Annotated in this window: 113 protein-coding genes, 1 other RNA gene, 3 pseudogenes and 1 riboswitch (2 of these 118 running past the window's edge); of the genes and pseudogenes, 55 read left to right on the forward strand and 62 right to left on the reverse strand. The window is 67.3% G+C overall.

The genetic code is table 11. The annotated features are described in order from the left end of the window. On the forward strand, positions 1-1227 hold the 3' portion of the coding sequence (locus tag KBZ13_RS05405; RefSeq protein WP_255007216.1) for a cobyrinate a,c-diamide synthase. It extends 234 nt beyond the left edge of the window; 1227 of the gene's 1461 nt are visible here — the last part of the coding sequence; its start codon lies off the left edge, out of view; the stop codon is at positions 1225-1227. A 19-nt stretch (positions 1228-1246) separates the two neighbouring features. Beyond that, the gene (locus KBZ13_RS05410; RefSeq protein ID WP_255007218.1) at positions 1247-1933 is read left to right on the forward strand and encodes a GAP family protein; all 687 of its coding nucleotides are present in this window, start codon (positions 1247-1249) and stop codon (positions 1931-1933) included. Here KBZ13_RS05410 and KBZ13_RS05415 read toward each other — a convergent pair. Genes KBZ13_RS05415 through folD form a run of 4 tightly spaced genes read right to left on the reverse strand, consistent with a single transcriptional unit; the run spans position 1930 to position 5746 of the window. Then, positions 1930-3357 (reverse strand): ATP-dependent RecD-like DNA helicase, encoded by a 1428-nt coding sequence (locus tag KBZ13_RS05415; RefSeq protein WP_255007220.1) that lies wholly within the window; start codon positions 3355-3357, stop codon positions 1930-1932. The genes KBZ13_RS05410 and KBZ13_RS05415 overlap by 4 nt on opposite strands. Beyond that, positions 3354-3887 (reverse strand): divergent PAP2 family protein, encoded by a 534-nt coding sequence (locus tag KBZ13_RS05420; protein ID WP_255007221.1) that lies wholly within the window; start codon positions 3885-3887, stop codon positions 3354-3356. The genes KBZ13_RS05415 and KBZ13_RS05420 overlap by 4 nt, the downstream gene beginning before the upstream one ends. Beyond that, entirely contained in the window at positions 3884-4786 is a 903-nt protein-coding gene (gene crtE / locus KBZ13_RS05425) for a geranylgeranyl diphosphate synthase CrtE (RefSeq protein ID WP_255007223.1), read from the reverse strand. The genes KBZ13_RS05420 and crtE overlap by 4 nt, the downstream gene beginning before the upstream one ends. Before the next feature lie 51 nt (positions 4787-4837). Further along, on the reverse strand, positions 4838-5746 hold the full coding sequence (folD, locus tag KBZ13_RS05430) for a bifunctional methylenetetrahydrofolate dehydrogenase/methenyltetrahydrofolate cyclohydrolase FolD (RefSeq protein WP_255007225.1): 909 nt from the start codon (positions 5744-5746) through the stop codon (positions 4838-4840). 78 nt (positions 5747-5824) lie between these two features. Between folD and KBZ13_RS05435 the strand changes: the two genes are divergently transcribed. Continuing rightward, the gene (locus tag KBZ13_RS05435; protein WP_255007226.1) at positions 5825-7915 is read left to right on the forward strand and encodes an HDIG domain-containing metalloprotein; all 2091 of its coding nucleotides are present in this window, start codon (positions 5825-5827) and stop codon (positions 7913-7915) included. Between the two features lie 13 nt (positions 7916-7928). Here the strand turns inward: KBZ13_RS05435 and ppk2 are convergent, their stop codons facing one another. Continuing rightward, on the reverse strand, positions 7929-8723 hold the full coding sequence (ppk2, locus tag KBZ13_RS05440) for a polyphosphate kinase 2 (protein WP_255007228.1): 795 nt from the start codon (positions 8721-8723) through the stop codon (positions 7929-7931). Between the two features lie 51 nt (positions 8724-8774). Continuing rightward, positions 8775-9269, reverse strand: coding sequence for a hypothetical protein (locus tag KBZ13_RS05445; protein ID WP_255007230.1), 495 nt, complete (start codon positions 9267-9269; stop codon positions 8775-8777). A 111-nt stretch (positions 9270-9380) separates the two neighbouring features. Here KBZ13_RS05445 and KBZ13_RS05450 point away from each other — a divergent pair, with 111 nt between their 5' ends. Continuing rightward, positions 9381-9677 carry a hypothetical protein gene (locus KBZ13_RS05450; RefSeq protein WP_255007231.1) on the forward strand — a complete coding sequence of 99 codons (297 nt, stop codon included), beginning with the start codon at positions 9381-9383 and terminating at the stop codon, positions 9675-9677. Positions 9678-9705: 28 nt separating this feature from the next. Here the strand turns inward: KBZ13_RS05450 and KBZ13_RS05455 are convergent, their stop codons facing one another. Then, the gene (locus tag KBZ13_RS05455) at positions 9706-10737 is read right to left on the reverse strand and encodes a transglycosylase SLT domain-containing protein (protein ID WP_255007232.1); all 1032 of its coding nucleotides are present in this window, start codon (positions 10735-10737) and stop codon (positions 9706-9708) included. A gap of 172 nt (positions 10738-10909) precedes the next feature. Here KBZ13_RS05455 and KBZ13_RS05460 point away from each other — a divergent pair, with 172 nt between their 5' ends. Genes KBZ13_RS05460 through def form a run of 3 tightly spaced genes read left to right on the forward strand, consistent with a single transcriptional unit; the run spans position 10910 to position 13391 of the window. Beyond that, positions 10910-11344, forward strand: coding sequence for a cupin domain-containing protein (locus KBZ13_RS05460; protein WP_255007233.1), 435 nt, complete (start codon positions 10910-10912; stop codon positions 11342-11344). A gap of 30 nt (positions 11345-11374) precedes the next feature. Next, positions 11375-12880, forward strand: coding sequence for a peptide ligase PGM1-related protein (locus KBZ13_RS05465; protein WP_255007234.1), 1506 nt, complete (start codon positions 11375-11377; stop codon positions 12878-12880). Between the two features lie 22 nt (positions 12881-12902). Beyond that, a complete protein-coding gene (gene def, locus KBZ13_RS05470; RefSeq protein ID WP_255007235.1) occupies positions 12903-13391 on the forward strand; it encodes a peptide deformylase in 489 nt (162 codons plus the stop codon). Between the two features lie 4 nt (positions 13392-13395). On the opposite strand, the gene KBZ13_RS05475 is transcribed toward def, so the two are convergent. After that, positions 13396-16326, reverse strand: a complete 2931-nt coding sequence (locus KBZ13_RS05475; RefSeq protein WP_255007236.1) for an HD domain-containing phosphohydrolase — start codon at positions 16324-16326, stop codon at positions 13396-13398. A 197-nt stretch (positions 16327-16523) separates the two neighbouring features. Between KBZ13_RS05475 and KBZ13_RS05480 the strand changes: the two genes are divergently transcribed. From KBZ13_RS05480 to KBZ13_RS05490, 3 genes are all read left to right on the forward strand, one after another. Next, a complete protein-coding gene (locus tag KBZ13_RS05480; RefSeq protein ID WP_255007237.1) occupies positions 16524-18017 on the forward strand; it encodes an iron uptake porin in 1494 nt (497 codons plus the stop codon). 110 nt (positions 18018-18127) lie between these two features. Beyond that, a complete protein-coding gene (locus KBZ13_RS05485) occupies positions 18128-19375 on the forward strand; it encodes a fatty acid desaturase (RefSeq protein WP_255007238.1) in 1248 nt (415 codons plus the stop codon). A gap of 21 nt (positions 19376-19396) precedes the next feature. Next, on the forward strand, positions 19397-19597 hold the full coding sequence (locus KBZ13_RS05490) for a Nif11-like leader peptide family natural product precursor (protein ID WP_255007239.1): 201 nt from the start codon (positions 19397-19399) through the stop codon (positions 19595-19597). Here KBZ13_RS05490 and KBZ13_RS05495 read toward each other — a convergent pair. Genes KBZ13_RS05495 through KBZ13_RS05505 form a run of 3 tightly spaced genes read right to left on the reverse strand, consistent with a single transcriptional unit; the run spans position 19580 to position 22102 of the window. After that, positions 19580-19801 carry a hypothetical protein gene (locus KBZ13_RS05495; protein ID WP_255007241.1) on the reverse strand — a complete coding sequence of 74 codons (222 nt, stop codon included), beginning with the start codon at positions 19799-19801 and terminating at the stop codon, positions 19580-19582. The genes KBZ13_RS05490 and KBZ13_RS05495 overlap by 18 nt on opposite strands. Further along, complete coding sequence (arsJ, locus tag KBZ13_RS05500; RefSeq protein WP_255007242.1) at positions 19794-21065, reverse strand: organoarsenical effux MFS transporter ArsJ; 1272 nt, start codon at positions 21063-21065, stop codon at positions 19794-19796. The genes KBZ13_RS05495 and arsJ overlap by 8 nt, the downstream gene beginning before the upstream one ends. Further along, entirely contained in the window at positions 21062-22102 is a 1041-nt protein-coding gene (locus KBZ13_RS05505; RefSeq protein ID WP_255007244.1) for an ArsJ-associated glyceraldehyde-3-phosphate dehydrogenase, read from the reverse strand. The genes arsJ and KBZ13_RS05505 overlap by 4 nt, the downstream gene beginning before the upstream one ends. An 84-nt stretch (positions 22103-22186) precedes the next feature. Between KBZ13_RS05505 and KBZ13_RS05510 the strand changes: the two genes are divergently transcribed. Together KBZ13_RS05510 and KBZ13_RS05515 are read left to right on the forward strand one after the other, a co-directional pair. Beyond that, positions 22187-22519, forward strand: coding sequence for an ArsR/SmtB family transcription factor (locus KBZ13_RS05510; protein WP_255007246.1), 333 nt, complete (start codon positions 22187-22189; stop codon positions 22517-22519). A 198-nt stretch (positions 22520-22717) separates the two neighbouring features. Further along, on the forward strand, positions 22718-23806 hold the full coding sequence (locus KBZ13_RS05515) for a PstS family phosphate ABC transporter substrate-binding protein (RefSeq protein ID WP_255007248.1): 1089 nt from the start codon (positions 22718-22720) through the stop codon (positions 23804-23806). Here KBZ13_RS05515 and KBZ13_RS05520 read toward each other — a convergent pair. The 5 genes from KBZ13_RS05520 to KBZ13_RS05540 form a co-directional block, all read right to left on the reverse strand. Further along, positions 23797-24942: an MBL fold metallo-hydrolase gene (locus KBZ13_RS05520; RefSeq protein WP_255007249.1), complete on the reverse strand. Its 1146-nt coding sequence runs from the start codon at positions 24940-24942 to the stop codon at positions 23797-23799. The genes KBZ13_RS05515 and KBZ13_RS05520 overlap by 10 nt on opposite strands. Positions 24943-25158: 216 nt before the next feature. Next, the gene (locus tag KBZ13_RS05525; RefSeq protein WP_255007251.1) at positions 25159-28017 is read right to left on the reverse strand and encodes a hypothetical protein; all 2859 of its coding nucleotides are present in this window, start codon (positions 28015-28017) and stop codon (positions 25159-25161) included. 4 nt (positions 28018-28021) lie between these two features. Then, entirely contained in the window at positions 28022-29767 is a 1746-nt protein-coding gene (locus tag KBZ13_RS05530) for a ShlB/FhaC/HecB family hemolysin secretion/activation protein (RefSeq protein WP_255007253.1), read from the reverse strand. Positions 29768-29825: 58 nt separating this feature from the next. After that, entirely contained in the window at positions 29826-30266 is a 441-nt protein-coding gene (locus KBZ13_RS05535; RefSeq protein WP_255007255.1) for a hypothetical protein, read from the reverse strand. Between the two features lie 141 nt (positions 30267-30407). After that, positions 30408-30974 (reverse strand): hypothetical protein, encoded by a 567-nt coding sequence (locus tag KBZ13_RS05540; RefSeq protein WP_255007257.1) that lies wholly within the window; start codon positions 30972-30974, stop codon positions 30408-30410. 163 nt (positions 30975-31137) lie between these two features. On the opposite strand from KBZ13_RS05540, the gene KBZ13_RS05545 reads away from it, so the two are divergent. Together KBZ13_RS05545 and KBZ13_RS05550 are read left to right on the forward strand one after the other, a co-directional pair. Then, positions 31138-32037: an aspartyl protease family protein gene (locus tag KBZ13_RS05545; RefSeq protein WP_255007259.1), complete on the forward strand. Its 900-nt coding sequence runs from the start codon at positions 31138-31140 to the stop codon at positions 32035-32037. Beyond that, positions 32034-34523, forward strand: coding sequence for a type II CAAX prenyl endopeptidase Rce1 family protein (locus tag KBZ13_RS05550; RefSeq protein ID WP_255007261.1), 2490 nt, complete (start codon positions 32034-32036; stop codon positions 34521-34523). The genes KBZ13_RS05545 and KBZ13_RS05550 overlap by 4 nt, the downstream gene beginning before the upstream one ends. On the opposite strand, the gene KBZ13_RS05555 is transcribed toward KBZ13_RS05550, so the two are convergent. Next, on the reverse strand, positions 34468-34902 hold the full coding sequence (locus KBZ13_RS05555) for a YccF domain-containing protein (RefSeq protein ID WP_255007263.1): 435 nt from the start codon (positions 34900-34902) through the stop codon (positions 34468-34470). The genes KBZ13_RS05550 and KBZ13_RS05555 overlap by 56 nt on opposite strands. A gap of 12 nt (positions 34903-34914) precedes the next feature. Then, the gene (locus KBZ13_RS05560) at positions 34915-35601 is read right to left on the reverse strand and encodes a phosphoribosyltransferase (protein ID WP_255007264.1); all 687 of its coding nucleotides are present in this window, start codon (positions 35599-35601) and stop codon (positions 34915-34917) included. Between the two features lie 77 nt (positions 35602-35678). Between KBZ13_RS05560 and KBZ13_RS05565 the strand changes: the two genes are divergently transcribed. Then, positions 35679-35972 carry a TFIIB-type zinc ribbon-containing protein gene (locus KBZ13_RS05565; RefSeq protein WP_255007266.1) on the forward strand — a complete coding sequence of 98 codons (294 nt, stop codon included), beginning with the start codon at positions 35679-35681 and terminating at the stop codon, positions 35970-35972. Here KBZ13_RS05565 and KBZ13_RS05570 read toward each other — a convergent pair. Further along, the gene (locus KBZ13_RS05570; protein ID WP_255007268.1) at positions 35931-36593 is read right to left on the reverse strand and encodes a ParB-like protein; all 663 of its coding nucleotides are present in this window, start codon (positions 36591-36593) and stop codon (positions 35931-35933) included. The two genes, KBZ13_RS05565 and KBZ13_RS05570, sit on opposite strands and share 42 nt — an antisense overlap. Before the next feature lie 9 nt (positions 36594-36602). After that, entirely contained in the window at positions 36603-37271 is a 669-nt protein-coding gene (locus KBZ13_RS05575) for an NAD(P)H-dependent oxidoreductase (RefSeq protein ID WP_255007270.1), read from the reverse strand. 167 nt (positions 37272-37438) lie between these two features. On the opposite strand from KBZ13_RS05575, the gene KBZ13_RS05580 reads away from it, so the two are divergent. Then, positions 37439-38683, forward strand: a complete 1245-nt coding sequence (locus tag KBZ13_RS05580) for an FAD-binding domain-containing protein (protein ID WP_255007272.1) — start codon at positions 37439-37441, stop codon at positions 38681-38683. Here the strand turns inward: KBZ13_RS05580 and KBZ13_RS05585 are convergent, their stop codons facing one another. After that, positions 38684-40303 carry an FAD-binding domain-containing protein gene (locus tag KBZ13_RS05585; protein ID WP_255007273.1) on the reverse strand — a complete coding sequence of 540 codons (1620 nt, stop codon included), beginning with the start codon at positions 40301-40303 and terminating at the stop codon, positions 38684-38686. 98 nt (positions 40304-40401) lie between these two features. On the opposite strand from KBZ13_RS05585, the gene KBZ13_RS05590 reads away from it, so the two are divergent. Next, on the forward strand, positions 40402-40851 hold the full coding sequence (locus KBZ13_RS05590; protein WP_255007275.1) for a DUF393 domain-containing protein: 450 nt from the start codon (positions 40402-40404) through the stop codon (positions 40849-40851). 4 nt (positions 40852-40855) lie between these two features. Here the strand turns inward: KBZ13_RS05590 and KBZ13_RS05595 are convergent, their stop codons facing one another. Further along, positions 40856-41296: a hypothetical protein gene (locus KBZ13_RS05595; protein WP_315859602.1), complete on the reverse strand. Its 441-nt coding sequence runs from the start codon at positions 41294-41296 to the stop codon at positions 40856-40858. 191 nt (positions 41297-41487) lie between these two features. Here KBZ13_RS05595 and KBZ13_RS05600 point away from each other — a divergent pair, with 191 nt between their 5' ends. Next, positions 41488-41985: a TM2 domain-containing protein gene (locus KBZ13_RS05600; protein WP_255007276.1), complete on the forward strand. Its 498-nt coding sequence runs from the start codon at positions 41488-41490 to the stop codon at positions 41983-41985. A 53-nt stretch (positions 41986-42038) separates the two neighbouring features. On the opposite strand, the gene KBZ13_RS05605 is transcribed toward KBZ13_RS05600, so the two are convergent. Further along, a complete protein-coding gene (locus KBZ13_RS05605; protein ID WP_255007278.1) occupies positions 42039-42284 on the reverse strand; it encodes a Nif11-like leader peptide family RiPP precursor in 246 nt (81 codons plus the stop codon). 23 nt (positions 42285-42307) lie between these two features. Continuing rightward, positions 42308-42754, reverse strand: coding sequence for a tryptophan-rich sensory protein (locus KBZ13_RS05610; RefSeq protein WP_255007281.1), 447 nt, complete (start codon positions 42752-42754; stop codon positions 42308-42310). Positions 42755-42882: 128 nt separating this feature from the next. Between KBZ13_RS05610 and KBZ13_RS05615 the strand changes: the two genes are divergently transcribed. From KBZ13_RS05615 to KBZ13_RS05625, 3 genes are read left to right on the forward strand one after another with little or no spacing between them, the layout of a single operon-like run. Beyond that, positions 42883-43374 carry a hypothetical protein gene (locus KBZ13_RS05615; RefSeq protein ID WP_255007282.1) on the forward strand — a complete coding sequence of 164 codons (492 nt, stop codon included), beginning with the start codon at positions 42883-42885 and terminating at the stop codon, positions 43372-43374. A gap of 25 nt (positions 43375-43399) precedes the next feature. Continuing rightward, positions 43400-44611 carry an aminotransferase class I/II-fold pyridoxal phosphate-dependent enzyme gene (locus tag KBZ13_RS05620; RefSeq protein ID WP_255007284.1) on the forward strand — a complete coding sequence of 404 codons (1212 nt, stop codon included), beginning with the start codon at positions 43400-43402 and terminating at the stop codon, positions 44609-44611. 38 nt (positions 44612-44649) lie between these two features. Next, entirely contained in the window at positions 44650-44850 is a 201-nt protein-coding gene (locus KBZ13_RS05625) for a hypothetical protein (protein ID WP_255007286.1), read from the forward strand. Here KBZ13_RS05625 and KBZ13_RS05630 read toward each other — a convergent pair. The 8 genes from KBZ13_RS05630 to speB all read right to left on the reverse strand — a co-directional run bounded on the left by KBZ13_RS05630 (position 44829) and on the right by speB (position 52223). Beyond that, complete coding sequence (locus KBZ13_RS05630; RefSeq protein ID WP_255007288.1) at positions 44829-45938, reverse strand: aromatic ring-hydroxylating oxygenase subunit alpha; 1110 nt, start codon at positions 45936-45938, stop codon at positions 44829-44831. The genes KBZ13_RS05625 and KBZ13_RS05630 overlap by 22 nt on opposite strands. After that, a complete protein-coding gene (locus KBZ13_RS05635; RefSeq protein WP_255007289.1) occupies positions 45938-46705 on the reverse strand; it encodes an ABC transporter ATP-binding protein in 768 nt (255 codons plus the stop codon). The genes KBZ13_RS05630 and KBZ13_RS05635 overlap by 1 nt, the downstream gene beginning before the upstream one ends. 15 nt (positions 46706-46720) lie before the next feature. Next, complete coding sequence (locus KBZ13_RS05640) at positions 46721-47443, reverse strand: ABC transporter permease (RefSeq protein WP_255007291.1); 723 nt, start codon at positions 47441-47443, stop codon at positions 46721-46723. Positions 47444-47517: 74 nt separating this feature from the next. After that, positions 47518-48534, reverse strand: a complete 1017-nt coding sequence (locus KBZ13_RS05645) for an ABC transporter substrate-binding protein (protein ID WP_255007292.1) — start codon at positions 48532-48534, stop codon at positions 47518-47520. A gap of 59 nt (positions 48535-48593) precedes the next feature. Beyond that, positions 48594-49940, reverse strand: a complete 1347-nt coding sequence (gene glnT / locus KBZ13_RS05650; protein ID WP_255007294.1) for a type III glutamate--ammonia ligase — start codon at positions 49938-49940, stop codon at positions 48594-48596. Next, entirely contained in the window at positions 49937-50641 is a 705-nt protein-coding gene (gene hypB / locus KBZ13_RS05655) for a hydrogenase nickel incorporation protein HypB (RefSeq protein ID WP_255007296.1), read from the reverse strand. Before hypB ends, glnT begins: the two co-directional genes overlap by 4 nt. A gap of 4 nt (positions 50642-50645) precedes the next feature. After that, the gene (locus KBZ13_RS05660) at positions 50646-51029 is read right to left on the reverse strand and encodes a hydrogenase maturation nickel metallochaperone HypA (protein ID WP_255007298.1); all 384 of its coding nucleotides are present in this window, start codon (positions 51027-51029) and stop codon (positions 50646-50648) included. A gap of 3 nt (positions 51030-51032) precedes the next feature. Continuing rightward, positions 51033-52223: an agmatinase gene (gene speB, locus KBZ13_RS05665; protein ID WP_255007300.1), complete on the reverse strand. Its 1191-nt coding sequence runs from the start codon at positions 52221-52223 to the stop codon at positions 51033-51035. Between the two features lie 28 nt (positions 52224-52251). Continuing rightward, positions 52252-52373: riboswitch (guanidine-I (ykkC/yxkD leader) on the reverse strand. 39 nt (positions 52374-52412) lie between these two features. Here speB and KBZ13_RS05670 point away from each other — a divergent pair. From KBZ13_RS05670 to KBZ13_RS05695, 6 genes and pseudogenes are all read left to right on the forward strand, one after another. Continuing rightward, entirely contained in the window at positions 52413-53402 is a 990-nt protein-coding gene (locus KBZ13_RS05670) for a sugar phosphate isomerase/epimerase family protein (protein ID WP_255007302.1), read from the forward strand. Between the two features lie 396 nt (positions 53403-53798). Next, positions 53799-54449, forward strand: a complete 651-nt coding sequence (locus KBZ13_RS05675; RefSeq protein WP_255007303.1) for a hypothetical protein — start codon at positions 53799-53801, stop codon at positions 54447-54449. A gap of 461 nt (positions 54450-54910) precedes the next feature. Further along, positions 54911-55468: a hypothetical protein gene (locus KBZ13_RS05680; RefSeq protein ID WP_255007305.1), complete on the forward strand. Its 558-nt coding sequence runs from the start codon at positions 54911-54913 to the stop codon at positions 55466-55468. Positions 55469-55958: 490 nt separating this feature from the next. Then, complete coding sequence (locus KBZ13_RS05685; RefSeq protein WP_255007306.1) at positions 55959-56375, forward strand: SRPBCC family protein; 417 nt, start codon at positions 55959-55961, stop codon at positions 56373-56375. 334 nt (positions 56376-56709) lie between these two features. After that, positions 56710-56970 (forward strand): annotated as a pseudogene (locus KBZ13_RS05690) (META domain-containing protein); the annotation flags it as partial. A 100-nt stretch (positions 56971-57070) separates the two neighbouring features. Further along, on the forward strand, positions 57071-57487 hold the full coding sequence (locus KBZ13_RS05695) for a hypothetical protein (RefSeq protein ID WP_255007308.1): 417 nt from the start codon (positions 57071-57073) through the stop codon (positions 57485-57487). Here KBZ13_RS05695 and fumC read toward each other — a convergent pair. The 6 genes and pseudogenes from fumC to KBZ13_RS05725 all read right to left on the reverse strand — a co-directional run. Continuing rightward, entirely contained in the window at positions 57484-58860 is a 1377-nt protein-coding gene (gene fumC / locus KBZ13_RS05700) for a class II fumarate hydratase (RefSeq protein WP_255007309.1), read from the reverse strand. The genes KBZ13_RS05695 and fumC overlap by 4 nt on opposite strands. After that, positions 58860-59477, reverse strand: coding sequence for a thylakoid membrane photosystem I accumulation factor (locus KBZ13_RS05705; RefSeq protein ID WP_255007311.1), 618 nt, complete (start codon positions 59475-59477; stop codon positions 58860-58862). The genes fumC and KBZ13_RS05705 overlap by 1 nt, the downstream gene beginning before the upstream one ends. Before the next feature lie 34 nt (positions 59478-59511). Next, positions 59512-61179, reverse strand: coding sequence for a DUF3685 domain-containing protein (locus tag KBZ13_RS05710; RefSeq protein ID WP_255007313.1), 1668 nt, complete (start codon positions 61177-61179; stop codon positions 59512-59514). Positions 61180-61238: 59 nt separating this feature from the next. Then, on the reverse strand, positions 61239-61601 hold the full coding sequence (locus KBZ13_RS05715; RefSeq protein WP_255007726.1) for a Fur family transcriptional regulator: 363 nt from the start codon (positions 61599-61601) through the stop codon (positions 61239-61241). A 144-nt stretch (positions 61602-61745) separates the two neighbouring features. Then, positions 61746-62507 (reverse strand): 1-(5-phosphoribosyl)-5-[(5-phosphoribosylamino)methylideneamino]imidazole-4-carboxamide isomerase, encoded by a 762-nt coding sequence (hisA, locus tag KBZ13_RS05720; RefSeq protein WP_255007727.1) that lies wholly within the window; start codon positions 62505-62507, stop codon positions 61746-61748. Between the two features lie 87 nt (positions 62508-62594). Beyond that, positions 62595-62927 (reverse strand): annotated as a pseudogene (locus KBZ13_RS05725) (TIGR02450 family Trp-rich protein); the annotation flags it as partial. Here KBZ13_RS05725 and KBZ13_RS05730 point away from each other — a divergent pair. The 4 genes from KBZ13_RS05730 (at position 62893) to KBZ13_RS05745 (ending at position 66380) form a co-directional block, all read left to right on the forward strand. Beyond that, entirely contained in the window at positions 62893-63813 is a 921-nt protein-coding gene (locus KBZ13_RS05730; RefSeq protein ID WP_255007315.1) for an NAD-dependent epimerase/dehydratase family protein, read from the forward strand. The pseudogene KBZ13_RS05725 and the gene KBZ13_RS05730 sit on opposite strands and share 35 nt — an antisense overlap. Before the next feature lie 108 nt (positions 63814-63921). Next, positions 63922-64266, forward strand: a complete 345-nt coding sequence (locus KBZ13_RS05735; RefSeq protein WP_255007316.1) for an STAS domain-containing protein — start codon at positions 63922-63924, stop codon at positions 64264-64266. Between the two features lie 33 nt (positions 64267-64299). Then, positions 64300-64719 carry an ATP-binding protein gene (locus tag KBZ13_RS05740; RefSeq protein ID WP_255007317.1) on the forward strand — a complete coding sequence of 140 codons (420 nt, stop codon included), beginning with the start codon at positions 64300-64302 and terminating at the stop codon, positions 64717-64719. Between the two features lie 86 nt (positions 64720-64805). Beyond that, on the forward strand, positions 64806-66380 hold the full coding sequence (locus tag KBZ13_RS05745; protein ID WP_255007320.1) for a SpoIIE family protein phosphatase: 1575 nt from the start codon (positions 64806-64808) through the stop codon (positions 66378-66380). On the opposite strand, the gene KBZ13_RS05750 is transcribed toward KBZ13_RS05745, so the two are convergent. Continuing rightward, a complete protein-coding gene (locus KBZ13_RS05750) occupies positions 66362-66874 on the reverse strand; it encodes a CDP-alcohol phosphatidyltransferase family protein (protein ID WP_255007322.1) in 513 nt (170 codons plus the stop codon). The two genes, KBZ13_RS05745 and KBZ13_RS05750, sit on opposite strands and share 19 nt — an antisense overlap. Positions 66875-66986: 112 nt before the next feature. Here KBZ13_RS05750 and KBZ13_RS05755 point away from each other — a divergent pair, with 112 nt between their 5' ends. Then, entirely contained in the window at positions 66987-67466 is a 480-nt protein-coding gene (locus KBZ13_RS05755; protein WP_255007324.1) for a CBS domain-containing protein, read from the forward strand. A gap of 39 nt (positions 67467-67505) precedes the next feature. Here KBZ13_RS05755 and KBZ13_RS05760 read toward each other — a convergent pair whose 3' ends face one another. Further along, entirely contained in the window at positions 67506-69008 is a 1503-nt protein-coding gene (locus tag KBZ13_RS05760; RefSeq protein WP_409995615.1) for a hypothetical protein, read from the reverse strand. Beyond that, the gene (locus tag KBZ13_RS05765) at positions 69005-69583 is read right to left on the reverse strand and encodes a glutathione S-transferase family protein (protein WP_255007325.1); all 579 of its coding nucleotides are present in this window, start codon (positions 69581-69583) and stop codon (positions 69005-69007) included. The genes KBZ13_RS05760 and KBZ13_RS05765 overlap by 4 nt, the downstream gene beginning before the upstream one ends. Positions 69584-69644: 61 nt before the next feature. On the opposite strand from KBZ13_RS05765, the gene KBZ13_RS05770 reads away from it, so the two are divergent. Next, a complete protein-coding gene (locus KBZ13_RS05770; RefSeq protein ID WP_255007327.1) occupies positions 69645-71753 on the forward strand; it encodes a 4Fe-4S binding protein in 2109 nt (702 codons plus the stop codon). On the opposite strand, the gene KBZ13_RS05775 is transcribed toward KBZ13_RS05770, so the two are convergent. Next, positions 71747-72043, reverse strand: coding sequence for a hypothetical protein (locus KBZ13_RS05775; protein WP_255007328.1), 297 nt, complete (start codon positions 72041-72043; stop codon positions 71747-71749). The genes KBZ13_RS05770 and KBZ13_RS05775 overlap by 7 nt on opposite strands. Between KBZ13_RS05775 and KBZ13_RS05780 the strand changes: the two genes are divergently transcribed. Both KBZ13_RS05780 and KBZ13_RS05785 read left to right on the forward strand, forming a co-directional pair. After that, positions 72037-72189: a hypothetical protein gene (locus KBZ13_RS05780; protein WP_255007330.1), complete on the forward strand. Its 153-nt coding sequence runs from the start codon at positions 72037-72039 to the stop codon at positions 72187-72189. The two genes, KBZ13_RS05775 and KBZ13_RS05780, sit on opposite strands and share 7 nt — an antisense overlap. 90 nt (positions 72190-72279) lie before the next feature. After that, on the forward strand, positions 72280-72447 hold the full coding sequence (locus KBZ13_RS05785; protein WP_255007332.1) for a hypothetical protein: 168 nt from the start codon (positions 72280-72282) through the stop codon (positions 72445-72447). Positions 72448-72453: 6 nt separating this feature from the next. Here KBZ13_RS05785 and nadA read toward each other — a convergent pair whose 3' ends face one another. After that, positions 72454-73410 (reverse strand): quinolinate synthase NadA, encoded by a 957-nt coding sequence (gene nadA / locus KBZ13_RS05790; RefSeq protein ID WP_409995616.1) that lies wholly within the window; start codon positions 73408-73410, stop codon positions 72454-72456. A 46-nt stretch (positions 73411-73456) separates the two neighbouring features. On the opposite strand from nadA, the gene KBZ13_RS05795 reads away from it, so the two are divergent. From KBZ13_RS05795 to KBZ13_RS05805, 3 genes are all read left to right on the forward strand, one after another. Beyond that, positions 73457-74341, forward strand: a complete 885-nt coding sequence (locus KBZ13_RS05795) for a TIGR04168 family protein (protein ID WP_255007333.1) — start codon at positions 73457-73459, stop codon at positions 74339-74341. Then, on the forward strand, positions 74335-75477 hold the full coding sequence (locus KBZ13_RS05800) for a hypothetical protein (protein WP_255007335.1): 1143 nt from the start codon (positions 74335-74337) through the stop codon (positions 75475-75477). The genes KBZ13_RS05795 and KBZ13_RS05800 overlap by 7 nt, the downstream gene beginning before the upstream one ends. A 441-nt stretch (positions 75478-75918) precedes the next feature. Then, the gene (locus tag KBZ13_RS05805; protein WP_255007337.1) at positions 75919-76692 is read left to right on the forward strand and encodes a glycoside hydrolase family 104 protein; all 774 of its coding nucleotides are present in this window, start codon (positions 75919-75921) and stop codon (positions 76690-76692) included. 33 nt (positions 76693-76725) lie between these two features. Here the strand turns inward: KBZ13_RS05805 and KBZ13_RS05810 are convergent, their stop codons facing one another. Continuing rightward, positions 76726-77520: a TPM domain-containing protein gene (locus KBZ13_RS05810; protein WP_255007733.1), complete on the reverse strand. Its 795-nt coding sequence runs from the start codon at positions 77518-77520 to the stop codon at positions 76726-76728. 170 nt (positions 77521-77690) lie between these two features. Here KBZ13_RS05810 and KBZ13_RS05815 point away from each other — a divergent pair, with 170 nt between their 5' ends. Then, the gene (locus tag KBZ13_RS05815) at positions 77691-78815 is read left to right on the forward strand and encodes a class I SAM-dependent methyltransferase (protein ID WP_255007338.1); all 1125 of its coding nucleotides are present in this window, start codon (positions 77691-77693) and stop codon (positions 78813-78815) included. Here the strand turns inward: KBZ13_RS05815 and aroB are convergent. Genes aroB through KBZ13_RS05830 form a run of 3 tightly spaced genes read right to left on the reverse strand, consistent with a single transcriptional unit; the run spans position 78808 to position 82480 of the window. Beyond that, the gene (aroB, locus tag KBZ13_RS05820) at positions 78808-79926 is read right to left on the reverse strand and encodes a 3-dehydroquinate synthase (protein ID WP_255007341.1); all 1119 of its coding nucleotides are present in this window, start codon (positions 79924-79926) and stop codon (positions 78808-78810) included. The genes KBZ13_RS05815 and aroB overlap by 8 nt on opposite strands. Then, entirely contained in the window at positions 79923-81197 is a 1275-nt protein-coding gene (locus KBZ13_RS05825) for a mechanosensitive ion channel family protein (RefSeq protein ID WP_255007343.1), read from the reverse strand. Before KBZ13_RS05825 ends, aroB begins: the two co-directional genes overlap by 4 nt. Beyond that, positions 81194-82480, reverse strand: a complete 1287-nt coding sequence (locus KBZ13_RS05830; protein WP_255007345.1) for an ABC transporter substrate-binding protein — start codon at positions 82478-82480, stop codon at positions 81194-81196. Before KBZ13_RS05830 ends, KBZ13_RS05825 begins: the two co-directional genes overlap by 4 nt. 40 nt (positions 82481-82520) lie before the next feature. Here KBZ13_RS05830 and KBZ13_RS05835 point away from each other — a divergent pair, with 40 nt between their 5' ends. The 4 genes from KBZ13_RS05835 to KBZ13_RS05850 all read left to right on the forward strand — a co-directional run bounded on the left by KBZ13_RS05835 (position 82521) and on the right by KBZ13_RS05850 (position 85690). Further along, a complete protein-coding gene (locus tag KBZ13_RS05835; RefSeq protein WP_255007346.1) occupies positions 82521-83402 on the forward strand; it encodes a carbohydrate ABC transporter permease in 882 nt (293 codons plus the stop codon). 103 nt (positions 83403-83505) lie between these two features. After that, positions 83506-84753, forward strand: coding sequence for a 5-(carboxyamino)imidazole ribonucleotide synthase (locus tag KBZ13_RS05840; protein WP_255007348.1), 1248 nt, complete (start codon positions 83506-83508; stop codon positions 84751-84753). A 15-nt stretch (positions 84754-84768) separates the two neighbouring features. Next, positions 84769-84950, forward strand: a non-coding RNA gene (gene ssrS, locus KBZ13_RS05845) — 6S RNA. Between the two features lie 113 nt (positions 84951-85063). Beyond that, a complete protein-coding gene (locus KBZ13_RS05850; protein WP_255007350.1) occupies positions 85064-85690 on the forward strand; it encodes a hypothetical protein in 627 nt (208 codons plus the stop codon). A 64-nt stretch (positions 85691-85754) separates the two neighbouring features. Here KBZ13_RS05850 and KBZ13_RS05855 read toward each other — a convergent pair whose 3' ends face one another. Together KBZ13_RS05855 and KBZ13_RS05860 are read right to left on the reverse strand one after the other, a co-directional pair. Further along, the gene (locus KBZ13_RS05855) at positions 85755-87581 is read right to left on the reverse strand and encodes a GGDEF domain-containing protein (protein ID WP_255007352.1); all 1827 of its coding nucleotides are present in this window, start codon (positions 87579-87581) and stop codon (positions 85755-85757) included. A 102-nt stretch (positions 87582-87683) separates the two neighbouring features. Then, positions 87684-87965 (reverse strand): DUF2103 domain-containing protein, encoded by a 282-nt coding sequence (locus KBZ13_RS05860; RefSeq protein WP_255007354.1) that lies wholly within the window; start codon positions 87963-87965, stop codon positions 87684-87686. A 65-nt stretch (positions 87966-88030) separates the two neighbouring features. Here KBZ13_RS05860 and KBZ13_RS05865 point away from each other — a divergent pair, with 65 nt between their 5' ends. Beyond that, entirely contained in the window at positions 88031-88375 is a 345-nt protein-coding gene (locus KBZ13_RS05865) for a hypothetical protein (protein WP_255007356.1), read from the forward strand. Here KBZ13_RS05865 and clpS read toward each other — a convergent pair. Then, positions 88372-88677: an ATP-dependent Clp protease adapter ClpS gene (gene clpS / locus KBZ13_RS05870; protein WP_255007358.1), complete on the reverse strand. Its 306-nt coding sequence runs from the start codon at positions 88675-88677 to the stop codon at positions 88372-88374. The genes KBZ13_RS05865 and clpS overlap by 4 nt on opposite strands. A gap of 63 nt (positions 88678-88740) precedes the next feature. Between clpS and petN the strand changes: the two genes are divergently transcribed. From petN to KBZ13_RS05885, 3 genes are read left to right on the forward strand one after another with little or no spacing between them, the layout of a single operon-like run. Beyond that, positions 88741-88842, forward strand: a complete 102-nt coding sequence (gene petN / locus KBZ13_RS05875) for a cytochrome b6-f complex subunit PetN (protein WP_255007360.1) — start codon at positions 88741-88743, stop codon at positions 88840-88842. A gap of 39 nt (positions 88843-88881) precedes the next feature. Continuing rightward, positions 88882-89028 (forward strand): hypothetical protein, encoded by a 147-nt coding sequence (locus KBZ13_RS05880; protein ID WP_255007362.1) that lies wholly within the window; start codon positions 88882-88884, stop codon positions 89026-89028. An 8-nt stretch (positions 89029-89036) separates the two neighbouring features. Continuing rightward, the gene (locus KBZ13_RS05885) at positions 89037-90437 is read left to right on the forward strand and encodes a hypothetical protein (RefSeq protein ID WP_255007364.1); all 1401 of its coding nucleotides are present in this window, start codon (positions 89037-89039) and stop codon (positions 90435-90437) included. On the opposite strand, the gene psb29 is transcribed toward KBZ13_RS05885, so the two are convergent. Further along, positions 90400-91176, reverse strand: a complete 777-nt coding sequence (gene psb29 / locus KBZ13_RS05890) for a photosystem II biogenesis protein Psp29 (protein ID WP_255007372.1) — start codon at positions 91174-91176, stop codon at positions 90400-90402. The two genes, KBZ13_RS05885 and psb29, sit on opposite strands and share 38 nt — an antisense overlap. A 78-nt stretch (positions 91177-91254) precedes the next feature. On the opposite strand from psb29, the gene clpP reads away from it, so the two are divergent. Beyond that, positions 91255-91845, forward strand: a complete 591-nt coding sequence (gene clpP / locus KBZ13_RS05895) for an ATP-dependent Clp endopeptidase proteolytic subunit ClpP (RefSeq protein WP_255007374.1) — start codon at positions 91255-91257, stop codon at positions 91843-91845. Positions 91846-91926: 81 nt separating this feature from the next. Here clpP and ftsH read toward each other — a convergent pair whose 3' ends face one another. From ftsH to pyk, 4 genes and pseudogenes are all read right to left on the reverse strand, one after another. Then, positions 91927-93870, reverse strand: coding sequence for an ATP-dependent zinc metalloprotease FtsH (ftsH, locus tag KBZ13_RS05900; RefSeq protein WP_255007375.1), 1944 nt, complete (start codon positions 93868-93870; stop codon positions 91927-91929). A 65-nt stretch (positions 93871-93935) separates the two neighbouring features. Continuing rightward, entirely contained in the window at positions 93936-94223 is a 288-nt protein-coding gene (locus tag KBZ13_RS05905) for a DUF1830 domain-containing protein (protein WP_255007376.1), read from the reverse strand. 137 nt (positions 94224-94360) lie between these two features. Continuing rightward, entirely contained in the window at positions 94361-95593 is a 1233-nt protein-coding gene (locus KBZ13_RS05910) for an ABC transporter permease (RefSeq protein ID WP_255007377.1), read from the reverse strand. 27 nt (positions 95594-95620) lie between these two features. Beyond that, positions 95621-97048: pseudogene (gene pyk, locus KBZ13_RS05915) on the reverse strand (pyruvate kinase); the annotation flags it as partial. A 65-nt stretch (positions 97049-97113) separates the two neighbouring features. Here pyk and KBZ13_RS05920 point away from each other — a divergent pair. From KBZ13_RS05920 to KBZ13_RS05935, 4 genes are all read left to right on the forward strand, one after another. Beyond that, positions 97114-97443, forward strand: coding sequence for a nucleoside triphosphate pyrophosphohydrolase family protein (locus tag KBZ13_RS05920; RefSeq protein WP_255007379.1), 330 nt, complete (start codon positions 97114-97116; stop codon positions 97441-97443). A 108-nt stretch (positions 97444-97551) separates the two neighbouring features. Then, positions 97552-98187: an HD-GYP domain-containing protein gene (locus tag KBZ13_RS05925; protein ID WP_255007734.1), complete on the forward strand. Its 636-nt coding sequence runs from the start codon at positions 97552-97554 to the stop codon at positions 98185-98187. A gap of 101 nt (positions 98188-98288) precedes the next feature. Beyond that, positions 98289-98744: a hypothetical protein gene (locus KBZ13_RS05930; protein WP_409995623.1), complete on the forward strand. Its 456-nt coding sequence runs from the start codon at positions 98289-98291 to the stop codon at positions 98742-98744. 378 nt (positions 98745-99122) lie between these two features. Continuing rightward, a complete protein-coding gene (locus tag KBZ13_RS05935) occupies positions 99123-99515 on the forward strand; it encodes a PilZ domain-containing protein (protein WP_255007381.1) in 393 nt (130 codons plus the stop codon). Positions 99516-99625: 110 nt separating this feature from the next. On the opposite strand, the gene KBZ13_RS05940 is transcribed toward KBZ13_RS05935, so the two are convergent. The 3 genes from KBZ13_RS05940 to ilvA are packed head-to-tail and all read right to left on the reverse strand — an operon-like array spanning position 99626 to position 102160. Next, positions 99626-99916 carry a YggT family protein gene (locus KBZ13_RS05940; protein WP_255007382.1) on the reverse strand — a complete coding sequence of 97 codons (291 nt, stop codon included), beginning with the start codon at positions 99914-99916 and terminating at the stop codon, positions 99626-99628. Between the two features lie 26 nt (positions 99917-99942). Continuing rightward, a complete protein-coding gene (gene scpB, locus KBZ13_RS05945; RefSeq protein ID WP_255007383.1) occupies positions 99943-100545 on the reverse strand; it encodes an SMC-Scp complex subunit ScpB in 603 nt (200 codons plus the stop codon). A gap of 49 nt (positions 100546-100594) precedes the next feature. Beyond that, positions 100595-102160 (reverse strand): threonine ammonia-lyase, biosynthetic, encoded by a 1566-nt coding sequence (ilvA, locus tag KBZ13_RS05950; protein ID WP_255007385.1) that lies wholly within the window; start codon positions 102158-102160, stop codon positions 100595-100597. Positions 102161-102264: 104 nt separating this feature from the next. Here ilvA and dxs point away from each other — a divergent pair, with 104 nt between their 5' ends. Further along, positions 102265-104175, forward strand: coding sequence for a 1-deoxy-D-xylulose-5-phosphate synthase (dxs, locus tag KBZ13_RS05955; RefSeq protein ID WP_255007386.1), 1911 nt, complete (start codon positions 102265-102267; stop codon positions 104173-104175). Further along, on the forward strand, positions 104172-105383 hold the full coding sequence (locus KBZ13_RS05960; RefSeq protein ID WP_255007388.1) for an NAD(P)/FAD-dependent oxidoreductase: 1212 nt from the start codon (positions 104172-104174) through the stop codon (positions 105381-105383). Before dxs ends, KBZ13_RS05960 begins: the two co-directional genes overlap by 4 nt. 21 nt (positions 105384-105404) lie before the next feature. Here KBZ13_RS05960 and psaK read toward each other — a convergent pair whose 3' ends face one another. The 4 genes from psaK to KBZ13_RS05980 form a co-directional block, all read right to left on the reverse strand. Continuing rightward, the gene (gene psaK / locus KBZ13_RS05965) at positions 105405-105662 is read right to left on the reverse strand and encodes a photosystem I reaction center subunit PsaK (RefSeq protein WP_255007389.1); all 258 of its coding nucleotides are present in this window, start codon (positions 105660-105662) and stop codon (positions 105405-105407) included. Between the two features lie 66 nt (positions 105663-105728). Then, a complete protein-coding gene (locus KBZ13_RS05970; protein ID WP_255007391.1) occupies positions 105729-106856 on the reverse strand; it encodes a substrate-binding periplasmic protein in 1128 nt (375 codons plus the stop codon). Between the two features lie 7 nt (positions 106857-106863). Then, on the reverse strand, positions 106864-107181 hold the full coding sequence (locus KBZ13_RS05975; protein ID WP_255007392.1) for a DUF3593 domain-containing protein: 318 nt from the start codon (positions 107179-107181) through the stop codon (positions 106864-106866). Beyond that, positions 107178-107468, reverse strand: coding sequence for a DUF2499 domain-containing protein (locus KBZ13_RS05980; RefSeq protein ID WP_255007393.1), 291 nt, complete (start codon positions 107466-107468; stop codon positions 107178-107180). Before KBZ13_RS05980 ends, KBZ13_RS05975 begins: the two co-directional genes overlap by 4 nt. A gap of 80 nt (positions 107469-107548) precedes the next feature. Between KBZ13_RS05980 and csaB the strand changes: the two genes are divergently transcribed. Next, positions 107549-108523, forward strand: the 5' portion of a protein-coding gene (gene csaB / locus KBZ13_RS05985; protein WP_255007394.1) for a polysaccharide pyruvyl transferase CsaB. 72 nt of this gene lie beyond the right edge of the window; only the first 975 of its 1047 coding nucleotides appear in the window; the start codon lies at positions 107549-107551; the stop codon falls past the right edge of the window.

Here is a 108523-nt window from a genome sequence, read left to right on the forward strand (position 1 = left end):
GCCCAGCTGGCGCTGGTGGAGGGGGTGATGGGGCTGTTCGATGGCCGTGGCCCCAGCAGCGCGGGCAGCTCCGCCGCCGTGGCCGTGCAACTGGGGCTGCCGGTGGTGTTGGTGGTGGAGGCCAGCCGGCAGGCGGGCTCGTTGGCGGCCCTGGTGCGGGGCTTCCGCGACCACGACCGCGCCGTGCAGCTGGCGGGGGTGGTGCTCAACGGCGTCAGCACCCCCCGGCACCAGGCGTTGCTGGCAGAGGCGCTGGCCGCCATCGAGGTGCCCCTGCTCGGGGTGCTGCCCCGCCACGAGAGTCTCAGCCTGCCGTCGCGCCATCTGGGGCTGTTGCCCGCCCACGAGTTGCTGGATCTGGACCAGCGCCTGGAGGGCTGGGCCGCCCTGGCGGAGGCGCACTTAAATCTGGAGCGGCTCTGGCCCCTGCTGGCGGCGCCGCCCCCCCCGGTCGCGGGCACGGACGATCCGATCCGCTGGTGTCTGGCCCAGGCCAACCCAGGGGGGGATCTTGAGAGCCGCGGGGCGGAGTCAGCCGCCCAGGGAGCGCCCGATGGCCGCGCGCCCGTGCCGGTGGCGATCGCCAGCGACGCCGCCTTCCATTTCCGCTACCCGGAAGCGGTGGATTTGCTGGAGGCCCTGGGGCTCGAGGTGCACCCTTGGCAGCCCCTGGCTGATGAGCCGCTGCCCAGGGGCACCCGGACGCTGATCCTGCCGGGGGGCTACCCGGAGCTGCACGCCGCCGAGCTCTCCGCCTGCCGCCGCAGCCTCGGGGCCCTCGCGGACGCCGCCGCCGCGGGCCTGCCGATCTACGCCGAATGCGGCGGGCTGCTGCTGCTGGGATCGCAGCTGGAGGATCCGGCCGGGGTGGGTCATGCCATGGCCGGCGTGTTGCCGTTCAGCGCCCGCCGGGGTGCCCTCGATCTGGGCTATCGCCAGGCCACCCCCTTGCGCGATGGGCTGGTGGTGCGCCGGGGCGAGAGCCTCAGCGGCCATGAGTTCCACCGCTGGGAGCTGCGGGACGCCGGTGCTGGTGCCCGTGCGCTCTGGGAGCTGGAGGGTTGGGGTTCCCCCCGCTGCGCCGAGGGCTGGAGCACGCCCCGGCTGCATGCCAGTTGGCTGCACCTGCACTGGGCGGGCTGCCCGGCGATTCCCGCCCGCTTGGCCGCCGCCGCCCTGGGCGCTTCTGTGAGCCGGCCCATGGGTGGGGCCGTTGCGTTGGAATGACGGCACTGAAGCAGCCCCCATGATTGATCCGAAGCTCTGGGGCGAACTGTTCGCCTATGGCGCCGGCATCAGCTTCAGTCCGATCCACATCGGCCTGCTGCTGCTGTTGCTGCTGGGCCCCCGGCCGCTGCTGCGGGGGGGGCTGTTCGTGCTGGGCTGGGTCACCACCATCGCCCTGCTCACCACCTTGATGCTCACCGTCGGCCATGGGTTGCTGTTGAGCATGGACAAGGGAACCGACCACCGCACTGGCCTCGACCTGCTGGCCGCCGGTGCCCTGCTGGCCCTGGGGCTCAACGAGCTGCGCCGCCGCCGCGAGGAGGGCGATGGCCCCCCAGGCTGGACGCGCACCCTCGATCGGCTGGTGAACCAGCCCCTGCCGCTGCTGATCGGGGCGGCGGCCGCCATCGAGCTGGTCAGCCCCGATGATCTGTTTTTGGCGGCCAAGGCGGCCGGAAGTGAGCTGGCGGCAGGCCTGAGCCGGGGCCAGGAGTGGCTGGCGACCGGCTTCTTCACCCTGGCGGCGAGCCTGCTGCTGCTGCTGCCCCTGGCCCTGGTGGTGGTGAGGCGCGAGGGCGTGCTGCCCCAGCTGCAGCGGGCCAAGGACACCCTCTATGCCCGCGGTGATCTGGTGGTCGGGGGCCTGAGCCTGGCTCTGGCGGGCTACCTCGGCTGGCAGGGGATCGAGGGGTTGCGGCTCAGTTAGTCCGAAAGCCAGCGCCGCCAGTGCTCAAGATCGGCCGCCGAGCCGCTGGCCCCCATCAGGCTCACCCTCCTGCGGGCGCGGCTGACGGCCACATACACCAGCTGGCGGCGCAGCACCGGATCGGCGGGCCAGAACACATCGCGTTCCACGAACACCTCGTCGAAACTGCTGCCCTGGCTGCGGTGCACCGTGAGCACGGCCGCTGGTCCCAGGGACGCGAAGGCATCGCGCACCAGGAAAAAACGCCGCCACAGGGAGCGCCCCTCCTGTTTGCCCGCCTCGCGGGCCTGCTGGCGCAGGCGGGAGAGCACCGCCTCCAGCTGGGCGCGGGCCACGCTGCCCAGGGGCGGCAACAACCGCAGGCCCAGGCTGCTCTCGCCCGCCTCCACCGAGGCCGTGAGCGTGTCGATCACAGCCACTCCGAATTCAGGCCCCACGCCGAAATCGGCCAGATTGCAGAGTTCCGGGGTGACATCGCGCACCACCAGCTCCCGGTTCGATCCCAGCACCATGTCCGGTTCCTCGCCTCCCTCCTCCCCGTCGCGGCAGGCGGGGGCCATCACCGCCGACCGGGTGATCAGCACTTCCCCGGGCAGCACCGGCAACTGATCGGCCATCGCCCCGTGGAGGGCCCGCCGCGCCAGGGGCACCAGCGCCTCCAACGAGCGGTTGGTGTAACAGAGCAGGCGGGCATGGTCGGGGTCATCGCGTTCGGCGCCGACCCGCAGGGCCGCCACGGCCGCCTCCAGCCAATCACCCTTGGAGAGCACGGCCACCTGACCTTCCGGCCGCACGAGCGCCGGCCCCAGGGGCGGCAACTGGCAGGGCAGCTCGCCCCGGCGGAGGCCATCGGCCAGGCGCAGCACCGGGCCCTGGTGGCGCACCACCTCCTCCAGCTCATGGCCGGCCCGGCGGCTGAGGGCAAACACCGGGCTGCTGGCCTCTCCCACCGGGGGCAGCTGGGCCGGATCACCCACGAACACCAGCCGGGTGCGGAAGGGGTGGGCGCAGCGCAGGGCGATCTCGAGCAGGCTGCTGTCGACCATCGAGGCCTCGTCGATCAGCACTAGGCCCAGGTGCTCGAGGGCCCCGGCGGTCTGCTCGGTTTCCTCGCAGCGCTCCCGGTCACGTTCGCGCTTGAGCTTCAGCCGCAGCAGCCGGTGGATCGTCGACGGGTACCAGGTGGGCTGCAGGCCGGCCCGATGCAGCTGCTCCTTCACCACCCCGACGGCCTTGTGGGTGGGAGCGACCACGGTCCAGCAGAGGCCGGCGGCCTCGGCCTGGGCCAGGAAGGCGATCGAGAGGAAGGTTTTGCCGGTGCCGGCGGCGCCACTGAGCACGAAGGGCGTGCCATCGGCCGGGGCCTTGAGCCAGGCGGCAAACGCCTCCGCCGCCAGCTGTTGACCTGTGGTGAGGGGGCTCAAGCCAGGGGCAGCCAACCCAACCCCTGGGCGATCTGCAGCGGTGAGCCGGCCAGGGCCAGGCCGGTGAGGGCGATCGCCGGCCCCAGCAGGCTGCCGGCCAGCACCTCCAGCCGCGTGTGGCCCAGGTTTTCCTTGAGGGGCTTGAAGAGTGGCAGGGAAGGCTCGGCGGCCTCCAGGGGCTGCAGGCCACCCACCGGCCGCACCTCCCAGAGCCCATCGGGCAATCCGTTCACCCGTGCCGAGATCTGGCCGGCGGCCCGGCGCACGCCGCTGGCGTCGTAGAGCACGATGAAGGCCAGCGTGGCCGCCAGGGCAAACAGGGGATCCCCCCAACCCAGCTCCCAGCCGATGCCGGCGGTGGCGCCGGTGATCAGGGCGGCGTGGCTCGAAGGCATGCCGCCCGTTTCGATCAGCACCGCTGGCCGCCAGCGCCGGTGCACCACCAGCTCGATCAGGAGCTTCGAGAGCTGGGCCAGGCCACAGGCCGCCAGGGCCCAGGCCAGCACTCCGTTATCGAGCAACTCGATCATCGATCGCGGCTCGTGATGTAGCCCGCCAGGGCGAGCAGGGGCTGGGCCTGGTCCCGCCAGGGCTCCAGGGCTTCGTTGGCCTCGCGCACCAGCGCCTCGGCCCGCAGACGCGATTCCTCCAGCCCCAGCAGCTTCGGGTAGGTGGTCTTGTCGGCGGTGAGATCCTTGCCGGCGGTCTTGCCCAGCACGTCGCTGCTGGCGGTCACATCGAGGATGTCGTCGATGATCTGGAAGGCCAGGCCGATGCCGCGAGCGTAGCGGCGCAGGGCGGTGAGCAGCTCCTCGGAGGCGCCGGCGATCAGGGCACCGGTCAGCACGCAGGCCTGCAGCAGGGCGCCGGTCTTGTGCAGGTGGATGTACTCGAGGGTGTCGAGGTCCACCTGCTTGCCCTCGCACTCCAGGTCCACCACCTGGCCGCCCACCAGCCCCGGGGCGCCTGAGGCCAGCGAGAGTTCGCCCACCACCGCCAGCAGCCGCTCGGCGCCCACGCCAGGGCTGCGCAGGGCCACCATCTCGAAGGCGCGGGTGAGCAGGGCATCGCCGGCCAGGATCGCGTTGGCCTCGCCGTACACCTTGTGGTTGGTGGGCCGGCCCCGGCGCAGGTCGTCGTTGTCCATGGCGGGCAGGTCGTCATGGATGAGCGACATGGTGTGGATCATCTCCAGGGCCACCGCCGTGGGCAGGGCCAGATCGCTGTCGCCACCGGCCAGCTCGCAGGCCGCCAGGCAGAGGATCGGGCGCAGGCGCTTGCCGCCCGCCAGCAGCGAATAGCGCATCGCCTCCCGCAGGGATTCGGGCCGCTCCGGGCCCAGGGAGCCGTCAAGGGCCGCTTCCACCCGCAGGCGGGCGGCCTCCAGGTAGGCGGCGAAATCGAAGCTCGTGCTCACCGCCACGGTCATGGGTACCAGCGCGCTGGGGCGGATTCTCTCAGGCGGGCGGCCGATCGGGCCTCAAGGCACCAGATCCGCCAACGGATTGTCAAGTCCGTGGCGGCGGCCCCAGGCCACCACCGTGTTCACCAGCAGCATCGTCACGGTCATCGGGCCGACGCCGCCGGGCACCGGGGTGATCGCCGCAGCGATCGGCTCCACCTCCTCGAAACGCACATCGCCGCAGAGCTTGCCCTTGGCGCCAGGCCCCGCCGCCGGATCAGGGGGCAGCCGGTGGATGCCCACGTCCACCACCACCGCGCCGGGCCTCACATGCTCAGCGCCGATCAGCAGCGGCTGTCCCGCCGCCACCACCAGCACATCGGCCTGGCGGGTGAGGGCCGCCAGATCCCGGGTGCGCGAGTGGGCCACCGTGACGGTGGCATCGGCGGCCTGAAGCATGAGGGCCATGGGCTGGCCCACCAGGAGGCTGCGGCCCACCACCACCGCCCGAGCACCGCTCAGGGAAACCTGGGCCTGGCGCAACAGCGCCATCACCCCGGCCGGAGTGCAGCTGCGGGGCCCGCTCTCCCCCTTGGCCAGGCGCCCCAGGTTGAGGGTATGCAGGCCGTCGGCGTCTTTTTCAGGATCGATCAGGGCCAGCAGCGGGCTTTCCTCCAGGCCCTTCGGCAGGGGCAGCTGCAGCAGGATGCCGTCCACGCTTGGATCGGCGTTCAGCCGCTCAATCACCGCCGCCACCGCGTCCGCCGGGTTGTCGGCGGCCAGGTGGGCGCCGTGGCTGGTGATCCCCACCCGCTCGCAGGCCTTTTCCTTGTTGGCGACGTAGACACCGCTGGCGGGGTCGTCCCCCACCCGCAGCACCGCCAGACCCGGAGGCCGGCCCGCCTGCTCGAGCCCGGCGGCGATCGCTGAGCGCAGGCGAAGTTCCAGCGCCGCCGCCAACTGGCGACCATCGAGACGCAGGGCCATGGGGATGGGATTGCGCGACGACCCCCAGCATGCAACCCGATGCTCGGTGCCACCGCTAGTTTTGAGCTTCTTCTGTCCATGACGGTGTTCCGCCTGGGTCGCGCGAACAAGCTCTGGTGGCAGCTGCTGCGGCAGGAAATGCCGCGTCAGGCCCTGGCGATCTGGCGGACCAGGGATCTGGTGGCCATTGCGATGGTCTGCGTGCTGGTGGCGTTCCTCTCCAGCTGGCCCTGGCTGGTGGAGCCCAACCTGCGCCCCGGCGTGGCCGCCCCTGCCGACACCTGGGCGCCGAAGGCTGCCACGGTGGTGGACAACGACGCCCTTGAGCAGCGGCGGACCCAGCTGGGCAACCGCAGCCATGTCCAGGTGGTCGACCAAGGGCTCTCGCTGGAGCTGCAGCAGCGGCTGGACCGCCAGCTCAGGCAGCTGGAACGCCTGGCCCCCGCCGCCCAGGGCAGGGTGGCTCCTTTCGATCTCACCCCCCAGGAGGAGGTCTGGCTCAACGACCTCTCGCCCGGCCCGCGCCGGCAGTGGCAACGGGCCCTCCATGGCGCCGCCGAACGGATGCTCAGCCAGGGTCTGGTGGCCAGCCTGGCCAGCAGCCAGCTGGAGCAGGCCGCCCGCCTGCAGCTCGCCTCCCTCGGGGAACCGGCCCGCAGCCTCGGGGCCAAGCTCCTGGCCAACAGCTTCCAGGGGCGCTCCAACCTGCGCATTGACGCGGCCCTGAGCCAGCAGTTGATCGAGGAGGCCCTCACCCAGCAGGGGCTGCCCCTGATTCATGTCAAGAAGGGTGATCTGATCACCCGCCGCGGCGAGCCGATCAGCCCCCAATCCTTCGATGTGCTCGATTACTTCGGCCTGGTGAACCGTCGCCCGCTGGTGCGGGCCTGGCTGTTCCACTTCAGCGAGGCCCTGGCGGTCAGCGGCGTGATGGTGCTGCTGATCCGGCGCTGGCGGGCGAGCCTGGAGCCGCGCCAGGCCCTGCTGGCCCTGGCGATGTTGCTGGTGGTCCAGGGCCTCAAGCTCGCTCTTGGGGCCGCCGTCAATCCCCTGGCCGTACTGGTGGCCCCCACCCTGCTGGTGGCCCAGGGACTGGGCACTGCCTCGGGACTGGCCTGGCTGGCGGCCGCCAGCCTGCTCTGGCCCGTGCCCTACGAGGCGATGAGCGAGTCCAGGTTGCTGATCGCCTCGGCCGTGGCGGCCGTGGCGGCGATCCTGGCGGGGCGCCAGCGCAGCCGGGCCCAGCTGTTGCAGCTCGCGGTGCTGCTGCCGGCCGGAGCCCTTGTGGTGCAATGGCTACTGCTGCAGAGCACGGTGCTCACCGGCCGCAGCCTCGGGGTGCCGAACAGTGTTGCTGAGCTGCTGGGGGAGGCGGTGCTGGTGGGCGGACTGCTGATGGCCGGTCTGCTGCTGGCGCCCCTGGTGGAGAGTTCCTTCGGGCTGCTGACCCGGGCGCGGCTCCTGGAGCTGGCGGACCACGAACGCCCTTTGCTGCGCAGGCTCTCCTGCGAGGCCGCCGGCACCTTCGAGCACACCTTGATGATCTGCGGCCTGGCGGAGGAGGGGGCCCGGGCGATCCACGCCGACGTGGATCTGATCCGCACCGGCGCCCTCTATCACGACGTGGGCAAGATGCATGCCCCCCAGTGGTTCATCGAGAACCAGGCCGATGGGGTCAACCCCCACGAGGCCCTCGACGATCCCTACGCCAGTGCCGCCATCCTCCAGGCCCATGTCGATGAGGGGCTGAAACTGGCCAAGCGCTACCACCTGCCCCGCCCCCTGGCGGATTTCATCCCCGAGCACCAGGGCACCTTGAAGATGGGCTACTTCCTGCACCAGGCCCGGGAGCGGGACCCCGACTTCGATGAGAGCCGTTTCCGTTACCGCGGGCCCACCCCCCGCAGCCGTGAGACGGGAATCCTGATGCTGGCTGATGGCTGTGAGGCGGCCTTGCGCTCCCTGCCCCCCGACACCTCCAAGGCCCAGGCCAGTGAGATGGTGCGGCGCATCGTCGACGCCCGCCAGCGCGATGGCCAGCTGGCGGCCAGCGGTCTCAGCCGCGGTGAGCTGGAGCTTCTGATCCAGGCTTTTGTGGCGGTGTGGAAGCGCATGCGCCACCGGCGCATCCCCTACCCGATCCCCGCCAAGAAGGGCTACAGCGCCTGATCCCGTAGGCTCCTCAGAACGGCTCTGAGATGCGCTGGGGGGAGCTGAGCGGTTCGATGTAATCGCCCGGTTTCTGGCGTTTCGGCAGCGTGATCGACGGGGCCTTGATGGGCTGGTAGGGGATCTGATCGAGCAGGTGGCGGATGATGTTCAGCCGGGCGCGCTTCTTGTCGTTGGAATCAACCACGAACCAGGGGGCATGGGCGCTGTCGGTGGCGGTGAACATGGCATCGCGGGCGCGGGAGTAGTCGTACCAGCGGCTATACGACTCCAGATCCATCGGCGTGAGCTTCCAGGTCTTGCGGCCGTCGTGGATGCGCCCCTCCAGCCGCCGGGTCTGCTCCTGCTGATCCACCTCCAGCCAGTACTTGAGCAACGTCACGCCTGAATCCACGATCGCCTTTTCCACGCTGGGTGCCATACGCAGGAACCGCTCCACGGCTTCTTGTGAACAGAAGCCCATCACCCGTTCCACGCCGGCGCGGTTGTACCAACTGCGATCGAAGATCACCACTTCGCCGCCGGCGGGCAGATGGGGCATGTAGCGCTGCACGAACATCTGGGTCTTCTCCCGGTCGCTGGGGGCCGGCAGGGCCACCACCCGGAAGACGCGGGGGCTGACCCGCTCGGTGATCCGCCGGATCGCACCTCCTTTGCCGGCGCCGTCCCGCCCCTCGAACAGGATGCAGACCTTGGCGCCGGTCTTCACCACCCACTGCTGGAGCTGCACCAGTTCGACCTGGAGGAGCCCCAGCTCCCGTTCGTAGTCCTTGCGGGAGAGCTTCTGCTTGCTGTCTTGATGGCCCATGGGTGCACGCTGGCTGAACGGTGGGTGTGGATCGAGGTTGGGTCTTCTCGTTCAGTCAGCGGGGCGGCGCTTGAAGATCAGCGAATAGGAGCGACCGAAGCCCTGGTCATCGAGGTTGCGCAAGGCACTGGTCGCCAGCTCCCAGCCCCGGTCCCCCATCAGGTTCAGCAGCTCGTGGAACTGCGCCGTGGCTAACAGACCGTCGCAGGAACTGGTGGAGATCGGCTGGCCGTTGATCAGCACGCGTTCCAGCACGGAACCGCCCTCCTGCGGGGCGAATTCGACCAGCAAAAAGCAATACTCCCAGCGCTCACCGGTGGGGGCGCCGATGATGGCCTCGATGCTGAGGGGGTGGTCGATCCCATCCGATGGCAGCCAGGAGCGCAGCGCCTCCAGGGGCACCTGGCAGAGCAGCGCCCCATGGCTATCGCGGAGCACGTAGCCATCGGCGGTGTGTCCGCTGTGGCTCTCGTCCGGTTGCCCGTCCCGGGGCAGCAGACCCGTGCCCTTGGCGACGGCCAGGGCGGTGTGGAAATCGGACAGCATGGCCCTCGGTGGATCCCTGGGCCCAGCGTAGGGACGGCACCTGGCAGCAGAGTTGCTGAGAACCTGCGCCGTCTTGGCGCTGCCGACCCATCGCATCGTTGGCTACCGCCCATGACCGCCCAGCTTGAGGGGCCCTTCCAGCCCTGCTTCGAAGCCATTCCAGCGATCAGCCTCGATCGCTGGGGGGTGCCGCTGGTCTTTCTCCGTCATCGCGCGCAGTGGGAGGGCACCGCCCGCGGCATCGACACGGCGGGCCACTGCATCGACACGCGACTGGTGTTTCCGCTCACCGATGAGGGGATCACCCTGGTGTCGGATGACCACCGGGTGCGTACCACCCAGCTCTACGAAGACGGCGTCTACCGGCACGTGACGATGATCGAGGAATGGCGACAACCGCGCCCCTGAGAGGCGATCGGTCTGCTCAACCCCCCGCTCAGCTGGGGGGTTGAGCGAGGGGCGGAGCGCTTCCGGGTGACTGCTTGAGATAGGACTGAACGGGCAGGCGCTGGCGCTGCACGTAGCCCACCGGCAGCCAGAGGTCGCCGGCGTTGGAGATGATGTGGATCTCCCAGTTGTAGAGGCCGTTGAAGGCGGCTGGATCTTGCTTGAGCAGGGCGGCGTAGGCGAGCACGCCGCGCACGTAGTGGTCGCTGTTGTTGTAACCCCACAGCCCCTTGCGGATGTCCTTGAGGCCGCCGCGGCGCACCAGATAACGGGCGGCGGCCTGGATGGCGTCGTGGGGGTCGCGGATGTCGCCGCGTCCGATGCCGCGCTCCGCCCAGGTGGTGGGCAGGAACTGCATCGGGCCATGGGCATCGGCCACCGACACCCCATCGATGCGGCCCATGCCGGTTTCCACCAGGTTGATCGCCGCCAGCACCTCCCAGGGGATGCCCGTGGCCGCCTGGGCCTTGCGGTAGTACCCCAGCAGGGACCTAGCGGGCTCGGGCGGGATGATTCGCCAGGCCGGCACGGTGGCCGAACCGGGCCGGCCCCGCTGCATCGCCAGGAATTCCCGCCGGGCCGCCAGATGCAGGTCGAGCACGGTCCACCAGCGCTGGGGCAGTTCCCGTCGCACGGCTTCCGCCAGCTCCGGCCTGCGGGCCAGTAGCCGGATGATCACCTGTTCCTGGTGGCCCAGGGCCGGCAGCTCGGCCGGGGGGGTGTCGGGGGAGCGCAGCCCCTCCTCCACCTGGCTGAACAGGGCAGCCAGGGCGACGGGCTCGGCGGGAAGCTGGGGGTAGGCGCGGCTGACGAGGTTGGTGCTCGCCGCGGGGGCCGCTGCCTGGACTGGCTCGGCCTGGGCCGGCTCAGCCTGGGCCTTAGCGGTTGGGCCGGCGGCTTGTTCTGCCGCCACGGCCCGGTCGCTGGCACTCTGCGGGCTGCGCGGCAGGAGCGCCAGGGCCATCAGGAGGGCCCCGCCGCCGACGGTGAGCAGCCAGGGGAAGGGGGAAGAGCGACGCACTGGAATCCTGGAACCGCTGCTGGATCGAACCTATCTGCGCCCAGCGCTTCTGGGGGCCCGCGGCGCTGCGGCCAGGCCTTGGGCAATCGCTGACAACGGGGATATTCGGTAGCAAGCAAGCCGTCAATCCGTGATTTTTGTCGCGACTCTTCAAACATCTTGAGGACACCCCATGGCCCCGGCCCGTCGCGTCGAGGTGCTGCCCCTGGAGGGAAGCACCGCCGGCCGCACCTTCTTCTGCCATCCCCAGCCCAGTGATGCGACCCAGATCGCCGAGCTGGCCCCCGACCAGCCCTGTGAATTGTTCTGTCACCGGCTCCAGACCGATCAGATCATCCTGATGCGCGGCTCCCTCGACCTGGTGGTGCTCCAGGGCCGCCGCCTGCAGCGCATCACCCTGAGGGAGGACGAGCCCAAGCTGGTGCGCATCCCCCCGGGCGTTCCCCACGGCGCCATCACCGTTGGCCGCCGCTCGGCCACGGTGGTCAACGCCGTGCTGCGCCATGGCCCATCCGACCCGCGGGATGTCCTTCCCCGGAGGGTGCCGGCGTCGTTGATGGACCAATGGCGACAACTCATGCGCGAGTGCGGCGCCCCTGAGGAATGATGGAACCACGGGCCCTTCGCAGGCGTTCGGATGGCCCTCAGTTTCCAGGAACTTCAGCAGCAGCTGCGTCAGCGCTCGCCCCAGCGGCGGGGTGAGGACGACACCAGCGATCTGCTGGTGGTGCCGTCGCTGTCTTTTGAGCCCCGGGAGCTGGCCCTGGTGAGCGGCGTCCATCATTACGAGGAGCGAGCGCTGTTCGAGTTGATGCGCCTGCGCAATCCGCACACGCGCCTCACCTACCTGAGCAGCACCCTGCTCAGCGAGCTGGTGGTGGAGGCGGTGCTGGAGCTGATGCCCGGCATGCCCGCGGCCCATGCCCGCCGGCGCCTGGCGCTCTTCGACACGGGCGATGCCTCCAGCCGGCCCCTCACCGCCAAGCTGCTGGAGCGACCGGTGTTGCTGCGGCGGATCCGTGAGCAGCTGCGGCCCGAGCGCTGCGTGATCAGTTGCTTCATGGTCACGGCGCTGGAAAAGGAGCTTTCCGAACGGCTGCAGATTCCCCTGCTGGGCACCGATCCGGCCCTGGCCCCCTGGGGCAGCAAACGGGGCAGCCGGCGGCTGTTCGCCCGCTGCGCTGTGCCCCATCCCCCCGGCAGCGAGCTGGTGCACGACCTGGACGCCCTGGCGGAGGCCACCGCGGAACTTTGGGAGGCCCATCCGGAGCTGGAGCGGGTGGTGGTGAAGCTGAACGAGGGTTTCAGCGGCGAGGGCAATGCCTGCCTGGATCTGGCACCCCTGGCCCTCGCTCAGCATTCAGCCGAGGCCCGGCGGCGCCGGCTGCGACTGGCCCTGGAGGTTCTGCCGATGCCCCCGCCGGAGTGGCGCGACTTGCTGGTGGAGCAAGGGGCGCTGGTGGAGGCCTGGCTGCAGGGGGGCGAGGCGATCAGCTCGCCGAGCGTGCAGGGAATGGTCCATCCCGACGGCACGGTGGAGGTGCTCTCCACCCATGAGCAGGTGCTGGGGGGGGCCAGCGGCCAGACCTACCTCGGCTGCCGATTCCCCGCCGCTGACGCCTACCGCAGCGCGCTCCATCGCCATGGCCGGGTGGTGGGGGAGGCCCTGGCCGCCGAGGGTGCCCTTGGGCGCTATGCCGTTGATTTCATCGCCCGCCGCCAGGACGGCGTGTGGGACCTGCAGGCGATCGAGGTGAACCTGCGCCAGGGGGGCACCACCCACCCCTTCCTGGCCCTGCGTTCCTCCACCAACGGCTGGCTCGACCCAGCCAGCGGGCTGTTCCACGCGCCCACGGGCCTGCCCCTGTTCTATGAGGCCACCGACAACTTCTGCGATCCGCGTCTGAAGGGTCTGCTGCCGATCGACCTGATCGACATCGCCTGCGAGGCGGGCCTGCACTACGACCCAGCCGAGCTGCGGGGAAGTGTGTTCCATCTGCTGGGGTGCCTGTCGGAATTCGGCAAGCTGGGGCTCACGAGCATCGGCCGCAGCCCCGAGGAGGCGGCCCAGCTCCATGCCGCCACCACCGAGCGCTTGGCACGGGCCGCCCAGGAGCTTCAGGCTGGGGCGCTGACCTCCTGAGAACACACCCCCAGAAACAACCATGGCCGTTCGCACGATCCTGCTGGAGGGGGACCCGCGCCTGCGGCGGGTCGCCGAACCTGTGAACCCGGAGTCGATGTCAGATCCCGCCCTCCAGGCGCTGATCGACGACCTGCGCGACACCATGGCGGCCGCCGAGGGTGCCGGCCTGGCGGCCCCCCAGATCGATGTGAATCTGAGGGTGGTGATCTTCGGAATCACCGTTAACCGCCGCTACCCCGAGGCGCCGCCGATCCCGGAGACGGTGTTGATCAATCCGCTGATCACACCCCTGGGTGAGGAGCTCGAGCGCCGCGAGGAGGGTTGCCTGAGCGTGCCGGACCGGCGGGCGCCTGTGAGCCGTTGGGCGCGCATTCGCTACCGCGGCTTCGATGGCCTGGGGCGCCTGATCGAGCGGGAGGTGGAGGGCTTCCATGCCCGGGTGGTCCAGCACGAGGTCGACCACCTCGATGGGGTTTTGTTTCCTGATCGCCTTGAGGCCTCGGCCTAGGCCCTCAGGGGGCCAGCAGCGCCTCCTCGTCGACGGCATCGATCTGCTCGGGCCGCAGGTACTGCTCGGCGTAGCGCTTGTAGACCCCGGAGCGGATGAACAGGGCGAACAGATCGGGGTCGATGTGCTGGTCCTTTTTCATGAAGCCCATGATCTTCAGGGCCTGGGAGAGGGTCTTGCCCTTCTTGTAGGGGCGATCGACGGCGGTGAGCGCCTCGAAGATGTCGGCGATCGCCATCATCCGCGCCACCTCGCTCATCTCCTCGCGCTTGAGGCGCTTGGGGTAGCCGGTGCCGATCATCGTTTCGTGGTGGCCGCCGGCGATCTCCGCCACCTGGCTCATGTGCCGCGGGAAGGGCAGGACCGAGAGCATGCGGATCGTCTGGATGATGTGCTCGTTGATCTTGAAGCGCTCCTCAGCCGAGAGCGTGCCCCGGGCGACGGAGAGGTTGTAGACCTCGCCGCGGTTGTAGAGCAGTTCGGGGGCGTCCACCTTGAAGCCGTAGGGGTTGTCCGCCTCGATGGCCGTGCTGCCTGCGGGGCGCTCGATGCGGTGTTCGGGTTTGTCCGCCAGCAGGGGCTCGATGGCGGGCACGGGCACCGCCGGCTGCAGTTGCTTGCGCAGCAGTTCCTCGGTGGAGACACCGAGGCGGTCGTCGAGGGTGCGCCGCCAGGTGCGGGCGGCGATGGCGTTGAGCCGCTCGATCCGATCGGGGGCCATGAACTCGCCTCCCTGGTTGCATTCGGCCACGAAGGCGAAGTCGTCGTCGAGCTGGGCGAGTTCGGAGTCGCGCTCGGCGGCCAGGGCGGTGGCGTCACCGCCGGCGGCCAGCTGCTCCCAGTAGCGGAGTTCCGCATCGCGCTTGAGCACCTCGAAGCGCATGCGCACCTCGTGGATGCGGTCGTAGATGGTTTCGAGCTTGGTGGCCTTGTCGACCACGAATTCCGGCGTGGTGACCTTGCCGCAATCGTGCAGCCAGGCGGCCACATGCACGGTCTCCCATTGCCCTTCATCGAGCTGGAAGTCTTTGAAGGGGCCGTCGCTGCTCTCGCAGGCGGCGGAAGCGAGCATCTTGGTGATCTCCGGCACCCGGAAGCAATGGCCGCCGGTGTAGGGGCTCTTGGCGTCAATCGCGTTGGCGATCAGCTCGATGAAGGACTCGAACAGGGCCTTCTGGGCGCGGATCAGTTCCCGGGTCTCGAGGGTGACCTCGGCCGTGCTTGAGAACGCCTCGGTGAAGGCCACCAGTGAGGTTTCCGGTGCTTCGTCGAACCAGAGCAGCAGTAGACCCAGAAGCTGCTTTTCCCTGTTCTGCAGGGGAACGGCCAGGTAGGGGGCGTTCTGCAGTGTGAGGGCCTCGGCCAGCTGTTTCTCCACGGCTGAGCCCTGGTCGCTGATCGTGCCCTGGAGCACCTTGCGGGCATCCTCCAGGCCAAATTTGCGCTCAATGGCCTCCGACGCCAGTTGTGTGGGAGGGAGGTTCAAGGGCTGTTGGTCGGCCCCCATGGCCTGCACGGAATCAAGGCTGTCGCCCCCTTCATTGAGCAGGAACAGGGCCCCACCCTTGGCCTTGGTGTTGAGAATCGATTCCCCCAGAATCCGCTCCAGCAGACGCTCGAAATTGGGCTCCGAGGCGATCGCGGCGCTCACCGAAAGGAAGCGACGGATCGTTGATTTCATGCCGTCGATGGTGAGCGACAGGTCGTCCACCTCTTTGACGATCGAGCGGGAGGCCGGGCGATCGGAGAAATCGAAGTTGCGCACGGCCTCCGCCTCCTCCGAGAGGCGCCGCAGGCTGGCGGTGACACGGCGGGAGATCAGGATCACCAGCGGCAGGGCGATGGCGATCGCCAGCAGGGTGGAGAGGATCGAATCACGGCGCAGGGTTTTGGCTCCCTCCAACAATTCCTCGTCGGGGACGGCCACCACCAGATAGAAACTCCTGCCGGAGACCAACGGGATTTTCGCGACGGCCAGTTGCCAGTTGGCGCCACCCAGGCGTAACTGGCGCTCCACCAGCTTGGTTCCGCCATTCAGTTCGGCGATGATGGGGGGAAGATTTTTTCCTGCCTGGTTCAGCACCGGCACCTGCACCTCAGAGAGCGTGCCCAGATCTTTGAGCAACTGATTGCGGGCGTCCCGGTCGGGCATCTGGGCGAAATCGTCCAGGGCGACCACTCTGTTTTGGGCATTCACCAGGGCAAGCTTCGTGCCCGGGGTGATGCGTTGACGTTTCAACAGGGCACTGACTGTGGAGAGGCGCAAGTCCGCCGCCAGCACCGCCTGGCCGTCGGGGGCTCGCTGGGCCAGGGTGACCCCGAGGCGGCCTGTGCTGGCAAAGCGATAGACCTTGGTTGTGATCGGCTTGGGGGTGACGATCGCGGCCTTGAACCAGGGGCGGGTGCGCGGGTCGTAGGTCGAGAACTCCGGTGCCAGCTCCGTCCTCATGAGCTTGAGTTGCTTGTCGAACAGCCAGACCCGGGCCACATTGCGGGCTCCCGTGCGCTCGTTCGTCTGCAGCACGTACTGGGCCTCCTGGGGAGCCTTGAACAGGGTGCGGTCGACGTCGTCCCAGATGTACCGCAACAGGAAGCGGTCGCCATTGGCGTAGCCAGCGAGATAGGAGGTGGCCGCCGGCGTGCTCTGCAGGGCGTCACGCAGGGCGGGAACGAAGCTGAGCCGCTGGGGCAGTGTGCGGACGTTGCCGAGGGGCGCGAGACGCTCCAGGTTGTGTTGCGCCCCTTTGATATCGAGCAGCAGTTGCACTTCCGCCGAGGTCTTGGCCGCCGCCGCGGCCATCAGTTGGCGGTTGGCCTTGAGCAGCAGGTCGCTGCTGCGCTGGTAGGAGGTGATCGCGATGCCCACGCCTGTGAGCAGAACCACGGGCACGAACAGGGCCGAGAGTCCAACGTGGAGGCGCAGGCGGCTGAGCATGGGCTTCAACAACGAAACAACTCCCGGCGTGGAGGCGCCAAGGAGATGGCTCTGAGGCTAATAGCACCGATCGGAATCGTCTGTCCGGACACGTCCCGAGTGGCAGGTCGTACTGTGGTTTCTAAACAGCTAACCAGTCAGGTAAGCCCATTGGGGTGATTTCACAGGCTCTACCCGCCTTGATCATGGCCTTCTCCGTGGCGACCTCAGGAGCAGCGGCGAAGGCGGAGACGCTGGAGGCAGCGACTCTGGCGGCTGTGCTGGAACGCCACGGCTGCGGCGGCGCCATCCCAGAGCGCCCCCTGGGGGAGTCCCCCCCCCTCAGCCGCTCGGAGGCAGCGGCCCTGCTGGAAATCTGCCTGGAGCGATCCCCCCCCCTGAGCGACGGGCTGCTGCGCCTGCGGGAGAAGTTCGCCCTGGAGCTGAAGCAGCTGGAGGCAACGGCCTTCTCCACCACCACGACCCTCTCGGGCGTCAGCAATTTCGTGCTGGGGAGTACCGCCTATGGGGGTGATGTGGCCGCCAACCTGCCGGGCACCACCCCCGGCAACAGCCCCCGCGACGCCGTCAGCTTCAACTACGAACTCAGACTGATTCTCAACACCAGCTTCACCGGCAAAGACCTTCTGTTCAGCCGGCTCCGCTCGGGCAATTTCAACGCCAGCGCCTTTGATGGCACACCGGTGCGGCTCTCGAAGATCGATGCGGCCTACAGCCCCACGATCATCGGGGCCGACGGCCTTGCCGTGGCGGCGGCGAACGTGGTGCGCCTGGACCGTCTCTCCTACCGCTTTCCGGTCGGCCAGGAGTTCACGTTCCTGGTGGGGCCCCTGAGCCGGAACCATGACACCCTGGCGATCATCCCCTCGGTGTACGGCACCCGGGGCGGCCCGCTCCTGGAGTTCTTCACGTTCTATGGAGCTCCGGCGGTCTACAACAAAGCCACCGGGGCCACCCTGGCGGCGATCTGGCGCCAGGAGGTGCCCAGGGGGCGGGGCCGCTGGGGGGCGTCGGTGAGCTACGTGGCCCAGCGGGGCGGGTCTGGGGATCCTGCCGCTGGCGGTCTTTTCAATGGCAACAGCGCAGCGAACCTCACGGCCCAGGTCGGCTACCAGGCGCCCCAGTGGGCCCTGGCCGCCGCCTTCCGGAGCGGCCAGGCGGGTACCCGAGCCAACGTGGGCACCACCTTGGGCAGCGCGATTCTGGCGGCCGGCGACGGTGGGACGTCCGGATCGAGTCTGAATCTCGCGCTCAGTGGCTACTGGCAACCGCAAAGCAGCGGCTGGATCCCCTCAATCAGCGCCGGCTGGGGCAGCAGCTGGATCCACCAGAACGCCGACGCCTTCCCCACGCCCCAGCCCCTGAATGCCCTCACCAATGTCCGCTCCAGCCGCTCCTGGTCGGTGGCCCTGGAGTGGAAGGATGCACTGGCCAAGGGTTACACCCTGGGGGCGGCCGTGGGCCAACCCACCCAGGCCTCGGGCCTGCGCACGGGCCGGGTGGCCGATGGCAATTTTGCCTTCGAGCTCTGGTATGCGCTGCCGATGAGCGACAGGATCACGGTCACCCCAGCCGTCTTCTATCTGAGTCGGCCCTTCGGCCAGCTGACCCGCAACGCCTCCGGCGCCCAGAACGCCGACGGCCGCTTTACCGACCTGGGGGTGCTGCTGCAGACCGCGATCAGGTTCTGAACCCAGCACGGCCTTACGTAGGGATGGTTACCTTTGTCTCAGATCAGGCATCCTGTCGAGGCAGCCCAAGGAACCCTCTCTTCGGCGACGTCGCTGAGCATGCCTTGCCCATGGCCCCCACCCAGACGAGGCGCCCATTGCCCCCCATGCCTACCGATACCCTTCAGGCCACCCCCAGCCGGGCTGATTTCAGCCTCAGGCCCTACATGGCCAGCAACGACTGGTGGGCCAGCTGGCAGCTGATCAATACGTTGGTGCCCTTCGGCTTGCTGTGGTGGGCGATCGGTCCAGCCGTGCGCAGCTCCCTCTGGCTGGCGGTGCCGATCGTGGTGCTGATGGTGCTGCTTTCAGCGCGCTGCTTTTCATTGATGCATGATTGCGGCCACGCCTCGTTGTTCAGCTCGCCGAAGGTGAATCGGGCCGTGGGATTTCTGCTCGGGGTGATCAATGCCATCCCCCAGTACCCCTGGTCGCGGGGCCACGACTACCACCACCGCCACAACGGCAACTGGGAGCTTTACCGGGGGCCATCAGCGCTGATCACCACAGGCCAGTTTCTGGCGTTAAGCCCTCGCCGCCAGTGGTTCTACGCCTTCCTGCGCCAGCCGCTGATGCTGATTCCCGGGGGATTCTTCTATCTGATCATCAAGCCACGGCTGGCTTTGGTGCTGGGCCTGGTGGGGCTGGTGCGCCATGGCCTCGATTGCCGCCGGGAAGATCCCTCCAGCACCGTGGCGGCGATCTTCGCGAGCTACCGCAGCCGCCACTGGTACACCACCGGAGAATTCTGGGATCTGCTGGGCAACAACATCTGTGTGCTCAGTCTCTGGGCGCTGATGGGCCACTGGCTGGGCCTTGGGCTGTTCTGGAGCGTCTATTCGATCGTGATGGCCTGCTCGGCGGCGATCTTCATCTGCATCTTCTTCGTGCAGCACAACTACGAGGGCTCCTATGCCCACCGCAGCGAGGATTGGAGCTACCTCAAAGGGGCGATTGAAGGCTCCAGCTACCTGAAGATGCCGGCGCTGCTCAATTGGTTCTCCGCCGACATCGGCTACCACAACATGCACCACCTCTCGGCGCGGATCCCCAATTACCGCCTGCGGGAGGCCCACCAGGCCAACGCCCACCTGCTCACAGGGGTGCACACCCTGCGGCTTGCCGAGATCCCGAACTGCTTCAAGTTCATCCTCTGGGATCCAGCCACCGACAGCCTCACCTCGATTGAGGCGGTTCGCCAGCAGGCGGCGCTCGGTTTCAAGGGCTCCAACCTTCCTGAGCTCCCCACGGCGGTGGGGGCCTCAGGCGTGAAGGGACGTGAAGAGGCTGGCCAACGGGGGGCCGCCACGGCAAGGTGAATTGATCCCCAAAGGAGGGTCATGGCGCTCGCCGAACTGGAAAGGCTGGTGGATGAGGCCGAGGCCGATGGCGCCCTGCGCCGGGCCCTGAAGCATTGCCGCAGCAGCCACGAGCTCGTGCTGGCGGCTCGGCGGCTGGGGTACCGAATCACCCGCGAAGACCTGATCCAATCCCGCCTCGAGGGGCCGGCGACCAGGCCGCGCTCAGAACTTCGCGCGTAGCAGCAGCAGCGCCCCGAGGAACAGGGGCACGTTGATCACGGCGGCGATCAGCAGCACCGCGCTGCCCCAGCTGGGCTGACCGATGCGCTCGGCAGCCCAGAGAAAGGTGCCATCCACCACCACCAGAGCCAGCAGCCAGGCCACCGGGAAGCGGATCGAGGCCCGCGGCGGCGGTGATGAGGGATCAGGGGCGGGCTCAGCCATGGGCGGCGGCGACCATTGAACGGGTTGGGGACAGTCTGAGGCTGGTGAGCCACGACAGCCCCACCAGCAGCGCCGAGCACCACAGGCAGGCCTGCAGGCCGCCCACCAGGAACAGGGCACCGGAGAGCAGGGTGCCCAGCAAACGGCCCGCGGCATTGGCCATGTAATAGAAGCCCACGTTGAGGCTCACCGATTCGGCGTCGGTGTAGGCCAGCACCATGTAGCTGTGGATCGAGGAATTCATCGCGAACACCGCCCCAAAGGCCACGAGCCCCACCACAATCGCCAACCCCGGCTGGGCCACCTCGCGCCAGAGCGCCACGGCGATCAGGGCCGGTATTGCCGTGAGCACCGCACTCCAGAACTGCACCGCTGAAGGCCCCGGCGGGCCGCCGCTGCCCCAGGCCCGGCGCAGGGCGGGCGTGGAACCCTGGATGATCCCGTAGCCGATCACCCACAGGCCCATAAAACCGCCCACCTCCCAGAATCTCCAGCCCAGGGCGGCCTCGAGGAACACCGGCAGGGCCACCACGAACCACACGTCGCGGGCGCCGAACAGGAAGAAGCGGGCCAGCGAGAGGATGTTGATGCCGGCGCTCTTGGCGAACAGGGCCGAGAAGGCCGGCTTATGCTTCATTCTGCCGATTTCATCCGGCAGCACCAGGGTGCCGAGCAGGGCCAGGAACAATCCGCCGGCCATGCCCGCCACCGAAGTGGCGAATCCGAAGCTGGTGAGCAGCACGCCGCCCAGGAAGAAGCCCACCCCCTTGAGGGCGTTCTTGGAGCCGGTGAGCAGGGCCACCCAGCGGAACAGTCGCTGCTCCACTTGGCTTGGTTCGCCTGGGGTTTCCGGCACCACCTCCCCTGCGACCACGGTCTTGATGGCGCTCTTGGCGCTCATCTTGTTGAGGTCCTTGGCGATGCCGCTGATCGCCTGGGCGCCCATCACATAGAGCAGGGAGAACAGCTTCGGCCAGCTGGCTGAGACCGGCACCAGCATCAGCAGGGCGATGATCTGCAGCACCAGGCCGGCCCAGAGGGTGAGCCGCAGACCGAAACGGGCCCCCAGCCAGCCGCCGTAGAGGTTGGTGACGATGCCGAAGAACTCGTAGAACAGAAACAGGAAGGCGATCTCCAGGGTGGAGTAGCCGAGCTGGTGAAAGTGGAAGATCACCAGCATGCGCAGGGCGCCATCGGTGAGGGTGAAGGCCCAGTAGGAGGCGGTGACGACCGCGTACTGCTCCAGCGCCGTGAGCTGTTTCATGACCCGGCAGCTTCAAGTGCTGCCACATGGCAGGCGAGATCGGCCAGGCGGCAGCTGTAACCCCACTCGTTGTCGTACCAGGTGTAGACCTTGAGCTGGGTGCCGCCCGTCACCAGCGTCGAGGGGGCATCGACGATCGCGCTGCGCGGGTCGTTGACGTAGTCGATCGACACCAGCGGCCGCTCCTCGCAGCCCAGGATTCCCTGCAGCGCTCCGGCGGCAGCGGCGGCAAAGGCGGCATTCACCTCCTCAACGCTCACCGCGCGCTCCAGCTCGAACACCGCATCGGTGATCGAGGCATTGAGCATGGGCACCCGCACCGCATGGCCGTTGAGTTTGCCCTGGAGCTCCGGGAAGATCAGGCCGATCGCCTTGGCCGAACCGGTGGTGGTGGGGATCAATGAGCTGGTGGCGGAGCGAGCCCGGCGCAGGTCGGATTTGAAGCTGTCGATCACCACCTGGGTATTGGTGATGTTGTGCAGAGTGGTGATCGAGCCGTGGCGAATGCCGAAGCTCTCGTGCACCACCTTCACCACCGGTGCCAGGCAGTTGGTGGTGCAGGAGGCGGCGGTGAGCAGGCGGTGGAGGCTGGGGTTGTAGAGCGCGTGGTTGATGCCGAACACCACGTTCAGTGCCTCCTCGCCGGCGATCACCCCCTTCACCGGGCAGGCCACGATCACCCGCTTCAGGCCCGCCGCGCTGAAGTAGGGCTCGAGGGTTTCGGGCGTTTTGAACTTGCCGCTGCACTCGAGCACCAGGTCCACCCCGGCATCCAGCCAGGGCACGGCGCTGGGGTCCTTGTGGCGGCTGTAGCTCACGGTGGTTCCGTCCACCTGAAAGCCCTGGGGCACGGTGGGATCAGCGGCCACTGCCCGATCCCAGCGGCCATGCACGGAGTCGAATTCGAGCAGATGGGCGGCGGTGGCGGCATCACCGGCCGGGTCGTTGACATGCACCAGCGCAATGCCGGGCCTGCCCCAGAGGGCACGGAACACGAGGCGGCCGATGCGGCCGAAACCGTTGATGCCGAGGCGCATGGGAACGAAGCAGGTGAGCAGCGCCTGTGGTCGGCGGGCGTAACCTAGATCAAATCTGCTTGATTGATCAAGAGGAGTTGATGAATGACGGTGTCCCTGCCCGCCGGGTCCCCTGCGCTCCAGTCCAACCAGGCTCGGTCCCTGCTCAAGGCTCTCTCTGACCCCCTGCGTTTGCGCGTGATCGAAGCCCTCGCCAATGGCGAGAAGTGCGTCTGCGACCTCACGGCTGAGCTCGATCTGGCCCAGTCCAAGCTCTCCTTTCACCTCAAGGTGCTCAAGGAGGCGGGGCTGTTGGCTGACCGCCAGGAGGGCCGCTGGATCTACTACCGCCTGGAGCCGGCCGCCATCGAGGCCCTGCGCTCCTGGCTTGCGGATCTGGCCAGCCGTTGCGGCGCCAGCGCGCCCCCATGCGGCTGAACCATCCCCCGGTGCTGGCCAAGTTGAGGCCCCTTGATCGAGGTGCCGGCCCTGGTGAGCCTGGTTTATCTCTCGCTGACGCTGCGGCGGCGCCTCCAGCGCTTGGCCTGAGGCAGGGTTCATCAAGGCTTAAACCGTCGTTAAACCATCAATCGCATTTGATCAATCAGGGTGATCGGGCTGGCGCCCTCCCGTCCCATGCTTCGCTTCCGTCGCCCCTCCTCACCCGGCCGCCATTCAGCTCGTGTCGCTGCTGCCACGCGCCTGATCGCCGCCACGGTCTTGGCCCTGCTCGCACCGCTCGCGCAGACCCAACCCGCCCGGGGCCAACAGGCCACGCCCCCCACGGTGCGCATCACCGGATCGAGCACGGTCTACCCGATCATCCAAGCCGCCATCGCTGCCTTCCAGCGCACGGAGGCCGGCAAGGGGTCCCGCTTTGATCTGGTGGAATCGGGTACCAGCGGCGGCCTGCGTGATCTCTGTGCCGGTCGGGTGCCGATGGCCAATGCCTCGCGGCCGATCAGCTCCACTGAACTCAAGGCCTGTGAGCGGAAAGGGGTGCGCTTCTTCGAGCTGCCCCTCGCCTTCGATGCCCTCACCGTGGTGGTGAACCCGCGCAACACCTGGGCCCAGGCGATCACCACCCAGGAACTCTCCCGGCTGTGGCAGCGACGCGCCCAGGGCCGCATCATGCGTTGGAATCAGGTCAACCCCCAGTGGCCCGCACGGCCGATCCGGCTCTGCGGACCCGGTAGCGATTCAGGCACCTTCGACTACTTCAACAAGGCGATCAACGGCTCCGCCACTGATTCACGCCGCGACTACACCGCCAGCGAAGACGACAACGTGGTGGTCAACTGTGTGGCCAACGACCCCCATGCCCTCGGTTATCTGGGCTATGGCTGGTACGTCGCCCATGCCCAGCGGTTAAGGGCTCTGAAGGTTCAGGCGGGTCAGGTGGCGGTGGCACCTTCGGCGGAGAGCGTGTTCGATGGCAGCTACGAACCGCTCTCCAGGCTCCTGTTCATCTACGTCAACGAACGGGCGCTCAAGGAACAAGACCTGCTGCGGCGCTTCATCGGTTACCTGTTGGTGAACGACACCCAACTGGTCGAGAAGGCACGGTTCATTCCCCTGCCGGGCAGCACCAATCAGGTGGTGGAAGCCAAGCTCTACCGCCAGATCACCGGCACATCCTTCGGCGGTGAACTTCCGATCGGCCTGACGGTTGGCGAGGCCATACGGCGCAGTTTTGCTCAAACCAAGCGACCTGCTTACCGCTGAGGCGAACCGGGGGGCTCCGGTCCAGCGCTCTCCACCGGATAGCCCTCCGCTTTCCAACGGCTCAGACCGCCGCGCAGGTTGGCTACTTGCCTCAGGCCGGCTTTGCTCAGTTGCTGGGTGGCCAGGGCCGAGCGGCTGCCGGAATGGCAGAGCACCACCGTCGGGCGATCGGTGGGGATTTCTGGGCTGCGGGCCTCCAACTCCGGCAGGGGGATCAGCTGGCTGCCGGGAATGTGGCCATCGGGGCCGTCGTATTCCTGCCGCGAGCGCACGTCCACCAGGTTGAGGGCGCTGAGGTGGGCGGCCACCCATTCAGGGATCAGTTCCGGCAACCCGGCGTAGCTGCGCCGGATCGGCGCCCAGTCCTGGTCGTCCGCTCCGCTGGCGGGCTCTAGGGGCTCACCGCAGCGCAGATTCGCCGGCAGGGCCTGGGCGATGCGGTGGGGGTGGGGGAGACGCAGGTTCTCCATCGACCCGACGAAGTCGCGCTCATCGGCGCCGCCCCCCAGGCGGGCGTTGTAGGCCCGTTCCTCAGCCACGGAGCTGACGCAGCGGCCGGCGTAGTCGTGGCCCGGGTAGAGCAGGCAGGCCTCTGGCAGCGACAGGATCTGCTCGGTGATCGAGCGGTAGAGGTTGTGGGGGTTGCCCTGCTGGAAATCACAGCGACCGCAGCCGCGGATCAGCAGCGCATCACCGGTGAAGGCGAGGCTCTGGTTGTCGAGCACATAGGTGAGGCAGCCGTCGGTGTGGCCCGGGGTGGCGCGCACCTCCAGAAAGCGGCCGCCGAAGTTCACCCGATCGCCATCGCTCAGGGGCTTGGTCACGTTGCTGGCACGCACCTTGGCCGATAGTCCGATGGCGCAGCCCGTGGCCCGCCGCATCAGCCAGGCGCCGCTGATGTGGTCGGCGTGGGCGTGGGTGTCGAGGCAGGTGACCAGATCGATCTCCAGCTCCTCGATCAGGGCCAGATCTCGGCTGTGCTGTTCGAACACCGGATCAATCAGCACCCCCTCGCGTGCCCCCACGTCTGCGAGTAGGTAGGTGTAGGTGCCGGTGTCGGCGTCGAAGAGTTGACGCAGCAGCAGCTCGCCGCCACCGGCGGCGGCCCGCAGCGAGAAAGGGGGGGCGACGGCCATGGTGGATCTGACAGCCCGGGCCAGGGAGCTTAGGCCTGTGGCCCCAGCCAGGTGGGTCTTGAGCACGAACACCAAGAGGGAGCCGTCAACTGAAGGACGTTTTGGGGCAGGCTTTGATCGATCGACCTAAGGCGGCAGCGATGGTTGCCGATGGACGCCCCTCATTGCTGTGAAGAGCCACGTGCCTTGCCATGGCTCGTGCCAACCCAGATGGGTTCAGGGTTGGGCGATCTCGACCGTGAGTTGGATCGGTGCTCCGTTCCTGTTGGTGAGCTGCAGCTGCACGCGGTAGGGCAAAGCCCCCATCGGTGGATTCGTGGCTGTGAAGGTGCGACTGGTGGGTTGGTAGGTGAGCCAGCTGGGCAAGGCCCCGCCTCCGGGCTGAGTCGCTTCGGAGGGACCACCGAGGTCCACATCGGGGAAGCGCTCCAGCAGAAGTTGTCGCGGAACCTGATAGCTGAAGCCCAGGCCCTGCTGCCGCGTCGCCGCCAGGGCCATCGCCTCGCTGCGTGCTTGCTGCACCGTCCCAGCCCGTAAGCCCTCAGCCAAGTTGGAGGGTTTCGCCCCAGGCATGGGGCCCACTTCCCCACCGCCGCCACCCGGTGGGACCACGGCCGGGCCGCCACCGGGCCTGGAAGGTCGGGTGGGCATGAGGCCGATTTCGCCACCGCCACCACCCGGTGGGATCACAGCCGGGCCACCACCGGGCTTGGAGGGCCTTGTGGGCATGAGCCCGATTTCGCCACCGCCGCCACCAGGGGGGATCACCGCCGGGCCGCCACCGGGCCTGGAGGGCCTTGTGGGCATGAGGCCGATTTCTCCACCACCGCCACCTGGTGGGATCACCGCCGGGCCACCACCGGGCCTGGAGGGCCGTGTGGGCATGAGCCCGATTTCGCCACCGCCGCCACCAGGCGGGATCACGGCCGGGCCGCCACCGGGCCTTGAGGGCCGGGTGGGCATGAGTCCGACTTGTCCGCCACCGCCACCAGGGGGGATCACCGCCGGGCCGCCACCAGGTCTGGAGGGCCGCGTGGGCATGAGCCCGACTTCTCCACCGCCGCCACCCGGTGGGATCACAGCAGGGCCACCACCGGGCCTGGAGGGCCGTGTGGGCATGAGGCCGATTTCTCCACCGCCGCCACCGGGCGGTATCACGGCCGGACCGCCACCAGGTCTGGAAGGCCGAGTTGGCATGAGGCCGATTTCTCCGCCGCCGCCACCAGGTGGGATCACAGCCGGTCCGCCACCGGGTCTGGATGGAAGCCCGGGCATGAGGCCCACTTCTCCGCCGCCGCCGCCACCAGGTGGGATCACGGCCGGACCACCGCCGGGTCTGGATGGAAGGCCAGGCATGAGTCCGACTTCTCCGCCACCGCCACCCGGGGGGATCACAGCAGGACCACCACCAGGTCTGGATGGAAGCCCAGGCATGAGGCCCACTTCTCCACCACCGCCACCAGGGGGGATCACGGCCGGGCCACCACCGGGCCTGGAGGGCCGCGTGGGCATGAGTCCCACTTCTCCGCCACCGCCACCAGGGGGGATCACAGCCGGGCCACCACCAGGCCTGGAGGGTCGGGTGGGCATGAGCCCGATTTCTCCACCACCGCCACCTGGCGGGATCACGGCCGGGCCGCCACCGGGCCTGGAGGGCCGAGTGGGCATGAGCCCGATTTCGCCGCCACCGCCACCAGGCGGGATCACAGCAGGGCCGCCACCGGGCCTGGAGGGCCGCGTGGGCATGAGGCCGATTTCGCCGCCACCACCACCAGGCGGGATCACAGCAGGACCGCCACCAGGCCTGGAAGGCCGTGTGGGCATGAGCCCGATTCCTCCACCCCCACTGCCGCCTCCGCCATTCCCGCCGCCACTGCCTCCACCGGCGTTGCCACCTCCATTTCCGCCACCGCCATTTCCTCCGCCACCGCCCGGTCGCCCTTGCCCGGCGCCATTGCCGGGGCCGCTGCCGTCCCCGGGACCACCCGCCCCGCCGCCTGTGCCAGGGATGAGGTTGGCTCCGCCGCCGAGGTTGGCTCCGCCACCACCGCCACCCTCTGGCTTGCCGCCTCCGTCAGGCTTGCCGCCACCATCGGGCTTCCCGCCACCGCCCGGTCGCCCTTGCCCGGCGCCATTGCCGGGGCCGTTGCCGTCACCGGGACCACCTGCCCCACCGCCGGTGCCAGGGATGAGGTTGGCGCCGCCGCCGACGTTGGCGCCGCGACCGCCGCTATTTCCGCCTCCATTGCCATTGCCATTGCCATTGCCACCAGCACTCCTGTTGCTGAGGCCGTCACCGACCCTGGGACGAACGCCAGGGGTGGCGCTGGAGAGGGCTTGCTTCCCGAGCGGAGCGGCGCCGCGGCTCTGGAGACGGCTGCCAACAGGTGTGCGGGCGCCGCCTGCGATCAGGGCCGGTGGCTTGAGCCCGGTGGCGGGGAGCCGGGTGGCATTGATGGCCGCCAGCAGGGATTGACCGCTCTGGATCAGCGCAGCCCGGTTGCTGACGTTGCCGGGCAGAAGGGTGAGGGACCCTTCGATCGGCCGTTGGGTGCCGAGGATCGTGCCGCGCAGGTTGATGGCCTGATCCCGGATGAAGCTGAGATTGCGGAAGCGAGTGGGCTGGATGGCATAGGCCTGGGAGAAGCGCCAGAGGGTGCTGGGATCGAGTCGCAAAGGCACCAGCCAGGAGGAAGGGGCCAGGATCCGCCCGCTTGCTTCCACCTGAATTCCACTCGGATTCACCAGCACGAAGCGGGGACCCGATTGCACCGTGCCGCCGATGAGGGAGGCCCCGCTGGTGCCACGGACGAAGTTCAACAGCACCTGGTTGCTGCTGCCCTGGACCTGGAACAGTTCACCCGGGCTGACGTTGAAACTCTGCCAACGCACCAGGCCGCCTTTGCCGACCACCTGGATCTGACCGTTGGCGCCGGGGATGAGGCCCTGCACATTGGCGCTGCGGCCCCCACTGAACTCGGGCAGGGCCTGGCTGGGAAGGGGCAGCCAGGGCACCAGGCTCAGGCCCGCGAGCACACAGAGGGAGATTCGATGCGGCTGGTTTCGGTGTGTCATGGGCTCAGAACCACTTCCTCAGAGACACCCAGACCCGCACGCTGGCATTGAGTCCATCCACGTCGTTGCCGGTGGGGGAATAGAGGTTGTTGCCCAGCGGCCAGGCCACATCCAGCGAGGCGAGCAGATCGCCATGGGTGCCCCATTCCAACCCTAGGCCCGGTCCCCACAGGCCCAGCTGACCCGGCAGCTCCCCATCGGCAAACGAACTCGTCCAACGCCAGATGTAGCCCCCATCCACGAATCCCTTGGCGATCAGATTGCTGGCCAGTTGGTAGCGAAGGGTGAGTTGCCCCGACAGCCCCGAATCTCCGAGGGCCTCACCCGGTGGATAGGCGCGCACACCATTGGGCCAACCAAGGGACATCTTCTCGACGGTGTCGAGGTTGTTGAACGCAACCTGGGCCTGGCTGAACAGTTCGACCGACCAGCGCGAATCGCGGAACATCTGATAACGCCGATAAAGGCCGAACAACTTCCCCCAGGCACCGGCCTTGGCGGCGCCTAATTCATCGAGTTCGGCCTCAAAGGGTCCGTCCAGGCCCAGATTTCCCACCGACAGCGTGAGCAGTCCGCTGTTGATGCCGAGCCCGAACAGGTTGTCCTGGTTGTCGCCCATCAACGTGAAGCGGCCGACCCAGTTGGTGCGGTTGGAGTATTGATAACCGAGGACTTCATCGGTGAAGTGATCGACTTCAGCGCTGACATTCCAGGAAAGGTTCTGTCTGGGGCGCCGCCACAGCACCTGAGACAACCCCACCGAACCGCTGGCGAAGGATCCCTTGTAGTCGAAAGGTGCCTGATCTTTAAGCAGGCGATAATCACTCCAGTTCACCGACCCTGTGGCATTCAGCCCGCCCGGTGTGAGGGGCAAAGTTACATTCGTGCCGGCATAGCGGCTGCCGTACCAGTTCACATTGCCGGAATAGGATGTGAATAGGCTGAGCACCTCGCCGCGGCCCGCTAGGCCGTTGAGGTTCAGCGTGGCTTGCGCCTGATACGGCCCGGTGTCGATCGTGGATTGGTTGTTGAGGTTCAGCTCCCCCTGGACCTGCCGCGTGGCCCGCAGGTTGAGCAACACATCGGTGCTCCCGGCTATGTCCCCTGGCTGGAGCTCGGCCCTGGCCTGGACACCACCGAGGTCGCCCAGCTTGAGCAAAGCACTCTCCAGCTTGTCGAGCCGCAGCGGCTGGCCCTTGCCCACCGCATCGAGCACTGTGGCGATCGCCCAGTTCGAGGAGATCGGGGCCTGGTTGGAGGGGATGCGCACGGCCCCGAGCCGCGCTTCCACCACCGGAGCCACCACCACGCCATCGGCGCGCTGCAGCGGCTCGCCCACGCTGACCAGCAGCTGGGCCCGCTCGTAGGCCGCCTCCAGATCGGCCCGCAGCTTGGCGAGCACCTCCTGGGTGGCGCTCTGGCTGATGTAGCGCTCCTGCAGCGGCTTCAACCAGCCCGGGGTTGGGAGGCTCGAGCCTTCCAGTTCCACGCCCTTGATCGGCGGCGCTGCCGAGGGGACTGAGTCTTGGGGGAGGGCTGCAGGGGTGCCTGGCAGACCTTCGATCAGGGGCTGCTGGGGTTGGAGCTGTTGTTGATCAACCTGGCGCAGCTGGTCACGCCGCTGTTCGTCCTGGATTCGACGCTCCACCCGGCCCGAGGGTTGGGCCCAGCCGGGCGCCACGAGCAGCGCCGAGGAGAGCACGGCGATGGGGCCCACCACATGGGTGATCGGTTTTGAAAAGAGCGTCAATCGTTCCCGGGCGCCGCGGTCAGATTAAAGGCTGGCAACGTCGCCCCAGGTGCGTCCGTCAGGAGTGAGCCATCGGCCGATCCGCCCTGCAGCGCGCCCGCAGGGCGCTGATCAGCTTGCTCACCGCATCGGCTTGCCCCTGCAGCCCAAACGCCTCCCGCTCCACCGCCAGGTTCCCGTGGCCATAACGGGTGGTGAGGATGCCGCTGATCTCCCGCTCCACCACCGGCGCCAGGGTCACCTTCCAGCCGATCGGCCTCAACACCCCGCGGGGGCAACTCTGGGCGGCATGCACCGCCTCGTGCAGCACGGTCTGCCGGCCGATGCCCAGCTCGAACGCCACCGGCGCCACCCAAAGCGTCTTGCTTTTGGCCTCGAACAACCCGTAGATGCCGCTCCGCGGCGGCGCCTGCAGCAGCACGGTGAAGCCCCGTCGCCGCAGCTCTTTCACCAGCGGTTGCAACTCCGCCGGCAGGCTGTCCAGGCGTCTCGGGGCCAATGGCCCAGGGGCCAATGGCCCAGGGGCCAACGGCCCAGGAGCCAACGGCCCTTGCGCCAGAGCGGCAGCCAGCAACAGTGCAATCACGGCCACAGCCCCCCGAGGCGGATCCCGGCCCCCAGGGCGTGAACCATAACTAGTTCAGCCACCGCCGGGACCGCAGCCACCGCTGAGCAGTTCGGCCCGCAAGCCCTGCAGCGGCGGGGAGGCCGGGGCGCGGGGATCGAACAGCAAGGCCCAGGCCATGGGCACTTGCCCGCGGGCCAGCGCCCCCTCCACCGCGCGCTCCCAGGCCCTGGGATCGCGGCCCAGACGAGCCACCAGCTGCTCGCTGGAGCGCAGCACCGGTGCCGCCGCCGCCCGTAGCCGCACGCTGGCGAAGTGGCCGGCGGCTGTTCCGCGCGGGCGCAGGCGCAGCACCGCCAGCTCCCCTGGTTTCAGGGGTGCCAGGGGCCAGGGGATCGCTGTTCCCGCCCGTTGGCTCGCCGGGATCTGTGCGCTCCAGGGCCGCTGTCCGCCGCGCTCGATGCGCAGCTCGCCCAGTGGCTCGGCCACCACCAGGGTGGGCCTGGCGTTCGGCACGGTGCCGCCCACCCGGCCATCGGCGTCGCTCTCCACCCGCGGTGCGATCACGCAGATCTCCGGTTCGCTCTCGGTGGTTGGCGCCGCCCGGGCCCGGTCACCAGGCAGCAGGACCAACAGCAGCATTGCCCCCAGAGTGATGCGCCGCCAAGGTTCCGCGCGCCCCGCTGGGAGCGATGGAGCTTGATGGCGTCGGCGTTGGGGCAACAACGGCTTGGGATCGATCTCCCCATGCTGACGACCCGGAGGACGGCCCTACGATTTGGTTTCTGGTCTGGATCGGCCACCCATGCTGGCCGTCTGCGCCGCCCTGCTGCAGCTCAAGGGTGAACCCCTGGCCGGCGGCGTCCCCAGCGGTGGCGCCACCGTGCCCCTGGAGCGGGCCGCAGACGGCGACACCCCGGTGCTCAACCTGCGCACGGATCGAGGCAGCCTGCGGCTGTTGCTTGACACGGGGGCCTCCTCGTCGATGGTCACCCCCGCAGCGGCCCGGCGCCTGGGGCTCCGTTCCGAGCCCGTGCCCCCCGCCCACTTCGGCATGGCCGGCGGCGGCAGCGGCTGCGCCCAGCTGCGTCCCCGTCGCCTGCGCCTGGGTGACCTGCGCCTCGGTGGCGGTGCCGATCAGCTCCTGCTGCGCTCGGCGGAAGCCCTGGTGATGCCGGTGGCGGCCCTGCCGCCGGGGGTCGATGGGGTGCTGGGGGCGCCCCTGCTGAAGCGCCTGCCGGTCTGGATTGATCCCGTGGGCCAGCGCCTTCGCCTCGGGGAGGGCGCCGTGGCCCTGGCCGGCCCCACGCCCCCGCGCCGCACCCTGCCCCTGCGCTGGGCCCGGGGGGTGCCCCTGATTGAGCTCAGCAGCCCCCTGGGTCCGGTGGCGGCCCTGGCGGACACCGGCGCCGAGGGCCTGTTCCTCAGCCCCGCCCTGGCCAGGCGCCTGGGGCCGATCGGGCCGGGGGATCCGCTGCGGCTGGTGGGTTTCTGTGGGGAGCAGCAGGTGCGGCGTCAGCGTTTTGCTGGCTTGGGTCTTGGCCTGGGACCGGCCCCTGCCCAGGCCAGCGTTGAGGGGATCGTCACAGCGAATCCGATCTTTGCGGAGCTTCAGGTGGAGGCGATCGCCGGCCAGGAGTTGCTGCGCAGCCATCGCCAGCTCTGGCGCCTCGATCGGGTACCGCCCCAGCTGAGCCTGTGGTGAAGCCGTTCGCAGCCCTTCTGGCGGTGTCCCTGGCGCTGGTGCTGGCGCTCGCGGGCCTGTTCAGCCCAGCCCTGGCGTCGGGGGGCGCTGCCTCGCCCCTGGGCACCCCCACGGCTCCCTCACCGCTCTCCAGTGAGGTCCTGAGCGCGCGCGCCCCGTTCAACCAGAGCGCCCACTACCCCCTGGGCCAGCGCCCCGATCCCGCCCTCTACAGGCCCCATGCCGACTGGCTCGGGCGCTTGATCCTGCCCAGCGAGCGCGAGCTGGTCCAGGCCCCGGCCGCTCTCGGCCAGGACTGGGTCTGGATCGAACTGGAGCAAACCCCCGCGGAGCAGGCGCCGTTGCGGGGCCAGCGCCTGCGGCTGGGCTGGAAGGACGACCCCCGCCTGCGCCAGCTGGTGCGCGCGGTCAGCACCGACATCCGCCTGGATGACGCCGCCCGCGCGGCGATCGTCGATGGCAACGTGGTGCCCACTCGCCTCGATGGGCGCCGGCGGGTGGGGCCGCTGCAGTCCCTGGCCGGGGCCCGCCCCCGCGATGACGTGACCGTGGAACTGCGGGATGTGGCCCTGGTGGCTGCAGCTACGGGCGCCCCGAGCCTTCGCGTCGGCCGGCCGCCGATTCAGACCACCGGCCGCTGGGTGGCGCTGGTGCGGATCCTGGGCCCGACGCCAGCGTCGGCCGGTGGTGTCAGCTCCGATCGCTTCCGGGTGCAGCACTACGACAGCGAGGGGGGGGCGTTCAGCGGTCCGATCACGACCGTGCGCCTCCCCCAGCAGCCCCCCAACCGCTACGGCCGCTGGATGTCCAGTCCCCGCGGTCTTGCGAGCAACCCGATCGGCTATCAGGGCTGGTACCTCTACGGAGCCCCCGATGTCACCGGGCTGTTCACCGTCCAGTCCCTGCGCCCCCGGGCCCTGTTCCAACTCAAGGCCGACCAGCTGCTCCAGGGCCGCTCGACGCTCTGGCGTTACCTGCTGCGCGGCAACTGGGGCCCCGCCAGCCTGCAACGGGGACGCTTCTCGCGGGTGGAGCTCGCCCTGGCGGCTCCGGTTCCCTGGAGCCTGGGGGACCGCGGCCTGGTGATCCATACCTTCGGGGGCATCGGTGGCCGCCAGGCGGAGCCCGTGCCGTTCTTCACCGTCACCGGCCACTTCGCCTTCGGTGAGGCGGAGGTGGTGCGCGACCCGTTCACGGCTGAACTTCAGTTCGCCCTGCGCTACCACCAGATCTATGCCAACAATCCCGATGGGATCGTGGCCGGCACCCAGGACTGGAGCGCCTATGCCGGTGACCTGCGCCGGGGCTGGCTGGGCACTCGCCCGTTCTCCGATCTGGTGGTCAAACTCGACCTGTTCGATGAACCGGCCGGCCCTGAGGGCAGCGCTGACCCCCAGCGGTTGTCATTGCTGCGGGAACTGCAACTGCAGGCTGAAGTGCTGATGGCGCGCTACCGCAGTGGCGACGGCACCGGCTTCAACGGGGTGGGTGCGGCGATCTCCTGCGTGCAGGATTCCAGCCAGGCCCTGGCGATCGCCGTGGAGCGCCTGCGCCAGCGGCTGGCCTCGCTCCCCCGTTCAGGAAGCGGTTCAGGCCCCGGTTCCACCATGGAGTCTGAGCGGCTTGCCTCCCTCGATCGGCTCACCCGCTCCCTCGATGACCTGCTCACGCCCTTCGGCCAGATGCGCGCCGACTGGCGACGCAACGGGACCCTGGTGGATCAGGCGTCCGAAGGGATCGACGAGGGTGCCAGCTTCCGTCGCAACACCGGCCTGCGCGACACCCTGCTGAGCTGGCGCACGGTCCTGCCCCGCCGCGGCCACGACGATCTGGCCCGGGTGTTTCTGGGCCACGGCGCCCAGCTGCACGTGCTGCGCACCAACTTGATCCCCGGCGGCGACGATCGTCTCGCCCCGCTGGCCCCCACCGGAGTGTTGGGTCAACTCCCGCCCCTGGCCTCCCTGCTGCGCCGGATCGCCGATGCCCTGTTCATGCCCACCGGTGGGCGAACCGTGGCGCTGACCCTGGCGATCCTGGTGCCCTATGCCCTGGTGGCCCTCACGCTGGGGCATCGCTCCGGTTTCCTGCGCGAGCAAGTTTTGTGGGGGCCGCCGGGACTGTTGCTGCGCCATGCCCTGGGTTGGTTGCTGATGCCCGCGCTGCTGGAGGAGTTGTTGTTTCGTGTGGCCCTGCTGCCCCACCCGCTGGAGGGGGAAGGCCTCCCCGGCACGATCGCCTGGGGCGCCCTCAGCCTGGGGCTGTTCGTGATCTATCACCCCCTGGCGGAGCGCACCTGGTACCCCGAGGCCAAGGGGGTGTTCCATGACCCGCGCTTCCTGGTGCAGTGCAGCCTGCTGGGCCTGGCCTGCCTCGTGGCCTACAACCTCAGCGGCTCCCTGTGGCCGCCGCTGGTCATCCACTGGCTGGCGGTCACGGTCTGGTTAGGGCCCCTGCAGGGCCACCGGCGCCTACGGGCACCACGGTGACGCCGATCGGGGCCAGGGCGATCACCGCCAGCTTCAGATGCTGCCAGCCGAAGGGGATGCCGATGATCGTCACGAAACAGGCCAGGGCCGAGCTGAGGTGACCGATCGCCAGCCACATCCCCGCCACCAGGAACCAGATCACGTTGCCGATGAACCCCAGCGGGCCCGTGCCCAGATCGCGCCGGCCGGTCAGCTCCAGGCGGCTGACGGCCTCCTTGCCGAAGGGAAAAAACGAGAAGTTCCCGATCACGAAGCAGGCCCGGGCCCAGGGGAGCCCAACGATCGTGAGCGCCGCCACCAACCCGGCTAGCCACCAGCCCAGGCCCATCACCAGCCCTCCGAGCACGAACCAGATCAGGTTGAGCAACCAGCGGATCATGGGTGTGGCGCCTCAGGGTGTCTGAAGTCTGCCTGCGCTCGCCAGCAGGTCTCGCACGTCGCGGTCGCTGAGCTGCTCGAACTCCCTGAAGTGCTCCCCCACCGAGCGCAGTTCCCGTACGACGGCCAGGGCCACGATCTCGTCGACGAGGGGCTCCAGCAGCGGCAGCACCGCCGCATCGATCACCGGCACCGCCAGGATCAGCCGCTCCGGCCCCAGCCCGGCCAGGGATTGCAGCGCCGCCCGCGCGCTCATCCCCGTCGCCACCCCATCGTCGACGACGATCAGGCAACGGTTGTGCAGGGACGCTGCCGCAGGATCCCCGAACACCCGCTGGCGCCGCATCAGCTCCCTCTGTTGCTCCGCCACCAGCGTTCGCTCCTGCTGGGGGGAGAGGTCCAGCTGCGCCCGGGCGCCCGCGTCCCAGAGCACCACCCCACCGGGGGCCACCGCGCCGATGGCGACCTCGGGGTTGAGGGGATGGCCGATCTTGCGCACCGCCCAGGTCTCCAGGGGTAAGGCCAGCGACCGGGCCAGCTCCGCCGCCACCGCCACGCCCCCCCTGGGCAGGGCGAGCACCACGGCGGTGGGGTGCTGGTGCCACTGCCCCAGCTGCGCCGCCAGGGCCCGGCCCGCCTCGGCCCGATCGTGCCAGTGGGCTGGAGGTTGTCTCCAGGGTCGTTCCATGGAGGAGTCCATGGCCGTGGCGCTCCGGGCGACACCGTCACCCCAGCATGGCAAGCGCTCAGACTGGCGGAGTTCAAGCAGACGGTCGCGTGTCTTGCCCCAAGTGCGGTAGTTGGTCGGTTCGGCGGGATCGCAGCCTGGCCGGTCGCATGGTCTGCGGCCGCTGCGGCACCCCGCTGGGGGAGTCCGCCGCCAGGGCGGCGCAACGGGGCCGGGGTCAGGGTCGGCTCCAGCGTCTGGGGCTGCGGCTTCCCCAACGGGTGCCCCTCTGGGGCTGGCTTCTGGCCCTGGTGGGCCTGTCGGCGGTCCTGGCGGCGCTGCCGTCCCGCTCGCCGCTGCCCTCAGACCCCAGCCCCCTTCCATCCGGCCAGCTGGGCCGCTGAGACGGAACGCGCCAGGGCCCGAGCCGCCGGCAGGGCCGGTTCGAGGCGCTCGGAGCTGAAGGGGGGCAGGCGCCGGCTGCGCAGCCAGGCCCCCCAGCGGAACTCATGGAACGGAATCAGTGGGGCCGGGGCGATCACCCCCTCGCGCTTGAGCTTCCAGACCAGGCTGCGGTAAGGGTCATCCTCCAGCGCCTCCAGCCGGCTCGGCAGCACGGCCGGCGCCAGGGGCCCGCGACCGCGGCCATCGAACAGGTAGAGCCAGCCGCGCTGGTGCAGGGCCTCAAGCACCTCGGCGCGGCTGCTCTGCTGGAGCTGCAGCACCACGTAGCCAAAGGTGCTGGCGGCCGGATCGAGCTCGATCAGGGCCCGGAGGCGATGGTGGCGGTCCACCATCCACAGCTCACCGTTGCCGCTGCGCACCAGGGGCACGGGTTTTTCCCTGAGGTAACCCCGGCGTTGATCGCGGTTTTCAGCTCGGAAGTCCTCACGCCGGCTGGTGACCTCCGCCAGACCCACACAGAGCTGGGTGGGTTGGAGATCCGCCAGCGCTACCTCCACCAGGGCGTCGGTGCGGGGCGGCGGGGGCGGCAGGGGGTCGTAGGGCGGGAGGCGCAGGGCCATCAAGGGGCGTCAGCCGAGGTGCTGAATCAGCTCATTAGCTGAATAGCGCACTTTCGCCAGGGTGGCGTACTTGTCGTCACCGCTGCGATAACCCGCGACCGCCACCACGGCGGAGTGATAAGGCGTGCCCTCCAGCCCCAGGATCCGGTCGTACTCGGCTGGCGAGAAACCTTCGATCGGCGTCGTGTCGACCCCCAGCAGGGCGGCGCAGGTGAGGAAGTTGCCCAGGGCGATGTACACCTGGTTGATCGCCCAGTGGTTGATCACGGCGCTGCGCGGGCCATTGATCAGGTCTTTGAGGATCAGGTCGCGGTAGAAACCAAGCGATTCGACCGGCACGCCCCGGGCGGCGCTGGTGGCGCTGATCAGCCGCTCCACGTCGGCCGCTTCGATCGTGCGCTGGGCCAGGAACACCACCAGGTGCGAGGCGTCGGTGATCTGGGATTGGTTCCAGGAATGGGGACGCAGTTCAGCGCGCAGCTCAGGGTTGGTGATCACCAGGAACTTCCAGGGCTGCAGGCCGTAGGAGGAGGGGGTGAGCACCAGGGCCTGCTCCAGGGCGGCCCAGGTTTCGGCGTCGATGCGGCGGCTGGGATCGAAGACCTTGGTGGCGTAGCGGTGGCGCAACACCTCCAGCAAGCTGCCGCTGCTGAGGCTCGGGGCGGTGGTGAGGGTCATGGCGCAGGCGGGCGGAAAAGCGATGGGCGGAACCTAAGCGGAGCGGTTCCGATTTCGCTGCATCCCTGCCTCCCCCTGGCGCGCGCAGCGGCGGCACCCAGACGCCAAAGGCCGCGCCCACGGACCGCTCTGCGCCCATGCCAGGGTCGGGGCCGCGGGGTGGTGGGATGAATCGCTTCACGGTGGTGCTCGATCTGGGGGGGCAGTGGCGCCTGGATGACCAGAGCGCCCTGCACCGGGCCGTGCTCCGCGCCCAAGCCGCCCCCGGCGGACGGCTGGTGGTGCTGCAGAGCGGGGACGCCGATGGGCGCCTGCGGGGCCCGCACCAGCGGCGTCTGCTGGAGCAGGCGCTCGCGGCTCTGGCCGAGCGGTTGGCCGCTGTCGGGATCCCCCTGCTGTGTCCCGTTGGTGCCGACCTGGAGCAGACCCTGGGCGTGATCGCCCGCCACGGACCGCTCGTGGCGGTGGAGCGCTGCGGCAGCAACCAGCTCTTCGACGACTGGCCCTATGGCCGGGAGATCTTCCCCCGGGTGTTTTCCGATTTCCGGCGGGGTCTGGCGATCGAGCCGGAGGCGGCCCTGCCGGCGCCCGATCTGGGCGGCCTGGGGGACCCTGACCTGCTGCGGCACGAAGCCTGGCCGGAAGGTTGGCTTCCCGGTCAGCACCGTGATCCGCGCAGGAGCCAGGAGGCTGGCGTCGATCCGCGCAGCGCCTTCCCGTTTCGAGGTGATGAGACCAGCGCCCTGGCGCGGCTGGAGCACTACGTCCACCGCAGCGAGGGGTTGCGCCAGTACCGCGACACGCGTGATGCGGTCCTCGGCACCGAGGGCTCCTCGAAGTTCTCCCCCTGGCTGGCGATCGGGGCCCTTTCGGTGCGACGGATCTGGGCCGAGGTGCGCTCCTATGAGGCGCGCCAGGGCAGCGATCGGGGTTCGGAGTGGATGCTTCAGGAACTGCTCTGGCGTGAGTTTTTCCTCTGGACGGAGCGGCGCGACCCTGAGCGCTTCGCCAGCCTGGGCGGCACCCAGGGCCGTGCCTTTAGCTACGACGACGACCGGGAGCGCTTCGCCCGCTGGACCCGCGCCGACACGGGATCGCCCCTGATCGATGCCGCCCTGACCGAGCTCAAGGCAACGGGCTGGCTCTCCAACCGGGTGCGCCAATGGGTGGCCTCCGATTTCGTCCACCGCCTGCGCCTGCCCTGGCTCTGGGGGGCCCGTTGGTTCGCCTGGCAACTGATCGACAGCTGCCCCAGCTCGAACATCGGCAACTGGTCCTACCTGGCTGGGGTGGGCGCCGATCCACGGAGTTTCGGCGCCGGGCCGCGACGCTTTGATCTCGAACGTCAGCTCCAGCGCTACGACCCCGAGGGGAGCTACCTGCGCCACTGGTCGTCTGCTCGGGGGTCGTAATTAAGACGCAGCGTTGCCTGGATCCTCGCCTGGCATCTCTGGGGCACCGCCCAGATCGAGGCTGAGCTGGCCTGGATGCGGCTGCCCCTTGGTCTTCTGGCGAGGCCGCCCGGAGCCAGCTCGCCCGGCCTCACGGCGGCGGCGGCCCCCGCGCCGGGAGCCGTGGCGTTCATGGATGGCGCCGGCGATGGCGCGGAACGCCGTTCCCTGGCGCAGGCCCCAGACCCGCTCCCGCGCCTGCCGGGCCGCCTCGATCGGATCCACGATCGGCAGGGGGTAATCCACCCCCAGCCGGCAGCCGGCCCGCTCCTGGGTGGCCGCGTCCATGGTCCAGGGTTCGTGGAGATGCACGGCGGGCACGGCGGAGAGCTCCGGCAGCCAGCGGCGGATGAACTGGCCCTCAGGATCGTGGTCGCGGCCCTGTTTGATCGGGTTGTAGATGCGCACGGTGTTGATGCCCGTGGTGCCCGCCTGCATCTGGCACTGGTTCCAGTGGATGCCGGGTTCGTAGTCGACGAACAGCCGCGCCAGCACCGCACCGCTGTCGCGCCAGTCGATCCAGAGGTGGTAGCTGGCCACCGCCATCAGCATCGCCCGCATGCGGAAGTTGATCCAGCCCCCGGCGATCAGGGCACGCATGCAGGCATCCACGAAGGGCAGGCCGGTGCGGCCTTCGGCCCAGGCCGCCAGCCGGGCCGGATCGGTGCGGCGCAGGCCGGCATAGACGGGGTGGGCCTCGCTGGCTTCCAGATCCGGCTGGCTTTCGAGCTTCTGGATGAAGTGGCAGTGCCAGTGCAGGCGTTCCTCGAAGGCCCGCAGCGCCCGCCGCCAGGAGCTGACCTCGGCGCCCGTGGCCGTCCCCAGCGCCCGTCGCCTGGAGCGGCAGGCCTGCACCACCTCCCGCAGGGAGAGGGTGCCGAACGCCAGGTGAGGCGAGAGGCGCGAACAGGCCTCGAAGGCGGTCAGCGGGCTGGAGAGCTGGCGGTGGTAGGCCCCGCCGCGCTCGCTCAAAAAGCTGTTCAGCGTCAGCAGGCCCTCGCGGCGGCCGCCCCGCTGGCGATCCGGGCAGGGATCGCACGCCAGCCCCAGGTCGTCGGCGCCGGGCAGGGGGCCGGGCTCCAGCCCAGAGCCTTCCGGCACCAGCGTCACAGGTGGTTGGAGCAGCGGCTGGGCCATGCGCTCCTCCCAGCGCCGGGCCCAGCCATTGCGCTCCCGCAGCCCCCGCACCACGCCGCCAGAGGGCCACTGGCGCCAGGGCAGGCCGCGTGAACGCGCCCAGGCGGCCACCTGGCGGTCACGCCCATAGCTCCAGCCGTTGCCGGTCTCCTGGTGACTCCACAGGCCCGCCACCAGTCCCTGGCGCTGCAACGCCTCCAGCACGTCCAGCACCTCGCCGACCCGCACCACCAGGGGCAAGCCAAGGCCCGCCAACTGCTCGCGCAGATCCAGGAGACTCTCGGCGCAGAAGGCCCATTGGCGGCCGGAGGCATCCGGCTGGGACCAGAGGCCGGGCTCAGCCACATACAGCGGCAAGACCGGGCCGTTGCGCGCCGCCTCCCTCAGCGGTGCGTGGTCGTGGATCCGCAGATCCCGCTTGAACCAGACCACCTGGGCTGCCATGGCCGGCAAGCTAGTGATGACCGAGGACCCGGCGCGACGCAACGCTCGAGCCGCGCCCCTGGCCAGGATGGAGGGATCAGCTTCCCCCTGCCCTGGCCATGGTCCGCTCACGTTCCCCAGGGTTGGAGTCCCTGGCGGCCCCTGGAGCCCAGGACTCCCCGGCGCCGCAGTTGGTGTTCGATGGGGGTTGTCCCTTCTGCCGTCACTTCGCCCTGCTCAGCGAGCTGCGCGGTGGTCTGCCCGGCCTGGTGATCCGCGATGGTCGCAGCGACCAGGCGCTGCGCCGGGAGCTGCGCCAGCGCGGCTTCGACCTCAGCCGTGGGGCGGTGCTGATCGATGGGGAGCGGCTGCTCCACGGGGCGGAGGCGATCCAGTGGCTCTGCGCTCGGATGAGGCCCAGTGCGCCGCTGCTGCGGCTGCTGGGGCCCTTGCTGGCGGACCCTGAACGGGCCGAAGCGCTCTATCCCCTGCTGCTGCTCGCCCGCCGCTGGGCCCTGGCCGCCAGGGGGCTGCCGGTGGATCCCGATCAGCCGGCCCGGCAAGCCTGAGCGCTCAGGCCCCGCTGTCCTGGCGCTGACAGGCGAAGCTGCTGATCACCCCCCGGCTCTGCAGGAAGCGCGGGTGCTCGGGGTCCTCCACGCTCCACCACCACTGGCCGTCGCTGTAGCTGGGGGCGCCGGCGTTGTTGGTGCGGGGCAATTGCAGCACCTGTTCCCGCCAGCGCAGCAGCACCACCGCACCGGGCACGGTGCCCGCGGCGGTGTTGGGCAGATTCAAGGCATCGACCGCACCGTTCTCCACCTGGGCCTGCAGGGGGTCGCCGTCACAGAGGTAACGCTCAGGGGCAAGGGCGAAGGCTGGGGTGGCGAAGGCCAGCTCGAGCAGCAGCGCAAGCAGGGCGGCGAGCAGCACAACGAACCAGCTGTGGTGCGGCGATCCTCCGAAGCGGGTGAGGGTGCTGGGGCCGGAACCCGTTGCGGCGGAGCTGCTCAAATCAATTCGTCGAGATCAGAGCAGGCATCGCTGGCATGGCTGTGCCCCACGACCTGATCATTTACATGATGTTACAAACAGCGGGCGCCCCCGGGTGGATCTCGCCTGCACGGATTCCCTTCCCATCCGATCCGCCCCAGCGCGCTGCGGGGTTGCGAGGATCAGCGTTGGCCCGATGGCCCCGAAACCCCTTGGCTCTTCGCTACCGCCTGCGCCGGATCCTGTCGGGCCGTTTCGGGGCCACGGACAGGCGCGCTCCCCTGGTGCTGCAGCTTCAGGAGCGGCGCAGCCTCACGGCCACCTACCTGCTCTGGGCCCTGGCCTTCGTGGGCCTCTGTGGGATCCAGCGCTTCTACACCCGCCGCCCGTTCAGCGGTGCCCTGCTGCTGCTCACCTTCGGCGGCTGCGGTCTCGGCCAGCTGGTGGATCTGTTTCTGGTGCCCAGGCTGGTGCGCAGCGCCAACCGCATCGAGGGGCCGACGGCCTTGCCCCTGGACCGCCAATTGCTGGAGCTGGCCCGGCTTCGGGGCGAGGCGGGCTTCACCCTCAACGACGCCCTGCTGGACCTGGAGCACCAGGAGCCGGTGCCGATCGAGCCGGTGCGCCAGGAAATCGAGCGCTTGCTGTTCGCCCATCTGCTCGATGTGGGCAATGACGAGCGCGGCCGGATCATTTACCGGGAGCCTTGAGCGCCAAGGGCGGCCCCAGCCGTGACCCGGCCGGGGTGGTTCCGGGCCCCGGCTCAGGAAGGAATGAACGAGCGCAGCTTGCGGGCATCGACGCCGGCGCGCTGCTGCAGCTCCTCGTCACTCAGCTGAGATTCCTCCCGCTCCAGGGCGGCCAGTACGTCGGCTTCACTGAGGGCGTAACCCTCGGATGCGGCCAGCTCCAGGAGAGCCTCCAGCTCCAGGGGGCCCTTCAGCTGGCTCTCCAGCACCGGAGTGCGGCGGGCGTGCTCCAGAAAGGCGTCGAGATCGGTGAGGCTCAAGGGGGTGAAGAGATGAGGTGGGTTCAGTCTTGACGGGATCGGCGAATGGCGGGGTTCAACTTGCTGATCTGAAGCAGGCCAATGATGGCCACCGGTCCCCAGAGCAGGTAAGGAACCAGGAGTCCTGCGGCGGCGGCCGACACCGGTGCCACGGCGCTCAGCAAGATCAACGCCCAGAGCCAGGCCACGGCCCCCAGAACCACCCCATTGCGCGGTGAACGGGTTGTGCAGACCAGCCAATTGACGCCTTGGGCCAGCACCACCAGGGCCAGGTAGCTGAAGAAGAGAGTCCAGGACCCGCGCGATTCCAGCGCAAGTCGGGCGGAAAAGTAGAAGCAGATGTAGAGCCCAAGCCAGATCCAGGTGACTTTGCTCTCGAAGTTGAACCAGCGGGGCCGATGCAGCTCCAGGTAGCGCTCATAGGCCTGGGAGCTGGGCTGGATCACCAGGTAAATGGTCCCCAGCGCCACGAGAAGGACGATCCAGGCGGGCATGGTGAAGACACTCGATCTCCGCTTGTCTATCAGCTGTTGGCAGCCGTTGGAGCATCGTGGGTGGCCAAGTTGGTCATTCAGTCGGTCGCTGCGGTGCGCACTCCATGACCCCTCCCCCTCCCCAGCGATCCGATCAAGGGCGCGCCATCACCTGGATCCAATGGATCGGGGCAGGGCTGACGGCGACCTTGGCGGTGCTGTTCGTGGTGGCGATCCAGCGGCTGCAGGAGCAGAACCAGAGCCTGCGGCAGCTGGAGCAACGCCTCCAGGTCCTTGAGAACGCCCGCGCCCTGGAGCGCACCAACGCCCTCGAGCAGCAACTGCGCGCCACGGTGGAGCGGGTGCATGGGCTGGAGGACGACCAGGGCAGGGTGGCGGATCTGGCCCGAGCGCAGCAGCAGCTGGCCGATCAGGTGCAACGGCTGCAGAGCCTGCCCCCTGGAGGCAGCTTCGATGGGCTGGGGCTTGGCGGTGAGATCCCACCGGGCCTGCGCACCCCCAGCGCCAGGTCGCCGGCCGGCCGGCCCCCCTCCCCCCGTCCGGTGCCGCCCCGCCCGGGGCCTGAGCCCACCGCGCCGGGACCCGACCAGCTGTGAGCCTCCGAGTCGCCCTTCTTCAGCCATGAGCGTCTCTCCGGCCCGGCGGATGGCTGCGGTGCAGAGCCCCGTGATTCCTGTGCTGGGGGCGCTGATCCGAGCCACCCCCGGCACGTTGTCGCTGGGGCAGGGGATGGTGAGCTGGGGCCCGCCCCCCCAGGTGCGCCAGGCGGTGGCGGCGGCGCTGGCGGGCTCCGGCCCTGATGAGGCCTCCAGGGAGCTCCCCGATCCAGCTCTTGATGGCTACGGGCCCGTGGCGGGCGACGCAGCTTTGCTGGGTCGGCTCGGCCGCCAGCTGCGGGAGGAGGACGGCTTTGATCTGGAGGCGAGCGAACTGCTGGTGACCGCCGGCAGCAACATGGCCTTCAACGCCCTGATGCAGGTGCTGCTGGACCCGGGCGACGAAGTGTTGCTGCCCGTGCCCTGGTACTTCAACCATGAGATGGCGGTGCGCCTGGCGGGGGGCGTGCCGGTGTCTGTGAGCGTCCCGGGCGCTGAGCTGGATCCCGAGCGGCTGGCGGCGCAGATCAGCCCGCGCACCCGGGCGATCGTCACCGTTTCCCCCAACAACCCCAGCGGCGCGGTGGTGCCGCGGCCGGTGCTGGAGGCGATCAACCATCTCTGCGCCAGCCGCGGCCTGGTGCACCTGCACGATGAGGCCTACCACCTGTTCACCTATGGGGGCGCCGTCCACTGGAGTCCCGGCCGTGCCCCCGGCAGCGGCGAGCACACGGTCACCCTGCGCTCGTTCTCGAAGGCCTATGGCATGGCCGGTTGGCGCCTGGGCCATGCGCTGGTGCCCCGGCCGCTGCTGGCGGATCTGGCCAAGATCCAAGACACCGTGCTGATCAGCCCGCCCCGGCTCACCCAGGTGGCCGCCCTGGCGGCGCTGGAGGCGGGCTCCGCCTGGTGCCGGCCACGCATCGAGGCGTTGGAGGAGCGGCGGCAGCGGGTGCTGGCGGCCCTCGACGTGCCCGGTGCTCCTTGGCGCCTGCTGGTGCGGCCCGAGGGTGCCTTCTATGCCCTGCTGGAGCTCGACACTCCCCTGACAGCGGACGTGGTGATGGAGCGGCTGGTGCGCGAGCACCGGGTGGCGCTGGTGAGTGGCAGCAGCTTCGGGCTCACGGGCTGTGCCCTGCGGCTCAGCTACGGGGTGCTGGAGGGGGCGGAGCTGGAGGAGGCCCTGGAGCGGCTGGTGGGCGGTCTTCACCACCTGGCGGGCGTGTCTTCGAATTAAGACCCCTGGACAGGATTGTTATGGTTGATACGGAAATTGTGAGCTCTGCTCCCTCCACCATGGCCAACGCCCCCACCAATTCACCTGCCCGCCAGGCCGCCCTGATTGATTCCCTGCGCCTGCGCTACAGCGCCGCCGTGGCTTCCGGTAATGCCGACGCCAAGCTCGCCCTGTTCAAGGAAGCCGCCTATCTCGACATCAAGGCCGAGCTGCTCGATCAGCCCGCCGTCGCGGCCTGAACCAGGTCCGAGCGCCCCAGTTGGTCGCGGTAGTGGGCTTGGTGGTGCAGGATGCGTCCCTCAAGCCCATGGGCCGGACCGGGTCTGAACCCCGGGCTCCCATAGGCCCGCTGGGCTGATTCCACCAAGGCACGGTCTTCTTCCAGGAAGGCCGCCATTTCATTGAGCTGCGCTTCGGCCCCGGCTGATCCCTCTGGCTGCCCGGCCAGGGTCAACTCCATCCGGCAGCGATCGAGTGCTTCGTGGTGAAAGCCGATCAGGGCCGTGGTGCCATCGGGCCAGAGCAGCACATGGTTCCAGGGGGGCACCGAAAAGGTGAGGAACTCCCCTGGCGCCTCGCCCGCGCCCGGCACCGGTGTGGCCAGCAGGTTGCACCAGCGGCCGAACACGTGCCGGTAGGCGCTCACGGGCCCCTGAAGTCGGTGCAGCGTGGTGGGATGGGCGATGGCGACGTGGTAGTCGTCGAGGGTGTTGTCGTGGGCGATCTTCCAGTTGCAGGCCAGGCTGCGCTGGCGCCGGCCCCAGAGGGGCAGCGCAGCTGCGGAAGCTGGCTCACCGACGCTCCAGCCGCCAACCTCCAGTAGCAGATCCAGCTGGTCGGCCAGGGATGGGCCTGGCTCACCGGCCTCTGGGCCGTGGGCAGGCAGGCGCACCCACAGAAAGGGTCCGCCGCGCTCGATCGCCACACTCACCAGGTCCCAGTCACGGCGCCTGAACGGCGCGCAGAACTCACCTTCCCGGGCCGCCGCCAGCAGGCGGCCATCGGGGGCGTAGGTCCAGCCGTGGTAGGGGCAGATCAGCTTGCGGCAGGCAGCGATCGAGGCCCCTGGCGCCAGCAGGGCCACGCCCCGGTGCGGGCACTGGTTCAGGAACGCCTTCGGCCCCATCCCAGTCGGGTGGGTGAGAACAAGCTCAACCCCCAGCAGCTCCCGGCTGAGCGCCGCCCCCGGCGGCAACTCCGACACCAGGGCGATCGGATGCCAGAAGCGGCGCGCGTAGACGAGCTGCTCCCACTCGGCGACTTCGGTGCAGTGGTAGAGCGCGGCGGGCAGAAAGGCTTGCCCATCGAACGTCGAGGCAACAGCCATCAGCCCATGGTGCTGTCAAGAACCCGCAGGTAGTTGGCCAGTTCTTCCCGCAGTTCCAGAAACGGCGCCGAGAGACGCAGGAAGGAGAGATCCCGGCGATCCAGCTTCCCTTCCACCGTGCGCACGATCCGTCCGGGCCGCGGCGCCATGATGTGCACGCGCTGGGCGAGCAGCAACGCCTCCTCCACGTCGTGGGTGATTAGCAGCGCCGTCAGGCCGGTGCGTTCCCAGAGTTGGTAGAGGAACTCCTGCATCGTCTCGCGGATCTGAAGATCCAGGGCGCCGAACGGCTCATCCAGCAGCAGCACCTTCGGGTCGGCGGCCAGGGCGCGGGCGATCGCCACCCGCTGTTGCATGCCGCCGGAGAGCTCCCGGGGCAGGCGCCGACCGGCATCGGAAAGCCCCACCACCTCCAGGAAGTAGGCGGTGCGCTCGTTCACCTCCCGCTTGGGGCGGCCCTGGAGTTGCATGCCGAAGGCCACGTTTTCGGCGGCGCTCAGCCAGGGGTACAGGCTGTACTTCTGGAACACCATGCCCCGGTCGGAACCCGGGCCCTTCACCGGCTGGCCGTCCACGGTGATCGTGCCGCAGCTTGGAAGCTCCAGGCCGGCCACCAGGCGCATCACCGTGGATTTGCCTAAACCTGAACTGCCCACCAGGGCGACGAACTCGCCCGAGTCGAGCTCCAGGTTGATGTCCTCGAGCACATGTTTGGCCTTGGTGCCGCTGCCGAAGGTCTTGCTGACGCCGGATACCGAGAGGTGCATGGGGAGGGGTCGGTGTCAGTTGGCCCAGGGGCAAGTCCGGCGCATCAGCAGCCGGAAGCTCAGATCAATCGCCAGACCGATCAGGCCGATCACGATCAGGCCCAGGAAGATCTCATCGGTTTTTAGGAAGCGCTGGGCGAGGGAGATGCGTTTGCCGAGGCCCTCGTTCGCGGCCACCAGCTCGGCCACGATCACCAGGTTCCAGGCCGAGGCCATGTTGATGCGGTAGGTGTCGATCACTTGGGGGGCGATGAACGGCGCCACCACCTTCGTGACGATCTGAAAGCCGTGGCCCCCAAGCGTGAGCGCCGTTTCGCGGAGTTCGGAGGGCACGAACTTGACCGAATCCATGATCATCAAGGTGTTGAAGAACACCGTGCCGATGAAGATCAGCAGCACCTTGAGTTCTTCGCCCAGGCCGAAATAAATAATCAGCAGCGGGATGAAGGCGGGTGCCGGCATATAGCGGATCAGGCCCATCAGCGGCTCCAGCAGCTGGCAGATCACCCGACTGCAGCCCATGGCGATGCCGATCGGCAGCGACACCGCCGCCGAGAGGGCGAAACCCGCCCCCACCCGGCCCACGCTGGCCAGCAGATCCTTGATCAGGATGCCGCGGGCGTACTGCTCACTGCCTGCCCTCCAGACACCCTCGGGGCTGGGCAGAAAGAGTTTGTCGACAAGGCCGCTGGCGGCGACAAGTTGCCAGGCCAGCAGCACGGCGAGGATGCCGATCACCCCCAGCGACCAGGGGTGGCCCAGCCATTGCCTGACCCTCCCGGTATCGTCTCGGCTTCTGGTTGCCGTGGCACTCACTTGGCGGCGTCCACGAAGGTGGAATTCAGCAACTTGCTCAGGTCAGGCTTGGTTTTGGCCAGGCCTGTTTCCACCAGGAAGGCACTGAGTTCTTCGGCGGCGAACGGCAGGGAGGTCATGGTGGTGCCGGGCTTGAAGTTGGTGCGGTTCTCCTCAAGGGTCTGGATCGTGGTGCCGGCGTCGTAGGCCTTGAATTCGGCCTCGCTCACACCGGAGCGTTCCACAAGGATCGGCAGGGTGCCGGCGGGGTCGTCCTTGATGGTCTTGAGGGTGGCGAACCAGGCATTGACGATTTTCTGGATCTTCTCGGGGTTCTTGGCGACGAACTCCGTGCGACAGACCAAGAGGTCGCTGATGGCGCCGGGGTGGTCCTTGGAGGTGCTGAGTGCCTTGCTGCCGGGGCGCTTGAGCGCCTGGGTGGTGAAGGGGGCGTAGACACCGGCCGCATCGATCTTGCCGGCGGCGAAGGCGGCGGCGGCGGCGCCGGTCTCCAAGGGAACGAAGCTGATGTCTTTGGCGGAAAGGCCACCGTCCTTGAGAACCTTCAGGAGCAGGAAGTGATCGACGGTGCCTTCTTCAGCGGCCACCTTCTTGCCCTTGAGGCCGGCCACGGTGGTGATCTCCTTGGCGGCGATGATCTGGTCGTTGCCGGTGGAGAAGTCGTTCTGGAGCACGACCTGCAGATCGGCGCCGCCAGCGATCGAACTGATCGTGTCGTTCAGCGTTTGGCTGTTGCAGTCAAGCTGGCCGGCGTTGAGGGCGTTGATCGAATCGAGGTAGCCATCGAACCATTGCATGGCAACGGGAACGCCCTGGGCCTCGAAGAGTTTCTTGTCTTCGGTGACCTTCCAGGGGAACCAACCGGGCCAGGCGCTGTAGCCGATCTTCACGGGTGTGCTCTGGGTGACGGGTTTCTGGCAACCCACCAACAGGCCGGCGGAGAGGGCCGTGACCAGCGCTGAGGCGACCAGGCGTGTGCGGGAGGAGCTGCGGGCGAACGAGGAGCGCTTCATCGTGCAACGAGGGGAATGGTTGTGGACGGGAGATCAAAGCGGGGCTGCGATCGCAGGCCTTAAAAAAACTCGAGATAGCGCTTGCGTTCCCATTCGGAAACGGCGCCGTGGTACGACTCCCATTCCTCACGTTTGTAAGTCACAAACGACTCGAACATGGCATCACCGAACACGCTTCTCGAGAGTGGATCGGCTGCAAACGCCTCAATCGCCTCGCCGAGGGTGCGCGGCAGCAGGTTGATGCCGCGCTCAGCGAGCTGCTCGGGGCTCAAGGTGTAGGCGTTCACCAGGTTGGCGGGGCCTGGATCCAGCCCTTCGCGAATGCCCTCGAGGCCCGCCGCCAGGATTATCGCTCCCCCCAGGTAGGGGTTGGCGGCGCTGTCGGCGGCGCGGCATTCCACCCGCCCTCCGGGGGAGGGGATGCGCAGCATGTTGGTGCGGTTGTTGTTGCCGTAGCAGATGAACACCGGCGCCCAGGTGAAGCCGCTCATTGAGCCCTGGGCCACCAGCCGCTTGTAGCTGTTGACCGTGGGGGCGATCACGGCACAGATCGCCGGGGCATGGCGCAGCACACCGGCGATGAACTGCCTGGCCAGGCCGCTGACGCTGGCTGGGGCGCCCGAGGGGCAGACGAACAGGTTCTCGCCGCTGCTCAGGTCGGCCAGGGACATGTTGTAGTGGGCGCCGCTGCCGGTGCGGTCGCTGAACGGCTTGGGCATGAACGAGGCCACCAACCCATGGGGGCGCACGATCTCCTTGGCCATCAGCCGGAAGAAGGTGAGCCGGTCGGCCATGGTGAGCACGTCGGCGTAGTTGAAGTCGATCTCGAACTGGCCGGGGCCATCCTCGTGATCGAAGGAGTAGACACCCCAGCCAAGGTCGTTCATGGCGCTCACCAGCTCATCGAGCCAGCCGAGGTTGTCGAGCAGACCGACCACGTCGTAGGCGGGCTTGTCGAGCACATCGCGCTCGCTGTAGGGAGCGATCTGGCCATCGGGGCCCTGGCGCAGCACGAAGAACTCGGTTTCGATCCCGAGGTTGAAGCGGTAACCCATGGCGGCGGCCTGGGCGCGGACGCGGTTGAGGATGTTGCGACTGCAGGCCTCGAACGGGACGCCGCCTAGATGCAGGTCGCTGGCCAGCCAGGCCACATCTTTTTTCCAGGGCAGCACCGTGAGGCTGGCGGGGTCGGGCACGGCGGCCACCTCGTCATCGCTGACCTCCTGGGGCACGCCATCGAGGGCGGCGCCGGTGAACAGCTCAGAGCCGCCCAGCATCTGGCCCAGGTGGTCCAACGGCACGGCCTTGGCCTTGCTGACGCCGTGCAGATCCACGAAGGAGGCGAGGGCGTAGCGCACGCCCTTGGCCGAGAGCTCGGCCTTGAGATCGGAGCTGGAATGACTCATCGGGACACCAGGGCGGGGAAGGGCAAAACGTGAGCGGCCACCTGCTCCAGCAGCCACTGGTGCCAGGCGCCGAGGCCTTCGCCGCTACTGGCCGAGAGCAGGAACACGCGGGCCCGCGGGTTCACCTGATGCACGTGCTCCACAAACCGCTCCACCTGAACCGGCAGGTAAGGGAGCAGGTCGATCTTGGTGATCAGCACGCAGTCCGCCTCGCGGAACATCACCGGGTACTTGAGCGGCTTGTCGTCGCCCTCGGTGACGCTGAGCAGCGCCACCTTGAGGTGCTCGCCCACCTCAAACTCGGCCGGACAAACGAGGTTGCCGACGTTCTCCACCCAGAGCAGATCCAACGCGGCTGGATCGAGGCGCTGCTGCAGCAGCTTGAGGCCGCCGCTCACCATCGAGGCATCCAGGTGGCAGGCGCGGCCGGTGGTGATCGGCACCACGGGCACGCCCACCGCCTCCAACCGCTGGGCATCCAGCTGGGTGGTCATGTCGCCTTCGAGCACGGCCATCTCCAGGCGCGGGGTCAGGGCGGTGATCGTGCGCTCCAGCAGCGAGGTCTTGCCCGCTCCGGGGCTGCTCATCACATTGATGCAGAGCAGCCGCCAGGCATCGAAGTGCTCGCGGTTGTGCTCGGCCCGGTGCTGGTTGGCGGCCAGCAGGTTGATGCCGAGCGTGTCTTCCAATGGCATGTGCATGGGATCAGGGCGAGAGAACAGGGAGGGCTTGATTGCTGAAGACGTAGTCAATGGAGCGGATGCGCAATTCACGCCCAGAGACGATCTCCTCCATCGGGTGATCGCAGCAGGGGGAGCGATAGGCGTTCTCTTGCTCGGGGGTGTAGAGCGACTCGCAGCGCACACAACGGGCGCGCAAGGGCACGGTTTCGATGCGCAGCTCGCTGCCAGCCAGCCAGCTCCCCTGCACCGCCGCCCCAAAGGTGAACACCAAGGCATCGGGTTCGACGCAGGTGAAGGTGCCCACCTCCAGGTGCACCACGCTCACTTCAGGCTCGTTGGGCTGGTGCTGGGCTTTCCACTCATTGAGGGAGAGCAGCAGGCACTTGGTCATGTCGACTTCGTGCATGGCTCATCTCCACTTCTGATCGACCTGCATGTTGCAGGTCTCATGCAGCCATGCGGGCTTCTCCTTGCGCGGCAGCTGGCCGCTCACCACCAGATGGGCCATCACATCGCAGATCACGCGGGTGGCCATCAGCGAGGTAATGTCGCTGACGTCGTAGGGAGGCGACACCTCCACCACCTCAATGCCGCAGACGGGCACGTTGCGCACGATCAGCTCCAGCAGCTTGAGCGCCTCGCGCGGCAGCAGGCCGCCGGGCTCGGGCCAGCCGGTGCCGGGTACGAAGCCGGCGTCGATGCAGTCGATGTCGAAGGAGATCCAGACGCAGTCGGTGCCATCGGTGGCGCGATCGATCGCGAACTGGGCGGCCGCCTCGAGGCCCATGTCGCAGATGTCGGTGACGGTTAGCACATTGGTGCCCCGCTCCCGGCAGACCTTCACCCCCTCCCGGGGCACCTGCCAGCCGCCGATGCCCAGCTGCACCAGATTTTTGGCCGGGGCGTTGGCCATGTTGGTGGCATGGAACCAGGGGCAGGTGTGCATGCGCTCGTCGAGGTCGATCTCCTGGGTGTCGACGTGGCGATCGAAGTGGATGATCCCCACCTTTTTGTCGCCCAGGTGACGGCAGACCCCGCGCACGGTGGGGAAGCCGATCGAGTGGTCGCCGCCGAGGATGATCGGGAAGGCGCCACTGGCGAAGACGTGGGCGACGCCCTTGGAGATCTGATCGAACGACTTCTCGTTGTTGGCGGGGATCGTGAAGATGTCGCCGACATCGCAGAGCTTGATCGACTCACGCAGGTCGACCCCCATCTCGTAGTTGTAGGGGGTGTAGAGGGCGGAGATGCGGCGGATGCCCTGGGGCCCGAAGCGTGTGCCAGGCCGGTAGGTGGTGCCGCAGTCGTGGGGCACCCCGACGATCGCCACGTCGAACTCGCCGACCCGGTGGACATCTTCGATGTAGGGCGCCTTCATGAAGGTGTTGATGCCCGCGTAGTGGGGCAGCTCACCGCGCGAAAAGGTGGAGATGCGCCGATCGACGATGCTTTCGGCCGCCTCCAGCCCGTAGCGCAGGCCCTGATCCACCTCCTGTTGCCAGCCCGTGAGCGGCAGGCGGGCTTCCTTTTCGAGCGCTTCGGCGCCCTGGCTCAGACGGGGGCGCTCAAAGGCCCCTTCGGGACCTGAAATCTCTGTCATGACCGGGTTCACGGATGGGGGCGAGGCGGTCTCCCGGGCTTTTATCCCTCCGTGCCACCGGGCGAACCCGGCGTGTTTCTCTCGGACCAGACGAGGCGAAAGGGCGGCCAAGGCAACCAATTCGCAACCGGAACCCTAGAAACTTCATCCGCTGCGCCATGCTCCCCCTTGCCGCTGGGCGGAGTTGTGATGACCGTTACCGAGTCGGGCCAAGGGGGCCAGAGCGATGCAGGCGGACGGGGTCTCCAGGAACTGGTGGGTAGCACCGATGCAGCCGCTTTCCTCGCTGATGTCCCGCTTGAGGCCGCCCTGGACGGCGCCCCAGAACCGGAGTGTCCCGCATTTCCGCCGCTGCTGCTGCAGAGCCTCTGGGGCTTTGGGGGTTCGCTGGCCGAGGCGATCGAGCGCTCCCGCAACGATGGCTTCGATGGGCTGGAGCTGAACCTGCGCCACAGCGCCCTGGAGGGCCTCAAGGCCCAGGCGGTGCGATCGGCCCTGGAGAAGGCGGAGCGAGCGCTGATCCTGGAGCTGGTGACGGGCGGCGACTACGTGCCCGATCTGGGCCGCACGGCCGATCAGCACTTAGAGGAGCTCGATGGCCTGCTGGCCGAGGCGCTGGTCTTGCAGCCTTTGAAGGTGAATGTGATCACCGGCAGCGACAGCTGGGGCTGGGTGGAGCAGCAGCGCTTCTGGGGCCGAGCCCTGGGGCTGGTGGAGCGATACGGGCTGAGCGTGAGCTTCGAGACCCACCGCTCCCGCTGCCTGGCGAGCCCCTGGGGCATCGCCCGCACCCTGGAGGCGTTCCCGGCCCTGCGGCTCACGGCCGATCTGAGCCACTGGTGCGTGCTGGCTGAGCGGCTGATGACGCCGGAACTGGCACCGGTCCAGGCCATGGCCGGCCGCGTTGATCACATCCATGCGCGGGTGGGCTGGGCCCAGGGGCCCCAGGTGTCTCACCCGTTTGCGCCCGAGCACCACGAAGCCCTGGAGGCCCACGGCGCGTGCTGGGCGTTGTTCGCCGAACGCCACCGCGGCCAGGGCCGCGGGGCGCTGACGGTGACACCCGAGTTCGGCCCCGAGGGCTACCTGCCGACCTTGCCGTTCACCAATCAGCCGGTGGCGGATCTCGGCGAGATCAACAGGGCGATGGCGGGGTGGGTGCGGGAGCGGTTGGGGTGAGGGGGTGGGGTTGGGTTGTGCGTTCTTTGTCGGGTCTTTCGGTTGAGGATTGTCGGGGCAAAAACGTTCCTGCGATCCGATCTTCCGAATGAACGCATCGAAGCTCTCGACACGATGGAGCAGGTACGAGTTCATTCTCTGTTCGGCGAGCCCAAGCCAACGAAGTGATTGGATCGTTGCGCACAGTTGAAGAATTGCAGACCCGCTAACCAGCTGATCGCCAAGAGCGAATGGCAGGGGGAGTTCTACAGCGCCCTGGAGGCTAGGCTTTGCTACGAGCTCAGCTTGGCTGACTTGTGCCGACAGAATCGTGAGCTTCGTGGGTGGTTGGAGGGTCTGACCAATGCCGAGCTGGACGTTTTGTTAGCTTGAATACAAGATCGAGGATTAAAGATGATGATCAGATTACGTGCTTTTGCTTCATTTACGTTTGCGGCACTCATCTTGATGTCTTTGGCCCCACTCGCGGTGATGGCACAAAAGCAGAATGTGCCGCGGCCTGACTACTTCCCATTGCGCGTTGGAGATTGGTGGAAGTACCGCTCGACGAACGGCGAGGGTAAGCAGTCTGAGTTCGCCATCAAGGTGCTCAGCGAGGAAAAGCAGGTTGACGGCAGAAATTTTTATCTCGTGGAAACACTCACCACATTTCAGCCGATTCATGACTGGTACTCCAAGCCTAGTGGGCAGGTCCTCATGCATCGCATCGCCTACCCAAGCAACGAAGCCCTGAAGGCTGATTATCTTCCCGTCAAGCTGTATTTGCAGAATCCGCTCACTGTCGGCTCCACTTGGCAGTGGTCTGGGAAGGGAATGATGGGAGTTGATATTGAAGAATCCAGCCGCGTGACCGGCCCTGAGTTGGTAGTAGTTCCATCAGGTAAGTTTCAGGCGATGAAGGTTGAGACCAGAGTCATTCAGGGAGGGATGCCGGTGACCAAGACCTACTGGTTCGCCAGCTGGGTCGGGATGGTCAAATCAATGACGGATGCGGGTCCTATCAAGTCAACTGCGGTACTTCTTGACTACAGTTTTAAGAAAAGATAGAAAGCCTGCAATCTGACCTTTGATCCCTGGATTGTAAGCCAGGTGCTAGTCACTCATCCCTGGCATTATTCCTGTGCTTTGTTGGTACTCATCGACTGCAATGGGGACTGGACATTGGCTCCGTCCAAGATCTTTTGGGACCCAGTGAGATTAAGGAGCTGACGCTTATTTAAAGCCGATTAATGAGGCCTTTGGGTGGTTCAGAGCCCATGGGATTCGCTTTGAGCAAGCAGGTGGATGGGCTGTCAGTGTTAGGCAGATGGCAACTGCTAGGGCTCTTAGCGGAGCGGCAACAGCGCAGGGGAAACCAGACCATCGTGTTCAGATGCTGAGGAGAGATGGGCTGCAAACGTTGAAGATGGTGGCAGGATGGGTGGAATGTCGAAATACTTGTTGTATTGACTGGTGAACTGGATTACATATTGAACTGAGGTCTGCTACAAGTCACTTGCTGTCTGCTGGTGCAGCTTCCCTTGCAAGCTTGCCTCAAAGCGGCTATTGTCTGGGTCACATGTTTCTCTCCCATATCCTCAATGTTTGGAAAACTTCAATCCATTGCTGGCAAGGCCGGCAATTTAGCCGCTCAACTTCAAGAGAAGACAGTCAATGAATACATGCCATTAATTGCGAAGCTTCTTAGAGAGAAGGCAGGCCCTGCAGTACTCGATATCTTGAATGATCCCAGTAAGATTACGGAATTATCTCGAACAGTCTACCAAGCTATGCCTATGCCGGTGAGGATGGCAATCAAGGAAGATGCGTTCAACTCAGCGGTACTTACTCATAAGGACAGGCTGATACCACTTATCCGATCTCAGATAGAAGTTGAGAATACTGACCAAGCTGAAGATATTGCCGTTGCCAGTCTGGAGCATGAGGGAGGAGAGATGGTAGTCACAGGGGCTGAAGTTGCTGAGTTGACTGTGGTAGAGCTTGATGCTGAAGAAGTTCAAATTCATCAAGCCATCAGCATGGGAGACACCGACGAGACGAGCAACATAACATTGCCTTCCACCTGAGCCGCGACCGTAGGCTCAATATGGCTATGAACCAGTTTTGAGCTCAGCTATTTGTGGCCAGGTGATGGCAGCCTTTAACTGCACAGGAGGCCTTTGTGAAATTCCACGATGTGTTCGTCAACCGAGATGATCGATTCGCAATTGGAGTTGAAGAGGACTCCGGCAAGCATTACTTATCAATTCCAGTAGTGAACAGTTTGGTGGACTACGAAGAATACTACGAGATAAGCGAAGATGACTTTTCGAGTTTTAAGAGCGATGTGAAGTTGGCAATCCCTTTCGTGAAGGAATGCCGGGAGAGAAAAATGGACGATTTACTATTTCTAAAACCTGGCCGAGAAAGAGGATGGCCGGTTTAGTTTCAGAGCCAATCGCGGCATGATGTCGGGTAACAGGTGAGCTGAAGCCAATCATTCGCTGCAGGCACGATGGCCCTGACGGGCCGCGGCCTCACTCAAACGTTAGATGCACGTTAAAACAAAGGAGAATCATGCAAATCACAATTGAAGTCAACGTTTCTGCTCCCATTGAAGAAGTGTGGAGTGCGTGGACCTCACCTGCTGACATTCAGCAGTGGAACGCGGCTTCTGAAGAGTGGCATTGCCCAAGTGCAGAGATTGACCTAAACCCAGGTGGAAAGTTCTCTTATCGCATGGAGGCCAAGGACGGCAGCATGGGCATTGATCTCGAAGGCACCTTCACGAAGATAGTACTCAACGAACTCATCGAATTCGCATTGGAAGACCAGCGGCTAGTAGCAGTGGAGTTTGCTGAGAGTGATGAGTCGGTGACTGTTCGTGAGAGCTTCGATGCCGAATCGACAAATTCGGGTGAGCTGCAACGGCAGGGTTGGCAAGCGATCTTGGTCAGATTCGCTCGCCACGTCGAGGCTAAGAATGTCAGCTGAGGTTATCTCACGGCATCTAACAGCCAGATTCACAAGTCTGGAGTTGTTGATGTCGTCAACCATCAACAGCACTTGCCCTCTTCTGATCTTGTGTGTCAAAGACACACCCTCTTCTGTTGGCTTGATACGTCAGCTACTGCAATGAACACCGAAAGTACAAACCCAGGAATCAGCCGTTTCTATCAACACCCAGCGATTCTCGCCCTGATCACCACCACGCTTACCGCACTCACCGGCACTGCAGCAATCGCCAGCCCCCTCCAGGGAACAGCCTGGAAGCTGACAAGCTGGTCGGTGAGTTCCATCGACCCCGCCAGCGTCACCATCACAGCAGACCTTCGCGGATGGACGAATGTCAGGCCACAGTGGCGTCAACAGTTACTCCGGCCCGTACAGGCTTGGTACGCGTCATTCCTTTACGGCGGGGCCCTTTGTGGCGACCCAGATGGGAGGTCCTCAACCGGCCATGCGTGCCGAGTCCATCTACCTGACCTTGCTCCTCCAGGCCACGTCCTACAAGTCGTCGGGATCGTCGTTCACACTGTTGGATGGCGGCGGCCATGCATCACTGCGCTTCACCAGCAGCGCCAAGTAGGGGCCTGATGTGTTGATGCCAAGGCGGTGGTGTTGGCGCCGTTGCGCTGCCTCGGCAGCGGCTGAACCCACCAGGCTGGGGCGGCCCCTGGGATCCAACCTTGGCTGAGCTTCTGCTGCGCTGCCTGGCCCTTGCCCTGCTGCTCGCCGGCGCCGAAACGCTCCACGGCATGGCGCGCCTGCGCTGGCTGGTGCCTCGCCTCGGTGGGCGCTGGGCCCAGCGGCTTTCGACCGTGAGCGGTTCGATGCTGGCGTTCCTGCTGATCGCCCTTGCCCTGCCATCACTGCCGTTGCCATCCCTGCCGTTGCCCTCCTCCACGTCTCTGCTCCTGCTGGGGCTTGCCCTGGCCGCCTTCATGGCTGCCTACGACGCGGCCCTTGGCCGTTGGGTCTTTCATCGCTCCTGGCGCTCGGTGCTCCAGGACTTCAACCCCGCCCATGGCAACCTGCTGTTGCTGGGGGTGATTGTGCTCAGCCTGTCCCCCCTGCTGGCCAGCACGCTGCGCCGGGCCCTTTAGATCATCTCCTCGGGCTGCACCCAGCGCTCGAACTCCTCGGCGCTGATCTCCCCCAACACCAGGGCCGCCTCCTTGAGGTTGAGGCCGTGCTGGTGGGCGTGCTTGGCGATTGAGCAGGCGCGGTCGTAGCCGATCGCCGGCGTGAGCGCCGTCACCAGCATCAGACTGCGGTCGAGCAACTCCTCGATGCGGGAGCTGTTCGCCTCCAGCCCCTCCACACAGAAGCTGCGGAAGCCCGTGCAGGCGCCCCGCAGCAGTTCGATGCTCTCGAGCACGTTGGCGGCGATCAGGGGTTTGAACACGTTGAGCTCGAAGTTGCCCTGGCTGGCGGCCAACTGCACGGCGGTGTTGTTGCCCATCACCTGCACCGCCACCATCGTCAGGCTCTCGCACTGGGTGGGATTCACCTTGCCCGGCATGATGCTCGATCCCGGTTCGTTCTCGGGCAGGATCAGCTCCCCCAGCCCGCAGCGGGGCCCGCTGGCGAGCCAGCGCAGGTCGTTGGCGATCTTCATCAGGCTGCCCGCCAGCACCGTGAGCGCCCCGTGCGTTGCCGCCAGGGCCTCCTGGCCCGCCAACGCCTGGAACTTGTTCGCGGCACTGGTGAACGGAAGCCCCAGGCGCTCGCTCAGCCGCGTTGCCACCGCCTCCCCGAAGCCCCGTGGGGCATTGAGGCCCGTGCCCACGGCCGTGCCGCCGATCGCCAGTTCGCGCAGGCGCGGCAGGCTCAGGCGCAGGCTCTCGAGCCCCAGATCCAACTGGGCCACGTAACCGGAAAACTCCTGCCCGAGGCTCAGGGGCACGGCGTCCTGGAGGTGGGTGCGGCCGATCTTGATGATCGTTGCAAATGCCTCGGCCTTGGTGTTCAGCGCCTCCCGCAGCGCCGCCACAGCCGGGATCAGGCGCTGCTCCAGCTCAAGGGCCACCGCCACGTGCAAGGCCGCCGGGAAGGTGTCGTTGCTCGATTGGCTCAGGTTCACATGGTCGTTGGGATGGACCGGCGCCTTGCTGCCGAGCACGCCGCCGCTGCGCTCGATCGCCCGGTTGGCGATCACCTCGTTGAGGTTCATGTTCGTCTGGGTGCCGGAGCCCGTCTGCCAGATGCGCAGCGGAAACTCCCCATCGAGCACTCCGGCGGCCACCTCCTCGGCGGCGGCGATGATCAGCGCCGCAAGCTTTTGCTCGAGCAGGCCTTGGGCCTGGTTCACCTCGGCGCAGGCGGCCTTGAGCTGGGCGAAGGCGTGGATAAGCGCCAGGGGCATCACGGCGCCGTAGGAGAAGAAGTGCAGCGAGCGCTGGGTCTGGGCGCCCCAGTAGTGCTCCGCCGGCACCTCCACCGGCCCGAGGCTGTCGCTTTCAAGGCGGGTCGCCATCAGCGCGCCGGAATGATTTCGCTGTTGAACTCGTTGAAGCTGCGCTCCATCGTCCCCTTGGGCCCCTGCGCGGCCGCCCGGCCCGTGGCCTTGGCCAGGGCGGCGTCGATGGCGTCGGTGTTGACCTGGCCGGCCGCATCGAACACCACCTTCCCTTGGGCATCGATCACCACCACCTGGGGAATTGTGCCCTTCCAGTAGTGGGCCGGATCGTTGGGACCGGTGTCGGGTCGGTTCTGGAGGTTGTCGGTGGTGAGGTAGATCAGCTCGGCGTTGGTCCCCCAGGTGCGCTGCAGCTCCGAGAGCACCGGGGAGAAGGTTTTGCTGGCACTGCTGTCATCGAGGTAGAAGGCCAGCACCACCGTGCGCTGGTCCGCCAGGGCCTGCTCCAGGCTGGTGCGCGGTGGCACCAGGGAGCCGTTGCCGGCGTAGAGCGAGAAGATGTTGCCATCGAAGCTGTCCGTGTCGCGGGCGGCGAAGGCGGCCGCTGCACCAGGGCCGATCACGAGCGCCAGCAGCAGGGCAAGGGCGGCCCCGAGGGCCAGCAGGCGGCGCAGGGACGGGCGGATCGGAGCGAGCAGGCGCAACAACGGGGTCGGTGGAAGGGCTGGCGCCATTGTGACCCCCCAGCTCTTCCGCTGCTGCCCCGCTTCAGCCCCGGCCGACGCTGCGGCCGAGGCCCTGGAGGATGCCCCGCCCCACCAGGCCGATGGCCCGGCCGATCACCTGGGTGAGCACCACCACCACCAGATTCCCCAGGCGCTGGACGACGGCCTGCAACTGGGGGGCCACGGCGTCGCGGGTTTCCAGCGCCAGGGTGACGGCCTGCTGCAGCCAGCCCAGTTGAGCCAGCTCCTGATCCCGTGGTTCGGTGAGCAGCAGCGGCGCGATCGCCCCCTGCTCCAGCCGGTAGAGCAGCCGCTGGCTCTCGTAGAGCTGCACCGGCCGCTGGAACCAGGAGGCCCAGCGTTGCTGGGCGTTCAACTGGTTGCGCAGGCGCTCCAGGTTGCGGGTGGCCAGCAGGTCGGTGGTGAGCAGGTAACGGCGCAGTTCAGGCCAGCTCCCGCAGCAGGCCAGCACCTCAGCGCTGATCAGTTCGGCGTTGCGGATCAGCCAGTTGCTCACCAGCATTTCCAGTTGCAGCAGCGCCTGGGGTTCATCCGGGGCCAGCAGGCGGCCGCCCACCAGCAGCGGCTGGGCCCTGAGCAGGGCGCCGAGCATCGGTTGGGCCTCCGGCAGTTCCGGATCGGCGCTGGCCAGTTCACTGCTGGCCTCGAGCGTGTCGGCCACCGCCAGCAGTTCCCCCAGCCGCGGAAGCTGCACGTAGGAGCCGGCCATCTGGCGCAGGGCGCTGCGGCGCAGTTCCGGCTGCAACTGATGCCAGTGGCTCAGCAGCTCCGGCTCGCCGGCCTCGCCCTGGCGCAGGCGCTCCAGCAGCTGATCGAATTGCTTGATCAGCCCCACCAGCAGGTCGCGGCGACGCTCGGGGCTGAGCCCTTCGAGCGCCAGCAGCTGGCCGGTGCGGTTGGCCAGGCCGGCTTCAGCGGCGCTGTTGAGCCGCTCCTGGATCGCCCGCCACACGCCGATCGCCGTGCGCTCCCGCAGGGTGATCGCCGTGCCCCCAGGGGGGACGTCCTGGCTGATGTGAGCGGCAGCAGGGCCTGGCTGGGTTGGGCCGCCGCCCTCGCCACGGCCATCCCCCCAGGCCAGTACCACCGGGCCCCAGATCCAGAGCAGCAGCTGCCGCGCCGCCGCCAGCTCCCGCAGCCGCCCCTCCACCAGCAACTGCACCAGCACCGAATCAGGCGGCGGATCGAGGGCGAGAACGCAGCGCACCCGCTCGATTTCGATCTGCTGCAGGCCGCTCTGCAGCAGCCATTGGCCCAGACCCAGGGGCGCCGCCACCGGGGCCGGCCGGCTGGCGGATGGATGCAGGGCCACCACCCGGCCACCCCCCAGCAGGGTGGCGATCGCTTCAACCAATTCACTGGGTTCAGGGTCCTGCAGCAGACCCTGCACCGGCAGTTGCAGCAGCCAGTCGCTGGGGCAGCTCAGGGGGCTGGGCAGCAACAGCAGGCGCGGGCTCGGTTGCCAGCGTTCCTCCAGCCGCCGCAGCTCCGCCAGCAGATTCGCCGGCTCCACCGGGGCCACCAGCTGCCAGATCACCAGTTGCGGACAACCCTCCAGCTGCTCGGGCCGCTCCAGCAGCCGGTAGCCGCCGGGGCGTTCGCGCTCCAGGCGGCTGCGCAGCCCCTCGACCCACAGGGGCTCGGCGAAGACCAGCAGTTGGGGGCTTGGCTCGCTCGCGGCTTGGATCACGCGGGAACTCGCTCCGTAGGGCTCAAGGTACCGAGTGCGGCGCCGAACTTCCAGGGCTTCTAGGCCCGACGGCGACCATTGAGTTGGAGCGTGTAGGACTCGATCGTGAAGCCCGTGAGCGACTCGATCCGCGCCACCAGATCCGGCGGCAGCACCACGTCGAGGTCGTGGATCTCACCCGATTCGTTGCAGGTCAGGTGGCTGTGGGGGTCGCTGCGGTAGCCATACAGGCGCCCCGTCGCCCGATCCAGGCACTCGATCACCCCCGACGACTGCAGGGCTTCGAGGTTCTGATAGACGGAGGTGTGGCCGATGTTGCGGCCCAGGGTGTTGAGTTTCTCGAAGATGTCCCGGGCGCTCAGGTGGCTTTTCTCCTGCCAGAGCAGATCCAGCACCATGCGCCGCTGGCGGCTCAGGCGCATGCCCAGGTCGCGGCAGCGCTGGTAGGCCCCCTCCACCCCAGGGGCGGTATGGCTGGATGGTTCGGCGAGGAGGGCCGTCACGGAGAAACAGCGGAGCGCTGGAGCCAATCTCCGTATGTTATAGGCCGCACCAGGCCGGGTCGTTCAGGCGATCGACGGCGGGATCGGATCCTGCAGCCTCGCCGGGCCGATCGCCGCCAGGGCTTCGCCCAGATCGACGCGGCCGTCGTAGAGCGCCCGGCCCACGATCACCCCCACCACCCCCAAGGGCTCCAGGCTGAGCAGGGAGAGCAGGTCGGCCAGATCGCCCACGCCGCCGGAGGCGATCATCGGCACGGAGCTGGCGCGGGCCATGCCGGCGAGGGCCTCCAGGTTGGGGCCCGCCAGGGTGCCGTCGGTGGCGATGTCGGTGCTGATGATCGCGGCGATGCCGCTGCCCGCCAAGCTCTCGGCCAGCTCGGTGGCCTCCACCGTGCTCGCTTCGAGCCAGCCCCTGGTGGCCACCTTGCCGTCTTTGGCATCGATGCCCACGACGATGCGGCCGGGATGGCGGGCCGCCAGCTCACGCACCAGCTGGGGTTGCTCCAGGGCCACCGTGCCCAGGATCACGCGATCGAGGCCGCAGGCCAGCAGTTCCTCGGCCCGTTCGGCGCTGCGCACCCCGCCCCCCAGTTGCACGGGGATCGATAGGGCGGCGGTGATCGCCTTGATGGCGGCGTCATTGACGGGTTCGCCGCTGCGGGCGCCATCGAGATCCACCAGGTGGAGGCGCTCGGCCCCCTGGCGCTGCCATTCGAGGGCCTGGGCGACGGGGTCGTCGCTGAAGCGGGTCACCTGGTCGTAGTCGCCCTGGTGCAGGCGCACGCAGCTGCCCTCCAGCAGGTCGATGGCGGGAATGATCTGCATGCGGGGGCGTCCTCTGGCCCCATCTTCCCCGGCGGGGGCCAGGGGCCCCGGCTCGGGCTCCTGCTCAAGCCGCAACCAGCCCGGCCGCCAGCGCTCGGGATCCTTCAGCTCCGCCAGCGGCACCCAGAGCCGGCGGCTGCGGTCCAGCAGCGCCGCCAGCTCCAGGGCCCGCGCGGCTCCGCGGCCGCGTTCCCCCACCTGCTCGAAGTGGCGGCAGCCCAGCACAGGCGCCATGGCGGTCCAGGCGCGGGGCAAGCGGACGGGGCCTGGCAAGGGGGAGCAGTGGGAAGCGTGACGTCCATGCTGCAGGCGCGCTGGGCTGGTCTGCTCGGGCTGGCCCGGTTGGGCGGGCCGCTTGAATGACACCCCCTGCGCGCGCGGCCCGATGAAGATCCTGGTGATGGGGGGCACGCGCTTCATCGGCAAGCCCCTGGTGACCCTGCTGGCCGAAGCCGGCCACGAGCTCACCCTGTTCACCCGCGGCCGGAACCCGGTGCCTTCGGGCCTGGAGCACCTCAGCGGCGATCGCGCCAACCCCGCCGACCTCGATCAACTCAAGGGGCGATCGTTCGAGGTGATCATCGACAGCAGCGGCCGCACCCTGCCCGACAGCTTCGCGGTGGTGGAGCGCACGGGTGCCCCCAGCCATCGCTTCGTGTATGTGAGTTCGGCCGGGGTCTACGCCGACAGCGAGCTCTGGCCCCTCGATGAAAACGCCCCCATCGACCCCGCCAGCCGCCATGCCGGCAAGGCCGACACCGAGGCCTGGCTGCGGGCCGAGGGCATTCCCTTCACCAGCTTCCGGCCCACCTACATCTACGGACCCGGCAACTACAACCCTGTGGAGCGCTGGTTCTTCGATCGCATCGTGCACAACCTTCCCGTGCCCCTGCCCGGCGATGGCCGCACGATCACCCAGCTGGGCCACGTGGAGGATCTGGCCACGGCGATGGCGCGCTCGATTGATGTGGAGGCGGCGGCCAACCGGATCTACAACTGCAGCGGCGCCCAGGGGGTCACCTTCCGTGGGCTGGTGGAGGCGGCGGCCCGCGCCTGCGGGCGTGATCCTGAATCGGTGCAGATTCGCAGCTTCGATCCCGCCGGGCTCGAGTCCAAGGCGCGCAAGGCCTTTCCCCTGCGGCTCTCCCATTTCCTCACCGATGTGCACCGGCTGGAGCGGGAGCTGGCCTGGAGTCCGCGCTTCGATCTCGAGCAAGGCCTGGCCGACAGCTATGCCAACGACTACGCCCTGCGTTCGGGTGAGCCGCCGGATTGTTCCGCCGATGCGGCCCTGATCGGGGTCTGAGGCCGCCAACCCCCGGGGCAGGGGTTGGGGCGAGCGCATGGATCGCTACCGGCGTATCCCGCAGCCGCGTGATAAGACTTGGAGAGCCGATGGACTTCTGTCCCTTCCATGGAACTCGTGATCAGCCCCCTCAACGACAGCGTTCAGTTGGTCAAACTGACCGGCCGACTGGATGCCAAGGGGATCACCGAGATTGATCAGGACCTCACCGTGAGCCTGGTGGCGGCGGGTAAATCCGCGATCATCGATCTCTCCGATGTGACCTTCCTCGCCTCGATCGGCATGCGGCTGCTGATCTCCGCGGCCCGGGGCATCACGGCCAAGAACAAGCTGTTGGTGCTCTTGAGCCCCCAGCCCCTGGTGCGTGAAGCCCTCGTCACCGCTGGCTTCGACGCCCTGATCCCCATCCACGACGATCTTGAATCCGCCTCGTTGGCCCTTTCGGCGGCCTGACCCGTTCGCTCCAGCAGCCTTTGCGCGAGTGCCTTGGACGAGCTACGCCTTAACAACCATCTCGATGAGCTGGAGCGCCTGAGCGTCTGGGTCGCTGAGTGCGGTGAGAGGCATGCGTTCAGCGATCGCAGTGTGTTTGCCCTTGAATTGGTGCTCACCGAGCTGGTCACCAACATCATTGACTACGCCTTTCCAGCTGGCGGTGACCATGTGATCGCGCTCACGCTGCAGGCTGGCGATGGGGGCATCGATGTCACCGTTGCCGATGACGGTGAGGCCTACGATCCGACGGCGAATGAGGAAGTTCAGCTGCCGAGCCAGCTCTCCGATGCGCCGATCGGTGGATTGGGTGTTCACCTGGTCAAGCGCTATTGCGAATCATTCACCTATGAGCGCGAAGCCGACAGAAATGAGGTCAGACTGCGTCTTCTCGATACGGTAAAAGAAGCCTGAATGTGTTGTGGTGACATTTTTGGTGGTGCAGAGTTGGGTTTATTGGGACTGCCGGTGATCGGTCCTGCATTGGATACCCTGAGGCCATGGTGAGCAAGAAGCGTCCCAACCTTTCTCTGCTCAAGGCCATCCCCGATCTGATCCTGCTGGTGGATCGCGAGGGTTGTCTGCTCGCTTGCCTCGGCGGCCAGGATTCCGCGATTTCCTGGTTGCCGGCGCAGCCCGTGGGCCATCGCCTCGAAGGCCTGCTCCCCGCCGCCGCGGTGGCCAAGCTGCAGGAGGGAATTCTTCAGGTGCTGGACCATGGCGAGGGCTTGAATCTGGAGTTGGCCCTGGAGCCGGCGGAGGAGGCGCGTTGGCATGAGGTGCGCATCAGCCGCTGTGATCGTCAGGCCGCCCTGCTCTTGATCCGCGACATCAGCGCCGACCACCAGCGCCGCCTCGATTTACGCACCAGCGAGGAGAAATTCCGCGGACTGGTTGCCAATATCCCTGGCGCGGTTTATCGCTGTCTGGTGGATGAGCACTACACCATGCAATTTATCAGTGACAACATTGAAGTGATTTCGGGGTATCCCGTTTCTGACTTTATTGGCAATGAGGTGCGTTCCTACGGCAGCCTCATCCATCCCGAGGATCAACATTGGCTGGAATCGGCCAGGAACCATGCCCTGTTCATGCACCAACCCTTCTCCCTGGAATACCGGATCTCCCACAGGAATGGCAGCCAGCGCTGGGTGTACGAAAAAGGCCGCGCGATCTACAACGCCAAGGGCAAACCTGCCTCCATGGATGGTGCCATCTTCGACATCAGCGAGCGCAAGCAGGCGGAAGAAGATCTGCGCATCGCTGAGGAGAACTACCGCGAGGTGTTCCAGAAGAACCTCGAGGAGAGCCTGAAGCTCGAATACCTCCAGAAAGACCTCAAGGCCGCCAGTCAGATTCAGGCCAACATCCTTCCCCATGAGAAACCCCTGCTGCCCAACCACCCGCAGGTGGATGTGGCGGCGATCATCATTCCGGCCAAGGAAGTGGGCGGTGATTTCTTCGATGCCTTCCCCCTCGATGAGAGCACCATCTGTCTGACCGTGGGTGATGTGTCCGGCAAGGGCATGCCAGCGGGGCTGTTCATGGTCCGGGTCGTCACCTTGATCCGGCTGATGCTTACCCAGCCACTGCCGCTCGGGGCCTGCATCGAGTCGGTCAACCGCCACCTCTGCAGCGGCAACGACGATTTCATGTTCGCCACCGTGTTCATCGCCCTGTTTGATGTGAGCTCCGGCCAGCTCACCTACGTCAACGGCGGTCACAACCCACCCTTTCTGGCCTCCGAGCGGGGAGCCTTTGAACCCTTGATCAACTCCCACAAGGGCGTCGCCCTGGGCCTCAACGAACGGGCCAGCTTCGTGGCCTCCGAGTGCAGCCTCACTCCCGGTGATCGGCTGGTGATCTACACCGATGGGGTGAGCGAGGCGGAGGATCCCGACGGTGGTTTCTTCTCCGTCGAGCGCACGCTGGAGGTGCTCGATGGCCTCGACCCCGAGCTCTCGGCCGAGGCCAGCGTGGAGGCCCTGAACCAGGCGGTGTTCGCCTTCGCCCGCTCGGCCCCCCAATCTGACGACGTCACGATCCTGGGCCTGCGCTACGCCCCACGCAGGTAGCCCAGGGCCGAGCTCAGCGCCAGCAGCAGCGAGGGCCAGAACAACCACCAGCCCGCGCCATGGAGCAGCGTCGCCGCCGGCCCCGGCCAGAGCAGCAGCAGCAGCGAGCTGAACTGCAGCACGGTCTTGGTCTTGCCGCTCCACGAGGCCGGTGCGCCGTCACCCTGGCCGGCACGCCAGCCGGAGATCAGCAGCTCCCGCGCCAGCAGCAGCCACACCGCCCACAGGGGCAGCGCCCCGGTGCTGCCCAGCCACAACAGCGGGGCGCTGATCAGGATCTTGTCGGTGAGCGGATCCAGCCGCGCCCCCCAGACCGAGCCGCCACCACTGCGGCGGGCCAGCCAGCCGTCGGCCCAGTCGCTCAGGCCCCCCAGCAGCAGCAGCAGCCAGCCCAGCCAGAGTTGGCCGGCCAGCAGCGCCAGCAGCAGGGGCAGCCCCACCACGGCCCGCGCCACCGTGAGGCCATTGGCCGCTCGCCGCTGTAAGGAGGCCATCGGAGCTGAGGTCGCTTCCTGCGAGTCTGCAACCTGAGCCGGTTCACACCTGGCCGGGACGTCTCCTGGGCGGGGCGCTGACCTAGAAACAGCACAGCCACCGTTGCTGCCCATGGCCACCGAGACCCCCACCACCCAGCGGGTGCGTGATGTGATGAGTACCCCGGCCCTCAGCGTGCGCACCGACACCCCCTTACAGGAGGCGCTGACCCTGATGAGCGAGCGCCATTTCAGCGGGCTGCCGGTGCTCGATGGCGAGGGTCAGTTGGTGGGCGAACTCAGCGAACAGGATCTGATGGTGCGCGAGAGCGGTTTTGATGCCGGCCCCTACGTGATGCTGCTCGACAGCGTGATCTATCTGCGCAACCCCCTGCAGTGGGACAAGCAAGTGCACCAGGTGCTGGGCAGCACCGTGGGGGAAGTGATGACGGGAACCCATCCCCACTCCTGTGGCGCCGATCTGAGCTTGAGCGAGGCCGCCCGCCTGCTCCATGGCCGCAGCACCCAGCGCTTGTTCGTGCTCGATGCCGGCGGGCGCCTCGAAGGCGTGCTCACCCGCGGCGATGTGGTGCGGGCCCTGGCGGCGGAGTGAGTGGTCTTGGTTTCCTTGAGCATCGGCTCAGGGCGTTGATCACTGGGGCGGCGGCAGCTGCACCGGCGGCGGTGCCTGGGGCGCCGTTGTAGCGCTCTGGCTTGCGGGGGGCTGGGCCTGCGGCGCCGGCGTGGTGGGTTCGGACCCAGGGGAGTTCGTCCCAGTGGGGGATTCCTGGCGAGGCTCCTCCGGCATGGTTGGCTCGCTGGTTTCCGGGCGCACCGCCTCCGGGTCGCTGGGCAGCTGCTGGCCCTCCTGCAGCACCAACGGTGGGGGCAGATCGGGGGGCAGCGGCAACTCCGTCGCCGCCGGTTGACCGAGGCTGGGGCTGTCCTGCTGCTGCCGTTCCCGGAGGGCCGTCGGGTCGGCGGTGATCGGCGGCTCCCGCAGGGGAGCCCCCTGGCTGGGGGCCTTGCCACCTTTGGGCACCCGCGGCGCCCAGATCAGCCGCGCCAGGGGTTCGATTCCCTGCTCCACCAGCCGGTTGAAGCCCGCCAGGGCGCGATCCAGCAGCTGGCCGCCGAGGGTCTTGCCGCAGTCCAGTGGATTGCCGCAGTCCTGGGATCCCGGGTGGGGGGTGAGGCTGGCGAGCAGGTTGCCCTGCAGCGGCTGCCCGCGCTCGCTCAGACGCAGCATGAAGGGCACGTGAACGAAGCTGGTGGCACCGCCGCTGATCCAGTTGGCGTCCTGCTCGGAGAAGCCCTTCACGCCCGGAATGATGAAGCGGCTCTTGGAGGCGTGATCGGGCAAGTAGGCCGCCACCAGCCCCCGATCCCTGGCCACGGCGCGGGTCTGCTCCAGGGTGAGCCCGTCGCGGCTCATCAGCACCTCCAGCCGACCGTCCCTGCGCAGGCCGATCACCATGCGGATGCGCGGCAGGTAGTAGCGGATCTGCTGACCCATGCTGATGCTGTAGGCGCCCTTGTAGGCCTCTGGCGGCGACTCCAGGTCGTTGTAGAGGCTGTGCAATCCGCCGATGAAGGTGTCGTAGCGGTTGGCCCGCTCCGGGGTCAGCTCGCCGTAGCCGAAATCCACGTGGCCGTCGTGGCCGATGCCGATGAAGGCCCGCTGGCGGGAGGCGGTGCGGTTGCGGCCGCGCCAGACCCGCTCCCCCAGCTTGAGATCGCCCAGGGGCACGGTGATCTCCCGGCCGCTCTCGTTCACGTGCCGCTCGTACATCGGCCCGGAGATGTAGGCCAGGGCCGAGCTGTCGGCGAAGGCCTCCTGTTCGCGGTCCCAGCCCTCGAGCACGTCGATGCGCACCCGGCGTGGGTCGAAATCGAGGGCGAAGGCCTCCTTGTCAGGCTTGTAGCGGAAGGCCCCACCGCCCCCGACGGGGTTCCGTTGGCTGCTCGCGGCGGGCTTGTCCGTCGGCAGTGGCGGGGCGATCGCGATCAATCCCAGCAGGGCGGCCAGGGGCAGGCCGATCACCAGCCAACGCTTGCGGACCCGTGCGCGGCGCCGTGCCGCGCCCGCCGTTTGCCGACTCTGATCCGAAGCGTGGGCCGAGGCGTGTTCCGGTGAGCGGAGCTGCCGCGTCAAGTCATCACCTTGAGATAGGCCGGCCGCTCCCGGGTGGCGGCGATGCGGGCGGCCACGTGGGGATAGGGGCTCAGGTCGAGTTGCGGGAAAAACACCGGCAGGTAGGCCAGGTGCGACTCCAGGGCGCAGTCAGCCACGCCCCAGGCCTCCCCGACCAGGGGGGTGCCCGCCGCCAGCAGCCGATCGAGCACCCCCATCAGCCGTGGAAATTCCGTTTCCCTGTTGCTGGTCACAAACAGGGCCGAGGACAGCGTGGCGTTGGCGAACAGCACCCACTGCTCCGCCAGGGCCCGCTGCTCGGGGCTGGCGAATTCGTGGCCGTAACGGTCGGCAAGGTAGAGCAGGATCGCGCCGCTCTCGAACAGCTGCAGCCGACCGCCTGCTGCTCCAACGGCGGCGTCATCGACGAGCACGGGCACCTTGCCGAAGGGGTTGAGGCTCAAGAACGGTTCCTGGCGGTGCTCACCGGCCGCCATGTCCAGCTGCTGCCAGTGGTAAGGAAGGCCCTTCTCTTCCAGGTACCAGGCGACCATCGTGGCCCGCGAACGGGCGCCGCCGTAGAGGGTGAGGCTCATGGCAAGAGAAGGGGCCAACCCCCATCCTGACGCCCAGAATCCCTGCATCCGGGGAGCATCGGTGACGGATGACACGCTGACCGCCACAGGGGCGAGCGAACCCTTCCTGCGCCTGGCCCCCTACCTGGTGGGGCGCGCCCGTCGGGGGGTGGTGGGCAGCAGTCGCTACGCGCTGGCCCTGCGGGACACCCTGCGCCAGGCAGCCAGCGATCCCACCGCCCGCGCCGTGCTGCTCTCCGGGGAACCGGGCCTGGAAAAAGACAACCTGGCGGCACTGATCCATTTCGGCTCCGCCGCCCGCAAGCAGCTGATGGTGCGCCTCGATGGCGGCCTGCTGCGGGGCGATGGCGTGGAGCTGTTCGGCAGCGCCAGCAGCGATGGCGAGGGTTCGCTGCTGATGAGCCTCGGGGCCGGCGCCCTGCTGATCGACAAGCTCGATCGGGTGGACACCGCCCTGTTGCCGGCGCTGCTGGAGCTGGCGCGCTCGGGCCGGTGGCGGGCGCCGGGGGAGGGGTCCAGCGAGCGGCTGTTCAGGGGCCGGGTCTTCTTCACCACCGAGTCGGCGATGCCGGCCTTTGATCGGGTCTGCACCCTGATCCGGGTGCCGCCCCTGCGCGTGCGCCGCCAGGACCTGGGCGAATGGTTGCGCTACGGCATCCGCCAGCGCAGCCGGGTGCTGGGTTGGAGCCAGCCGCCGCTGGTGCCGGAGGCGGTGATCAAGCGGCTGCAGAGCTACGACTTTCCCAACAACCTGCGCGAGTTGGAGATCGTGCTGGATCGGGCCCTGCGCCAGGCCCAGGCCACGCGTCCCGCCGTGCTGCCCGAAGACGTCTTCTGGACCGCCGGCCGCAGCCCGCGGTTGCGCTTCGACCTCTGGCGCTGGAAGCCAGCGCTGCGGGAGTGGATGCGTTCGCCCAGGCTCTGGAACGCGCTGCTGTTCGGCGTTGTCAGCTGGGTGTTCGTGCTCGTGAACCTCTGGCTCTGGCTCGGCCCGCAGGATCGCGCCCACAACGGTGGGCTCAATCTGTTCTGGGCCTGGTGGTGGCCCCTGATCCTGCTGGCCTACCCGCTGGTGGGGCGGCTTTGGTGCTCCTTCTGCCCATTCATGGTCTGGGGGGAGATCGTCCAGCGGCTGGCACGGCTTCTGGGCTGGGAACCGGCCCGCTGGCCCCGGGGCAACAGCGATGCCTGGGCCTCACCCGTGCTGGCGGCCCTGTTCGCCGCGATCCTGCTCTGGGAGGAGCTGGGTGACCTGGCCAACACCGCCTGGGCCAGCAGCACCCTGCTGCTGCTGATCACCGCCGGGGCGGTACTGGGCTCGCTGAGCTTCGAGAAGCGTTTCTGGTGCCGCTTCCTCTGCCCGGTGGGGGGCATGAACGGGCTGTTCGCGAAGCTCTCGATCCTGGAGTTGCGCGCCCAGGTGGGCACCTGCAGCGGCAGCTGCAGCACCTACGCCTGCTTCAAGGGCGGTCCCGCCGACGGCGAGGGCCTGGCCACCGCCGGCTGTCCGCTGGGCACCCACCCGGCCCACCTGGCCGATAACCGCAACTGCGTGCTTTGCCTCACCTGCGCCCAGGCCTGCCCGCATCGCTCGGTGCAACTGAGCCTGCGGCCCCCCGCCGCCGACCTGCACAAGGAGATGGCGCCCCCGGTCGGTGAGCCGGGCCTGATGCTGGTGCTCGCGGGCGGAGTCTGCCTGCACCATTGGCAGCGGCTGCTGGGCTGGTTGCCCCTGGCGCCGGAAAGCCTGCAGACCGGCCCCTGGCTGCCGCGGCTGGCCTTCGCCGGCCTCGCCCTGGCGCTGCCGGCCCTCCTGCAGCTGCTGCTGGCTCCGCTGGTGCCATGGGAGCGGCGCAAGCTGGCCCTCTACGGCCTGTTGCCCCTGCTCTGGGGGCTGATGCTGGCCCGCTTTCTGCCCCTGGGGATGGCCGAAGCCGGCCAACTGCTGCCCGTGACGTTCTCGCCCCTGGGGGATTGGGCGGGCCAGCTTCCCGCCTGGAGCGCCGATCCGCACGTGATCGGCTTCTGCCAGTCCGTGGCCCTGCTCACCGGGGTGTTGGGCTCCCTGGCGCTGCTGCGGCGCTTGCTGCCGGTGGCCCGGGCCTTCTGGTGGGGCTCGGCGGCGGCGCTGCTGCTGGGGGCCTCGGGCCGTTGGCTGGTGGCTCAGTAGCTGCGGCAGAGCCGGGCGATGTCGGAGTCTCGGTAGAGGGGCCGGCTGCCGTCGGGGGCGCCGGGATCCAGCTTCTGGTTTTTGGTGAGCAGGTTGGCCTCGCCGAGGCGGTTGCCCAGCTGGATGTGCTCCAGACCGCTGCTGCTGCGCCAGCGCAGGCAGGTCTGCAGGTTGGCGTCGGCCCGGGCGGCGCTGGCTGCGCACAGCGCCCCGGCGAGCAGGGCTGGGGCGATCAGGGCTGCGGGCACCCAGGGTCTTGGGCCGTGCCTGGGTCGGGGGAGTTGTGCCATCGCCCCATCCTGGCCAGCGGCAGGGCCACGGCAGGGATAATCAGCACATCGCGGCAACCCCATTGATGACCATCGCCCTGTTGATCGCCCTGGCCGGTTCGCTGGTGCTGATGGGCTTCATCGTGCGCCGGCTGGAGCGCGGCTGACGGATTCAGCCCATGGCTGTGGATGAAGGGGTCGGCTTCAAGTGCCTGGGCTTTTTCTAGCGTGGTGGTGATCCCTGAATGGGCTTTGCCATGCACACCCACGACCTGGAGAACCACGACAACCTCTACGCCGATGAGGGAATGACCCTGATCGGTGAAACCAACCTTGATGCCCAGAACCATGCCCTGCTGGCCATCGGCGCCATGGTGGGCCTGCTCACCCTGTTGGGGAGCTATCTGATCGTTTATGCCGACTGAATCGGCTCAACGGCTCATCGCCAGCATCCGCTCGATCGGTGCGAGCGCCCGCAAACGCAGGGCTTCGTCGAGTTCGATCGCCGGGGAGAGGGTCTCCAGGCAGCGCCAGAGTTTCTCAAGGGTGTTGAGCCGCATGTAGGGGCAGGCATTGCAGCTGCAGCCATCGGCGCCGGGCACTTCAAAGAATGGCTTGTGGGGCACGCGGCCACGCATGCGGTGCAGGATCCCCGGCTCGGTCAGCACGATGAAGCTGCTGGCCCCGCTGGTTTCGGCCCGCTGCAGCAACTTGCTGGTGGATCCGATGAAATCGGCCAGATCCAGCAGGTGCTGCTGACATTCCGGGTGGGCGATCACCTCCGCCTCGGGGTGCTCCAGCTTCAGGCGCAGCAATGCCTCTTCGCTGAAGGCTTCGTGCACCAGGCAGCTGCCGGGCCAGAGGGTGAGCTCGCGGCCGCTGTTGCGCGCCACCCAGCGACCCAGGTTCTGGTCGGGGGCGAACAGGATCGGCCGATCGGCGGGCAGCTGACGCACCAGCTCGACGGCGTTGCTGCTGGTGCAGATCAGGTCGCTCTGGGCCTTCACCGCCGCCGAACAATTGATGTAGCTCACCACGATGTGGTCCGGGTGCTGGGCGCGGAAGGCGGCAAAGCCGTCGGCGGGGCAGGCGTCCGCCAGGGAGCAGCCCGCCTCCAGATCCGGCAGCACCACGGTCTTGCTGGGATTGAGGATCTTGGCGGTTTCGGCCATGAAGTGAACGCCGCAGAAGGCGATCACATCGGCGTCGGTGCTGGCGGCCCGGCGGGCCAGTTCCAGGGAGTCGCCCACCAGGTCGGCGATGTCCTGAATCTCGGGCGACTGGTAGTAGTGCGCCAGGATCACGGCGTTGCGGCGCTTCCGCAGCCCATCGATGGCCGCTGTCAGATCGGCGGGGGGCCGCGCGGCGATGGCTGCCGTCAGTACCAAGGTCGACCTCAATTAGGCCAGGATGACCCCAGCCTAGGAAAACGGGTTGCCCGTCCAACGCCTCGCCATCGCCGGAGACCTGCATGGGCAGTGGGATGGCAGCGATGTCGAGCTGCTGGCCCAGTTGGCGCCCGATGCCCTGCTGGTGGTCGGTGACCTCCACAACGGCCAGCAACGCATCGCCGCCAGCCTCGGCAAACTTTCCCTGCCGTTGGCCTGCATCCTCGGCAACCACGACACTGGCCGCGATGCTAGCGGCCGCACTCTGCAGCGCCAGCTTGACCATCTGGGGGATCGACACTGCGGCTGGGGGCGTTGCCAGCTGAATCCGCCCGGCCTGGCCGTGGTGGGGGGCCGCCCCTGCAGCCCCGGGGGCGGCTACCACCTCTCCGATCCGGTGCGGGCGATCTGGGGGCCCGTGAGCCGGGAGGAGTCCACCGAGAGGATCCTCTCGGCGGCCCTCGCCGCCCCGCTGGAGGCGCCTCTGGTGTTTCTGAGCCATGCCGGCCCCAGCGGGCTGGGGAGTCTGGCCACCGACCTCTGCGGCCGTGATTGGAAGAGCCCCGCCCGCGACTGGGGTGATCAGGATCTGTCCGAGGCGATTGCCCAGGTGCGCCGCCATCGCCCCCTGCCGCTGGTGGTCTTCGGCCACATGCACCACCGCCTCTGGCTGGGCCAGGGGGAGCGCCGCAGTTTCCAGATCGATCGGGGCGGCACCGCTTACCTCAATGCGGCCTCGGTACCCCGCCACGGCACCGATGAGCAGGGGCGGCGGTTGCGGCACTTCTCCTGGGTCGAACTCAGTGATGGCGCCCTGCTGCATGCCAGCCACCGCTGGTATGGGCTCGATGGCCGGCTTCTCTACCAGCAGCGGCTCTACCAGCGGGCGCCCCATCCAGAACCAGCCCTTCAAGCCGCGGTGCGGTGCTGATCTACGCCTGCGTGAGCGGCCATGGGTTTGGCCACGGCTCACGCACCGCTTCGGTGCTCATTGCCCTGCGCGCGCTTCGGCCCGATTGGCACCTGGTGGTTTCCTCCACCCTGCCGGAGGCGTTCCTGACCACGGCCCTGGAGGCGGCCCGGGCCATCCCCGGTGCCGGGCGGATCGGGCGCCGCCTCTGCCGCTGGGATGTGGGGGTGGTGCAGGCCGATGCCCTCGGGGCCGATGCACCGGCCACCCTGGTGGCCCTCGAGGCGCTGGAACGGCAGCTGAGCGCCACACTCGCGGCGGAGGTTGCCTGGCTGAGCGATCAGGGGGAGGCGGTGCTGGTGCTGGCTGATGTGCCCCCGGCGGCGGCGCAGCTGGCCCGGGCCCTGGGGGCGCCCCTGGCCTGGCTGGCGAATTTCGGCTGGGAGGCGATCTACGGCGCCATGGGTCCCGCCTTTGCCCCCTGGGCGGAGGCGGCCCTGGGCCTCTACCGCCAGGGGGATCTGCTGCTGCGCTGCCCCCTGGCGATGCCGATGGACTGGGACCTGCCGGCGCTGGCCCTGGGGCTCACCTGCGGCACGCCGCATCTGGACGCCGGCGCCCTGCGTCGCCAGCTGGGGTTGCCGGAGGACCCAGGCCGCTGCGTGCTGGTGAGCTTCGGGGGCCTGGGCTTTCAGCTTGATCCGCAGGTTTTCGCCACCTGGGGCGAACACGAGTTCGTGGTGGCGGACCCAGGCTTCGATCCCGCCGCGGCGCCGGCCAACGTCCGCGCCCTGCCGGCGGGGGTGCGGCCCCTGGAGCTGATGCCGCTCTGCGACCGCCTGATCACCAAGCCCGGCTACAGCAGTTTCTGCGAAGCCCTCAGCCAGGATGTGGGCCTGCATGTGGTCCGCCGGGAGGGGTTTGCCGAGGCCGCCGTGCTCGAGCGGGCCCTGGTGCACCATGGGCGCCACCGGCTCTTGAGCCAGACGCAGCTCCAGCGGGGCGACTGGCAACTGGATCAGCCGCTGCTGGCCCCCAGCGGGCCGAGGCTGCAGAACGATGGCAGCGCTCAGGCCGCAAAAGCACTGGTGGCACTGGCCTCTGGGCAGCCAGCCATGTTGATCGGCACAGGGACAGTTGGGCTGTCAAGCGATTGATCAGCAGTGCCGATGATTGAGTGAATGGGTGTTCGTGAATTCTGAACTGAATTCATGGTGCAATCCAGTGAGGGTCGTGTTTTGAATTCATTTCTGTAGTCGTGATAACAAGTGGACGGTTATTCGACTGGCACTATCAAGAACTCGTTTGGGGCGATCTTTCGACAAATTGGCGCAGTCGAATTTCTATTGCTATTGCTTCGCGATTCCTGATCGAGCCATTCAGATCTTTCCGTCTCTGCAGCTCGTCATCCAATTTCGCGTCACAGCAACTTGATTCGCTCATCAGCCCATTCACTTCCGTTTCGTCCAATCAGATCAGATCAGCTGAGTTTTCCGCTCATTCAGCTCGTTCTCCCATTCACGTCCTGAATCCACCCGCCCATCGATCGGATCACAAGCCATCGATTTCGGTGAATCAGTTGTATGGCAATGGCCGTAATGTCCTTCGAATCCGTCGGTTTGCAGCGATCCACTCCCCCCTCAAGAGCCTCCCGAGTCCGCCAGCTGCTGGTGGGAGCCTCCCTGGCCCTGCTCAGCCTTCCGCTTGCCCTTCCCGCCCGGGCAGCCGTTGGTGACGAAGGCAATGTTCAGCTCATCGGCACCGCCACCTCCACCGCGGCCGTGCCCCGCATGTTCGCCATCACCCCGGAGAGGCGGGCCCTGCTCAACACGATCCGCTACGCCGAAGGCACCTGGGCCAATGGCGAAGACATCGGTTATCGGGTGATGTTTGGTGGCGGTCTCATGGATTCCCTGGAGCGCCACCCCGACCGGGTGATCCGCAGTTCCCGCTATGCCAGCGCTGCCGCAGGCGCCTACCAGTTCATGCCCTTCACCTGGGCCATGACCAGCCGGATTCTGGGTCTGCCCGGTTTCGGGCCCTTCGCCCAGGACCAGGCAGCGCTGCTGTTGATCCAGCGCCGTGGTGCCTTGGAGCTCGCTGATCAGGGCCAGCTCACCCCCCATCTGACCGCCCGCCTGGCGCCCGAATGGGCCTCGTTCCCAACCCTGCGCGGCAGCAGTTTTTACGGCCAGCCCGTGAAGCGCTTTGCTGATCTCAAGCGCTTCTACGAGTGGAACCTCGCCCAGCTCCGCGGCCAGCTTGTGGCACCCCCTGAGCCGGTGGCCAGCGTGCCCCCCAGTCGCGCCTGCGCCACCAACCAGCTGGAGTGTCTGTTGGAGAGCGCCGCCCAATCCCGCAGCGGCCTCTGAGGCCACTGCTTCGGTTTCGCTCGCCGGCAACGCTCAGCTTTCGCTTGGCCTGCTGGTTCCGACCGTTCGCTGGGCAATCAGGTAGGCCACCACGGCCGCCGTCACGAAGCCCAGGGAGTTGCGCAGCACCGGCAGCAGCTCAGGGGTTCGGGTGATCACAGGGCCAAGTCCCAGGGCGACGAACAGGATCCCCCACAGGGGCGAGAGCAGCAGCATCCAGGCCCAGGCGATCCGCTCCCCTGGCTTGCGCGGGAAGGCGGCGATGCCCGCCACCACGCCCCCCAGCAACGAGGAGCAGAAGGTGAGGATCCACTGCTCCCGTGGCAGGCCCGGCACCACCTGGCAGCCGCCCCGCTCCAGGCAGGTCTCCACGGCCGTCAGGGCCGCGACGATCGCTCCGTCCTCGCCGTGGTCGCGCACGTAGTACTGGTTGCCGTAGCGGGTCTGAAGTTCCACCCAGAAGGTGCGCGGCATCAGGGCGAACAGGGCATCGCCCACATTGAAATTGAGCAGGTTGCCGCCGCGGGGGTCGGCCACCACCAGCAGGCTGCGCTCATCGAGGTTCCAGAAATCCTTCACCGCCAGTCCTGGGGTGCGCTCGTACTGGGTCAGCACCCGGAGCTTCCAGCCGTTGGCCTGCTCGAAGGCCGTGAGCTGGTCCTCGAGGCTGGCGCGCTCGGCCTCGCTCAGGGCCCGGGCCAGGTCAATCACCGGTGTGGGGTGATCCGGCAGCAGTTGGGGGTTATCGGCGGCCAGGGCAGCCGGCGTGAGCACAGGCGCCAGCAGCACCAGGGCCAGGCTCAGCAGGGCAGGGGCCACCAGGGCCATCAGGCGAGCGAGCCAGGGATGACTGGCTCGGAGGGATTGGCCCATGCGCCTGCTGCGATGATCCTGCATTCTCTCTGACCCCCCTGCCCGAGCGCGTCCCCCCCGAGGGCACCACCGAGGAGACCGTCCCGGACTGGCTGCGCCAGCGTCTGACCGCAGCCGGTTCGGACGTGCCCTTCAGCTCCTACATGGCCTGGGTGCTCCACGATCCGGAGCACGGGGCCTACGGCGCTGGCAGGTTGCGGATCGGCCCCGGGGGTGATTTTGCCACCGCGCCCTCCCTGGGGCCGGCCTTCGCTGAACTGCTGGCCCCCCAACTGGCCGACTGGCTGGAGGGTCTGGCCCGGGCGGTGCCAACTGGACCCCTGGCCCTGGTGGAGGCGGGACCCGGCGAGGGCCAGCTGGCCCTGGATCTTGCGGGCGCGCTGGCCCAGCGCTGGCCGGGCTTGACGGAGCGGCTGGAGCTTGTGCTGGTGGAGCCCAATCCAGGCATGGCCAGCCGCCAGCGCCAGCGGCTGGCGGCCTGCCCGCTGCCGGTGCGCTGGAGCTCCTTCGAGCAGTTGGCGGAGCGGCCCGTACGCGGGGTGGTGCTGGCCCATGAGGTGCTCGACGCCCTGGCGGTGGAGCGCTTTGAGCACCACCAGGGCCACTGGTGCCGCCAGCGGGTGCGGCTTGCCGGCGGCGGCCTGGAGCTGCTGGCGTCCGAACCCCTCAGCCCCGTTGAGCTGGAAGCCCTGGCCGATCTGGGCCTTGCCGAGCCGGGCGCCGGGCGCCCCGAGGGTTGGTGCAGTGAGTTGCACAGCGGCCTGGGCCCCTGGATGGCCGGCTGCGGGTCCGCCCTGGCCAGCGGTTGGTTGCTGGTGATCGATTACGCCCTGGAGGCCTGGCGTTACTACGCGCCCGCGCGCTCGGCCGGCACCTTGATGGCCTACCGGGGCCAGCGCGCCCAGGCCGATCCCCTGCTGGATCCAGGCGCCTGGGACCTCACCGCCCACCTCTGCACCGACAGCCTCGAGCGGGCGGCGCTGGGAGCCGGATGGCAGCCCCTGGGCCAATGCCGCCAGGGGGAAGCGCTGTTGGCGCTGGGGTTGGCCCAGGCCCTCCACGGCCTATCCACAGCTGATGAAGGCCTGGCCTTGGCCGAGCGCCTGGCTCGACGGGAGGCGCTGCTGCGGCTGGTGGATCCCGCCGCCCTGGGGGACTTCCGCTGGCTGGCCTATGGCCGAGACCTGCCTGCGGAGCGCGACTCCCAGTCGGCCCCGCCGTTGTTTCTGCGGGAGCCGCCCCTCAGCTGAACGAGCTCAGCACCTGACGGATCAGGGCAGGGTCCACATCATCGCGGATCTCGACCTGGCCGATCGCCGTGGGCAGCACGAAGCGCACCTGTCCGTCGCGCACCTTCTTGTCGCTCTGCAAGCTGCTGAGCACGGCTTCTGGATCCAGGCGCGGCAAGGCGAGGGGCAGCCCCGCCTTGGCGATCAGGGCCCGTTGGCGTTCCTGATCAGCGTGGCTCCAGAGGCCCGAGGCCACGGCGATGGCGCCGGCCGCCAGCATCCCCAGCCCCACGGCTTCCCCGTGCCGGAAGGTGCCGTAGCCGCTGAGGTTTTCGATCGCATGGCCGAGGGTGTGGCCGTAGTTGAGGACCGCCCGCAGACCGCCTTCCCGCTCATCGGCGGCCACCACCCGGGCCTTGGCGGCGGCGGAGCGCTCCAGCAGCCGCTGGAGCAGGGCGGGCTCGACGGCCTCCAGTCGGGAGAGGTCGGTAGCCGCCTCCAACTCGCTGAACAGCTCCGGATCGCCGATCACCCCGTACTTGATCACCTCCGCCATGCCCGAGCGGAATTCCCGCTCCGGCAGGGTGGCGAGGGTGCCTGTGTCGATCAGCACCAGGCGGGGCTGATGGAAGGCGCCGATCAGGTTCTTGCCGCCGGGGTGGTTCACCCCGGTCTTGCCGCCGATGGCCGCATCCACCATCGCCAGCAAGGTGGTGGGCACCTGCACCACGGCGATGCCCCGCAGCCAGGTGGCGGCGGCAAATCCCGCCATGTCGCCCACCACGCCGCCGCCTAAGGCGACGATCGCCGAGCTGCGCTCCAGATGGGCGCCAAAGGCGGCGTCGTGGATCAGCCCCACGGTGGCGGGGGTTTTCTGCTCCTCGCCGGCCTCCACCACTGTGGTGCTCACCTGGAAGCCGGCCCGCTCGAGGCTGGCGCGCACCGGATCGCCGTAGAAGCCCTCCACCAGCGGATTGCTCACCAGCAGCACCTTGGTGCCCACCTTCAGGCCCGCTTCCGCCATCCGGGCACCCAGCTGATCCAGCCCCCCGGCCCCCAGATGGATCGGGTAGGGGTTGGCCGCCAGGGCCACGGGGATCGTGCGCAGGGGGGCGGAGGCGGTGCGGGTCACGGACGTTCGGGGCTGGTCGCTTGCGGGCCAGTCTGCTCACGCCCTGGCGGCCATTGGTGCTCCGCTTGCGGGTGCAGCACCAGTTGCGGGAAGGGAATCTCGATGCCCTGCTGCTTGAAGCCATGCCAGATGGCGTTAGCGACCTCGCTGCAGATGCCGACGTTGTCCATCGGAGCGTCGATCCAGAAGCGCACGGCGTAATTGATCGAGGAGTCGCCGTAGCTCAGCAACAGCCCCTTGGGCGCCGGGTCGGCCAGCACGCGGCTGCAACCGCTGGCGGTGGCCTCCAGCAGCCCGATCACCGCCTCCGGATCCTGGTGGTAGGCCGCCGATACCAGCACCTGGCTGCGGCGCAGGCTGTCGCTGCCGGTGTAGGTGGTGGTGGTAGTGGTGAAGAAGGTCTGGTTGGGGATCACCAGCTCGGCGTTGTCACGGTTGCGCCAGAGCACCGCCGCCCGCAGCCCCAGGCTGCGCACCTCGCAGGAGTCGCCGTCGATGATCAGCACCTCCCCGGGGCGAACGGACCCCTCCACCAGGAGCCACAGGCCACTGACGAAGTTGGAGAACACCTCCTTGATGCCGAAGCCCAGGCCCACCGAGAGGCCCCCGGCGATGGCCAGGATCGCGTTGCCTCTGATTCCCAGGTGATCAATCACCAGCAGGATGCCGAAGCCCACCAGCAGGTAGCGGATCATCAGCTCCATCGCCCGCCGGCCGCTCTCGCTGATGCCGATGCTGCGCTGCACCACCCACGCCAGCCAGATCGCCGGCAGTCCCGAGGCGGTGACGAGCAGATACAGGGTGGCCGTGGCCGCAAACAGTTGCCCCAGATTGATCGGGGCTCCGAAGAAGACACCCAGGGGAATCACGCCGAGGTCGTTGACGCTGTCGAGCCGCCGGATCAAGCCCAGGGCGGCGGCGATGAAGAAGGCCGGCTTGATCACCTGGGTGTACAGGCTCTGTACCACGCGCCGCTCCAACCGCCGCAGCAGCAGCACCCGCAGCACCTCCAGCAGGATCCAGAGCGCCTGAAGCCCGGCGAAGAACAGCACCAGGCCGAAGGGTTGGCCCAGCAGCGCCAGCAGGGCGGCCAGGAGCAGGATCAGCGCCAGCTTGAGCAGATCGAACTGGATGATCGAGCGCCGCCAGCGGGGCAGCAGGGCCAGATGCAGGGAGATCACGATCCCCAGCCAGCCCGCCAGCTGCAGCACCACCGAGAGGCGCTGCAGGTAGCCGAACCAGCCGCTGATCTCGTAGAGGAACTGGTTCATGGGCGCTGGGCCAGGCGCTGCGTCAGCATCTCGATCGCCTGGGGGCCATCGGCGGCGCCGAAGATCATTGAGGTGAGCACCTCACGGAGCAGGGCCTCGCGCGGATCCCCCTCGATCAGGTTGACGTTGAAGAGGTCGTAGGCCTGCGACTGGGCCATGCCCTTCTCCAGGGCAGCCAGCACCCGGGAGCTGGTGACCGGCACATTCACATAGCGGTTCACCGGCAGGGCATCGTCGCTGCTCAAGGTGGCGGCCCGCTGCACCAGGGGATTGACGCTGAACTCCGCCAGGGCCTGGCTGATGCGGCGCTGCTCCGGGCTGGAGTCCCGTCCGAAGGCCCAGACCCGCAGCCGGGCGATCGGACTGGCCTGCCCCTCGGGCCCCGATGGCAGCGGGGCCACCCCGAGCCGTGGGCCCATCTCCCTCTGCAGGCGCGCCAGATGGCGGCTGCGGCAGGCGATCCAGGCCAGATCCCCCTTGACCAGAGCGCCCAGCAGATCGTCGGTGCTGCCGTAGAAGGTGACCCGTTGCTGGTCACTGGCCTGGTCAAGCCAGCTGAGCCAGCGCAGCAGCCCCGCTCGATCGGCGGGAAGCAGCTTGGCCGGTGTGACCGAGGTCTTCTCCGGGGCCAGCAGGCGTTGCAGGGCCGTGGTCGCCCCGAGGCCGCCGGCGCTCCAGTAGAGGTCGACCGGTTCAAGGGACAGTCCGATCGGGATGCCCCGGGCGCTGACCTTCAACAACTCCTCAAGGGTCTGGGGAGCCTTTTTCAGCACTTTGCGGTCGTAGCAAGCCACCTGGGGCTGGCTGAAAACGGGGAGCGCCGCCCAGCCTCCCTTGGTCCGGAAGCCGCGCAGCATCGTTGGCTCCACCTGGGAGCTGACGGCCTGCGGCAGCTGCACCGTCCGGGTCATGCCGGCGCTGTGCATGGCCAGGGCCGAGCTGCCGTTCACCAGCATCAGGTCGGGGCCCAGACCCGTGCGGTCGCGACGGGTGACCTCAGCCTGCACCTGGGTTTCAGGGAAGAACAGCAGCTGCACCCCCACCTTCGGATGGATCAGCCGGAAATCCTTGATGAATTGGCCCAGCTGGGAACGGAGGTGTCCGTCCGGCCCTTGTTTGGTCTGGTTACCGGAGCTGAGACCGATGTAGAGGTACACCGTTCCCGCCAGCTCACCGCTGCCTGGGCTGTTTGGGGCCGAGCAGGCCGCCAGGGCCAAGGGCACCACCAGGGCCGCCATGGCACGGGTGAAGCGGCTGAGCTGGATCTGTCGGGGGGCGTTCACGCCGTCAGGGTAGATAGCCTGCCCGAAGTCGTCTTTTCCCATGGCCCCGGCCCGAGCCACCCTCACCGCCTGGGGTTTTCTGGCTCCGGGCCTGGTGCTGATCGGTCTCTCGGTGCTGCTCCCGGCGCTGATGGCGCTGGTGATGAGCTTCAGCCAGAGCGGTCTCGATGTGAGCGAGCCCCTGCGGTTCGTGGGCCTGGCCAACCTTCGCCGGCTGGCCCACGACCCGATGTTCTTCCGGGTGCTGGGAACAACGTTCCTCTATCTGGTCGGGGTGGTGCCGCCGATCGTGCTCGGTTCCCTCGCCCTGGCGGTGCTGGTCAACCGACAGCTCCCCGGCATTCATCTGTTTCGTGGGGCCTTCTACACACCCGTGCTGGTGTCGATCGTGGTGGCGGCGATCGCTTTCCGTTGGCTCTACGCCGAAAACGGTCTCCTCAACGGCTGGCTCAGCGCCCTGCTGGGGGAGCGCTTCCATCCGATCGGTTTTCTCAGCGATCCACGTCTGGCCCTGCCCTCGGTGATGCTGGTGACCCTCTGGAAGGGTCTGGGCTATTTCATGGTGATCTTCCTGGCGGGCCTCCAGGGCATCTCTCCGGAGTTGTACGAAGCCGCCTCCCTCGATGGCAGCGAGGGTTGGCGCCGCCACCTGGACATCACCCTGCCGTTGCTGCGCCCCTACATCACCCTGGTGGCGGTGATCTCGGCGATTTCGGCCACCAAGGTGTTCGAGGAGGTTTTCCTGATGACCCAAGGCGGCCCGGCCGATGGCACCCGAACCCTCGTCTATTACGTCTACGACCAGGCGTTCTCCGAATTGGAGATCAGCTATGCCTGCACCGTTGGGCTTGCCCTGTTCGTGATCGTTCTGCTGCTGAGCCTGGTGCGTTTCCTGGCCGCAGGAGAGAAGGGGCTCACCTGATGCCAGGGGCCAGGGCCCAGGAGGCCAGGGGCGTGGGTCAGGGGAGTGAGCGGCATCGGATGGCAAGCTGGGCCACTTCAAGCGTGGCGACTGAGGTGGGGCGTTGAGCGCTGAATCCGGCACCCCATCCAGCGATCCAGTGTTCCATGCCCCCGTGGCCATCGGGATTGTGGGGGGCGGCCAGCTGGCCCTGATGCTCGCCGAGGCCGCCGCCGAACTGGGGGTGGAGCTGCATGTGCAGACCCCCTCGGCGGACGATCCTGCCGCCGCCCTGGCGGCTGTCGTGGTGCAGGCCGATTGCGGGGATGCGGCGGCGACCCGCCGGCTGGGGGCGCACTGCCGGGCGATCAGCTTCGAGAACGAATGGGTGGACCTGGAGGCCCTGGCCCCCCTGGCGGCCGAGGGTCTGGTGTTTCGCCCCAGCCTGGCGGCGCTGGAGCCCCTGGTGAACAAGCGTCGTCAGCGGGAGCTGCTGGAACGCCTGCATCTGCCTTCCCCCCGCTGGCTGCCGTTGGAGCGCCTGATCGAACCCCTGCCGTTGGAAGACATCCCCCCACCGATCACCGCCGACCCAGTGGAGCCGCGGCCGGTCTTCGACCTTGGCTTTCCATTGATGGCGAAGGCCTCCACCGGTGGCTACGACGGCAAGGGCACCCTGGTGATCCCTGATCCCGCGGCACTGGAGGAGTTGCTGGAGCGGGTGGATCCCACCGAGTGGATCCTCGAGGAGTTCGTCAGCTTCGACCAGGAGCTTGCCCTGGTGGCCTGCCGGGATGGCCAGGGTCAGGTGGCCTGGTTCCCCTTGGCCCGCACCCATCAGCACCAGCACGTGTGCGACTGGGTGCTGGCACCCGCCTCGGTGGACCAGGCTGTTGAGGCCCTGGCCCGCAATGTGGCCGCTTCGATCCTGGCCAGCCTCGACTATGTCGGTGTGCTCTCGATCGAGTTCTTCTATGGGCCGGGTGGACTGGTGGTGAACGAGCTGGCGCCTCGCACCCACAATTCCGGCCACTTCACGATCGAGGCCTGCCGGACCAGTCAGTTCGCCCAGCAGGTGCGAATCGTCAGCGGTGACAACGTGGCAGACATCGACTTCGATGGGCCCGGAGCCCTGATGGTCAACCTGCTCGGCATCGAGCAGAGCGCAGAAGAGGAGGCCGAGCGGCGAACGGCCCTGGCGATGCTGAACGGTGCCCACCTGCACTGGTACGGGAAGCGGGAGCCCAGGCCCGGGCGCAAGCTGGGGCACCTGACCGTGCTGCTGCAGGCCGCCACCCCGGCCGAACTGGAGCTCGAGGCCGATCGGCGTTTGGCGGAGATTCGTTCGATCTGGCCCTTGCCTCCAGCTTAAGCCCCCTAGGATGTGCTCGGACTGCTGTGTTGGTCACTGCCTTCTACAGTTTTCTGATCTGACTCCCTTTTCGACTTGGGGGGTCTGTCGCGACGGCGACGTAGGCCGGCCTTGAGCCGGAAACGAAACCCCGCTTTGACCCCCCTTCTGGTTCATCCAGGTCGGAATCTGGGGCAGAACGGCATGGCGGTCCACCCCTTTCTTGAATCAGCCCGCAGAAGGTGCCTGATGGGCCGCTACCTGACAGCGCTGATCGCTTCGCAGCCACCCCACTAAGGTCGTAGGCACGTGCTGCAGGCATGATTCGCTGATGCCGACCAGCCGTTCGAAGCTCCGCTCCGAGCGATTCCGCTACGGCTGGATCAGTCTGCTGATCGGGGCGCTGCTCACCGTTCTGATCGTGGCCAACGCGGCGCACGAACGGCGCGTGGGCAACACCCAGATTGCTGATGACAGCCTGTGGATGCTCTGGTCACCGGCCATCTTTGCCGTGGCGGGGGTGGTGTTCATCGCTCGGGGACTGGCGCTCGAGAACTCCCTCAAGCACCTACCCACTTTCAGGCGGCCCCGGCGGCCGCAGTTGTTCAAGCCTCGGCCGAAGGCTGATCCCCCTTCCGAGCGAGGCCGCAGGCGGCAAGCCAAGCCGGCCGCCGCCCGAGCAGAAACGGCCGAAGCGGAGGCCACTGAAGCGGCATCCAGAAGCTCACCTCCCCCGGCGGCGGCGCCAGAGGCAAGGGAGATTCCCCTTGATGATCGTTACCGCCAGGCCTGCGCGGAATTGGGGGTCGAGCCCGGCACCGATTGGATGGTGATTCGGGCAATCTGGCGCCGAAAGCTCCAGAGCTGGCACCCCGACCAGGGGGGAGACCACGAGGTCTGGTTGCGCAAGACCGCCGCCTACACCCTGCTCGAGGCCTGGGAACAGTTCAAGGCCTGAGCCGTTGGCAGGTTGATGGCCATCGACCGCAGGCCCGGTTGGACCGTTGCCTGTGCGCAGAGGATCAGGCCTTGATCACCTGATCTCGCCCCTGGCGTTTGGCCTCAAGCAGGGCCAGATCACTGCGGATCAGCAGGGATTCGCTGGTGTCTTCCTCCCGGCGCCACTCCGCCACCCCCAGGCTGATCGTGATCTTCACCATGCCCTTTTCAGCGGGGATGCGCACGTCCTTGACCATGGCGCGGATGGACTCGGCCACCCGCAGGCCGGCGCTGATGGTGGAGCCGAAGAGCAGCACAACGAATTCCTCCCCCCCGGTGCGGCAGAGCATGTCGGTTCCGCGCAGCCGCGAGCGCACCACCTCCACCAGGGCGACCAGCACCTGATCACCCACGTCGTGGCCGTAGGTGTCGTTGACGGTCTTGAAGAAATCGATGTCCATGGCGATGGCACAGATCCCGGCTCCAGAGCGTTTGCCGCGCAGGATCTCTTCGTTGAGGCGACGGAACAATTCGCGGCGGTTGAAGCAGCCGGTCAAGGGATCAATCGTGGTGAGCCGCTCCAATTCCTGCTCCCTGGCTTCCAGGGCCTTGTTGGTGCTCTGCAGGCTGTTGGTCAGTCGATTGATGTCTTCGCCACGCTGGTTCACGATCAGCGCGAGGTCCTGAAGTTCAGTCACCAGGGAGAGCTTCAGCTCGGGCAGGTGTTGCGTGTTGAGAGGCCCACCACTGCCGATGTCGATCAAGGGGCTGAGCATCAGTGTGAACTGGTTGTCGATGAAGCGTGCAAATACCTCACTGAGGAAGGAGCCAAGTATCAGAATCCAAGCCAGAGTGCCAAGGAAGCGGGCACTGGCCATTTGCAATTCGAGCACATTGTTGGCGGCAGTTTCCACCACGAAAACAGTGAACTCCTTGACCACACCATTGATCTCATAGGCGTTGAAGCTCTGCCTGCGGGCCCAGTAGCTCTGCACCCACCGCTTCATCTCCGGCATCGGTTGGCGCGGGGAGATCAGTTGAAGTCCATCAGCCCTGGCTGTGCTCAAAACAGGTTGCTTGTAGTCGCTGCGAAGATCCTTGAACAGTTCTCGATTGGAGCTGTAATGAACTCCTTCGTTTGAGTTCACTTCAAAGTTGATATCGTGCTGTGTACTGATCGGATTATCGACCAAGCGCTCATTGCTTTTCACATTCTTGATGATTACATCCGAGGCAATATTGAGCCTCTCCAGGACACCGTCCTGAACGCTGCTCACCAGTTCGTGGCTGCTCATCACCGTGATGATCAGGCTCGGCACGGCAATCGACAGAAAGGTGATCGCCAGAATCAGATCTTTTAAGGAGAGTCCCCGTTCCTCGCCCACGGGAGCCATGGTCTTGATCGCCAAAAAGATGGCAAAAGCGATCGCGGTGTTGAGCACCCCATTCACCCCCTGCTTGAGGGCGGCCAGGGTCGTGTTCGCCAGGTCGATGCCGATCACCTGGTGGTACAGCAGGAACACCAGCGGGGCCCCCAGCACCAGCCAGTAGAGAACGTCGCCCACCACGACATGGCCATAGCGGCTGTGGCCGTCCCGTCGCAGGATCGTGTTCACCGCCACGGTGAGCCAGATGATTTCGGCGGTGAAAGTGAGCACGGCCCAGCCGTGGCCCCACAACGTGATCGTGGCAAGGGAGGCGATCACAGCGATCGGGATCGCCCGCCCCCCCCCACCCAGCAGCAACACCAGCACCGGAACAATGGAGCCGAGCAGCAGATGAACGCCGAATAGCAGCGGAATCGGCTGAAGGTTGAGGCCGAAACTCACCAATCCCAGGACCACCACCAGCAGCAACTGGCCTGGCGCCGTGCGCCAGCGATTGGGTGGATGGGGTGGGCTCGTTGCCATGGTTCTGCCGGGAGGCCGAGCCGACCCGTGGGGACGTTCCAGCAAGTACCTGTTTTAGCGGATGATCTCTTGACTGACTGGGGCTGTTGTTGTCCTTCTCCGCTAGGGCCGGTTCAACAGCCGAGCCAGGCCTTCCTCCAACTGCTCGGCGCTCCAGGAGCCGATCACGAACACTTCCTGGGCTGAATGACCGCGGCGGGCGATGAGCTTGTGGCCCCCTTGAATCGTTGTTGAAACCCGAAGTCGCAACTGATCCGAGCGTCCCTTCACCCGAGCGATCACGGCAGGGGTGATCGTGTCGATGCCCGGTTCGGAGGCCAAGGCCTTGAGCACCGGGATGAGACCCTCGATGTAGGTGCTGTGGGTGATCACCACCCGCCCCATTGGTTTGCCTCAGCAGGCTCCCAGCCTAGAAAGTCTGCCAACATGGTTCCCCCTGCCGCACCGTGATGCCTGCAGATGGCCAGGGTTCAGCCGATCACTCTCCAGCCGACCGCCCGAGCACCGGTCCTGGCGCTGCTGAGCAAGATCCAGCGAAGCGGCGTTCCGAAGGCCCCAGGAGTTGCGCTGATGTTGCAGGAACGCTCGATCGGCGGGCCATTGCCGAGCGCCTCAGCAACGTTCTGGGAGTGCCCGTGGAGGTGGTGAGCCGTCGGGACCCCGTGCGTCATCGCGTCAGTGGTCTGGCGGTCTGCTCCGGGAAGGTGCTGAGCTACGTCATCGATGCCCAGGCCCGCACCGTGGCCACCCGCAACTTGCTTCAGCTCACCCGCCGCAGCCGCGAGGCGGCTTAGGCCCGCTCGAGGGGGGCCATGGTCAGTCCCTCCAGGCTGAGTTGCTGGTGGTACAGCTCGGCCTGCTCCATCGGCCCGCTCCACACCACCGCCGACCCCTGGGAATCAATCCTCTGGGCCAGTTTCCAGGCCTGGTCGGGCCCCATGGCGGGGATGTAGCGCACGAGGCAGTCGACCACGTGCTGGAAGGTGTTGACGTCGTCATCCAGCACCACCACGTTGTAGGTGGGGTAGGGCTCCTGCAGTCGGCGGCGCTCCAGCACCGGTTGGCCGCGGCTGGGGGAGGCGCTCTGCTGGATCATGACTCGGTTCGCACCGCCACCAAGCCTAGGTACAATGGCAAGGTTGATCGATCCGATGGCGCCATGTTGATCTCCCTGGGCTGGGCTTCTCTGGCGGCGGTGTTCACCCTCTCGATTGCCTTCGTGGTCTGGGGCCGCAACGGTGACGGCAGCATCAATTTCTGAGTTTCGCCAACGAGGGCTGCGCCCGCATCGAGGATGCCGATGAGCGAGCTGCAGTTCAACACAGTTCTCGCCAGCCTGGCCGCCCTTCTGCTGATCTTTGTCAGCGGTGGCGTGATCTACCTCTCCACGGTCGAGTGGCGTGACCGGCGCCGCCGCAATCGCCCTGATGCCAAGCGGCGCTCCTGAGGCCCGCCATGGTTCAACCCTCGGTGGCCGGCCTGGCCGGCCGCCTCCGTCGTTCCTCTCCGCCTTTTCCCGCCGCCCTCACGGCCACGGTCACGGCACTGCTGCTGTTGGCTCCGGGACTTTGGCTCGGCCATCACCCCCGTCCCCAGGCCCAGGGTCTGGAGCGGATCCTGGGCGCTGCGGCCTTGCTGCAGAGCTTTCCGGCCGATGCGCGGCGCCCGGCCCCAGGGCTGTGGGTCCAGCGCCTGGGACCTGATGCGTCCCGGCGGCTCTGGAAGCGGCAGCGGGGCAATTGGTGGCAGTTCTGGGGGCGCCATGGCGACGAAGGGCTCTACCTGGTTCTGCCCGCCGACAGCTTCAGGGCCGCCGCCGTTGAGGTTCCCGCCGGCAGTTTGCGCGTGGATGATCTGGTGGTGCTGGCCCCGGACCCGCTGGCGGCCGGCTTGCTCAAGGAACCCCTGGCCTTGAAACGACGCCAGCCCCGGGGCCTGGAGCAACGCTGCGTGGGCGAGTTGCAGAGCCAGCAAGCCGTCTACTGGACCGACACGGCCCTGGGACAGATGCTGGGGCCACTGTCCTCGCTGCTGCAAAGCTTTCAGCAAGGCTGCCTGCAACTTGGCGGTCAGGGCGCCACGCTCAGCTGGCAAGGGGAGACCTCCTCCGCCCCTGGCCTCGGGAGTCGCCAGCCGGCCCCCCTGGGCGCGATCCAACCACCCGCCCCCCTGGCGGAGAACCTGTTGCTCGAGATTCGCGGCGAGCGGCTTGATCTACTGCTGGCGGATCTGCTCAATCGCCAGATGATCCGTGAGCCCCTGGCCAGTCGCTATGGCATCGGCGATCGCCAGCTGACCCTGCTGCGGGGCACGCCGTTCCTGTTGCGCCTCAAACCCCAGGCCACAGGTCCGTTCCAGGCCTCCCTTGAACTGCAGCTGGCCGTGGGGGACCAACGCTCCCAATGGGCGGCACTGCTGGCCCCGCTGCGCAAGGCACTGCTTGATCAGGGGCTCGGGGAGTCCAGCCCCCAGATCCGCTCCGCCAGCAGCCCGTCGGTGCTGCCCACCAGTTCCTGGAAGCGGGATGACGGCACGGTGGTGGGGGGCTGGCGCTGGCTGAGCCCGGCGACGAGCCGTCAGCCCCAACTGCTGTTTTTCCTGGGCCCCGAACCAGCGCTGGCTGGAAGCAGCCTCCCCTGGCCTGATGCCCGGCCCCAGGGTGACGTGGCTCTGGACCTTCGTCTCCGCCCCGCCGCCCTGGAGGCCCTGGGCCTGCTGCCCGCGGATCTGCCGCTGCTGGTGCGCCGTTCTGATCAGTTGAGCCTGATCAGCGGCGCTGTGGGAGGGGTTGGCCGTGGCGGCGGCCGCTCAGCCAGCCTCAGCGGCTCTCTGCGGCTGCCGTCTCGCTTTCGCTGATATCCTCTCCCGCAGGGGCTTCAGCTGCGTTCGAGGTGCCTGTGGGGCCATCGGCGAGATCAGGGAGTTCCGCTTCGGCGCTGGCGGCCCGTTCACGGCGGCGGCGCTCGGCGGCCAGGGTCTCCTCCATCATTTCCACCGCCTGGGCCATGCGCTCAAGGTTGGAGCTGTAGAGCCCCAGATCCTTATCGACACGGCCACGGATCAGGCCCATCGCTTCGGCCACCCCGTGGGCTGCCTGGCGCAGGGCTTCCGGCTCCAGAGCCTCAGACCCCTTGGCCTGCTCCAGCAGGCTGAGCAGCCCCACGGCCACCAGACGTGAGTAGTGAAAATCCGGCCTCTGAATACTGGCGAGGGCGCTCCCCAGCGGCTCGGGGGCCCCTTCCCCCTGGTGATCCAGCCATGAGGTCACCGTTTCCAGGTCGTGGTCACCGATGGCCGCCACCGCCGCCTGCCGCTGCCGGCGCAGGTGGCTGGCGTCGAAGCCGGAGGAGGCGCAGATGGCCTGAAACAGGGGTTCCATCTGTTCCGGGGGGCGGTACCCCCGGGCGAATTCGTCGAACACCTGGACCAGCCCGGAGGCGAACAGGGCATCCGGCTGGAATCCCTTCTGGTGGCTGAGCAGATGCAGCTCCACCAGCAACTCATCGACGAGACGCCGGTAGAGGGGAGCAATCACATGGGGGAAGGCGCCATGGAAGGCGCGCTTGCTGTCGGACACGGTGAGACTTGCGCTCACACTTCTCGGGCTAGTGGTTGTTGGACCCTAGCGCTCACGGGGCTCGTTAGGATCGATCCTGCTGTTGCCTCCCTGCCCATGATCCCGATCGTGATCGAAGAGTCCGGCCGGGGCGAGCGCGCGTTCGACATCTACTCACGGCTGCTCCGGGAGCGGATCATCTTCCTGGGGGAACCGGTCACCGCTGAGTCGGCGAACCGGATCGTGGCCCAGCTGCTGTTCCTTGAGGCGGAAGACCCCGACAAGGACATCTTCCTCTACATCAATTCACCCGGCGGCTCCGTCTACGACGGCCTGGGCATCTTCGACACCATGCAGCACATCAAGCCTGATGTGCAGACCGTCTGCGTCGGCCTGGCGGCCAGCATGGGTGCTTTCCTGCTCAATGCCGGTGCCAAGGGCAAGCGCAGCAGCCTGCACCACTCGCGGATCATGATCCACCAACCCCTGGGTGGGGCCCGCGGCCAGGCCAGCGACATCCGCATCCAGGCCGATGAAATTCTTTATCTCAAGGACAAGCTCAACAGGGAGCTATCCGAGCGCACCGGCCAGGACCTGGAGCGCATCCAACAGGACACGGACCGGGATTTCTTCATGTCTCCCCATGAAGCTCAGGCCTACGGTCTGATCGACAAGGTGATCGAAAAGCGGCCGATCCGCCCGGTCTGAGCAGCAAATTCAAATAATCTAAAGAACGTTCAACATTGAATTGAACGTTCTTTATTGAAAGGTTTTGTGCTTCTTACAGGCTCAGCTGGCTGAGCTGCCGATCAACGGGGAGTAACGATCCTTTTCGGGGATGTCGGCGAACTCGGAGACGATGGCCCTGAACTCATCGCCATCGAGGGTTTCCTTTTCGATTAGCAGCTCCACCAGCCGGTCCATGGCTTCGCGGTGCTCGGCCACAAGTTTCAGGGTTGCTTGGTAGGACTCTTGAACGATGCCACGCACCGCCTCGTCGATCTTGCTGGTGATCGAATCGGAGGCATCGCTGCGGGTCATCAGATCGCGTCCCAGAAACACCTCCTGATTACCGGCCTCAAGGGAGACCGGGCCTAGATCGCTCATGCCGAAACGGGTCACCATCTGGCGTGCCATTGAAGCCACCTGCTGGATGTCGCCGCCGGCTCCGGTGGTCACTTCAGCGTGACCGAAGACCACATCCTCGGCGGCTCGGCCCCCCAGGGCCCCCATGATCCGGGCCTTCAGTTGGGCACGGCTCACCAGCATCTGCTCCTCGTCAGGGGAGAACCAGGTGAGACCCTGGGCCTGGCCACGGGGAATCAAGGTGACCTTCTGCACCGGGTCGTGGTGCTTGACCAGGGTTCCCACCAGGGCATGGCCGACCTCGTGATACGCGATCAGGCGCTTGCTGCGACCGTCGGTGAGGGGCTTGCCCTCCATGCCGGCGATCACTCGATCCACGGCGTCGTCAATTTCGGCAAGGGTCGTGGCCTCCTTGCGCCGGCGGGCGGTGAGGATCGCCGCCTCGTTCAGCAGGTTCGCCAGGTCGGCGCCGGTGAACCCAGGGGTGCGGCGGGCCACCGCTTCGAGTGATACGTCGGCGGCCAGCTTCTTGTTGCGCGCGTGCACGTTGAGAATCGAAAGCCGTCCTTTGATGTCCGGGGCATCCACGCCCACCTGACGGTCGAAGCGGCCTGGACGCATCAGCGCCGAATCGAGCACGTCGGCGCGGTTGGTGGCGGCAATGATGATGATGCCGCTGTTCCCCTCAAAGCCATCCATCTCGGTGAGAAGTTGGTTGAGGGTCTGCTCGCGCTCGTCGTTGCCGCCACCGATGCCAGCACCCCGCTGGCGGCCCACGGCGTCGATTTCATCGATGAAGATCAGGCAGGGGCTGTTCTCCTTGGCCCGCTTGAACAGATCGCGCACGCGGCTGGCGCCGACGCCAACGAACATCTCCACGAATTCGGAGCCCGACAAGGAGAAGAAAGGCACCCCGGCCTCTCCGGCAATCGCTTTGGCCAGCAGTGTTTTGCCCGTACCCGGCGGGCCCACCAGCAGCACACCCTTGGGGATCTTGGCGCCCACGGAGGTGAAACGCTCGGGGGTCTTCAGGAACGTGACCACCTCCTGCAGATCCTGTTTGGCCTCCTCCACGCCGGCCACATCGTCGAATTTGACCCCGGTGTCCGCCTCCATGGCGAAACGGGCCTTGGTCTTGCCGAATTGCATAGCCTGGCCGGGGCCCCCGGGCATGCCGGAGGAGCGGCGGGCCAGGAAGATCAACGCACCGATCAGCAGCAGGGGGAAGAGCAGGTTGCCGGCGATCCCCAATAGGGGCGGCGTGGTGCGGGGCGGGTGCACGTCGAAACTGATGCCTTGATCCTTGAACTGGTTGATCAGATCGGGGGAGAGGCCGGGTAGATCTACGCGCAGTCGCTGCACGCGATTGTCCAGGTCGGGATCGATCGCCTCCACGACGGCGCTGCGGCCTCCCTCGTAGACATCCACCGCGGTGACCCGGCCGGCCTCGATGTAGTCAAGGAAGCGTCCGTAACTCATCCGAGCCACGGCGGTGTTGCGGGCGGCCACTCGGGCACTGCCGGCGCTGGGATTGCCACCGGGAGTGAATCGAGCGAGTCCCCCCTGGCCCAGCAGCTGCCAACCGAGAAAGACCGCTACGGCGAGCGGGAGCAGCCAAAGGGCGATCAGGCGCCAGCGCTGGTTCATGGAGAGGGCTGATTTTGCTGAACTTTAAGAGCCCCTCCGCCGCCGCTGTGGTGGGCTGGTCTCGATCAGCTCCGCAGTCCGCCCACCACTTCGCCACTGACACTCTCTTCAAGGCTGGGGGCTTCGCTCTCCGGTGCTTCGATCGTCAGATCCACCGCCTCGAGGGATTCCAGCAGGCTGGGCCCTCCCAGGTCGTAGGTCCAGATTTCCACCACGCAGCCTTCGGGTGCATTGAAGCTCAGCAGTTCGAAGGGAAAGACCACCCGTTCCAGGTAGAACTCCTGGGGCCCGCAGCAGCGGATGATCACCATGCGGTCGCTGGAGTTGCGATAACCGCACGAAAGCAGCGCCAAGGGATGATCCTCATCAGGGTTCGACCATCTAGCCACCAAGGCTGAACATGCTTGGTGACGAGTTTGACGGTTTCAACTTCTTAAGGGTTTCTCAAGGGATTCCGGCAGCGCGGCGTCACACCAGGCCCGAGCTCCGATCAGAGGCTGCGCAGAGCCGTGATCGGATCCAGCCGGGCCGCCCGGCGGGCGGGCACCACACCGAAGAACAGGCCGATCGATCCGGAAAGCCCGACGGTGAACAGAACACTGCCGGCACTGATTGCCGCGGGCAGCGCCGTGAAACGGCTGACGCCAGCTATGGCCGTCAGGCCCACCGCGCTGCCGATGACCCCACCGAGGACCGCCAGCACCAAGGACTCCACCAGGAACTGCAGCAGCACATCGCTGCTGCGCGCCCCCACCGCCTTGCGCAACCCGATCTCCTCGGTGCGTTCGCTCACCGATACCAACATGATGTTCATGATTCCAATACCGCCCACCAGCAGCGACACCCCACCGATGGCCGCCAGCATCAGGGTCAGGCCGCCGGTGATGGTGCCCACGATCGCCAGGGCGTCCTTTTGAGAACGTACGGCGAAGTCGTCTTCGCGAAGAATCTTGTGCCGCTGGCGCAGCAGGTTGGTGATCTGAAATTTGGCCGCGTTGGTGCTGGCTTCGTCGCGGGCTTCCACACTGATGAAACTCAGGGTCACCCCGAAGCTGGGGTCGCGGCCACTGAGCTTGCTCACCATGGTGGTGAGAGGGATGTAAGCGGCCTCATCGGGGTTGGAGCCGAAGGCGCCACCTTTTGGCGCCATGACGCCGATCACCTCGAAGGCCTGATCGCGGATGCGGATGCTGCGGCCGATGGAGGAGCCTCCGGAGGGCAGCAGCTTGTCGCGGAGATCGGGGCCGATCACGGCCACGTTGCGGGCCGACTGAAGGTCTTTCTCAGTCAGGAATCGGCCTTGGGCGACGTCGAAACGCCGCACACTCAGGAAATCAGGGGTGATTCCGGAAATGGTGGCATTGGCGGTGTTGGAGCCGGCCTGCACCACCTCGTTGAGGGTCACCTGCGGTGCCACCCGCCGAATGCTCGGCACCTGCTGGGCAATCGCCTCCGCGTCTTCCAACACCAGGGTCTTGGGGGTGTCGATCCCCTGGCGGCGCGTGTCGTTGTTGCCGGGCACGATGAACAGCACGTTCGCGCCAAGGGTGTTGAGCTGACCCTCAGCCAGGTTCTGGGCCCCGGTGCCCACCCCCACCAAGGTGATCACCGAGGCGTTGCCGATCACGATGCCCAGCATGGTGAGCAGGCTTCGCAGCCGATTGGCCCTCAGGGTGCTGAGGGCCATGGACACCGTTTCCCGCAGGGGGAGTTGGACGGCCACGGGCTAGGCCCAGGTGGCGCTGTTGTCCGACGCGACGATGCCCACCTTGACCAGATCGGTGGAGCCGCTGACGCCGGTAAGGGTGCCGGCGGTCTGAACCACCAGATCCCCTTCCTGCAGCAGGCCCAGGTCCTGCGCCACATCCATGGCCTGGGAGAAGGTGCCGCTGGTGGAGTCCTGGGCGAGGATCAACAACGGGTTCACCCCCCAGACAAGCTGCAATTGCCGCGCCACTTTCTCCTCACTGGTGATCGCCAGGATCGGGGTGGCCGGCCGGAACTTACTCACATTACGGGCGGTGGAGCCGCTCTTGGTGAGGGGCAGGATCGCCGCCGCACCGAGCTGGCGGGCGATGCTGCTGACGGCCTGGCTGATGGCATTGGGAATGGTGCTGGCGATGTGACTGTCGAGGGTGCGCAGGGGGTAATCACGCTCGATTCTCCGGGCGATCTGGGCCATGGTCGCCACCGCCTCCACCGGGTAGTCGCCGACGGCGGTCTCGTTGGAGAGCATCACGGCGTCGGTGCCATCGAGGATGGCGTTGGCCACATCGCTCACCTCGGCGCGGGTGGGCCGGGGGCAGCTCGCCATGCTGTCGAGCATCTGGGTTGCCGTGATGATCGGGATCCCCAGGCTGTTGGACTTGCGGATCAGTTCCTTCTGCAGCAGCGGCACCTCTTCGGCGGGCATCTCCACCCCCAGATCGCCCCGGGCCACCATCACGCCGTCACAGAGCGGGAGGATCGCGTCGATCTGATCGATCGCTTCGAATTTCTCGATCTTGGCGATCACCGGGGTGGTGTGGCCATGGCTGCGGATCAGATCACGGATCTCCTCCATGTCGGAGGGATTGCGCACGAAGCTGAGTGCCACCCAGTCCACGCCCTGGGCCAGACCGAAGGCCAGATCCTCACGATCCTTGGGGGTCATCGCCCGGATCGAGAGCTGAACGTCGGGGAAGTTGACGCCTTTGTTATTGGAGAGCACCCCGCCAACGGTGACGCGGCAGTGGAGTGTCTGCTGGGGCTGGTCGATCGACTCCACCACCATTTCCACCCGGCCGTCATCGAGGAGGATCCGGCAGCCTTCCACCACTTCTTCGGCCAGCTTGTCGTAGGTGACCGTGGCAATCGACTGGTTGCAGGCCACCTCACGGGAGGTGAGGCTGAAAGGGTCGCCGCTGGCCAGGGTGATCGGGCCGGATTCGAAGCGCCCCAGGCGGATCTTCGGGCCCTGGAGATCCTGAAGGATGCCGATATGGATCCCCAGCTCGGCCGCCACCTGGCGGATGGTGACGATCCGGGCCGCGTGGTCGGCGTGGTCGCCATGGGAGAAGTTCAGCCGGAAGGTGGTGGCGCCCGCCAGAACCAGTTGCTTGAGCCGCTCGGCGGACTCGGTGGCGGGGCCGATGGTGGCCACGATCTTTGTGCGCCGCGTCAGATCGGGCTGGGCCATCAGAAGGGCCAAAGGATTTTGCGGAAACTACCATCCGGCGAGGCCTTTGCTGCCATCACCTCCCTATGGATCTTGACGCCTATCAGCGCCAGGCGCGCCAGACCGCCCGTTACCCCGAGGTGGGCTCCAACCCCATCTACCCCACCCTCGGCCTTTGCGGTGAGGCGGGTGAGGTGGCCGATAAGGTCAAGAAGGTGCTGCGGGATCGACAGGGGGTGTTCGATGCCTCGGTGCTCGACGGACTCAAGCTGGAGCTGGGGGATGTCCTTTGGTATGTGGCCCAATTGGCGAGCGAGCTGGGCTTCAGCCTCGAGGAGATCGGCCAGGCCAACCTGAGCAAACTGGCCGATCGCGCCGCCCGCGACGCCATCTCCGGTAGCGGCGATCACCGTTGACACTTAGGATTGGCACTACGTATTGATTTCTTGGAACCGCTGCTGGCGCTCCCCTCTGAGCGAGGTTTCGATGTCCTCGGAGGACTCGAAGGTACGTTATGCGCCCTGTTGGCGGTCCTGGAAGCGCGCGACAGCGTCACCTACGTTCATTCGCAGCGGATGGCGGATCTTTCAGCCGCCCTCGCGATCGAACTAGGGCTCAATTCCCAGGATGCTTTGAGCATCCGTGTTGGAGCATTACTCCACGACATCGGCATGATCGCCCTTCCCATCGACATCCTCAGCAAGCCCCGGGAATTGTCGATCTCTGAACTCGCCGCCGTCACCGGCCATCCCCTCACCGGCTATGCGGTGCTGCGCAACATCCCCCTGCCGCTGTCGATGAACCTGGCCGTGCTCCAGCACCATGAGCGGCTCGACGGCAGTGGCTATCCCCATGGGCTCAAGGGCCAGGCCATCTGCCAGGCCGCCCGCATCCTGGCGGTGGCCGACACGGTGGAGGCGATGGTCAGCGAGCGGCCCTATCGGGACGCCCCAGGCCTGGACGCGGCGCTTGATTTGATCGAACAGGGGAAACATCGATTGTTCGATTCCAAAGTGGTCGAAGCCTGCTGTCGGCTCTTCCTCGATAAGGACTATGCCTTCCCGGAATCGTTTCCCTCCTACCTGAATCCGGAATCGTCGGATTCGAGCAATTCCGCTGGCGAGCGCGCCAGTGGCGGGGCAGAGCGGCCCCTGTTCTGATCGACCCCATGCTCTCGGTCGCCCCCGCCGCGCTCCTGGCCCGCCTCAGGAGCTTGCACCTGTCCACCCTGGCTTGGCTGGTGACCCTGAGCCTTGTCTTGATGGTGGTCCTGGGGCAGGCGGCGCCAGTGGCTGCCGCCGATCTCCGGGTGAGCGGTGTCACCCTGGAGCCTTGTCCGGCCAACGATGTGGGGACCCAGCCGGAGCTTCGCCGCGAGACGGAGGCCCGCTGTTATGCCCTGCGCGGGCAGGTGTTCAACCCAGGCTCTCGCCCGGTGGTCGACACCGATGTCTTTGCCTTGATCCTTGATGCCAGCGGCGAACCCGTGCTGCCCAACCGCTCACGGGTGGGCTCCATCGGTGATGTGCCCCCCGGCGAATCGGAATTCGCCCTGCGGCTGGCGGTGCCCCCTGGCACCCCGGGGCCGTTCCGCTTCAGCAACGTCAAAGCCCGGGGTTTCAGCGCCCCGGTGCGCCGCAGGGCGGGCGCCGATGATGAGCTGCTGCCGCTCGAGGAGCAGCTGATGGGCGGAGCGATCGAGGCTCCACCGACTTAGTTGTGATTGGCCAGGAGACTGTTCAGCTGACGATTCGCGCTGAGCCCGTCAGGCTCAGCAGGTCCTTGAAGCCAATCAAAGCGATGCAACCTTCGCTGCCGCACTCCCGGCCAAGGCGTTGCTTAGTTCGTGGTGAGGCCCTTGTCCAGGCACAGTTCCCAGGCTGGATCCAGCTGTGCCGATCACAAGTCGAAAGCTCTGGCGCAGAACCACAACCAGCGCAGCTCAACGATGCAGTTGGAACGGGCGCGCCTTAAATCCAAGGAGGCCCGACATCATCTGATGTGCCCTTGCGCAAGGCCTTCTGGGGGCAAATAATGACGGAGAGGATCTTGAGAGCAGGATGGACCATCAAGATTTGACCATCGGTTGGTCCCCATGACTGATTCCAGTCAGCGCCACCCAAGGCGTCACAAGCGCAATCCGATGCCCAGTTCAGTGGGCCTGGCTTATGAGTTCCATCTCCAAAGAGGTGGGGTTCATCACGGAGAGGTCTGGGACCTCAGTGCCGGTGGAGCTTGCCTGACCCTGCCTGGCAGGAAGCTCATTCAGATCGATTCGCCGGGGTTGCTGTTCATTCAACATCCCTTTCAGCATGAAGGCGTGAAACTTCTGGCTCATGCATGCTGGACGCAGTCCAGTTCAAGCATCACCTTTTTTGGACTGGTCTTCAGCGAAGGTCCTCTGAAAAAGGGCACTTTCCTCGATGATTACATGCGCGGATCCTGGGTGGATCGCATGGCTGTTCGTCAACTCGATCAGGCGGCTTGAATCTCAGCCGCTGATGAGGAAAGGGTCGATGTCAAAGACTTTGCTATCCACAGAACGGGGGGAGCCCCATCCTGCGGCTCGCGGCTGGGCAGCCTGATCGGACATGAGAACTAGCCGAGGCCGCCGCCGATCAGGGAGGCACTCAGCCCCCCCAACAAGGACTGCGCCACGTTGAGGGCAATGAAGGCGATGATCGCCGAGAGATCAAGTCCCCCCAGGGGCGGGATCAGGCCCCGGAACGCATTCAAGTAAGGGTCGGTGATCGAGCTCACCGTCGAGAGCACCGGGTTGCTCCAATCGAGATTCGGGAACCAACTGAGCAGTACCCGAACCAAGAGGATCAAGGTGTAGATGCTCAATGTCTGGGCCAGCACGTTGAGCAAAAGGCTCAGGGCTTCCATGGGGCGCGATCCAATGTCATCCGACTCTATGCAGCCTTCGCCCAATCGTGCAGGCCCTCAAGCCTTTCCTGGACGGCTTCGGCGTCCAGGGTCTGGGGTTGGCCCTGTTCAGCGGACACCGAGGCTTCTGGGGCCGCAGGGGCCTGGCCTTTGGGGTCGTCGGCCTTGATGGCGAAGGTGCGGTGAAATTTTTCGCTCAATGTGAGCCAGGAGGAGCGACCGTCGCTCTGCCGACGGCGCTCGATGAACCCCTGGGCCAGCAGCTCCTTGATGTGGTCGTAGGCCCCAGAGCCCCTGAGTTCCACCAGCTCCGATTGCAGCAGGCGTTTCTTGAGGGCGATCGTGGCCAGGGTGCGCAGGGAGGCGGTGGAGAGATCCACCGGCAGCAGGTTCTGCACCAGATCCCCGAGGCTTTCGCGCAGCTGCAGGCTGAAGCGCGGGCCCTCCTGGCGGATCTCCAGGGCCGTGTCCCGGTGGGCGTAGTCGGCCATCAAGGTGATCAGGGCCAGCTCCACGTCCCCACGGCCGACGCCGGCGATCTCCGCCAGTTCCCCGGGGCTCAACGGTCGCCCCTTCAGATAGAGGATCGCCTCGAGGTGGGCCGGGAGGGAGAGGAATTCGCTGGGCATGGGTCAGCGCCAGCAGGGCTGGTCCGCACCGTACCGCAGGCGAACCGACTCAGGCCAGTGCGGGCCTGGGCGCGGAGTTCGGTCCGAGGAACAACCGGTAGGCGGGGTTGTTGGTCTCATCCCAGTGGCGGTAGGCGAGGCCCTCCAGGAAGCTGCCCCAGGCCTGGCGATCCAGGGCGCTCACCTGCACTCCCACCACGATCCGGCCCACATCCGCACCGTGGTTGCGGTAATGGAAAATGCTGATCGTCCAGTTGGGGTGCAGGGCGTTGACGAAGGCCATCAGGGCCCCGGGTCGCTCAGGGAACTCAAAACGGTAAAGAAGTTCCTGGACCTGCCCACCTGCGGAGCCTGCCCCCTCCGCCACCGGCAACCGGCCCCCCACCATGTGGCGCAGGTGCAGCTTGGCCAGTTCGTTGCCGCTCAGGTCGAGGCAGGGGAACCCGGCTGCCTCCAGCTCCGCCGCCAGGCGTTGGTTGTCGTCGTGGCCCTTGATCTGCACCCCCATGAAGATGTGGGCGGTCCGGGAATCGGCCATGCGATAGCTGAATTCCGTGAGACTGCGGGAACCCAGCACCTCGCAGAGGCGCCTCAGGCTGCCGGGCTGCTCGGGGATTTCCACCGCCAGCATGGCCTCGCGTTCCTCCCCCAGCTCGGCCCGTTCGGCCACGAAGCGCAGGCGGTCGAAGTTCATGTTGGCGCCACAGGCCACGGCCACCAGGGTCTTGCCCAAGAGCCCCCGCCGCAGCACATCCGCCTTCAGCCCCGCCACCGACAGGGCACCGGCGGGTTCGAGGATCGAACGGGTGTCTTCAAAGACGTCCTTGATGGCTGCGCAGATCTCATCGGTGTTCACCGTCACCATGGCGTCCACGTACTTCTGGGCCAGGGCGAAGGTGTGCTCCCCCACCCGGTGAACGGCCACGCCATCGGCGAACAGGCCCACCTGCTCAAGACTGACCCGCTCGCCCGCCGCCAGGGAGCGGGTCATGGCATCGGCGTCGACGGGTTCCACCCCGATCACCTCCACCTGGGGCCAGAGGCTTTTCACATAGGCGGCGATGCCGGCGATCAGCCCGCCGCCGCCCACAGCCACGTAGATGGCATCGGGGGGGGTGGAGCACTGGCGAAGAATTTCCAGCCCAATCGTGCCCTGGCCGGCGATCACCTCGGGGTCATCGAAGGGGTGGATGAAGCTGAGGCCTCGCTCCAGCTCCAGGCGCCTGGCCTCGGTGTAGGCCGCGTCATAGGTGTCGCCGTGCAGCACCACCTCGGCGCCGCGGGCGGCCACGGAACGCACCTTCATTTCCGGTGTGGTGACCGGCATCACGATCACGGCCGTGCAGCCGAGTTTCTGGGCCGCCAGGGCCACCCCCTGGGCATGGTTGCCGGCGCTGGCGGCAATCACACCCCGGGCGCGCTCGGTCGCCGAGAGGCCCACCATCTTGTTGTAGGCGCCGCGCAGCTTGAACGAGAAGACCGGCTGGAGGTCTTCCCGTTTCAGCAGCACCTTGTTGGCCAGTCGGGCGGAGAGGTTGGGGGCGGGATCGAGGGGAGATTCGATCGCCACGTCGTAGACCCTGGCCCTCAGGATCCGCTGCAGGTAGTCGCTCATCACGCCAGTGTGCCAAGGGCCCGTCACTCCCTCTCGAAACGGTGACTCTTGCTCCCGAGGCCCCTGAGAGAGGCCCTAGATTGACTGAATCGGAACGGTCGCGCATGCATCTCAGTGAGCTGAGCCATCCGAATCAGTTGCATGGGCTCAGCGTTGCTGAACTCGAGGCGATCGCCCGCCAGATTCGCGAGAAACATCTGGAGGTGGTCTCCACCAGCGGCGGTCACCTGGGCCCTGGTCTGGGGGTGGTGGAGCTCACCTTGGCCCTCTACCAAACCCTTGACCTCGACCACGACCGGGTGGTCTGGGATGTGGGGCACCAGGCTTACCCCCACAAGCTGATCACCGGCCGCTACAACCAATTCCACACCCTGCGCCAGCGCTCGGGTGTGGCGGGCTATCTCAAACGCTCCGAGAGTCGTTTCGATCATTTCGGCGCCGGCCACGCCTCCACCAGCATTTCGGCCGCCCTGGGCATGGCCCTGGCCCGCGACCGCCGGGGCGAGGAGTTCAAGTGCGTGGCTGTGATCGGCGATGGGGCCCTCACCGGCGGCATGGCCCTCGAGGCGATCAACCACGCCGGTCACCTGCCCCACACCAGGTTGCTGGTGGTCCTCAACGACAACGACATGTCGATCAGCCCACCGGTGGGGGCCCTTTCCACTTACCTCAACCGCATGCGGCTGAGTCCGCCGGTGCAATTCCTCTCCGGGAACGCCGAGGAGGCGATCAAGCACCTTCCCTTCCTGCACGGGGAGCTCCCCAGCGAGCTCAAGACCCTCAAAGAGAGCATGAAGCGGTTAGCGGTGCCGAAGGTTGGCGCGGTGTTCGAGGAGCTGGGCTTCACCTACATGGGCCCGATCGATGGTCACAACATCGCCGAGATGGTGCGCACCTTCCAGGCGGCCCATCGCAGCGAGGGGCCGGTGCTGGTGCATGTGGCCACCACCAAGGGCAAGGGCTACCCCTACGCCGAGGCCGATCAGGTGGGCTACCACGCCCAGTCGGCCTTCGATCTGAAAACCGGCAAGGCCTTCCCCTCCAGCAAGCCCAAGCCCCCGAGCTACAGCAAGGTCTTCGGCCAGACCCTGGTCAAGATCTGCGAGCAGGACCCCACTGTGGTCGGCATCACCGCCGCCATGGCCACCGGCACGGGCCTCGATCTGCTGGAGAAGTCCCTGCCGAAGCAGTACTTCGACGTGGGCATCGCCGAGCAGCACGCCGTCACCATGGCCGCCGGCATGGCCACCGCCGGCCTCAAGCCCGTGGTGGCGATCTACAGCACCTTCCTGCAGCGTGCTTTCGACCAGCTCATCCACGATGTGGGGATTCAGAAGCTGCCGGTCACCTTCGTGCTCGATCGGGCGGGCATCGTCGGGGCCGATGGCCCCACCCACCAGGGCCAGTACGACATCAGCTACCTGCGGGCCATCCCCAACTTCACGGTCATGGCCCCCAAGGACGAGGCCGAGCTGCAGCGCATGTTGGTGACGTCCATTCAGCACAGCGGCCCCTGCGCGATCCGCTTCCCCCGCGGCGAGGGCGAAGGGGTTCCGCTCATGGAGGAGGGTTGGGAGCCCCTGGAGATCGGCCGGGCTGAGCAGCTCGCCGATGGTGATGATCTCTTGATCGTGGCCTACGGGTCCATGGTGGCGCCGGCCATGGCCACTGCTGGGCTCCTCCAGGAGCAGGGGGTGAGGGCCTCGGTGATCAATGCCCGTTTCCTGCGGCCCCTCGATGAGGCCCTGATCGCTCCCATGGCCCGGCGCATCGGTCGGCTGGTGACCATGGAAGAAGGCGCCCTGGCCGGTGGTTTCGGTGCCGCGGTGGTGGAGGCTCTCAGTGATCTGGAGGTGCTTGTGCCCACCTTGCGCATCGGTATCCCTGATCAACTCGTCGACCACGCCAGCCCGGACCAGAGCAAGCAGGCCCTGGGGCTCACACCGCCGCAGATGGCCGACCGCATCCTGGAGCGCTTCGGGGCCGCAATCCGCCGTCAGCCTCTCGCCGTTTGAACCTGGCTCCAGCGTTCCGCTGCCAGGTGCTGGTGGTGGGATCCGGACCAGGGGGAGCTGATCTGGCCCGGCGCCTGGCCCGTGCCCAGGTGGAGGTGTTGCTGGTGGACCGCTTGCCGGACCTCAGCCAGGCGGCCTTCAGCAGCGCCGCCCTCCCCCTGGCGGCCATCGAACGGCTGGAGCTTCCGGCCCAGGTGGTGGCGAGTCGCTGGAGCCAGTGGCAGCTGCTGGGGCCTGGAGAGCAGCGGCGCGGATGGGCTTCCGATCGTCCTTTGGGGGTGGTGCTGGAGTTCGGCGCCCTGCGCCAGTGGCTCGCGGATGAAGCCCGCGGCTGGGGCGCTGATCTGCTGCTGGGAGCCACCGCCCAGGGCTGCCAGCCCGTCGCCGCCGGGATGTGCACGCGCCTGCGTCTCCCTGGAGGAGGCCGCACCGAGGTGATCAGTGATTGGGTGGTCGATGCCACCGGTCAGGAGCGAGGGCTGATCGGCGATCCAGCCCCCGGCCGCGATCCACTGGTGGAGGGGCTGGGGGTGGAGTGGCTGATTGAGCTGCCACCGGAACGCTGGCAGCCCTGGGCCGATCGGCTCAGCTTCTGCCTCGGCTCCGACTGGGTTCCCCAGGGCTACGGCTGGGTGTTTCCAATGCAACCGGGCCAGCTCAAGGTGGGTGTGTGCCGCTTGATGGATCCGGCGAGCCCCCAGCCGGCCCTGGGGCCCTTGTTGGCGCGGCTGATCAGCCGATTGGGCCTGGGCGACCACCGGGTGCTGGATCGCCATGGCGGCCTGATCCGCAGCACCATCGGCCGCCGGGAGAGCCATCGTCGCGGCCGTCTGATGGCCCTGGGGGATGCCGTCAGCACCGCCAATCTGTTGGGGGGCGAGGGCATTCGCCACGCCATGACCAGCAGCCAGGTGCTGGCGCCGTTGCTGGCCGAGGCCCTGCGGCACCCGACTCGGGCCGACCATCTGATGGATCTCTATCCGAAACGCCTGCGCCGGGCCCTGGGCTGGCGCTGGGGTCTGAGCGGCCGCCTGGCGCGACGCACCTGGCTGGGCCTGAGGAATTCCCAGGCCGACCGGCGTCTCGACGGGCTGCTGAGGGGTCTTGAACGCAAAAACAGGGCAGAGGATCTCTCTGCCCTGCTGTTTGATTACCGCTTCGAGCGCTATGGGCTGCGGGCGCTGCCTGATCTATTGGGCTGGCGCTGAGGCCAGCCGGGGAGCCCGGATTCAGAGCACGCCGCGGGCGGCCAGGCCCTGGATGGCGCCAATGCCGAAGATGTGCCCCAGGCTGGTGGTGGCCAGCAGAGAAGCGTGGCTCATGCCGCCGAAGAAGGCGGAGTTGGGCAGTTTGGCGCCCACGTTGGGTTGCTGGATGGTGGCCTTGCCGATGCCGATCGCGATCACGTTGGCGACGATCATCACCAGGGCCACTTTCGGCGACCAGGAAAGCGAGGCGGGGGCGATAGCCAGGAGAGGTGTGATCATGGATTGGGGAGCGACGCCCCATCTTCCGGGTCTTCCCCAGCGTGGTGAAGCGCGCTTAAGACTTGTTCATCGCCCAGGAGCACTTCCGGCCGGTGCGATGGCGCTGCGGCGCAGGTTGGCCACGGCGCCGCTCCCCTTGAGCGCGCTGATCGCCAGGTCGATGCGGTCGGTGATCGACCCTGGGAGCTCCGGGCTGTAGGCAAAGGCCTGAGACTCGGGACGGATGCCCCGCATCACCAACTCGAGACGGCTCCGATCCAGTCCCTGGAGCACATACTCCAATTGCAGGTCGTCGGCCAGTACGGCATCGGCGAGCCCGCCCGTGATCAGTCGCCCTGCATCGCTCACCCGCGACAGGGGCACGATCCTGATCGTTGGCTGGGCACCGAGTTGATTGATCTCCACCAGGAGTTGCTCACTAATGCTGCCGGGCCGGGCCGCCACCCGTTTGCCTCCCAGATCCCGAAACGTGCGGATGGTCCCGTCACCGGCCGAAAGGGGGGCACGCACGACGTTCACGGTGACATAGCTCACCAGCAGCGAGGCCGCGACGATGCGGATCAGATAACTCAGCAGCACCAAACTGTGGCCCCTCGTGGTGGTGGCCACGGTGTTGGTGCCGGGCCCGGTGGCCAGGATCTGGAAATCCTTGGCGAAACTGCGCCGCCATCCCCTGCGTTTGGTTTCGGGGTTGGACCGGTGCCCTTCGACCCACCACAGGGCCACGGTGACAAGCAGGATGGCCGCCAGAAAACCACCCAGAAGCTGCAGGAGGTCCGGCGCCAACAGGGCGGCCGCGATCGCCTGGCCGAGGGCCAGTCGATCGCGGCGCACCAGCAACGACTGGCCACCTTCCTGGATCGGCAAGCTGAAGCGGTAGCGCTTGAGCCGTTCTGAGGAGATGTTCAGACAGCCCACGGCCACATCGATGACACCGCGATCGGTGGCCTGCAGCAGGGCCGCAGTGGAGGGCCAGGCGCTGAACACGTACGGCAGGCCTTCTCGGCTTGCCAGCTGTTGCCACAACTCCACCGCGAACCCCTTCCAGACGTCGTCCTGCCTGTAGCTGCAGGGCTGGGAGCCATCGGTCACCCCCACGCGCAGCACTGAGGCGGCCCCCGCGCCCGTGCCCGCTGGGGTCAGCATCAGCCCCGTGGCCGTCAGGGCCACCACCAAGCAGCGAAGGCGGTTCATGGATCGATCAGGATTTGGCGCGGGCACTGAACCCCAGCAGCACCAGCAGGTTGCTGAGGGTCAAAAAGGCCTCAGCCCCGCCATGGAGGGGGTCCACATCGGCCAGCTGGGCGCCGTACGTCTGCTGGGCCACCACGGCGGCCACGATCGTGACCGCCACGAACACCAGGGTCATCTGAAAGCCCCGCAGGGCCAGGGGCGGAAAGCGGCCGCTGCGGCTGGCCCACCACAGGAACGCCAGGTAGGGCACCAGGGAGAGCACGAACAGCGGGGCTGGATCGAAGCGGGCCCAGTCGCGCAGCAGGCCGCTGAGAAGCTCATTCATCGGGTCCGCATCAGCTGCCAGGCGGCACCGGCCATGGCCCCATTGCCCACCAAGGTGGTGGCCGCCTGGAACACCACCAGCCCCTGGAGTTCGGCGGCGTTGTCGAACAGGTGCCAGGTGCAGGCGGCCATGGCGCTGACCAGGGCCGGCACCATCGCCAGGGCCAGCCAGGTCCACTCAGGTTCCTGACGCTGACGCCCCCAGTGCTGCACCGCCAGCATCGCCAGGGCCCACTCCAGCACCGAAGTGATGTGGATCCACCAGGTGGGTACCGAAAGGGCGTGCATGGTGCCCCGCACCGACCGTGGTTCGTAATGTACGGAGCCGGAGGGGCTGCTGCGGCCCCGGCTTTGATGCGCCCCTGTTGATGCGGCCCCTGCTCTGTGGCTATTACGGCGAGCACAACCTTGGCGATGACGCCCTGCTGGCGGCCCTGCTGGCCCAGCTTCCGCCCGATCAGCGGCCCCTGGTCACCGCCCACGACCAGGCCCAGGTGCAATCCCGCTTCGGGGTGGACACCTGCCCCCGCCGCCGCCTGAGGGCGGTGTTGTCAGCCCTGAGCGGTTGCGATGCCCTGGTGCTTGGCGGTGGCAGCCTGCTCCAGGACGCCACCAGTTTCCGGAGCCTCGTCTATTACGCGTTGCTGATCGCGGCCGCCCGCCTGCGGGGACGGCCCGTGCTGCTCTGGGCGCAGGGGTTGGGCCCGCTCCATCGGCGCTGCAGCCGCCTGCTGGTGCGGCTGGTGTTGCCCCTCGCCTCGGGGATCAGCTGGCGCGATCCTGCCTCGGCGGCCCTGGCGGCCCGCTGGGGGGTGCGCGCCGCCAGCGGCAGCGACCCGGTCTGGGCGCTGCCCCTCGGCCAGTGGCAGGGGGACGGTGGACCGATCCTGCTCTGCTGGCGATTCAGCCCGCTGCTGGAGAAAGCCCAGTGGCGCCGGCTGCTGGAGGCCCTCGACCAGCTGGCGGAGCAGGCGGATCGGCCGGTGCACTGGCTTCCCTTTCATCAGGATCAGGACGCTGCTCTGCTGGAGGAGCTGAAGCGCAGGGACTGGCTGCCGCCGGCGCTGGCCCGCCGGAGCCAAACCGTGATGGCGGGCAGCCCGGCTGAGGCCATGGCGCTGTTCGAGGGGGCGTCGCTGGTGATTGCGATGCGTCTCCATGCCCTGATCCTGGCGGCTCTCTCGGGGGCCCCCACTGCCGCCCTCAGCTATGACCCCAAGGTGCGGTCGGCCGCCGATGGATTTGATTGCCCCTGTTTGGATCTCGATGGTCCCTTGCAGGTCGTTGAGCTGCTGGGCCGGTGGCAACCGCTGCTGGATCGGCCCACGGATCCGGCCCGGATC

Source organism: Cyanobium sp. ATX 6F1, assembly GCF_024346315.1.
GTDB lineage: Bacteria > Cyanobacteriota > Cyanobacteriia > PCC-6307 > Cyanobiaceae > ATX-6F1.

What these genes read in the sequence shown, in the direction of transcription:
- KBZ13_RS05585 (WP_255007273.1), bottom strand. Translation starts at nt 40,303, where the DNA reads ATGGCAGCCCAGGTGGTCTGGTTCAAGCGGGATCTGCGGATCCACGAC.
- KBZ13_RS05745 (WP_255007320.1), top strand. Translation starts at nt 64,806, where the DNA reads ATGGTGAGCAAGAAGCGTCCCAACCTTTCTCTGCTCAAGGCCATCCCC.
- hypB (WP_255007296.1), bottom strand. Translation starts at nt 50,641, where the DNA reads ATGCACATGCCATTGGAAGACACGCTCGGCATCAACCTGCTGGCCGCC.
- KBZ13_RS05515 (WP_255007248.1), top strand. Translation starts at nt 22,718, where the DNA reads ATGCTTCGCTTCCGTCGCCCCTCCTCACCCGGCCGCCATTCAGCTCGT.
- KBZ13_RS05850 (WP_255007350.1), top strand. Translation starts at nt 85,064, where the DNA reads ATGCCGACCAGCCGTTCGAAGCTCCGCTCCGAGCGATTCCGCTACGGC.
- KBZ13_RS05855 (WP_255007352.1), bottom strand. Translation starts at nt 87,581, where the DNA reads ATGGCAACGAGCCCACCCCATCCACCCAATCGCTGGCGCACGGCGCCA.
- speB (WP_255007300.1), bottom strand. Translation starts at nt 52,223, where the DNA reads ATGACAGAGATTTCAGGTCCCGAAGGGGCCTTTGAGCGCCCCCGTCTG.
- KBZ13_RS05560 (WP_255007264.1), bottom strand. Translation starts at nt 35,601, where the DNA reads ATGGACTCCTCCATGGAACGACCCTGGAGACAACCTCCAGCCCACTGG.
- KBZ13_RS05940 (WP_255007382.1), bottom strand. Translation starts at nt 99,916, where the DNA reads ATGGAAGCCCTGAGCCTTTTGCTCAACGTGCTGGCCCAGACATTGAGC.
- KBZ13_RS05705 (WP_255007311.1), bottom strand. Translation starts at nt 59,477, where the DNA reads ATGGCGCCAGCCCTTCCACCGACCCCGTTGTTGCGCCTGCTCGCTCCG.
- KBZ13_RS05620 (WP_255007284.1), top strand. Translation starts at nt 43,400, where the DNA reads ATGAGCGTCTCTCCGGCCCGGCGGATGGCTGCGGTGCAGAGCCCCGTG.
- def (WP_255007235.1), top strand. Translation starts at nt 12,903, where the DNA reads ATGGCCGTTCGCACGATCCTGCTGGAGGGGGACCCGCGCCTGCGGCGG.
- glnT (WP_255007294.1), bottom strand. Translation starts at nt 49,940, where the DNA reads ATGAGTCATTCCAGCTCCGATCTCAAGGCCGAGCTCTCGGCCAAGGGC.
- fumC (WP_255007309.1), bottom strand. Translation starts at nt 58,860, where the DNA reads ATGGCGACCCGCCTTGAAAGCGACAGCCTCGGGCCGGTGGAGGTGCCG.
- KBZ13_RS05880 (WP_255007362.1), top strand. Translation starts at nt 88,882, where the DNA reads ATGAGCGAGCTGCAGTTCAACACAGTTCTCGCCAGCCTGGCCGCCCTT.
- KBZ13_RS05590 (WP_255007275.1), top strand. Translation starts at nt 40,402, where the DNA reads ATGGTCCGCTCACGTTCCCCAGGGTTGGAGTCCCTGGCGGCCCCTGGA.
- KBZ13_RS05685 (WP_255007306.1), top strand. Translation starts at nt 55,959, where the DNA reads ATGCAAATCACAATTGAAGTCAACGTTTCTGCTCCCATTGAAGAAGTG.
- KBZ13_RS05805 (WP_255007337.1), top strand. Translation starts at nt 75,919, where the DNA reads ATGTCCTTCGAATCCGTCGGTTTGCAGCGATCCACTCCCCCCTCAAGA.
- KBZ13_RS05920 (WP_255007379.1), top strand. Translation starts at nt 97,114, where the DNA reads ATGGATCTTGACGCCTATCAGCGCCAGGCGCGCCAGACCGCCCGTTAC.
- KBZ13_RS05580 (WP_255007272.1), top strand. Translation starts at nt 37,439, where the DNA reads ATGAATCGCTTCACGGTGGTGCTCGATCTGGGGGGGCAGTGGCGCCTG.
- KBZ13_RS05450 (WP_255007231.1), top strand. Translation starts at nt 9,381, where the DNA reads ATGACCGCCCAGCTTGAGGGGCCCTTCCAGCCCTGCTTCGAAGCCATT.
- ftsH (WP_255007375.1), bottom strand. Translation starts at nt 93,870, where the DNA reads ATGAACCAGCGCTGGCGCCTGATCGCCCTTTGGCTGCTCCCGCTCGCC.
- KBZ13_RS05420 (WP_255007221.1), bottom strand. Translation starts at nt 3,887, where the DNA reads ATGATCGAGTTGCTCGATAACGGAGTGCTGGCCTGGGCCCTGGCGGCC.
- KBZ13_RS05715 (WP_255007726.1), bottom strand. Translation starts at nt 61,601, where the DNA reads ATGCGCCTGAGCCGCCAGCGGCGCATGGTGCTGGATCTGCTCTGGCAG.
- KBZ13_RS05935 (WP_255007381.1), top strand. Translation starts at nt 99,123, where the DNA reads ATGACTGATTCCAGTCAGCGCCACCCAAGGCGTCACAAGCGCAATCCG.
- KBZ13_RS05670 (WP_255007302.1), top strand. Translation starts at nt 52,413, where the DNA reads ATGACCGTTACCGAGTCGGGCCAAGGGGGCCAGAGCGATGCAGGCGGA.
- KBZ13_RS05645 (WP_255007292.1), bottom strand. Translation starts at nt 48,534, where the DNA reads ATGAAGCGCTCCTCGTTCGCCCGCAGCTCCTCCCGCACACGCCTGGTC.
- ppk2 (WP_255007228.1), bottom strand. Translation starts at nt 8,723, where the DNA reads ATGGGCCATCAAGACAGCAAGCAGAAGCTCTCCCGCAAGGACTACGAA.
- petN (WP_255007360.1), top strand. Translation starts at nt 88,741, where the DNA reads ATGTTGATCTCCCTGGGCTGGGCTTCTCTGGCGGCGGTGTTCACCCTC.
- ilvA (WP_255007385.1), bottom strand. Translation starts at nt 102,160, where the DNA reads ATGAGCGACTACCTGCAGCGGATCCTGAGGGCCAGGGTCTACGACGTG.
- KBZ13_RS05435 (WP_255007226.1), top strand. Translation starts at nt 5,825, where the DNA reads ATGACGGTGTTCCGCCTGGGTCGCGCGAACAAGCTCTGGTGGCAGCTG.
- KBZ13_RS05465 (WP_255007234.1), top strand. Translation starts at nt 11,375, where the DNA reads ATGGCCCTCAGTTTCCAGGAACTTCAGCAGCAGCTGCGTCAGCGCTCG.
- dxs (WP_255007386.1), top strand. Translation starts at nt 102,265, where the DNA reads ATGCATCTCAGTGAGCTGAGCCATCCGAATCAGTTGCATGGGCTCAGC.
- hisA (WP_255007727.1), bottom strand. Translation starts at nt 62,507, where the DNA reads ATGCAGATCATTCCCGCCATCGACCTGCTGGAGGGCAGCTGCGTGCGC.
- KBZ13_RS05735 (WP_255007316.1), top strand. Translation starts at nt 63,922, where the DNA reads ATGGAACTCGTGATCAGCCCCCTCAACGACAGCGTTCAGTTGGTCAAA.
- KBZ13_RS05445 (WP_255007230.1), bottom strand. Translation starts at nt 9,269, where the DNA reads ATGCTGTCCGATTTCCACACCGCCCTGGCCGTCGCCAAGGGCACGGGT.
- KBZ13_RS05730 (WP_255007315.1), top strand. Translation starts at nt 62,893, where the DNA reads ATGAAGATCCTGGTGATGGGGGGCACGCGCTTCATCGGCAAGCCCCTG.
- KBZ13_RS05885 (WP_255007364.1), top strand. Translation starts at nt 89,037, where the DNA reads ATGGTTCAACCCTCGGTGGCCGGCCTGGCCGGCCGCCTCCGTCGTTCC.
- KBZ13_RS05545 (WP_255007259.1), top strand. Translation starts at nt 31,138, where the DNA reads ATGCTGGCCGTCTGCGCCGCCCTGCTGCAGCTCAAGGGTGAACCCCTG.
- KBZ13_RS05930 (WP_409995623.1), top strand. Translation starts at nt 98,289, where the DNA reads ATGGTGGTCCTGGGGCAGGCGGCGCCAGTGGCTGCCGCCGATCTCCGG.
- KBZ13_RS05660 (WP_255007298.1), bottom strand. Translation starts at nt 51,029, where the DNA reads ATGCACGAAGTCGACATGACCAAGTGCCTGCTGCTCTCCCTCAATGAG.
- KBZ13_RS05865 (WP_255007356.1), top strand. Translation starts at nt 88,031, where the DNA reads ATGCCTGCAGATGGCCAGGGTTCAGCCGATCACTCTCCAGCCGACCGC.
- KBZ13_RS05630 (WP_255007288.1), bottom strand. Translation starts at nt 45,938, where the DNA reads ATGGCTGTTGCCTCGACGTTCGATGGGCAAGCCTTTCTGCCCGCCGCG.
- KBZ13_RS05860 (WP_255007354.1), bottom strand. Translation starts at nt 87,965, where the DNA reads ATGGGGCGGGTGGTGATCACCCACAGCACCTACATCGAGGGTCTCATC.
- KBZ13_RS05785 (WP_255007332.1), top strand. Translation starts at nt 72,280, where the DNA reads ATGCACACCCACGACCTGGAGAACCACGACAACCTCTACGCCGATGAG.
- KBZ13_RS05975 (WP_255007392.1), bottom strand. Translation starts at nt 107,181, where the DNA reads ATGAATGAGCTTCTCAGCGGCCTGCTGCGCGACTGGGCCCGCTTCGAT.
- KBZ13_RS05775 (WP_255007328.1), bottom strand. Translation starts at nt 72,043, where the DNA reads ATGGCACAACTCCCCCGACCCAGGCACGGCCCAAGACCCTGGGTGCCC.
- KBZ13_RS05490 (WP_255007239.1), top strand. Translation starts at nt 19,397, where the DNA reads ATGGCGCTCGCCGAACTGGAAAGGCTGGTGGATGAGGCCGAGGCCGAT.
- KBZ13_RS05825 (WP_255007343.1), bottom strand. Translation starts at nt 81,197, where the DNA reads ATGAACCAGTTCCTCTACGAGATCAGCGGCTGGTTCGGCTACCTGCAG.
- KBZ13_RS05410 (WP_255007218.1), top strand. Translation starts at nt 1,247, where the DNA reads ATGATTGATCCGAAGCTCTGGGGCGAACTGTTCGCCTATGGCGCCGGC.
- KBZ13_RS05980 (WP_255007393.1), bottom strand. Translation starts at nt 107,468, where the DNA reads ATGCACGCCCTTTCGGTACCCACCTGGTGGATCCACATCACTTCGGTG.
- KBZ13_RS05765 (WP_255007325.1), bottom strand. Translation starts at nt 69,583, where the DNA reads ATGAGCCTCACCCTCTACGGCGGCGCCCGTTCGCGGGCCACGATGGTC.
- KBZ13_RS05575 (WP_255007270.1), bottom strand. Translation starts at nt 37,271, where the DNA reads ATGACCCTCACCACCGCCCCGAGCCTCAGCAGCGGCAGCTTGCTGGAG.
- clpS (WP_255007358.1), bottom strand. Translation starts at nt 88,677, where the DNA reads ATGATCCAGCAGAGCGCCTCCCCCAGCCGCGGCCAACCGGTGCTGGAG.
- KBZ13_RS05485 (WP_255007238.1), top strand. Translation starts at nt 18,128, where the DNA reads ATGGCCCCCACCCAGACGAGGCGCCCATTGCCCCCCATGCCTACCGAT.
- KBZ13_RS05810 (WP_255007733.1), bottom strand. Translation starts at nt 77,520, where the DNA reads ATGGCCCTGGTGGCCCCTGCCCTGCTGAGCCTGGCCCTGGTGCTGCTG.
- KBZ13_RS05510 (WP_255007246.1), top strand. Translation starts at nt 22,187, where the DNA reads ATGACGGTGTCCCTGCCCGCCGGGTCCCCTGCGCTCCAGTCCAACCAG.
- psaK (WP_255007389.1), bottom strand. Translation starts at nt 105,662, where the DNA reads ATGATCACACCTCTCCTGGCTATCGCCCCCGCCTCGCTTTCCTGGTCG.
- KBZ13_RS05495 (WP_255007241.1), bottom strand. Translation starts at nt 19,801, where the DNA reads ATGGCTGAGCCCGCCCCTGATCCCTCATCACCGCCGCCGCGGGCCTCG.
- KBZ13_RS05970 (WP_255007391.1), bottom strand. Translation starts at nt 106,856, where the DNA reads ATGAACCGCCTTCGCTGCTTGGTGGTGGCCCTGACGGCCACGGGGCTG.
- KBZ13_RS05540 (WP_255007257.1), bottom strand. Translation starts at nt 30,974, where the DNA reads ATGCTGCTGTTGGTCCTGCTGCCTGGTGACCGGGCCCGGGCGGCGCCA.
- KBZ13_RS05555 (WP_255007263.1), bottom strand. Translation starts at nt 34,902, where the DNA reads ATGATCCGCTGGTTGCTCAACCTGATCTGGTTCGTGCTCGGAGGGCTG.
- KBZ13_RS05750 (WP_255007322.1), bottom strand. Translation starts at nt 66,874, where the DNA reads ATGGCCTCCTTACAGCGGCGAGCGGCCAATGGCCTCACGGTGGCGCGG.
- crtE (WP_255007223.1), bottom strand. Translation starts at nt 4,786, where the DNA reads ATGACCGTGGCGGTGAGCACGAGCTTCGATTTCGCCGCCTACCTGGAG.
- scpB (WP_255007383.1), bottom strand. Translation starts at nt 100,545, where the DNA reads ATGCCCAGCGAATTCCTCTCCCTCCCGGCCCACCTCGAGGCGATCCTC.
- KBZ13_RS05635 (WP_255007289.1), bottom strand. Translation starts at nt 46,705, where the DNA reads ATGCACCTCTCGGTATCCGGCGTCAGCAAGACCTTCGGCAGCGGCACC.
- folD (WP_255007225.1), bottom strand. Translation starts at nt 5,746, where the DNA reads ATGGCCCTGCGTCTCGATGGTCGCCAGTTGGCGGCGGCGCTGGAACTT.
- KBZ13_RS05520 (WP_255007249.1), bottom strand. Translation starts at nt 24,942, where the DNA reads ATGGCCGTCGCCCCCCCTTTCTCGCTGCGGGCCGCCGCCGGTGGCGGC.
- arsJ (WP_255007242.1), bottom strand. Translation starts at nt 21,065, where the DNA reads ATGAAACAGCTCACGGCGCTGGAGCAGTACGCGGTCGTCACCGCCTCC.
- KBZ13_RS05615 (WP_255007282.1), top strand. Translation starts at nt 42,883, where the DNA reads ATGACCCCTCCCCCTCCCCAGCGATCCGATCAAGGGCGCGCCATCACC.
- KBZ13_RS05675 (WP_255007303.1), top strand. Translation starts at nt 53,799, where the DNA reads ATGATCAGATTACGTGCTTTTGCTTCATTTACGTTTGCGGCACTCATC.
- KBZ13_RS05570 (WP_255007268.1), bottom strand. Translation starts at nt 36,593, where the DNA reads ATGGCCCTGCGCCTCCCGCCCTACGACCCCCTGCCGCCCCCGCCGCCC.
- KBZ13_RS05460 (WP_255007233.1), top strand. Translation starts at nt 10,910, where the DNA reads ATGGCCCCGGCCCGTCGCGTCGAGGTGCTGCCCCTGGAGGGAAGCACC.
- KBZ13_RS05835 (WP_255007346.1), top strand. Translation starts at nt 82,521, where the DNA reads ATGGCCCCGGCCCGAGCCACCCTCACCGCCTGGGGTTTTCTGGCTCCG.
- KBZ13_RS05755 (WP_255007324.1), top strand. Translation starts at nt 66,987, where the DNA reads ATGGCCACCGAGACCCCCACCACCCAGCGGGTGCGTGATGTGATGAGT.
- KBZ13_RS05525 (WP_255007251.1), bottom strand. Translation starts at nt 28,017, where the DNA reads ATGACACACCGAAACCAGCCGCATCGAATCTCCCTCTGTGTGCTCGCG.
- KBZ13_RS05475 (WP_255007236.1), bottom strand. Translation starts at nt 16,326, where the DNA reads ATGCTCAGCCGCCTGCGCCTCCACGTTGGACTCTCGGCCCTGTTCGTG.
- KBZ13_RS05505 (WP_255007244.1), bottom strand. Translation starts at nt 22,102, where the DNA reads ATGCGCCTCGGCATCAACGGTTTCGGCCGCATCGGCCGCCTCGTGTTC.
- clpP (WP_255007374.1), top strand. Translation starts at nt 91,255, where the DNA reads ATGATCCCGATCGTGATCGAAGAGTCCGGCCGGGGCGAGCGCGCGTTC.